The 113,360-nt window shown below is 72.0% G+C and carries 108 protein-coding genes, 1 tRNA gene, 2 pseudogenes and 2 CRISPR repeat arrays (2 of these 113 running past the window's edge); of the genes and pseudogenes, 69 read left to right on the top strand and 42 right to left on the bottom strand.

The features are described 5' to 3' along the window. Positions 1-2,510 carry the 5' portion of a DEAD/DEAH box helicase gene (locus SNR22_RS20460; protein ID WP_320068221.1) on the bottom strand. 19 nt of this gene lie to the left of the window's left edge, so the window shows 2,510 of its 2,529 coding nt (coding positions 1-2,510); it begins with the start codon at positions 2,508-2,510; its stop codon lies off the left edge, out of view. A gap of 142 nt (positions 2,511-2,652) precedes the next feature. Between SNR22_RS20460 and SNR22_RS20455 the strand changes: the two genes are divergently transcribed. The 7 genes from SNR22_RS20455 (at position 2,653) to SNR22_RS20425 (ending at position 11,210) form a co-directional block, all read left to right on the top strand. Then, a complete protein-coding gene (locus SNR22_RS20455) occupies positions 2,653-3,009 on the top strand; it encodes an STAS domain-containing protein (RefSeq protein ID WP_320068220.1) in 357 nt (118 codons plus the stop codon). Then, complete coding sequence (locus tag SNR22_RS20450) at positions 3,009-3,443, top strand: ATP-binding protein (protein ID WP_320068219.1); 435 nt, start codon at positions 3,009-3,011, stop codon at positions 3,441-3,443. Before SNR22_RS20455 ends, SNR22_RS20450 begins: the two co-directional genes overlap by 1 nt. A gap of 384 nt (positions 3,444-3,827) precedes the next feature. After that, a complete protein-coding gene (locus SNR22_RS20445) occupies positions 3,828-6,215 on the top strand; it encodes a sodium-translocating pyrophosphatase (protein ID WP_320068218.1) in 2,388 nt (795 codons plus the stop codon). Between the two features lie 184 nt (positions 6,216-6,399). Further along, positions 6,400-6,942, top strand: a complete 543-nt coding sequence (locus tag SNR22_RS20440; RefSeq protein ID WP_320068217.1) for a hypothetical protein — start codon at positions 6,400-6,402, stop codon at positions 6,940-6,942. Continuing rightward, positions 6,933-7,562 carry a hypothetical protein gene (locus SNR22_RS20435; RefSeq protein ID WP_320068216.1) on the top strand — a complete coding sequence of 210 codons (630 nt, stop codon included), beginning with the start codon at positions 6,933-6,935 and terminating at the stop codon, positions 7,560-7,562. The genes SNR22_RS20440 and SNR22_RS20435 overlap by 10 nt, the downstream gene beginning before the upstream one ends. 371 nt (positions 7,563-7,933) lie before the next feature. Continuing rightward, positions 7,934-10,768: a type I DNA topoisomerase gene (gene topA, locus SNR22_RS20430; RefSeq protein ID WP_320068256.1), complete on the top strand. Its 2,835-nt coding sequence runs from the start codon at positions 7,934-7,936 to the stop codon at positions 10,766-10,768. 61 nt (positions 10,769-10,829) lie between these two features. Then, positions 10,830-11,210, top strand: coding sequence for a DUF559 domain-containing protein (locus SNR22_RS20425; RefSeq protein ID WP_320068215.1), 381 nt, complete (start codon positions 10,830-10,832; stop codon positions 11,208-11,210). Between the two features lie 70 nt (positions 11,211-11,280). On the opposite strand, the gene SNR22_RS20420 is transcribed toward SNR22_RS20425, so the two are convergent. Further along, positions 11,281-12,600 (bottom strand): D-arabinono-1,4-lactone oxidase, encoded by a 1,320-nt coding sequence (locus SNR22_RS20420; protein WP_320068214.1) that lies wholly within the window; start codon positions 12,598-12,600, stop codon positions 11,281-11,283. A 225-nt stretch (positions 12,601-12,825) separates the two neighbouring features. On the opposite strand from SNR22_RS20420, the gene SNR22_RS20415 reads away from it, so the two are divergent. Continuing rightward, positions 12,826-13,404, top strand: a complete 579-nt coding sequence (locus tag SNR22_RS20415; protein ID WP_320068255.1) for a TetR family transcriptional regulator — start codon at positions 12,826-12,828, stop codon at positions 13,402-13,404. A gap of 49 nt (positions 13,405-13,453) precedes the next feature. On the opposite strand, the gene SNR22_RS20410 is transcribed toward SNR22_RS20415, so the two are convergent. Then, positions 13,454-14,662: an amino acid deaminase/aldolase gene (locus SNR22_RS20410; protein ID WP_320068213.1), complete on the bottom strand. Its 1,209-nt coding sequence runs from the start codon at positions 14,660-14,662 to the stop codon at positions 13,454-13,456. A gap of 147 nt (positions 14,663-14,809) precedes the next feature. On the opposite strand from SNR22_RS20410, the gene tmk reads away from it, so the two are divergent. The 6 genes from tmk (at position 14,810) to SNR22_RS20380 (ending at position 21,020) form a co-directional block, all read left to right on the top strand. Beyond that, positions 14,810-17,173 (top strand): dTMP kinase, encoded by a 2,364-nt coding sequence (gene tmk, locus SNR22_RS20405; RefSeq protein ID WP_413775668.1) that lies wholly within the window; start codon positions 14,810-14,812, stop codon positions 17,171-17,173. After that, positions 17,173-18,465, top strand: coding sequence for a DNA polymerase III subunit delta' (locus SNR22_RS20400; protein ID WP_320068212.1), 1,293 nt, complete (start codon positions 17,173-17,175; stop codon positions 18,463-18,465). The genes tmk and SNR22_RS20400 overlap by 1 nt, the downstream gene beginning before the upstream one ends. A gap of 124 nt (positions 18,466-18,589) precedes the next feature. Then, the gene (locus SNR22_RS20395; RefSeq protein ID WP_320068211.1) at positions 18,590-18,919 is read left to right on the top strand and encodes a YbaB/EbfC family nucleoid-associated protein; all 330 of its coding nucleotides are present in this window, start codon (positions 18,590-18,592) and stop codon (positions 18,917-18,919) included. Continuing rightward, positions 18,920-19,225 carry a hypothetical protein gene (locus SNR22_RS20390; RefSeq protein ID WP_320068210.1) on the top strand — a complete coding sequence of 102 codons (306 nt, stop codon included), beginning with the start codon at positions 18,920-18,922 and terminating at the stop codon, positions 19,223-19,225. Beyond that, entirely contained in the window at positions 19,225-19,890 is a 666-nt protein-coding gene (locus tag SNR22_RS20385; RefSeq protein WP_320068209.1) for a hypothetical protein, read from the top strand. Before SNR22_RS20390 ends, SNR22_RS20385 begins: the two co-directional genes overlap by 1 nt. A 293-nt stretch (positions 19,891-20,183) precedes the next feature. Then, complete coding sequence (locus tag SNR22_RS20380) at positions 20,184-21,020, top strand: regulatory iron-sulfur-containing complex subunit RicT (protein ID WP_320068208.1); 837 nt, start codon at positions 20,184-20,186, stop codon at positions 21,018-21,020. A 64-nt stretch (positions 21,021-21,084) separates the two neighbouring features. Here the strand turns inward: SNR22_RS20380 and SNR22_RS20375 are convergent, their stop codons facing one another. Next, positions 21,085-22,818 (bottom strand): metallophosphoesterase, encoded by a 1,734-nt coding sequence (locus SNR22_RS20375; RefSeq protein WP_320068207.1) that lies wholly within the window; start codon positions 22,816-22,818, stop codon positions 21,085-21,087. Between the two features lie 135 nt (positions 22,819-22,953). Here SNR22_RS20375 and SNR22_RS20370 point away from each other — a divergent pair. Continuing rightward, a tRNA-Thr gene (locus tag SNR22_RS20370) sits at positions 22,954-23,027 on the top strand. A gap of 627 nt (positions 23,028-23,654) precedes the next feature. Here the strand turns inward: SNR22_RS20370 and SNR22_RS20365 are convergent. The 5 genes from SNR22_RS20365 to SNR22_RS20345 all read right to left on the bottom strand — a co-directional run bounded on the left by SNR22_RS20365 (position 23,655) and on the right by SNR22_RS20345 (position 27,822). Continuing rightward, complete coding sequence (locus tag SNR22_RS20365; protein WP_320068206.1) at positions 23,655-24,215, bottom strand: hypothetical protein; 561 nt, start codon at positions 24,213-24,215, stop codon at positions 23,655-23,657. A gap of 25 nt (positions 24,216-24,240) precedes the next feature. After that, entirely contained in the window at positions 24,241-25,194 is a 954-nt protein-coding gene (locus SNR22_RS20360; RefSeq protein ID WP_320068205.1) for an ArsR family transcriptional regulator, read from the bottom strand. A gap of 1,015 nt (positions 25,195-26,209) precedes the next feature. Further along, the gene (locus SNR22_RS29430) at positions 26,210-26,734 is read right to left on the bottom strand and encodes a hypothetical protein (RefSeq protein ID WP_413775665.1); all 525 of its coding nucleotides are present in this window, start codon (positions 26,732-26,734) and stop codon (positions 26,210-26,212) included. Next, positions 26,668-26,889 carry a hypothetical protein gene (locus SNR22_RS20350; RefSeq protein WP_320068203.1) on the bottom strand — a complete coding sequence of 74 codons (222 nt, stop codon included), beginning with the start codon at positions 26,887-26,889 and terminating at the stop codon, positions 26,668-26,670. The genes SNR22_RS29430 and SNR22_RS20350 overlap by 67 nt, the downstream gene beginning before the upstream one ends. Before the next feature lie 282 nt (positions 26,890-27,171). After that, on the bottom strand, positions 27,172-27,822 hold the full coding sequence (locus SNR22_RS20345) for a hypothetical protein (RefSeq protein ID WP_320068202.1): 651 nt from the start codon (positions 27,820-27,822) through the stop codon (positions 27,172-27,174). 75 nt (positions 27,823-27,897) lie between these two features. Here SNR22_RS20345 and SNR22_RS20340 point away from each other — a divergent pair, with 75 nt between their 5' ends. The 8 genes from SNR22_RS20340 (at position 27,898) to SNR22_RS20305 (ending at position 34,601) form a co-directional block, all read left to right on the top strand. Next, complete coding sequence (locus SNR22_RS20340; protein WP_320068201.1) at positions 27,898-28,101, top strand: hypothetical protein; 204 nt, start codon at positions 27,898-27,900, stop codon at positions 28,099-28,101. Positions 28,102-28,178: 77 nt separating this feature from the next. Further along, complete coding sequence (locus SNR22_RS20335; RefSeq protein WP_320068200.1) at positions 28,179-28,658, top strand: DinB family protein; 480 nt, start codon at positions 28,179-28,181, stop codon at positions 28,656-28,658. 103 nt (positions 28,659-28,761) lie between these two features. Beyond that, positions 28,762-29,946, top strand: a complete 1,185-nt coding sequence (locus SNR22_RS20330; protein ID WP_320068199.1) for a macrolide family glycosyltransferase — start codon at positions 28,762-28,764, stop codon at positions 29,944-29,946. Positions 29,947-30,143: 197 nt separating this feature from the next. Beyond that, on the top strand, positions 30,144-30,833 hold the full coding sequence (locus SNR22_RS20325; protein WP_320068253.1) for a family 1 glycosylhydrolase: 690 nt from the start codon (positions 30,144-30,146) through the stop codon (positions 30,831-30,833). Between the two features lie 865 nt (positions 30,834-31,698). Further along, complete coding sequence (locus tag SNR22_RS20320; RefSeq protein WP_320068198.1) at positions 31,699-32,454, top strand: Clp protease N-terminal domain-containing protein; 756 nt, start codon at positions 31,699-31,701, stop codon at positions 32,452-32,454. 206 nt (positions 32,455-32,660) lie between these two features. Beyond that, a complete protein-coding gene (locus SNR22_RS20315; protein ID WP_320068197.1) occupies positions 32,661-33,368 on the top strand; it encodes an asparaginase domain-containing protein in 708 nt (235 codons plus the stop codon). Continuing rightward, positions 33,271-33,999 (top strand): ATP-binding protein, encoded by a 729-nt coding sequence (locus SNR22_RS20310; RefSeq protein WP_320068252.1) that lies wholly within the window; start codon positions 33,271-33,273, stop codon positions 33,997-33,999. The genes SNR22_RS20315 and SNR22_RS20310 overlap by 98 nt, the downstream gene beginning before the upstream one ends. 2 nt (positions 34,000-34,001) lie before the next feature. Continuing rightward, positions 34,002-34,601: a hypothetical protein gene (locus SNR22_RS20305; RefSeq protein WP_320068196.1), complete on the top strand. Its 600-nt coding sequence runs from the start codon at positions 34,002-34,004 to the stop codon at positions 34,599-34,601. 29 nt (positions 34,602-34,630) lie between these two features. Here the strand turns inward: SNR22_RS20305 and SNR22_RS29425 are convergent, their stop codons facing one another. Beyond that, positions 34,631-34,768: an IS3 family transposase gene (locus tag SNR22_RS29425; protein ID WP_413775667.1), complete on the bottom strand. Its 138-nt coding sequence runs from the start codon at positions 34,766-34,768 to the stop codon at positions 34,631-34,633. A 377-nt stretch (positions 34,769-35,145) separates the two neighbouring features. After that, a pseudogene (locus tag SNR22_RS20300) lies at positions 35,146-35,595 on the bottom strand (SRPBCC family protein); the annotation flags it as partial. A 171-nt stretch (positions 35,596-35,766) separates the two neighbouring features. On the opposite strand from SNR22_RS20300, the gene SNR22_RS20295 reads away from it, so the two are divergent. Then, a complete protein-coding gene (locus SNR22_RS20295; protein WP_320068195.1) occupies positions 35,767-36,306 on the top strand; it encodes a DUF4240 domain-containing protein in 540 nt (179 codons plus the stop codon). 18 nt (positions 36,307-36,324) lie between these two features. Here SNR22_RS20295 and SNR22_RS20290 read toward each other — a convergent pair whose 3' ends face one another. The 3 genes from SNR22_RS20290 to SNR22_RS20280 form a co-directional block, all read right to left on the bottom strand. Next, positions 36,325-37,623 carry an MFS transporter gene (locus tag SNR22_RS20290; protein WP_413775664.1) on the bottom strand — a complete coding sequence of 433 codons (1,299 nt, stop codon included), beginning with the start codon at positions 37,621-37,623 and terminating at the stop codon, positions 36,325-36,327. Further along, complete coding sequence (locus SNR22_RS20285) at positions 37,613-38,284, bottom strand: helix-turn-helix domain-containing protein (RefSeq protein ID WP_320068194.1); 672 nt, start codon at positions 38,282-38,284, stop codon at positions 37,613-37,615. Before SNR22_RS20285 ends, SNR22_RS20290 begins: the two co-directional genes overlap by 11 nt. A 77-nt stretch (positions 38,285-38,361) precedes the next feature. Continuing rightward, positions 38,362-38,979 carry a pyridoxamine 5'-phosphate oxidase family protein gene (locus SNR22_RS20280; RefSeq protein ID WP_320068193.1) on the bottom strand — a complete coding sequence of 206 codons (618 nt, stop codon included), beginning with the start codon at positions 38,977-38,979 and terminating at the stop codon, positions 38,362-38,364. A 162-nt stretch (positions 38,980-39,141) separates the two neighbouring features. Here SNR22_RS20280 and SNR22_RS20275 point away from each other — a divergent pair, with 162 nt between their 5' ends. The 3 genes from SNR22_RS20275 to SNR22_RS20265 are packed head-to-tail and all read left to right on the top strand — an operon-like array spanning position 39,142 to position 41,309. Beyond that, positions 39,142-39,648: a DUF2231 domain-containing protein gene (locus SNR22_RS20275; RefSeq protein ID WP_320068192.1), complete on the top strand. Its 507-nt coding sequence runs from the start codon at positions 39,142-39,144 to the stop codon at positions 39,646-39,648. Next, positions 39,645-40,199 carry an Hsp20/alpha crystallin family protein gene (locus tag SNR22_RS20270; RefSeq protein WP_320068191.1) on the top strand — a complete coding sequence of 185 codons (555 nt, stop codon included), beginning with the start codon at positions 39,645-39,647 and terminating at the stop codon, positions 40,197-40,199. The genes SNR22_RS20275 and SNR22_RS20270 overlap by 4 nt, the downstream gene beginning before the upstream one ends. 6 nt (positions 40,200-40,205) lie before the next feature. Next, positions 40,206-41,309, top strand: a complete 1,104-nt coding sequence (locus SNR22_RS20265; RefSeq protein WP_320068190.1) for a glycosyltransferase family 9 protein — start codon at positions 40,206-40,208, stop codon at positions 41,307-41,309. 69 nt (positions 41,310-41,378) lie between these two features. Here SNR22_RS20265 and SNR22_RS20260 read toward each other — a convergent pair whose 3' ends face one another. Both SNR22_RS20260 and rfaE2 read right to left on the bottom strand, forming a co-directional pair. Continuing rightward, on the bottom strand, positions 41,379-42,242 hold the full coding sequence (locus tag SNR22_RS20260; RefSeq protein ID WP_320068189.1) for a glycosyltransferase family A protein: 864 nt from the start codon (positions 42,240-42,242) through the stop codon (positions 41,379-41,381). Beyond that, positions 42,239-44,128, bottom strand: a complete 1,890-nt coding sequence (gene rfaE2 / locus SNR22_RS20255; protein WP_320068188.1) for a D-glycero-beta-D-manno-heptose 1-phosphate adenylyltransferase — start codon at positions 44,126-44,128, stop codon at positions 42,239-42,241. Before rfaE2 ends, SNR22_RS20260 begins: the two co-directional genes overlap by 4 nt. 168 nt (positions 44,129-44,296) lie before the next feature. Between rfaE2 and SNR22_RS20250 the strand changes: the two genes are divergently transcribed. Beyond that, the gene (locus SNR22_RS20250; RefSeq protein ID WP_320068187.1) at positions 44,297-45,973 is read left to right on the top strand and encodes an MDR family MFS transporter; all 1,677 of its coding nucleotides are present in this window, start codon (positions 44,297-44,299) and stop codon (positions 45,971-45,973) included. Between the two features lie 80 nt (positions 45,974-46,053). On the opposite strand, the gene SNR22_RS20245 is transcribed toward SNR22_RS20250, so the two are convergent. Beyond that, positions 46,054-46,545 (bottom strand): NUDIX domain-containing protein, encoded by a 492-nt coding sequence (locus SNR22_RS20245; RefSeq protein WP_320068186.1) that lies wholly within the window; start codon positions 46,543-46,545, stop codon positions 46,054-46,056. Positions 46,546-46,615: 70 nt separating this feature from the next. Between SNR22_RS20245 and SNR22_RS20240 the strand changes: the two genes are divergently transcribed. Next, positions 46,616-48,250, top strand: coding sequence for a fatty acid--CoA ligase (locus SNR22_RS20240; protein ID WP_320068250.1), 1,635 nt, complete (start codon positions 46,616-46,618; stop codon positions 48,248-48,250). A 188-nt stretch (positions 48,251-48,438) separates the two neighbouring features. Here the strand turns inward: SNR22_RS20240 and SNR22_RS20235 are convergent. The 4 genes and pseudogenes from SNR22_RS20235 to SNR22_RS20220 form a co-directional block, all read right to left on the bottom strand. Further along, positions 48,439-48,579: pseudogene (locus tag SNR22_RS20235) on the bottom strand (NADPH:quinone reductase); the annotation flags it as partial. A 169-nt stretch (positions 48,580-48,748) separates the two neighbouring features. Further along, positions 48,749-49,402, bottom strand: coding sequence for an HAD family hydrolase (locus tag SNR22_RS20230; RefSeq protein WP_413775663.1), 654 nt, complete (start codon positions 49,400-49,402; stop codon positions 48,749-48,751). Between the two features lie 153 nt (positions 49,403-49,555). Further along, on the bottom strand, positions 49,556-50,380 hold the full coding sequence (locus tag SNR22_RS20225) for an SCO6745 family protein (protein ID WP_320068249.1): 825 nt from the start codon (positions 50,378-50,380) through the stop codon (positions 49,556-49,558). A 161-nt stretch (positions 50,381-50,541) separates the two neighbouring features. Next, positions 50,542-51,210 carry an FKBP-type peptidyl-prolyl cis-trans isomerase gene (locus tag SNR22_RS20220; RefSeq protein ID WP_320068184.1) on the bottom strand — a complete coding sequence of 223 codons (669 nt, stop codon included), beginning with the start codon at positions 51,208-51,210 and terminating at the stop codon, positions 50,542-50,544. 163 nt (positions 51,211-51,373) lie between these two features. Here SNR22_RS20220 and SNR22_RS20215 point away from each other — a divergent pair, with 163 nt between their 5' ends. After that, on the top strand, positions 51,374-51,766 hold the full coding sequence (locus tag SNR22_RS20215; protein ID WP_320068183.1) for a PPOX class F420-dependent oxidoreductase: 393 nt from the start codon (positions 51,374-51,376) through the stop codon (positions 51,764-51,766). Positions 51,767-51,814: 48 nt separating this feature from the next. On the opposite strand, the gene SNR22_RS20210 is transcribed toward SNR22_RS20215, so the two are convergent. Then, a complete protein-coding gene (locus tag SNR22_RS20210; protein WP_320068182.1) occupies positions 51,815-52,807 on the bottom strand; it encodes a Ku protein in 993 nt (330 codons plus the stop codon). Between the two features lie 84 nt (positions 52,808-52,891). Between SNR22_RS20210 and ligD (SNR22_RS20205) the strand changes: the two genes are divergently transcribed. The 10 genes from ligD (SNR22_RS20205) to SNR22_RS20160 all read left to right on the top strand — a co-directional run bounded on the left by ligD (SNR22_RS20205) (position 52,892) and on the right by SNR22_RS20160 (position 66,106). Beyond that, positions 52,892-53,836, top strand: coding sequence for a non-homologous end-joining DNA ligase (gene ligD, locus SNR22_RS20205; RefSeq protein WP_320068181.1), 945 nt, complete (start codon positions 52,892-52,894; stop codon positions 53,834-53,836). Further along, positions 53,826-54,731, top strand: coding sequence for a non-homologous end-joining DNA ligase (ligD, locus tag SNR22_RS20200; RefSeq protein WP_320068180.1), 906 nt, complete (start codon positions 53,826-53,828; stop codon positions 54,729-54,731). The genes ligD (SNR22_RS20205) and ligD (SNR22_RS20200) overlap by 11 nt, the downstream gene beginning before the upstream one ends. Positions 54,732-54,880: 149 nt before the next feature. Continuing rightward, positions 54,881-56,069: direct repeats of the CRISPR family, unit length 29 nt; unit sequence GGGATCACCCCCGTATGCACGGGGAGCAG. A gap of 324 nt (positions 56,070-56,393) precedes the next feature. Continuing rightward, positions 56,394-59,276, top strand: a complete 2,883-nt coding sequence (gene cas3, locus SNR22_RS20195) for a CRISPR-associated helicase Cas3' (protein WP_320068179.1) — start codon at positions 56,394-56,396, stop codon at positions 59,274-59,276. Between the two features lie 256 nt (positions 59,277-59,532). Beyond that, positions 59,533-61,209, top strand: a complete 1,677-nt coding sequence (gene casA / locus SNR22_RS20190; RefSeq protein ID WP_320068178.1) for a type I-E CRISPR-associated protein Cse1/CasA — start codon at positions 59,533-59,535, stop codon at positions 61,207-61,209. Further along, entirely contained in the window at positions 61,206-61,898 is a 693-nt protein-coding gene (gene casB / locus SNR22_RS20185) for a type I-E CRISPR-associated protein Cse2/CasB (protein WP_320068177.1), read from the top strand. The genes casA and casB overlap by 4 nt, the downstream gene beginning before the upstream one ends. A gap of 2 nt (positions 61,899-61,900) precedes the next feature. After that, entirely contained in the window at positions 61,901-63,064 is a 1,164-nt protein-coding gene (gene cas7e, locus SNR22_RS20180) for a type I-E CRISPR-associated protein Cas7/Cse4/CasC (protein WP_320068176.1), read from the top strand. Then, positions 63,061-63,786: a type I-E CRISPR-associated protein Cas5/CasD gene (cas5e, locus tag SNR22_RS20175; RefSeq protein ID WP_320068175.1), complete on the top strand. Its 726-nt coding sequence runs from the start codon at positions 63,061-63,063 to the stop codon at positions 63,784-63,786. Before cas7e ends, cas5e begins: the two co-directional genes overlap by 4 nt. Before the next feature lie 8 nt (positions 63,787-63,794). Continuing rightward, positions 63,795-64,478: a type I-E CRISPR-associated protein Cas6/Cse3/CasE gene (gene cas6e, locus SNR22_RS20170; RefSeq protein WP_320068174.1), complete on the top strand. Its 684-nt coding sequence runs from the start codon at positions 63,795-63,797 to the stop codon at positions 64,476-64,478. Beyond that, positions 64,475-64,795 carry a hypothetical protein gene (locus SNR22_RS20165; RefSeq protein ID WP_320068173.1) on the top strand — a complete coding sequence of 107 codons (321 nt, stop codon included), beginning with the start codon at positions 64,475-64,477 and terminating at the stop codon, positions 64,793-64,795. The genes cas6e and SNR22_RS20165 overlap by 4 nt, the downstream gene beginning before the upstream one ends. A 24-nt stretch (positions 64,796-64,819) precedes the next feature. Continuing rightward, positions 64,820-65,214: a CRISPR direct-repeat array (repeat unit 29 nt; unit sequence CCTGCTCCCCGCGCACGCGGGGGTGATCC). Positions 65,215-65,341: 127 nt separating this feature from the next. Beyond that, a complete protein-coding gene (locus SNR22_RS20160) occupies positions 65,342-66,106 on the top strand; it encodes a TIGR03089 family protein (RefSeq protein ID WP_320068172.1) in 765 nt (254 codons plus the stop codon). A 56-nt stretch (positions 66,107-66,162) separates the two neighbouring features. Here the strand turns inward: SNR22_RS20160 and SNR22_RS20155 are convergent, their stop codons facing one another. Beyond that, positions 66,163-66,429: a hypothetical protein gene (locus tag SNR22_RS20155; protein ID WP_320068171.1), complete on the bottom strand. Its 267-nt coding sequence runs from the start codon at positions 66,427-66,429 to the stop codon at positions 66,163-66,165. Continuing rightward, positions 66,426-66,689, bottom strand: coding sequence for a hypothetical protein (locus SNR22_RS20150; RefSeq protein WP_320068170.1), 264 nt, complete (start codon positions 66,687-66,689; stop codon positions 66,426-66,428). The genes SNR22_RS20155 and SNR22_RS20150 overlap by 4 nt, the downstream gene beginning before the upstream one ends. A 379-nt stretch (positions 66,690-67,068) precedes the next feature. On the opposite strand from SNR22_RS20150, the gene SNR22_RS20145 reads away from it, so the two are divergent. Then, positions 67,069-67,278 carry a winged helix-turn-helix domain-containing protein gene (locus tag SNR22_RS20145; protein WP_320068248.1) on the top strand — a complete coding sequence of 70 codons (210 nt, stop codon included), beginning with the start codon at positions 67,069-67,071 and terminating at the stop codon, positions 67,276-67,278. 366 nt (positions 67,279-67,644) lie between these two features. Here the strand turns inward: SNR22_RS20145 and SNR22_RS20140 are convergent, their stop codons facing one another. The 3 genes from SNR22_RS20140 to SNR22_RS20130 form a co-directional block, all read right to left on the bottom strand. Then, entirely contained in the window at positions 67,645-67,908 is a 264-nt protein-coding gene (locus tag SNR22_RS20140) for a superoxide dismutase (RefSeq protein ID WP_320068169.1), read from the bottom strand. A 5-nt stretch (positions 67,909-67,913) separates the two neighbouring features. Beyond that, a complete protein-coding gene (locus SNR22_RS20135; RefSeq protein WP_320068168.1) occupies positions 67,914-68,528 on the bottom strand; it encodes a superoxide dismutase in 615 nt (204 codons plus the stop codon). Between the two features lie 175 nt (positions 68,529-68,703). Continuing rightward, entirely contained in the window at positions 68,704-70,383 is a 1,680-nt protein-coding gene (locus SNR22_RS20130) for a DNA repair helicase XPB (protein ID WP_320068167.1), read from the bottom strand. A 173-nt stretch (positions 70,384-70,556) separates the two neighbouring features. Here SNR22_RS20130 and SNR22_RS20125 point away from each other — a divergent pair, with 173 nt between their 5' ends. Together SNR22_RS20125 and SNR22_RS20120 are read left to right on the top strand one after the other, a co-directional pair. Further along, positions 70,557-71,438: a L,D-transpeptidase family protein gene (locus SNR22_RS20125; RefSeq protein ID WP_320068166.1), complete on the top strand. Its 882-nt coding sequence runs from the start codon at positions 70,557-70,559 to the stop codon at positions 71,436-71,438. 58 nt (positions 71,439-71,496) lie between these two features. Beyond that, positions 71,497-71,733, top strand: coding sequence for a hypothetical protein (locus SNR22_RS20120; RefSeq protein ID WP_320068165.1), 237 nt, complete (start codon positions 71,497-71,499; stop codon positions 71,731-71,733). Positions 71,734-71,809: 76 nt separating this feature from the next. On the opposite strand, the gene SNR22_RS20115 is transcribed toward SNR22_RS20120, so the two are convergent. Beyond that, entirely contained in the window at positions 71,810-74,269 is a 2,460-nt protein-coding gene (locus tag SNR22_RS20115; RefSeq protein WP_320068164.1) for a helicase-associated domain-containing protein, read from the bottom strand. Positions 74,270-74,354: 85 nt separating this feature from the next. On the opposite strand from SNR22_RS20115, the gene SNR22_RS20110 reads away from it, so the two are divergent. After that, the gene (locus SNR22_RS20110; protein ID WP_320068163.1) at positions 74,355-74,978 is read left to right on the top strand and encodes an HAD family hydrolase; all 624 of its coding nucleotides are present in this window, start codon (positions 74,355-74,357) and stop codon (positions 74,976-74,978) included. Positions 74,979-75,006: 28 nt separating this feature from the next. Continuing rightward, positions 75,007-75,393, top strand: a complete 387-nt coding sequence (locus SNR22_RS20105; protein WP_320068162.1) for a cold shock domain-containing protein — start codon at positions 75,007-75,009, stop codon at positions 75,391-75,393. Here the strand turns inward: SNR22_RS20105 and SNR22_RS20100 are convergent. Then, positions 75,354-76,235 (bottom strand): 1,4-dihydroxy-6-naphthoate synthase, encoded by an 882-nt coding sequence (locus SNR22_RS20100; RefSeq protein ID WP_320068161.1) that lies wholly within the window; start codon positions 76,233-76,235, stop codon positions 75,354-75,356. The genes SNR22_RS20105 and SNR22_RS20100 overlap by 40 nt on opposite strands. 90 nt (positions 76,236-76,325) lie before the next feature. Between SNR22_RS20100 and SNR22_RS20095 the strand changes: the two genes are divergently transcribed. Then, positions 76,326-76,658, top strand: a complete 333-nt coding sequence (locus SNR22_RS20095; RefSeq protein ID WP_320068160.1) for a hypothetical protein — start codon at positions 76,326-76,328, stop codon at positions 76,656-76,658. Positions 76,659-76,703: 45 nt separating this feature from the next. On the opposite strand, the gene SNR22_RS20090 is transcribed toward SNR22_RS20095, so the two are convergent. Both SNR22_RS20090 and SNR22_RS20085 read right to left on the bottom strand, forming a co-directional pair. Continuing rightward, positions 76,704-77,396, bottom strand: a complete 693-nt coding sequence (locus tag SNR22_RS20090) for a futalosine hydrolase (protein ID WP_320068159.1) — start codon at positions 77,394-77,396, stop codon at positions 76,704-76,706. Further along, the gene (locus tag SNR22_RS20085; RefSeq protein WP_320068158.1) at positions 77,393-79,099 is read right to left on the bottom strand and encodes an MFS transporter; all 1,707 of its coding nucleotides are present in this window, start codon (positions 79,097-79,099) and stop codon (positions 77,393-77,395) included. Before SNR22_RS20085 ends, SNR22_RS20090 begins: the two co-directional genes overlap by 4 nt. 88 nt (positions 79,100-79,187) lie before the next feature. Between SNR22_RS20085 and SNR22_RS20080 the strand changes: the two genes are divergently transcribed. Then, complete coding sequence (locus SNR22_RS20080) at positions 79,188-80,027, top strand: DUF3027 domain-containing protein (protein WP_320068157.1); 840 nt, start codon at positions 79,188-79,190, stop codon at positions 80,025-80,027. A gap of 16 nt (positions 80,028-80,043) precedes the next feature. Here the strand turns inward: SNR22_RS20080 and SNR22_RS20075 are convergent, their stop codons facing one another. Further along, on the bottom strand, positions 80,044-80,325 hold the full coding sequence (locus SNR22_RS20075) for a DUF2530 domain-containing protein (RefSeq protein WP_320068156.1): 282 nt from the start codon (positions 80,323-80,325) through the stop codon (positions 80,044-80,046). Positions 80,326-80,419: 94 nt separating this feature from the next. Between SNR22_RS20075 and SNR22_RS20070 the strand changes: the two genes are divergently transcribed. From SNR22_RS20070 to SNR22_RS20055, 4 genes are all read left to right on the top strand, one after another. Then, positions 80,420-81,898, top strand: a complete 1,479-nt coding sequence (locus SNR22_RS20070; protein WP_320068155.1) for an NCS2 family permease — start codon at positions 80,420-80,422, stop codon at positions 81,896-81,898. Positions 81,899-82,020: 122 nt separating this feature from the next. Further along, entirely contained in the window at positions 82,021-82,470 is a 450-nt protein-coding gene (locus SNR22_RS20065) for a MarR family transcriptional regulator (protein ID WP_320068154.1), read from the top strand. Between the two features lie 72 nt (positions 82,471-82,542). Beyond that, positions 82,543-83,823, top strand: a complete 1,281-nt coding sequence (locus SNR22_RS20060) for an MFS transporter (RefSeq protein ID WP_320068153.1) — start codon at positions 82,543-82,545, stop codon at positions 83,821-83,823. A 126-nt stretch (positions 83,824-83,949) separates the two neighbouring features. After that, positions 83,950-84,459 (top strand): hypothetical protein, encoded by a 510-nt coding sequence (locus SNR22_RS20055; RefSeq protein WP_320068152.1) that lies wholly within the window; start codon positions 83,950-83,952, stop codon positions 84,457-84,459. Between the two features lie 127 nt (positions 84,460-84,586). Here the strand turns inward: SNR22_RS20055 and SNR22_RS20050 are convergent, their stop codons facing one another. The 4 genes from SNR22_RS20050 to SNR22_RS20035 form a co-directional block, all read right to left on the bottom strand. Continuing rightward, a complete protein-coding gene (locus SNR22_RS20050) occupies positions 84,587-85,573 on the bottom strand; it encodes an aldo/keto reductase (protein WP_320068151.1) in 987 nt (328 codons plus the stop codon). An 85-nt stretch (positions 85,574-85,658) separates the two neighbouring features. Next, entirely contained in the window at positions 85,659-86,747 is a 1,089-nt protein-coding gene (sepH, locus tag SNR22_RS20045) for a septation protein SepH (protein ID WP_320068150.1), read from the bottom strand. A gap of 186 nt (positions 86,748-86,933) precedes the next feature. Then, the gene (gene serC / locus SNR22_RS20040; protein WP_320068149.1) at positions 86,934-88,061 is read right to left on the bottom strand and encodes a phosphoserine transaminase; all 1,128 of its coding nucleotides are present in this window, start codon (positions 88,059-88,061) and stop codon (positions 86,934-86,936) included. Between the two features lie 314 nt (positions 88,062-88,375). Continuing rightward, positions 88,376-89,482, bottom strand: coding sequence for a citrate synthase 2 (locus tag SNR22_RS20035; RefSeq protein ID WP_320068148.1), 1,107 nt, complete (start codon positions 89,480-89,482; stop codon positions 88,376-88,378). 245 nt (positions 89,483-89,727) lie between these two features. On the opposite strand from SNR22_RS20035, the gene pdxH reads away from it, so the two are divergent. From pdxH to SNR22_RS20005, 6 genes are all read left to right on the top strand, one after another. Beyond that, positions 89,728-90,414, top strand: a complete 687-nt coding sequence (gene pdxH / locus SNR22_RS20030) for a pyridoxamine 5'-phosphate oxidase (protein WP_320068247.1) — start codon at positions 89,728-89,730, stop codon at positions 90,412-90,414. Then, a complete protein-coding gene (locus SNR22_RS20025; RefSeq protein WP_320068147.1) occupies positions 90,411-91,706 on the top strand; it encodes an MFS transporter in 1,296 nt (431 codons plus the stop codon). The genes pdxH and SNR22_RS20025 overlap by 4 nt, the downstream gene beginning before the upstream one ends. 18 nt (positions 91,707-91,724) lie before the next feature. Beyond that, positions 91,725-92,654: an aldose 1-epimerase family protein gene (locus SNR22_RS20020; protein WP_320068146.1), complete on the top strand. Its 930-nt coding sequence runs from the start codon at positions 91,725-91,727 to the stop codon at positions 92,652-92,654. Positions 92,655-92,676: 22 nt separating this feature from the next. Then, complete coding sequence (locus tag SNR22_RS20015; RefSeq protein ID WP_320068145.1) at positions 92,677-93,279, top strand: nitroreductase family protein; 603 nt, start codon at positions 92,677-92,679, stop codon at positions 93,277-93,279. 227 nt (positions 93,280-93,506) lie between these two features. Next, complete coding sequence (locus tag SNR22_RS20010; RefSeq protein WP_320068144.1) at positions 93,507-93,812, top strand: type II toxin-antitoxin system VapB family antitoxin; 306 nt, start codon at positions 93,507-93,509, stop codon at positions 93,810-93,812. 172 nt (positions 93,813-93,984) lie between these two features. After that, on the top strand, positions 93,985-94,695 hold the full coding sequence (locus tag SNR22_RS20005) for a DUF4230 domain-containing protein (RefSeq protein ID WP_320068143.1): 711 nt from the start codon (positions 93,985-93,987) through the stop codon (positions 94,693-94,695). Here SNR22_RS20005 and SNR22_RS20000 read toward each other — a convergent pair. Together SNR22_RS20000 and SNR22_RS19995 are read right to left on the bottom strand one after the other, a co-directional pair. Then, positions 94,680-94,829: a hypothetical protein gene (locus SNR22_RS20000; protein WP_320068142.1), complete on the bottom strand. Its 150-nt coding sequence runs from the start codon at positions 94,827-94,829 to the stop codon at positions 94,680-94,682. The genes SNR22_RS20005 and SNR22_RS20000 overlap by 16 nt on opposite strands. A gap of 177 nt (positions 94,830-95,006) precedes the next feature. After that, positions 95,007-95,213: a PspC domain-containing protein gene (locus tag SNR22_RS19995; protein WP_320068141.1), complete on the bottom strand. Its 207-nt coding sequence runs from the start codon at positions 95,211-95,213 to the stop codon at positions 95,007-95,009. Positions 95,214-95,529: 316 nt separating this feature from the next. On the opposite strand from SNR22_RS19995, the gene SNR22_RS19990 reads away from it, so the two are divergent. From SNR22_RS19990 to SNR22_RS19945, 10 genes are all read left to right on the top strand, one after another. Next, positions 95,530-96,900 carry an L-serine ammonia-lyase gene (locus tag SNR22_RS19990; protein ID WP_320068140.1) on the top strand — a complete coding sequence of 457 codons (1,371 nt, stop codon included), beginning with the start codon at positions 95,530-95,532 and terminating at the stop codon, positions 96,898-96,900. 21 nt (positions 96,901-96,921) lie between these two features. After that, positions 96,922-97,749: an ABC transporter permease gene (locus SNR22_RS19985; RefSeq protein ID WP_320068139.1), complete on the top strand. Its 828-nt coding sequence runs from the start codon at positions 96,922-96,924 to the stop codon at positions 97,747-97,749. A 22-nt stretch (positions 97,750-97,771) separates the two neighbouring features. Then, positions 97,772-98,518, top strand: a complete 747-nt coding sequence (locus SNR22_RS19980) for an ABC transporter ATP-binding protein (RefSeq protein WP_320068138.1) — start codon at positions 97,772-97,774, stop codon at positions 98,516-98,518. Next, positions 98,515-100,497 carry a DUF5941 domain-containing protein gene (locus tag SNR22_RS19975; RefSeq protein WP_413775662.1) on the top strand — a complete coding sequence of 661 codons (1,983 nt, stop codon included), beginning with the start codon at positions 98,515-98,517 and terminating at the stop codon, positions 100,495-100,497. The genes SNR22_RS19980 and SNR22_RS19975 overlap by 4 nt, the downstream gene beginning before the upstream one ends. Positions 100,498-100,513: 16 nt before the next feature. Next, positions 100,514-102,727 carry a bifunctional glycosyltransferase family 2 protein/CDP-glycerol:glycerophosphate glycerophosphotransferase gene (locus tag SNR22_RS19970; protein ID WP_320068137.1) on the top strand — a complete coding sequence of 738 codons (2,214 nt, stop codon included), beginning with the start codon at positions 100,514-100,516 and terminating at the stop codon, positions 102,725-102,727. 103 nt (positions 102,728-102,830) lie between these two features. Next, positions 102,831-104,141 (top strand): ABC transporter ATP-binding protein, encoded by a 1,311-nt coding sequence (locus SNR22_RS19965; protein WP_320068245.1) that lies wholly within the window; start codon positions 102,831-102,833, stop codon positions 104,139-104,141. An 81-nt stretch (positions 104,142-104,222) separates the two neighbouring features. Beyond that, complete coding sequence (locus SNR22_RS19960) at positions 104,223-105,236, top strand: hypothetical protein (RefSeq protein ID WP_320068136.1); 1,014 nt, start codon at positions 104,223-104,225, stop codon at positions 105,234-105,236. A 130-nt stretch (positions 105,237-105,366) separates the two neighbouring features. Then, a complete protein-coding gene (locus tag SNR22_RS19955) occupies positions 105,367-105,834 on the top strand; it encodes a DUF4442 domain-containing protein (protein WP_320068135.1) in 468 nt (155 codons plus the stop codon). A gap of 79 nt (positions 105,835-105,913) precedes the next feature. After that, complete coding sequence (locus SNR22_RS19950; protein WP_320068134.1) at positions 105,914-106,666, top strand: beta-phosphoglucomutase family hydrolase; 753 nt, start codon at positions 105,914-105,916, stop codon at positions 106,664-106,666. Further along, positions 106,663-109,035, top strand: a complete 2,373-nt coding sequence (locus tag SNR22_RS19945) for a glycoside hydrolase family 65 protein (protein WP_320068133.1) — start codon at positions 106,663-106,665, stop codon at positions 109,033-109,035. The genes SNR22_RS19950 and SNR22_RS19945 overlap by 4 nt, the downstream gene beginning before the upstream one ends. A 37-nt stretch (positions 109,036-109,072) precedes the next feature. Here SNR22_RS19945 and SNR22_RS19940 read toward each other — a convergent pair whose 3' ends face one another. From SNR22_RS19940 to SNR22_RS19930, 3 genes are all read right to left on the bottom strand, one after another. Next, on the bottom strand, positions 109,073-109,255 hold the full coding sequence (locus tag SNR22_RS19940) for a hypothetical protein (protein ID WP_320068132.1): 183 nt from the start codon (positions 109,253-109,255) through the stop codon (positions 109,073-109,075). A 98-nt stretch (positions 109,256-109,353) separates the two neighbouring features. Beyond that, a complete protein-coding gene (trxA, locus tag SNR22_RS19935; protein WP_320068131.1) occupies positions 109,354-109,701 on the bottom strand; it encodes a thioredoxin in 348 nt (115 codons plus the stop codon). After that, positions 109,671-110,063 (bottom strand): MerR family transcriptional regulator, encoded by a 393-nt coding sequence (locus SNR22_RS19930; protein WP_320068130.1) that lies wholly within the window; start codon positions 110,061-110,063, stop codon positions 109,671-109,673. Before SNR22_RS19930 ends, trxA begins: the two co-directional genes overlap by 31 nt. A gap of 121 nt (positions 110,064-110,184) precedes the next feature. Here SNR22_RS19930 and SNR22_RS19925 point away from each other — a divergent pair, with 121 nt between their 5' ends. Next, positions 110,185-110,868, top strand: a complete 684-nt coding sequence (locus tag SNR22_RS19925; protein ID WP_320068129.1) for a dienelactone hydrolase family protein — start codon at positions 110,185-110,187, stop codon at positions 110,866-110,868. Between the two features lie 12 nt (positions 110,869-110,880). Here the strand turns inward: SNR22_RS19925 and SNR22_RS19920 are convergent, their stop codons facing one another. Then, positions 110,881-112,041 carry an AI-2E family transporter gene (locus SNR22_RS19920; protein ID WP_320068128.1) on the bottom strand — a complete coding sequence of 387 codons (1,161 nt, stop codon included), beginning with the start codon at positions 112,039-112,041 and terminating at the stop codon, positions 110,881-110,883. A gap of 342 nt (positions 112,042-112,383) precedes the next feature. On the opposite strand from SNR22_RS19920, the gene SNR22_RS19915 reads away from it, so the two are divergent. Continuing rightward, positions 112,384-113,360, top strand: the 5' portion of a protein-coding gene (locus SNR22_RS19915; protein ID WP_320068127.1) for a cytochrome P450. Its footprint extends 226 nt past the window's final position; the window shows 977 of its 1,203 coding nt (coding positions 1-977); the start codon lies at positions 112,384-112,386; its stop codon lies off the right edge, out of view.

Here is a 113,360-nt window from a genome sequence, read left to right as displayed (position 1 = left end):
GCCGCCACCCGATCGCGCTCCGGTGTCTTGGGCGGTTCGGCGTCGGGGGCGTCGGCGGGGCCGGTCTGCCGGGGCGGGTGCTCGGTCGGCAGGTTGGCCAGCACCACGTCGAGGACCCCGACGGCACCCGGCTTGGTCAGCGGGCTGTTGCCGTTGCCGCACTTCGGGGACTGGACGCAGGACGGGCAGCCGGCCTCGCAGCCGCACTCGGCGATCGCGTCCCGGGTGGCCCGGAGCCACTGCCCCGCCGTTCGGTACGCCCGCTCGGCGAACCCCGCCCCGCCCGGGTGGCCGTCGTACACGAAGACGGTGGGGGCCTCGGTGTCCGGATGCAACGCCGTGGAGAGCCCGCCGATGTCCCAACGGTCGCAGGTGGCCATCAGCGGCAGCAGCCCGATCGCGGCGTGCTCGGCGGCGTGCAGCGCCCCGGGCACGTCCGCCGGCGCGACGTCGGCCGCGGTCAGTGACGCCGGGGAGAGGGTGAACCAGACCGCGACGGTGCGCAGCTCCCGGGCCGGCAGGTCCAGTGGCCGGGTGTCGATCACCTCGCCGGAGGCGATCCGCCGCCGCTGGTACGACACCACCTGGCTGGTCACGTCGACCTCGCCGAGGAAGAGCCCGACCGGCCCGGCATCGACGTACGAGCGCACCGACACCACCGACAGCGACGTGACGTCCCGGGCGTGGGTCGACCAGTCCGGCTCCTCCGGGTGCACCAGCGCGCAGCCGTCGGCAAGGTCGAGGGAGTCGACGACGTACGAGATGCCCTGGTGCAGGTAGACCGCGCCGGGGTGGAGCAGGAAGTGCGACGAGCCGCCGTCGACGGTGCCGAGCAGCCGCCCGGTGGCCGCCTCCACCACGCAGACCGGGGCCCCGTCCTCGCCGCGCAGGTCGACCCGGGGCCGTTCCCGGTGCCGCCAGTACCAGCCGGTCGGCCGCTGCCGCAGCGCCCCCGTCTCGACGAGCGAGTCGACGGCCTCCTTCGCGCCCTCCCCGAACAGCTCCAGGTCGGCCGGGGTGAGCGGGGACTCGGCCGCCGCGCAGGCGAGCTGCGGGGCGAGCACGTACGGGTTGGCCGGGTCGAGCACGGTCGCCTCGACGGGTCGGCCGAAGAGCGCCTCGGGGTGGTGCACCAGGTAGGTGTCCAGCGGGTCGTCCCGGGCCACCAGCACCGCGAGGGCCTCGCCGCCGGAGCGCCCCGCCCGGCCGGCCTGCTGCCACAGCGACGCCCGGGTGCCCGGCCAGCCGCAGATCAGCACGGCGTCCAGCCCGACCAGGTCGACGCCGAGTTCCAGCGCGTTGGTGGAGGCGAGCCCGAGCAGGTCGCCGTGCAGCAGGGCCCGTTCCAGCTCGCGTCGTTCCTCGCGCAGGTAGCCGGCCCGGTAGGCGGCCACCCGCTCGCCGAGCCCGGGGACCGCCTCGTCCAGGGCGCGTCGCGCGTTGGCGGCCACCACCTCCGCGCCCTTGCGCGAGCGGACGAAGGCGAGGGTACGTACCCCTGCGGCGACCGTGTCGGCGAGCAGGTCGGCCGTCTCCCGCAGTGCCGACCGGCGGACCTGGGTGAGGTCCGCCGCCGCCTCGGCGGGGGAGTCGGCCGGGGAGTCGGCGGGCAGCAGCGGCGGCTCCCACAGGGCGAAGGTCACCCCGCCGCGTGGAGAGAAGTCCTCGGTGACGGCCGCCACCGGCACGCCGGTGAGCCGCCCGGCCGTCGTCGCCGGGTCGCCGGAGGTGGCCGAGGCCAGCACGAAGACGGGGGTGCTACGCGAGCCGGCGAGTGCCTGGCCTGGGGTGCTGCGCGAGCCGGCGAGCGCCTGACCGGGGGTGCGGCCGACGCGCGCGCACTGGCGGCGCAGCCGGCGCAGCACGTGGGCGACGTGCGAGCCGAACACCCCCCGGTAGGTGTGGCACTCGTCGACGATCACGTACGTCAGCCGGCGCAGGAAGCCGGACCAGTGCCGGTGCCCGGGAAGGATGCTGTGGTGCAGCATGTCCGGGTTGGTCAGCACGAACCGGGCATGCTGGCGGATCCAGTCCCGCTCGGCGCGCGGGGTGTCCCCGTCGTAGCAGGCGGGGCGTACCCCTGCCAGCTCCAGGCCGGCGACGGCGCGCAGTTGGTCGGCGGCGAGGGCCTTGGTCGGCGCCAGGTAGAGCACGGTGGCCCGGGGATCGGCGAGCAGGGTGGCCAGCGCCGGGAGCTGGTACGCCAGGGACTTGCCGGACGCCGTGCCGGTGGCGATGACGACGTGCCTGCCGGCGTACGCCAGCTCGGCGGCCTCGGCCTGGTGCCGCCAGGGGGCGACGACGCCGCGCCGGGCGAACGCCGCCCGCAGCTCCTCGGGGGCCCACCCGGGCCATGGCGCCTGCTCCCCGGCCCGGGCCGGCACCCGCTCGACGTGGGTGACCGGGTCGGCCCCGGTGCGCGCCCGCAGCCGGCGCAGCAGCTCGGCCGGCGTCGCCACGGGCGGGCGATCGGGGCCGTGGCCTGCGGATATGGGCGCTGCGGGGGTCACGTTCTGCACTCTCGCACAAGTGTTCGGAGTCGGAGGCTGGGGGTCTGGGTAAGGGGAAGCCGCACGCCGGTGACCTCGCGGAGGGCTTCGGCAGGGATGGTTAGATGCCCAGGAGAGTTTACGGCTCTCATGAGGAGGACTGATGGAGCTGTCGTTGGCGACCCGTGCCGTGGGGGAGCACACGGTGCTCGAGGTCGGCGGTGAGGTGGATGTCTACACCGCGCCCCGCCTGCGGGAACGGCTTCTGGAGTTGATCGACGGCGGAGCCCGTCACGTCGTGGTCGACCTGGGACGGGTCGACTTCCTCGACTCCACCGGCCTGGGCGTGCTGGTCGGCGCGCTCAAGCGACTGCGTACGGCCGGCGGCAGCTTCGCGCTGGTCTGTGCCAAGGAGCCGCTGCTCAAGATCTTCCGGATCACCGCACTGGACCAGGTGTTCCCGCTGCACGCGACGGTCGAGGCCGCGATCGGGGCCGACCCGACCGGCACAGGCGCCTGATGGCCACGGTCCGACTCTCCTTCTCCCCGGCCCCGGTGCACGTCCGCACCGCCCGGCTGGTCGGTGTCGCGGTGGCCCGACGGGCCGGGGTGCGCGAGGACCTGCTCGACGAGGTGCGCCTGGCCATCGGTGAGGCGTGCACCCGGGCGGTGGCCCTGCACAGGCAGTATCAGGTGGCCGACCCGGTGCTGGTGGAGATGTCCGACACCGGGTCGTACTCGGTGCGGGTGGTGGACCGGGCGCCGATCGAGGCGAGCATCGGGCTGGCCGCGTTGGACGCCGACCAGCTCGCCAACGAGTCGCTCGACGAGGACGACCTCACCACGGGCGTGGGCTTCGCCCTGCTCGCCGGTTTCGTGGAGGACCTCCAGGTCCGCCCGGTCGACGACGGCGTCGGGACCGAGGTCCGGATGGTCTGGCCGGTGGGCCGCTGACCGGCCGCTCAACGAACTGATCCACCACTCGCTCAACGAACTGATCCACCACTCGCTCAACGAACTGATCCACCACTCAGGCCGCGCCTCCCCGTCGGGAGGGCGGCCCCTTCGTCGTACCCGGGCCTTATATCAGATTTTCTCACATAACACAGCGACGAAGATCATCCGAACACGGTGCCCTCCGGTGTGACCTCCGGCACTACAGAGGGCTACAGTACGCGGGTTGTCAGCAAGTGATCCATCCCGCCGCCAGCGGGTATGGGCGTTTATCGCTGCCCCGCTTCGCTGAGGTGGAGTCGGCGTGCTTGCGAAATCCGCATCCAGGCGTCGGTCTGTGCGTCTCCACCGGCCGGCGCGAGCGTTCGGTACAGGAGGACACAGATGTCCGGGACCTTGGCCGCCGACGGCGGCGCACTGTCCCTTACCGGAGCCAACCTGACGTATGTCGTCATCGCCGCGGTCATCGCGCTGGTGGCACTCGTCTTCGCCGCCGCCTTGACCAAGGCGGTACTGGCAGCCGGTAAGGGCACCACCAACATGCAGGAGATCTCCGGGGCGGTACAGGAGGGGGCCTCGGCCTACCTGCTCCGGCAGTTCAGGACCCTCGCGATCTTCGTGGTGATCGCCGTGGTGCTGCTCTTCCTGCTGCCGGTGCATGACACCGACGGCAGCGAGATCGCGGTGAAGATCGGCCGGTCCGCCTTCTTCGTGGTGGGCGCCCTGTTCAGCGCGTTCATCGGCGGCGCCGGCATGTGGCTGGCCACCCGCGCGAACCTGCGGGTCGCCGCCGCGGCCCGGGAGGCGGTCGGCGGCCGGGAGGGCGCCATGAAGATCGCCTTCCGCACCGGTGGCGTGGTCGGCTTCCTCACCGTCGGTCTCGGCCTCTTCGGCGCGGCACTGGTCGTCCTCCTGTTCAAGGGCGACGCACCGACCGTGCTGGAGGGCTTTGGCTTCGGCGCCGCCCTGCTGGCCATGTTCATGCGGGTCGGCGGCGGCATCTTCACCAAGGCCGCCGACGTCGGCGCCGACCTGGTCGGCAAGGTCGAGAAGGGCATCCCCGAGGACGACCCACGCAACGCGGCCACCATCGCCGACAACGTGGGGGACAACGTCGGCGACTGCGCCGGCATGGCCGCCGACCTCTTCGAGTCGTACGCGGTCACGCTGGTCGCCGCGCTGATCCTCGGCCGGGCCGCGTTCGGCGACGAGGGCCTGGTCCTCCCGCTGATCATCTCCACGATCGGCGTGCTGGTGGCGATCGTCGGCGTGTTCATCACCCGGCTGCGCGTCTCCGACCGCAACGGCCTCACCGCGATCAACCGGGCCTTCTACATCTCCGCCCTGGTCTCGGCGGTGTTGGTCGCGATCGCCTCCTACGCCTACCTGAAGCCGACCTGGGCCGACCTGCTCGGGCCGCAGTGGCGGGAGAGCCTCGGCGTCGACGGCGGGGACCCGCCGCTGGGCCCGCGTGGGGTGACCATCGCCGCGGTAATCATCGGCATCGTGCTGGCCGCCGCGATCCAGGCGCTGACCGGCTACTTCACCGAGACCACCCGGCGCCCGGTGCAGGACATCGGCAAGAGCTCGCAGACCGGCGCGGCCACCGTCATCCTCGCCGGCATCAGCATCGGCCTCGAGTCGGCGGTCTACTCGGCGCTGCTCATCGGCGCGGGCGTCTTCGGCGCGTTCCTGCTCGGCGGCGGCTCCATCACGCTGTCGCTCTTCGCCGTGGCGCTGGCCGGCACCGGCCTGCTCACCACCGTCGGCGTGATCGTCGCGATGGACACCTTCGGGCCGATCTCCGACAACGCCCAGGGCATCGCCGAGATGTCCGGTGACATCGACGAGAACGGCGCCCGGATCCTCACCGAACTGGACGCGGTCGGCAACACCACCAAGGCGATCACCAAGGGCATCGCGATCGCCACGGCGGTCCTCGCCGCGACCGCGCTGTTCGGTTCGTACACCGACACGCTGCGCACGGCGTACGCCGACGCGGGCGTGGGCGATGTCGGGACCGAGATCCTCAACTCGCTGAACGTGGCGAACCCCCGCAACCTGGTCGGCCTGATCATCGGCGCCGCGGTGGTCTTCCTCTTCTCCGGCCTCGCCATCAACGCGGTCTCCCGCTCGGCCGGCGCGGTCGTGATGGAGGTCCGCCGGCAGTTCCGCGAGCTGCCCGGGATCATGGACGGCACCCAGCGCCCCGAGTACGGCAAGGTCGTCGACATCTGCACCCGGGACGCGCAGCGCGAGCTGATGACCCCCGGCCTGCTCGCCATCCTCGCCCCGATCGCGGTCGGCTTCGGCCTCGGGCCGGGCGCGCTGGCGGCGTACCTGGCCGGGGCGATCGGCGCCGGCACCCTGATGGCGGTGTTCCTGTCTAACTCCGGTGGTGCCTGGGACAACGCCAAGAAGCTCGTCGAGGATGGCGCGTACGGCGGCAAGGGCTCCGAGTCGCACGCCGCCACGGTCATCGGCGACACCGTCGGCGACCCGTTCAAGGACACCGCCGGCCCGGCGATCAACCCGCTGATCAAGGTGATGAACCTGGTCTCGCTGCTGATCGCGCCAGCCGTCGTGGCATGGAGCGTGGGCGACGAGCGCAACGTCGGCCTGCGGATCAGCATCGCCGTGGTGGCCACGCTGATCATCGTGGCGTCGGTGGTCTTCAGCAAGCGCAAGGGCATCGCGATGGACGACTCCGCCGACGGCAGTGGTAGCGGCAGCGGCAGCGCCGACCAGCGGCCGGAGACGATCAACGCCTGAGCGGTGACACAGCGGGTTCCCGGCCGGCCCACCGCCGGCCGGGAACCCGCGCCACGTCCCGGCCGGGGGCCCGTCGTCGGAACTCCATCTCGGCGGGCGGTGGGCGGTCGTTGTCGCCCGCCGACGGCCGGGACCGGCAAACCGAACGGTGGCACATCGGCGCGAAGGCCGTACGCTGCAACGCATGCGCACGTGCCGGGCGGCGACCGCCGGAAAGCTCATGGTGGTCCTCGCCACGCTCGCCCTGACGCTGGCCGCGTGCGGCGGCGGCCCCAGCCCCCGGGCCTGGGCCTCGTCGGTCTGTGAGGCGCTCACCCCCTGGCGTGCTGAGATCAACAAACTGACCAGCAGCACCCAGCAGCAGATGACCGCGAAAACCACCCCGGCGCAGGCGAAGGAGAACCTGGTGCGGCTCTTCGCCGGCGCGGAACAGGCCAGCGAGACCGCCCGCCGCAAGGTCGACGACGCCGGCATCCCGGAGACCGACCACGGCGAGGAGATCTCGGCGGGCTTCCAGGCCTCGCTGGGCAAGGTGCGCGACGCCTACGGCCGGGCCCGGGGCACCATCGGCGGGCTGGGCACCGGTGAGCCCACCGCCTTCTACGACGGCGTGCGCGCTGCCGTGGAGACCCTCAACAAGGAGTACGACGCCAGCGCCCTGGACACCAGCCGGCTCAGCTCCGAAGAACTGAAGCAGGCCTTCGACGAGGTCCCGGAGTGCCGCTGACGCCCCCCGACCGACCGCCCGACCCGGTCCGCCAACTGTCGCTGTTCGGCGCCGAGGCGGCGGACCCGTCCGTCGCCGACCTGGCCGGCCTGCTCACCGGCCCAGGGGAGGTGTTCCGGATGGGGGGCACCGCGCGGCTGTCGATCGTTGTGGACGCCGCCTGGCGGGTGCACGTGCTCGTCGCCGAACTGGCCCGCCGCGGGCTCGCCGCCAGCTGGGAGGCGACCCCCGACCGCCGGCACCTGGTCCGCACCTCGTACACGAGCACGCTGGCGCCCCTGGCGGTCGCCTGGCTCCACGACCCGCCGACCCCCGCTGCGGTGAAGCGGCCACCCGCCGGATTCCACCTCAACGGTCGACGCCTGCGGCTCTGGGTGGCCGCCGCGGGCACGGCCACCCCGCCCGGTTTCCTGCTCCGCCTCGGCCTCGACGGCGAGGCGTGCCAGGAGCGGGTCGGCGCGGCCCTGTCCGCCGTCGGCCTGCCGGCGGCACTGCTCGACGCACCGGCCGGCGGGCCCGCGTACCGGATCACCGGCCGGCGCCGCCTCGCCCGCCTCGCCGACCTCATCGGCGACCCCCCGACCGCCGCCCCGCCCTCCGACTGGCCACCCCGCCCCTGACCGGGTGTGCCGTCGCCCCGCAGCGGCGTAGCCGGCTCGACCGCCGGCACGATCGAGGCCGGATCGGGGCATTCGGTGGGGGACACTTCGGCAGTCTGCGCACGACCCGAAGGGGCTGCTCGGCGGTTGCCGAAGGGGCGGCACGGTCACAGTGGCCCGCTCGGGACCCTACTCACGGTGTACGGTGGCGCCGTCCGGCAAGACCGCCCCCGGCGCCCCGGAGCTCGGGCGGGCGATTCGCCGCCCGCGAAACCCGAAACGCGGGCAGCGCGTTACGTTGGACATCCGGACGGCCGACGGTTCCGGCGGATCGAGGATGGTCCGCGCCCGGGAACCGCCCGGCAATGAGCAGGAGTGAGGTCGCGGGAGACGTGCCGAGCAACGCCAGGACCACCCGTCTGGTCATCGTCGAGTCACCGGCGAAGGCCAAGACGATCTCGGGCTACCTCGGCCCGGGGTACGTCGTGGAGGCCAGCTTCGGTCACGTCCGCGACCTGCCACGCAACGCCGCCGACGTGCCGGCCAAGTACAAGGGCGAGTCGTGGGCGCGCCTCGGCGTCGACGTCGACAACGGCTTCCAGGCCCTCTACGTGGTCTCGTCGGACCGCAAGCAGCAGATCAGCAAGCTGATGAAGCTGGCCAAGGAGGTCGACGAGATCCTCTTGGCGACGGACGAGGACCGGGAGGGCGAGGCCATCGCCTGGCACCTGGTCGAGACGCTCAAGCCCAAGGTGCCGGTCAAGCGGATGGTCTTCCACGAGATCACCAAGCCGGCGATCCAGGCCGCGGTGGCGAACCCCCGCGAGATCGACCGGGACCTGGTCGACGCCCAGGAGGCCCGGCGCATCCTCGACCGGCTCTACGGCTACGAGGTCTCCCCGGTGCTGTGGAAGAAGGTCATGCCGAAGCTCTCGGCCGGCCGGGTGCAGTCCGTGGCGACCCGGATCGTGGTCGAGCGGGAGCGGCAGCGGATGGCGTTCCGCACCGCCGAGTACTGGAACATCCTGGCCACCCTGGCGGTGGCCAACCCCGGCGAGGGGCCGCGCACCTTCAACGCGACCCTGGTGGCGCTGAACGGCGACCGGATCGCCACCGGCAAGGACTTCGAGGCGACCACCGGCAAGGTCAGGGCGGGCGCCGGCGTGGTGCACCTCGACGCCGGCGGCGCGCGCGGCCTGTCCGCCCGACTCGAGGGGCGGCCGTTCAAGGTCACCCGGGTCGAGGAGAAGCCCTACCGCCGCCGCCCGTACGCGCCGTTCATCACCTCTACCCTCCAGCAGGAGGCGGCCCGCAAGATGCGGTTCTCGTCGCAGCAGACGATGCGCACCGCGCAGCGGCTCTACGAGAACGGCTACATCACCTACATGCGTACCGACTCGGTGAACCTGTCGGAGACCGCCATCTCGGCGGCCCGCCGGCAGATCATCGAGCTGTACGGCGAGCGCAGCGTTCCGCCGGAGCCGCGCCGCTACACCGGCAAGGTGAAGAACGCCCAGGAGGCGCACGAGGCGATCCGCCCGGCGGGGGACAACTTCCGCACCCCGGGCGAGGTGGCCAAGGAGCTCTCGGGCGAGGAGTTCAAGCTCTACGAGCTGATCTGGCGGCGCACCATCGCCTCGCAGATGACCGACGCGGTCGGCTCCAGCGTGTCGGTGCGCATCCGCGCGGTCTCCACCGCCCAGGAGGAGGCCGACTTCGGGGCGACCGGCAAGACCATCACCGACCCGGGCTTCCTGCGCGCCTACGTCGAGTCGTCCGACGACGAGAACGCCGAGGCCGAGGACGCCGAGCGCCGGCTGCCCAACCTGGTCAAGGACCAGCCGCTGACCGCCGACGAACTGGCCGCGCAGGGCCACCACACCCAGCCGCCGTCGCGGTACACCGAGGCGTCGCTGGTCAAGGCCATGGAGGAGCTGGGCATCGGCCGCCCGTCGACGTACGCGTCGATCATGCAGACGATCCAGGACCGCGGGTACGTGACGAAGCGCGGCCAGGCCCTCATCCCGACCTTCCTGGCGTTCGCCGTGATCGGCCTGCTGGAACGGCACTACCCCCGGCTGGTCGACTACGACTTCACCGCCAGCATGGAGAACGAGCTGGACGAGATCGCCGGCGGTGACCACGCGGCGGTCGACTTCCTCACCGCGTTCTACTTCGGCAGCGCCAATGGCGCCGGCGACCAGACCATCGCCCGCTCCGGCGGGCTGAAGAAGCTGGTCACGGAGAACCTCAGCGAGATCGACGCGCGCAGCGTCAACTCGATCCCGCTGTTCACCGACGACGAGGGGCGCGAGGTCGTGGTCCGGGTCGGCCGCTACGGGCCGTACCTCCAGCGGGAGCTGCCCGGCGGCGAGCCGGCGGCGAACGCCGACGGCGAGGAGGGCGGCGGCCAGGGCGACCGGGCGCCGATCCCCGAAGGGCTGGCCCCGGACGAGCTGACCGTGGAGAAGGTGTACGAACTGTTCCTCGGCGGGGGCGGCGAGCGCAAGCTCGGCGACGACCCGGCCACCGGGGAGCCGATCCTGCTCAAGTCCGGCCGGTACGGCCCGTACGTGGCCAGCGGCGAGCGGAAGTCGTCGTTGCTGGGCTCGCAGTCGCCGGACTCGCTGACCCTCACCGAGGCGCTGAAGCTGCTCAGCCTTCCCCGGCTGCTCGGGGTGGCCGCGGACGGCGTCGAGGTGTTCGCCAACAACGGCCGCTACGGCCCGTACGTCAAGCAGGGTGACGAGTTCCGCTCGCTGGACTCGGAAGAGAAGATGTTCACCGTCACGCTCGACGAGGCGTTGGCCCTGCTGGCGGCCCCGAAGAACCGCCAGCGCCGGGCCGCCGCGCCCCCGCTGCGGGAGATGGGTGTCGACCCGCTGACCGAGAAGCCGCTGGTCATCAAGGACGGCCGGTTCGGCCCGTACGTGACCGACGGCGAGTTCAACGCGTCTCTGCGCCGGGGGCAGACCCCGGAGGAGCTGACCATCGAGCAGGCATCCGAGATGCTCGCCGAGAAGCGCGCGAAGGGCCCGGCCCCGAAGAAGAAGGCGGCGGCGAAGAAAGCGCCCGCGAAGAAGGCACCGGCGAAGAAGACCACGGCGGCCAAGAAGTCGACGGCCACGAAGTCGACGGCCACGAAGTCGACCGCCGCCAAGGCGACGAAGGCCACGGCCAAGAAGGCCACCCCGGCAAAGAGGACGGCCCCCAGCTCCGCCGAGTGACAGCGCTCGACGTTGTCCACAGGGGCAGCGGAAGAGCCCTCGGGTCGGGCAGGGTCGACGGGTGGGCAGTCGTGATCGGAAGGCGTTGGCGGGCTGGCGGCGGGCGTTGCCGGCCGACGACGCCGACGAGTTGACCTGGCTACTCTTTCGCCAGGAGGAGGTGATCAGCCTCCGCCAAGCACTTCGGCACCTGTCCCGCAAGACGATCCGGCACCGGGTCGACACCCGCCGCTGGCGCCAGGAGTGGCGGGTGCACGTCGAGATCGACGGCGGCCAGCACTTCGACCCCCGTCAGGCGTGGGCCGACATGCTCCGACAGAACGCGCTCTGGGTGGACGGGGATCGGGTGCTCCGCTTTCCCTCCTGGGCCGTCCGCGCCCGCCCCGAAGAGGTCATCGCCCAGCTGAGGGCGGCCCTGCGCGCCGCAGGCTGGCCCGGTTGACGGAAGATCCGTCCAGATCTTGGAAGACTTTGGCCCCTCTGGGGGTCATCCGCTTCCAAGATCTGCACGGTCAGGCGCCGAAGAGGTGGGTCAGGTGGGGGGAGCCGAAGACTCCGGTCGGGTCCAGGCGGGTTCGCATGGCTTGGAAGTCGGCGAATCTTGGGTAGGCCGGGGCCAGCGAACTCGCGTCGCGCCAGTGCAGCTTTCCCCAGTGGGGGCGCCCGCCCAGTCCGGCGGCGACCTCCTCGAAGGCGCGGAAGTACGGCTCGTACGGCATCCCCACGTACTGGTGGACGGCGATGTACGCCGACTCGCGCCCGTACCCGTGCGACAGCCAGATGTCGTCCGGTGCGGTGAACCGGACCTCGACCGGGAAGAGCACCTTGACGGGGAGCCCGTCGATGATCCGGCGCAGCGCCTCCAGCGCCGCGGGGAGGGCGGCGCGCGGCAGGCCGTACTCCATCTCCACGAAGCGGACCCGGCGCGGGGTGCAGAAGACCGCGTCGGAGCGGCCGGTGTAGGTGCGCTCGGTGAGCGCCCGGGCCGAGACCGCGCTGATCTTCGGGGCCAGCGCGGGCACGGCCCGGCCGAGCCGGCAGGCGCCGGCGAAGACGGTGTTGGAGAGGAACTCGTCGTCCAGCCAGCCGCGCCAGCGGGGCAATGGCCGGTCGTCGGTCGGCACCCGGTCGTTGGTCTTGACCTGCACCCGGTCGGTATACGGGAACCAGTAGAACTCCACGTGGTCGTGGCCGGCGATCAGGGCCGGCAGGTCGGAGAGGACCTCGGCCAGCGCGGCGGGACGTTCGTGGGCCCGCAGCACGAAGGCGTCCACGCAGCGCAGGGTCACCTCGGTCAGCACGCCGAGCGCACCGAGGGAGACCCGGGCGGCGGCGAAGACGTCCGGGTGCTCCTCGGTGGAGCAGTGCAGCACCTCGCCGGTGCCGGTGACCAGGGTGAGCGCCTCGACGAAGGTCGACAGGCAGCCGTACCCGGCCCCGGTGCCGTGGGTGCCGGTGGAGATCGCCCCGGCGATGGTCTGCGCGTCAATGTCGCCGAGGTTGGGCAGGGCCAGACCGTTCGCGGCGAGCAGGGCGTTGAGTCGGTGCAGCGGCATTCCGGCCGGTACGGTTACCAGGCGTTGGCCCCGGTCGATCCGTACCTCCGTGTCCAGTTCGGTCAGCTCCATCCGGCGGTCGTCAGTGCGGGCGACGGGGGTGAAGGAGTGGCCACTGCCGACTGGCCGGATCCGTTCACCGGCCGCCGCGGCGGCCTGGACGGCCTCGGTGACGTCGGCGACGGTGCGGGGGCGGAGGATGGCGGTGGCGCTGCTGCGCTGGTTGCCGGCCCAGTTGGTCCAGGCGGGGGTGGTGAGCGGTGCGGTGCTGGCCATGCGCGCTCCTCGAGATGAATATGAACTGTCTTCATATCAGGAACGTTGTGCCTGGTAAATACCGGAATCGAGGTCCGCTCGTTGTACCGGTAGTCACGCACTCGTGACGTGCAGATATGTTCATCTGTCGAAGGGGGGTGGCGCCGAGTGTCCACACCAGCCGCCACGACCGGGCCACTGCGCCGGGTACCGGTCCAGGGTCGAAGCGTGGCGCGGGTCCAGCGGATGCTGGACGCCTGTGCCGAACTCGTCGACGAGGTGGGGTACGAGGGTCTGACCACGACCCTGCTCGCCGAACGCGCCGAGGTGGCGATCGGATCGGTCTACCAGTTCTTCCCGGACAAGCGGGCGATCGTGCAGGCGTTGACCCTGCGCACCATGGAGTCCTATCTCCAGCGGCTCGACGAGCGGTTCGCCTCCGACGACCTGACCCACTGGTGGGACGGGGTCGACGCGGGCATCGACGAGTACATCACGATGCACCGCACCGTCCCCGGGTTCCGTACCCTGCACTTCGGCGACGTGGTCGACCTGCACCTGCTCGACGAGCAGCGGGACAACAACGGCGTGATCGCCGACCAGTTGGCCCGGGTGCTCACCGAGCGCTTCGGGATGGTCGACGAGCCACGCCTGCGGTTCTGCCTGGAGGTCGCCGTCGAGGTCGCGGACGCCCTGATCAAGCTGGCGTTCCGCCGCAGCGCCGAGGGCGACGAGCGGGTGCTCGCCGAGGCCAAAGCGGTCATCCGGGAATACCTGCACCGGCACGTCACCGTCCCGGCCGACGCCGCTCCGACCTCGTCCTGATCCCGCCGCCGGGGGGCGGCCGACCCTTCCTGGAGCCCGTTCGGGGCGGCTACAGGAAGGCGTGGCCCTCCCCCCGGTAGGTGGGGACGGTGGCGACCACCCGGTCGCCCTCGACCAGGTGCAACTCGTTGACGCGCTCGCAGAGCTCGCCCGCCTTGGCGTGCCGGAACCAGACCCGGTCACCGACCCGCAGGTTAGCCGCCGCCGGGCCGGACAGCGGGGTCTGCACCTCGCCGGCGCCCTCCGCGCCGATCAGCTTCAGCCCGGTCGGCAGCCACGGGGTGGGCAGGCGGGTGTCGGCAGCCGGACCCGAGGCGATCCAGCCGCCGCCGAGCACCGTGGCCAGCTCGGGCGTCGGGCGGCGAACCACCGTGCAGGCGAAGAACGCCGCCGGGGTGGGGCGCCAGGCACGGTACGCGTCGAACAGCGTCGGCCCGTAAAGGCCGGATCCCGCGGTGACCTCGGTGACCGCGGGATCGGCACTGGTCGCCGCCACGCTGCCCGTGCCGCCGCCGTTGACGAACTCCAGCTCGGCGTGCTCGCGTACCGCGGCGACCGCCGCGCCCCGGCGGGCCAGCAACTCGCGGTACGACCCGCGCTGCGCCGCCCGGATCGCGGCCGCCAGCGCCGCCCGCCCCGGCGGGGCGTCGCCCATGCCGGCGATGTGCGCCTCGTACGACATCAGGCCGACCAGCCGGAAGCCCGGCCGGTTGACGATGGTGGCGGCGAGCGCGCCGGACGCCCGGGCGCTGTGCACCGGGGAGCGGCGCACCCCGACGTGCACCCGCCCGCCCAGGGGCCGCCACGAGGCGTCGAGGTCGAGGCAGACCCGCAGCGGTGGTCGACTTCCCGGCGCGGCGATCGCGTCGATGAGGTCGAGCTGGTCGGTGCTGTCGACCATCAGGGTGACCGCCCGGGCCAGCGTCTCGTCGGCGGTCAGCTCGGCGAGCGCGGCCCGGTCGGCCGTCGGGTACGCCACCAGCGCGTCATCGGTCACGCCGGTGCGGACCAGCCAGCTCGCCTCGGGCAGGGTGAATGCCATCACCCCCGCCCAGCCGGGCTGGCCCAGCACGCGTCCGAGCAGCTCACGGGCCCGCACGGACTTGCTGGCGACCCGGATCGGCTTGCCCCCGGTGCGGGTGGGTAGCGCTGCCGCGTTGGCGTCGAACGCTGTCAGGTCGACCGCCGCGTACGGCGGGTCGAGGTGTGCGGTCGCCCGGTCCAGGCGCTCGCGCAGTATGTCGCTTTCGGTGGCCACGTGTGCACGCTAACTGTCGAACGGTCAATGCGAAATACCCTCGCGTATGCCTGGCTGCGGTCGGTGGCATCAGCGGCCTAGGCTCGGCGAGCAGGCGATGTCGCGGACGGGAAGACGCCCGACCGGGACTAGAGTGTTGCACCGGGACTGCCCAGCATTGGGTCGGCACGTGGAGGTACGGCCATCGAAAGCCAGAACAACGGCGAGTCGCCCGGCGTGTCGTCGCCCGGTGACCAGTCCGGTGCCGCGGCCACCGGCCCGTCCGGCACACAGCCCGGCGCAGCGGCCACCGGCCCCGCCGACGCAGCGGTCACCGGCCCGCCCGGCGGTGCCCCCGGCGAGTCCGGCCCTCCGGCCGGCGGCGCGACCGGGACTCAGGCGGCTGACCGCTCCGGGGCCGCCGCGATCCGCTCCGTGCTGCGCATCCGGCCCTTCCGCCGGCTCTGGATCGTGCTCGGCGTTGCCTCCTTCGGCGACTGGCTGGGCCTGCTCGCCACCTCCGTCTTCGCCGCCGCCCAGGTCTCGGGCAGCACCGCGCAGGGCGCCGCGTTCGGCACCCTGATCGCCATCCGGCTGCTGCCCGCGCTGATCCTCGGCCCGGTGGCCGGCGTCCTCGCCGACCGGTTCGACCGGCGCTGGACGATGGTCATCTGCGACGTGCTGCGCTTCCTGCTCTTCGCCTCCATCCCGCTCTTCGCCCTCACCGGGGCCAGCGGCGGCCTGGTGGTCGGCTGGGCGGCGATCGCCACCTTCCTGATCGAGACGATCACCCTGCTGTGGATCCCGGCCAAGGAGGCCGCGGTCCCGAACCTGATCCCGCGCGCCCGGCTGGAGGCGGCCAACCAGCTCACCCTGATCACCACCTACGGCCTCACCCCGATCGCCGCCGCGCTCGGCTTGGCCCTGCTCGACCGTGGTGTCCGGGGCGCGACCGGCGGCGAGATCTCGTCCTGGGCCGAGCCGGCCCAGCTTGCGCTCTGGTTCAACGCGTTCTCCCGGCTGGCCACCGCACTGGTGGTCGCCCTCGGGATCAAGGAGATCAGCCAGACGCAGGCCACCGAGGCGGAGCGCACCGAGCAGGGCATGATGAGCCAGTTCACCGAGGGCTGGAAATACATCGGCCAGACCCCGCTGGTGCGCGGCCTGGTGCTCGGCATCTTCGGCGCTTTTGCCGGCGGTGGCATCGTGATCGGCACGGCGAAGTTCTTCGCCGCCTCGCTCGGCGCCGGCGACGCCGCCTTCTACCTGCTCTTCGGCGCGATGTTCATCGGCCTGGCCGTGGGCATCGGGCTCGGCCCGATGATCGTGCGGGACATGTCCCGGCGGCGCTGGTTCGGCATGAGCATCGTGCTGGCCAGCGCATCCGTGCTGGTGCTCGCGTTCGCCGTCCACCTGTCGATGGCGATTCTCGGCGCGATCCTGGTCGGCGCCGGCGCCGGCATGGCCTTCCTCGCCGGCACCACGCTGCTGGGCGGCGAGGTCGCCGACGAGGTGCGCGGCCGGGTCTTCGCGGTGGTGCAGATCGGCACCCGGCTGGTGCTGATCCTGGCCATCGGGCTGAGCAGCCTGCTGGTCGGCGTCGGTGGCTCGCGCCGGTTGGCCATCGCCGACCTCGGCATCTCCGTGTCCTCCACCCGGCTGCTGCTGCTCGTCGCGGGGGCCGCCGGCATCTTCGCCGGGATCAGCGCGTTCGGCCAGATGGACGACAAGAAGGGCGTGCCGGTCCTCGCCGACCTCTGGGGGTCGATCCGGGGCCGCCCGCTGATGCCGGCCGAGAAGTTCGTCTCCAGCGGGCTCTTCGTGGTCTTCGAGGGCGGCGAGGGCGCCGGCAAGTCCACCCAGCTCGCCGCGCTCGCCGAGCGGCTGCGCGGGCAGGGCCGGGAGGTCGTGGTGACCCGGGAGCCGGGCGCCACCGAAGTCGGCGAGCGGATCCGCTCGCTGCTGCTCGGCACCTCCGACGAGGCCCCGTCGCCGCGCGCCGAGGCGCTGCTCTACGCCGCCGATCGGGCGCACCATGTGGCGACCGTGGTCCGGCCGGCGCTCGTGCGGGGCGCGGTGGTGATCAGCGACCGGTACGTCGACTCGTCGCTGGCGTACCAGGGGGCCGGGCGGACGCTCCCCGTCGACGAGGTCTCCTGGCTCTCGTCCTGGGCCACCGGCGGGCTCAAGCCCGACCTGGTGGTGCTGCTCGACGTCGACCCGCACACCGGCCTGTCCCGGGTCGCGTCGCGCAACGTCGGGGCCGACCGGCTGGAGGCCGAGTCCATCGCCTTCCACGAGCGGGTCCGGTACGCGTTCCTCGACCTCGCCGCGAACGACCCGAAGCGCTACCTGGTCCTCGACGCGTCCCGCCCGGTCGGGGAAACCACCGCGTCGGTCGCCCGCCGGGTGCAGGAGTTCCTGGTCGACCTGTCCGGCATCGTGCACCCCCGACCCGCCCAGGGGCCGGACACCTCGGTGCAGCCGGAGTTATCCGACTCGGAGCTGGTGACGATGGAGCATCGGACCTGATGCCGGACGTCTTCGCCGACCTGGTCGGCCAGGACGAGGCGGTCGACACGCTGCGCCGCGCCGCCGCGTCGGCCGCCGCCGTCCTCCGCCAGGCCGCCGCCGCGCACGCGGCGGCCACCACCGGTCCGGCCGAGGACGACGACCTCGACGCCCTCGCCGCCGAGGCGGAGTCCGAGGCCGCCGAGGGCGGTGGCGCGGGCGACCCCGGGGCGGGGATGACCCACGCGTGGATCTTCACCGGGCCGCCCGGCTCGGGGCGCTCGGTGGCGGCGCGGGCCTTCGCCGCGGCCCTCCAGTGCGCGCACGGCACCGGCTGCGGCGCGTGCCAGGGCTGCCACACCACGCTGACCGGCACCCACGCCGACGTCCGGCTGGTGGTGCCCGAGGGCCTCTCCATCGGCGTGGGCGAGATGCGTGCCCTGGTGCTCCGGGCGGCCAGCACCCCGTCCGGCGGCCGGTGGCAGGTGGTGATCGTCGAAGACGCCGACCGGCTCACCGAGGCGGCCGGCAACGCGCTGCTCAAGGCCGTCGAGGAACCGCCGCCACGGACGGTCTTCATGCTCTGCGCCCCGTCCACCCACCCGGAGGACGTCTCCGTGACGATCCGGTCGCGCTGTCGGGTCGTACCGCTGCGGCAGCCGGCGCCCGAGGCGGTGGCCGAGGTGCTGGTCCGCCGGGACGGCGTCGCGCCGGAGATGGCGCGGTGGGCGGCGGCGGCCGCGCAGGGGCACGTGGGCCGGGCCCGGCGGCTCGCCCGCGACCCGGAGGCCCGCGCACGGCGCGATTCGGTGCTCGCGGTGCCGCGCCGGCTGAGCGGGGTGGGCGCCGCCTTCGACGCGGCGTCCGCGCTGATCGAGGCCGCCGAGGCGGAGGCCGGGGCGGCCGTGGCGGAGAGCGACGCCGCCGAGCGGGCCGCGTTGCAGACCGCGCTCGGCGCGGGCGGCACCGGACGGGGCGCGGCCGGCGCGATGCGCGGGTCCGCCGGCCAGATCAAGGACCTGGAGAAGCGGCAGAAGTCGCGGGCCACCCGGGCCCAGCGGGACGCCCTGGACCGGGCCCTGGTCGACCTCGCCGGGTTCTACCGGGACGCGCTGACCATGGCCCTGCGCGCGCCGGTCGCCCCGGTGCACACCGACACCGCCCCGCTGGCCGAGGCCGGCGCGCAGCGGTGGAACGCCGAGGGGTCGCTGCGCCGGCTGGAGGCCGTGTTGGAGTGCCGGACCGCCATCGAGGCGAACGTCAAGCCGCGGATCGCGGTGGAGGCGATGATGCTGACCCTCTGGAAGGGCTGACCCGGCCACCCCTGACCGGTTCGCCGGCCCATCGACACGCACGATTGGTGTGCGGTACGGTCCGGTGATGCCGCGGTGACGGTGGCGGCACACTCAGTGCGTGCACTGCCGGGAGGAGTCCGCGATGCCTCGGGGGGAGATCGACGAGGCCTGGATCGAGGAGGCGGTGCGGCGCTACCGCCGCATCGAGTCGTTGCAGGCCGAGTTCGACCGGGCGGTGGCGACCGTGGAGGTCACCGTGCGCTCCCCGGACGGGCTGGTCGAGGTGGTGGTCACCGCGGGCGGCCGGATCACCGACGTGCGGTTCCTCGGCCCGCTGCACAACCGTCACCCCCGCGACGTCGCCGGCTCGGTGCGGGCGGCGGTGGTCGCCGCCGCCGACGCCGCCGAGTGGGCCCGGGAGAAGCTGCACAACGAGACCTTCGCCGCGTACCGGCCGCTGGCGGGTGCCTGAATGGATGAGCTGCGAGCCCTCGCCGACCAGCTGGACGAGGCGAGCGCCACCCTCGGCGCCCTGGCCCGCGCGGTGACCGCTACCGACCCGCCGCAACCGGCGTTCGGCATCCACGTCCCCGGCCGGCCCGGCGAGATCGGCCGGGCGCTGCACCGGCGGTGGACCGAGGCCACCGGCGACCGGGCCCGGGAGGCGACCGTTGCGGCGGCCAGGCTCTCCGCCGCCGCCTCCACCGTGCGGGGCGTCGCCGACCGCTACGCGGGTGTCGACGACGCCGCCCGCCGACGGCTGGGCCGGGAGTTCTGATGGACGCCCTGGACCGCCTCGCCGAGCCGGGCCTGGAACTGCTCGGCCGGGTCGACACGCTGCTCGCCGACGGGGCGCCGGAGGGGCACCGGCTCTGGCCGCTGCTGCGTCGGATGCAGGTGCTGCCGGGCGACGCGGTGCGGGGCTTCCTCGACCTGCACCCGGCGCCGCTGACCGATGCCGGCCACGCGGTGCGGGCGCTCGTCCGCGGGTACGACGAGGTCTGCCGCACCCTCACCGACCCCGTCGCCTGGTCCGGGCCGGCCGCGTCCGCTTACGGCCAGGCGCGTTCGACGCTGCTGCGTCACCTCGACGAGGGCCCGGAGAGCCTGGTGGGCCGGCTGGAGTCGACGGCCGGATACGCCGACGCCCTAGCCGACTGGGTGGAGGGCAGCCGGCTCGCGCTGGCCCGGGCACTGGCCGACGTGCTCGGCTCCACCGAGGCGGTCCGGGTCCGCGCCGCCGCGCCGGGCACCGAGGCCGGGGGTGTGGGGCTGCTCGCGGCGGCGGACATCGCCTACCGGGTGCTCTCGATGCTCGGGGTGGCCTACGACGGCGCGGAGACGCTGCTGCGCCAGTGGTCGCCGAGCCTGGCGGAGACAACCTGGCGCGGGTCGACGGGCGGCCCGACCCGCTACGACACCGTCACCCGGGTCGGCCGCTGACGCTCCCCGGGCTGACGCGACCACGGCGTCGCGCCGGTGCGCCGGCGTGACCGGGCTTCCGGCGGCGACGCCGTGGTCTCCCCCTGCACCCCCGCAGGTCTTTCTCCCACTCAACGCCTCCGCCGGGCATTTGTCGTCCACCTCGGCCCGGAATCAGCCGTCCGGGCGAGGCGCATCGGGACAAGGGGCCGGCACCGATGGTACGAGTCGACGTCGGTGGATGGCTTCGTCCGGTGACCGGGCGGACACGGGCTGGGCGGGTGGTGACGGTTGCGCCGTCGTAGGGTGAGGGAATGGGCATGCTCTGCGCGGTCAGCTTCAATCGGTACGGGCGGCTCTACTACCTCGATCCGGGCGAGTTCCGCCCGCAGGTGGGCGACCGGGTGCTGGTCCCCACCGACGACGGCCCCGAGGTGGCGGAGTGCGTCTGGGCCGCCCAGTGGGTCGGCGAGGACACCGACGGCTTCCCGAAGCTGGCCGGGCTCGCCGGGGACGAAGACCTCAGCCGCGACGAGTTGCTGCGGCGCCGCAAGGCCGAGGCGAAGGTGGCCGCCAAGCGGCTGATCCGCGAGCACAGCCTGCCGATGAAGGTGGTCGCGATCGACCACGTCCTCGCCACCGCCGACGGCGATGGCGACCGGACCACGGTCTACTTCACCGCCCCGCACCGGGTCGACTTCCGCTCCCTGGTCCGCGACCTCGGGGCGACCCTGCACTGCCGGGTCGAGCTGCGTCAGCTCTCCGCCCGGGACTCCGCCCGGGTACAGGGTGGCATCGGCTCCTGCGGCCGGGACCTGTGCTGCGCCACCTTCCTCACCGACTTCGAGCCGGTGACCATCCGGATGGCCAAGGACCAGGACCTGCCGCTGAACCCGCTGCGCATCTCCGGCGCCTGTGGCCGGCTGATGTGCTGCCTGAAATACGAGCACCCGCTCTACTCCGGCAGCAGCGACTATCCCGCATCCGGTCAGCGGGTCGAGACGCCGGAGGGAACAGCGAAGGTGGTGTCCCGTCATCCCCCGAGCGAGACGGTCACCGTCCGGCAGATCTCCGACGGGTCCGTGAAGCGATGCTCCCTGGCCGCTGTCTGTGGGTCGCGCCAAGCCTACGAGGACCGGCCCTCGGCCTGACCCCCAGGTGGCACGCGGCAACCGCCCGTGACGACAGCACGGCCACCCGTCGGCCCGCTCCCGGTCAGGGGAGGAGGGTGATGGGGGGCTCGGCCAGGCGCGGGGCAAGAGGACGGGTGGGGGTCAGCCAGGACGCCTCGGGTGAGGTGTCGGCGTTGACCTTCCAGTCACGGGCGACGCGGTCCACCGCGACCGGGTAGATGGTCAGGGTGCCGTCGGGGTCGATGCGTATCCGCAGGAACGCCTTGGCGTCCTCGATGCCCTGGCCGGCGAAGAGCTCGTTGACGTTCACCCCGAAGGCCCCGGCAGCCAGGAGGTACGCCGCCACCAACTCGGCGGCCAGGAAGCCGATCACCGGGCCGTACACCACCGCGGCGGCGACCGCCGGCAGCGGCCAGGTCCAGTCGTAGAGGGGCAGCGACAGCCAGGCCCACGTCCCGGCGGCGGCCAGCGCCACGTGGGCCAGCCCATGCCCCACCCCGAGGATCCAGTGCCGGACGTGTCGCTTCCCACCGGCGCTGGGCGGCTTCGCGAAGAATCCCGCCCCGAGCATCGTCACCACCAGCATCGCCACCAGCGGGACGCTGAACAGTCGCTGTTCGGTGCCGCCGCCCCGGTTCGCCGCCACCCCGGCCATCGCCAGCATCAGCAGGGTGTGCAGGGTGCCGAGCAGGGTGGTGAAGCCCGGGTTGCGTCTCGGCAGCCGGCCGAAGACCCCCCAGCCGTAGCGCCGGGAGCGGGCCTTGTCGGGGAAGCGGGCCACCAGGTCGTACGGGCGGGTGCGGCTGGCCCGTCGGGAGAGGGTGTCGCGTGGCGGCACCTCGATCCGTTCGGGCAGGTGGTGGGTGGGGTACAGGTACGCCCCGCCGCTGCCACAGGTGATCAACTGCCGGTCCGGGCCGGTGTACCGGGCGTAGTGGTGCAGGTCGCCGGAGACCAGTAGCCGCACCTGGGCGCCCGTCGGGGTGACGATGGTCCGGATGAAGTAGTCGATCGAGTCGTACGCCGAGGGGTCGTCACCGGCCTTCACCCAGGTGGGCGCCGGCACGGCCACGATCACCCTGCTCTGCGGCCCCAGCTTCTTCGCCACGGCGTCGAAGTAGGTGAGCTGCGGGTCGTCCAGGTACGAGCCGGACTGGTCGTCGAGGCCGAGCAGCCACCAGTCGGCGGGCAGCTCCACCGCGAAGTACGAGCGGGACTGCCCGGTCGCCCAGCCGCCGAAGTGTCGGTCCCGGGACCGCACGAACAGCCGCAGGAACGCGGTCAGCCCGTCGTACCAGTCGTGGTTGCCCGGCACCGCGAACAGGGTGGGCCGGCCGGGCGGCGTGACCGGCAGCGCGGCCTGGTACGGCCCCTTGCACCGGTCCTCGTAGGCGGAGTAGGACGCCGACGGGTAGACCTGGTCGCCGCCCATCACCAGGGTCTGCGCCCGGGGCAGCCGGTGCCCGTCGACCTGAAGCTCCGGCTGCGCGAGCAGGTACGCCACGGAGTATGTGCTGTTGAAGCCGTCCCCGAGGTCGGCCACGTAGTCCAGCCACAGCCCGCCGTCCGGGCCGACCTGGCGGAAGATCCCGTCGCCGAACGCGTTCTGCAGCTCCCGCTTGTCCAGGTACGCCCCGAAGAGCATCGCCAGCAGCGTACGCAGGCCGGTGCTGATCAGCAGGAGCGGCGCGAGCCAGGGCACCGGCTTGCGCGGGGTGAAGCCCAGCTCCAGCGGATCCGTGCTGCGGGGCCGGCGCGCGGAGCGGGCGAAGGAGTCGTCGTCCGGGCCGTCGACGGGGGTGGGATCGTCGGTCACCCGCCGCAGCGTAGTCCCGGCGAGGTGGCATGCGCTGTCAGGTGTGGGCAGCGACGGGCAGGATGTCCGGTTGATCGTCGTGGCTCATCCCGTTTGCGTCGGTGGCCGGGGCGTGCCGTAGACTTGCTGATCGTTGCCGCCTTAGCTCAGTCGGCTAGAGCGACGCACTCGTAATGCGTAGGTCGACGGTTCGATTCCGTCAGGCGGCTCAGAGAGGCCCTGGCCAGCATCAGTGCTGGTCAGGGCCTCATTTCCATCGATGTAGTTTTGAATCGCCCCCCCGAACCCCCCAGAAACGCCTACCGGCGATCAGGTTCAGCGCACCTGCCAGCGGGGGTGCAGCCAGTAACCGTGGTGATCTCCATCGGTCTGAGGCGGGCCCGTGACGACCCCGGCGCCCCAGAGACCCGGTGTTGGGAAGGCTCCGGTTGACCCGGTGACCCAAAACAGCACCGGCTGTCCGGCCGTGAACCGCTCGCGGTACCGGCTTATTGTCCAGCTGTGGATGGTGTGGTTGCCATCGCCGATGAATCTCGGTAGGTCCACATGGCTGGGTTGCACTTGATCATTATCGTGGCGAGGTAGGTCTGCTTGAGCTGTCGGCGTTCCGCCGGTCGATCATTAGCCACTCTTCGACGTAGGGCGGCAGGCTGAACCGCAGGGTGTAGAAGAGATCGCTACTGTCGGCAGGGCAGCTTTGGCTAACCGGGTCGACGGCACGCTCAGGACACATGAGCGCAATCCGGCCGGAGTCCACGGATCTGGCAGGGCGCCTCCGCCCGTCAGCGTGCCCTGCCGTGCCCCGGATCACCGCACGTGATTCGCCGCCGCTCACGTCATCCGGCCAGCCGCTCGCACAGGGCGGCCAGGGTGTCGACATTTCCCGGCCCGACCATCGTCATGTGGTCGAGGCCGCTGCTGTGCACCGTGATCGGGCCGCCGGAGATGTCCCGCCAGCCCTGGACGTAGTCGTCGGCGCTGCCGTGCACGACGGCGGAAGTCTCGTCCGGGCCGGCGGCGCGGCCCTCGGCGCTGAGCACGAGATCGATCTCGCCGTCGTAGGGTTCCGGCCGGTATGCCACGAACGCGCTGTGCAGCAGCCCGCACGCCGTCAGGGGTAGGGCCTGGTGGAAGAAGTCGTGGACGGCGGCCCGGCGCAACTGGTGCTCAGAGCTGTCCGGCTCGGCCTCGCTCATCCGGCTTACCTGGGGACGATCGGCTTCGGCGTGCCGGCTGAGCCGCCGCATCAGCAGGGCTTTCCGGTTTTCCTGCGTCGCTGGGTGGTGCTTCAGGCCGTCGGTCATGGTGGTCTCCTCGCCGCCGCTCTCTTCCTCGACCATCGGGAGCGCGGGCGTGTCCGTCAACGCGTACGGGCCGGTCTGGCGGCAGTCCGCCACCCTCGGGCCGCCGCATCGCAGCGGGTCAGACGTGTCCGGCCAGCAGCGCGTCGCCGAGCGCGGTCCGGCTGTACCACACCGAGCGGCCGGCCCGGGCCGCCGTGACGGTACCCGCGGCGAGCAGGATGGACAGGTGTTCTCCCACGGTGCCGAGGCTCAGCCCGTGCAGCGCGGCGAGCTGGCTCGGGGTGCCGGGGGTGTCCAGGCTGCGCAGCAGCCGGGCGCGGGACGTGCCGATCAGCGCGTCGGCCCCGCTGCCGTCGGACGGTCCATCGGGTGATCCGACCCCGCGGGCGGGATAGACCACGACGTACGCCTCCGGCGGCCGGAGGCCGAGCCATCCGGCGCCCAGGGCGCACGGCACGAAGATCAGTTGTGCGCGACCGACGTGCTCCTCCGCGCCCTCGTAGGCGTTGACCTTGATCCGGCCGGCGCCGAGCCAGCGGACCTCCGGCCCCAGCCCGGTCAACGCCTGCGCCCAGCCCGCGGTCACCAGGAGGCCGGCGCGGTGGATGATGTCGCGCTCGAGGACCGCCCGATGCCGTGGCCAGTCCGATTTCACGCAGGCCGTCCACACGCGCTCCAGGATGCGCGTCACCCGCGGAACGAGGTCGGGCGCGGCGAGGGACGCCGGCATCGGGCCACCGAGGCTCGTCGCCAGGTCGTCCCTGGCCTTCTCGGGCGGGGTGCGGGCCACGGCGGCGAGTTCCGCGGCGAACGTGGCCGACCGGCCGAGGGCGAGCGGCGTGAGGAAGTCGGGGAACCAGGACGTCCGGGCCAGAAGCTCCAGCAGCGCGCGGCCGGCCTCGTCGCGGCCGACCTCCTCGGCCGCCGCGCGGTGCCGCGCTGTCCAGCTCGCCGCGGTCGGGCCGAGCCGGCGTCCCGCGAGCAGGCTCAGCGCCGCGACCGTCTCGGCCAGCGGTGAAACGGCGAAACGCGCCGTCGCCATCGTCTGCGAATCCACGTGGAGCGTCGTCATACTTCGCCTCAGACCGAAACAATGTCGTCGTGCCCACCTTAGAGTCGAGACTCCGAGGTATGCACACTTACCGGGATCTGTACGCGGTGCGGCAGTTCCGTGTGGTCTTCGCCGCCAACTCGACAAACGTCGCCGGCACCACGATCCAGCAGCTGGCACTGTCGGCGCTGGTCTTCGCGGGCACGGGCTCGGCACTGTGGGCTGCGATCGCCTATCTTGCGGGATTCGCCCCCCAGGCCCTCGGCGCGATGACGCTCATCTCGCTGGCCGACCGGGTCCGGCCACGGACCTTCCTGCCGCTGTGGGACTGCGTCCGCGCGGCTGTGGCGCTGGCGCTGGCGCGCACAGGCCTTCCGGTGTGGACGATGCTGTGTCTCGTGATCGCCGTCGGGGTGGGTGACGCGGTGGCCGCCGCCGTGCGTCAGGCTCTGCTGGTCGACATCCTCGGCGACGGGCTGTACGTGCTGGGACGCTCCGTGCTCAACATCAGCGTCGGCGGCATGCAGATTCTGGGGTACGCGGTGGGTGGCACGCTGCTCGGCGTCCTCGGTCCGCACGTCGCACTCCTCGGCAGCGCCGCGGCCGCGCTGACCACCGCGGCTGTCGTCGCCGTCGGGTTGGCGTCCTATCCGCCCCGCGCCACCGGGCGGTCGGTTCTCTCGGCCACCTTCGCGGTTAACCGGGTGCTGTTCACCACCCCGGCGATCCGTACGTTGTTGCTCGTCCAGTGGGTGCCCAACGGCCTCATCGTCGGGGCGGAGGCCCTGTTCGTGCCGTACGCCGGCAACTTCGCCGGCATCTTGTTCGTCTCGGCCGCGGTGGGGATGCTCGTGGGTGACGTCATCGTCGGCAGGTGGGTCCCGACCGCCACCCGGCTCCGGCTCATCCTGCCGTTGCAGGCGCTGTTGGCGTTGCCGTACCTCGTCTTCTTCCTCGAGCCGACGGTATGGGCGGGCGCCGTCGCCGTTGCCCTGGCCTCCTTCGGCTTCGCCTCCTCGCTGGCGCTGCAGGACCTCTACGTTCGCGCGGTGCCAGCGGACTTGCGCGGGCAGGCCATGGGCCTGGTCGGCAGCGGCATGATGACGTGCCAGGCGCTGGCCGCGGCCCTGGCCGGCGGGCTCGCCGACCTGTCGAGGGCCGGCACCGCGATCGCGGTCTGCGCCACCCTGTCGCTCGCCGTCGGCCTCGCGCTGCATCCGTCGCTGCGCCGACGTGCGATGTCCCTGGCGTCCCAGCGGTGACGTCCCACGCGCCGGCCGATCATCCCGTCGGGTCGGCGCCGAAGGGGTTCAGCACCTCGTGCGTGGAGGCCAACAGGTCGCTCATCGTTGCCGTGGATGCCGTGCCGGCCAGGGCCGGTCCGCACCCGGATCAGCCCGGCCGCGTGCGCGGCGAGGCGTTCGGCCGTCGCGCTGTCCGCAGCTCGGGCAATCACCATCCCGCAGCGGTCCTCCGACCAGTTCAAGGGCCGGATCAGCTGCCCGGGAACGGCCGTGACCTCGACCGTGACGACTCCCTCGGCGGCGAGCGCGTCCGGCACGCCGTCGACGGCATCCACCCGGCCCGGCTCGGCTCGGCGATGAGGAAACGTACCGCCGCGGCGCCGTCGCCGATCGGCGCCACCAGTTCGGGCCCGGCTGGCCGGGCCAGCTGGTAGCCGAGCGCCTCGCGGTCCGTGCCGTAGACGATGCGCATCAGGTCGACGATGTGGTCGCCCGCGCAGCGGTTGTGCGACTCGATGGCTCGCGGCCCGTCGGCGGTGATGATGATCTCGGTATGGGGGTGCCTTCGACCAAGCCGATCGCGTCCAGCAGGCGCACGGTGAGATCCGATGCCGCCGCGGCCTCGGGCTCGTCCAGCACGGCCGGGACGACGTGCCCGAGCTCCACCACGCCTGTGCTGGATCACCCCCGACCGCGGCCCGCAACTCGGCGACGCGCTGCCCGGTCTGCGGTTCATGCTGCTGGACGAAGCGGGTCAGCCGGTGGACGACGGCAGCACCGGGGAGATCGTCCTGGCCGGCGCAGGCCGGCCGCGGCGAGGATCTCGTACCAGTCGTCCAGGTCGACGCGCGGGTCGATCGGCCGACCCGTCGGCCCACAAAAACACGAGGTCGTTTTCCTCGTGCAGCTTGCCCAACGACTTGCGCGCCGCCTTCTGCCTGCGCTGGTGCTCGCGCAGTCCGCGACGCAGCGTCTCCGGCAGCGCCACCACGTCAGTAGCCACCTCGTCGTCCTCCGGCGCCGTCCACGTCTTCGGCCGGGTCAGGACCAGGCCGCCGCCGGTGCGGTCCGGGCAGCGGGCCGCGTGCCGGGTGCAGCCCGCTGGGGATGGGCGGAGGGCACGCCCGCTGGTGTAGCCGACATCGACCGGCCGACGCCCGGTTCGGGCACCGCCACGCCTGCCGGTAGCAGGCATCCGGTCGGGCACAGCCGTGACCCAGGTCGGCGGGCAGGCTTCCCGCCGGCAGTGCTGGGCGGCGCAGGCGGCCGGGTCGGCGCAGGCGTGCCGCCATCGCAGCCGCTGGAGCTGCCAGTCCCGGGCGATCGTGCCCGCGTCGAGGTCGACGCACTTCCAGGTGAGCCCGAGTGCCTCGCCCTGTCGGGGGCCGATGGTCAGCCCGACCATCCACCGCAGCGCGGTCGGCCGGCGGGCGATGGCCGCGATCAGCTGCCGGGCCTGGGCGACGGTCAGCGGACGGCGGTGTGGCTCGTCCCGATCGTCCCGCAGTACCCGTGGGCCAAGACCGGGGTCGCGATGCTGCTGGCCGTGCTGAACCTGGCTGTCACCTTCATCACCGACGGGATCACCTACGCCGAGGCGGTCAACCTTGCCCTGGCGGGCCTCGGCGTACTCAGCATCGCCGCCATGCCCGCCCGCAGCCTCGGCGTTCCCGCGCCCCGGTAGGTTCTCCGCTGCGGTGCTGCAGGCGCCGACTGCTCTCGACGCGCCCCGCCGGCTCCGGCCGACGGGGCGCGTTCGTTTTGTACGGTGATGCTGACCGCAGCATCGACCTGGCGTACGGCATGGTCCTGGAGCTCGCCGAGGACTTCGACGAGGCGACCTGCCGCACCGCGCCGAAGCCGCACAAGCCGCTGGTCTGGTTCCTCGGCCACCTCACCTGCGCCACCGACTACTTCTCCACTCTGCACCAGGGAACCGAGGCGGCGGTGACGCCGGAGTTCTCGGCGCCCTTCGCCGGCAACGCCACCGTCGACTTCAGCGGCTCGCCACCGCTGGCCGAGATGCTCGCCCTCTACACCCACGTGCACGAGCGGGCCCGCGGCTTCATCGCCGGTCTGACGCCGGCCGATCTGGCCCGCGACACCGAGATGGAACCGTTTGGCGACGACCGTCTGAAGAACCTCGGAAAGGCGCTTTCCATCATTCAGATGCACGACGCCTACCACTGCGGCCAGCTCGCCTGCCTGCGCGTCGCGCTCGGTAAGCACGTCCCGTTCTGATCCCGAGACGAGCTGAACCGGAAAATAGCAAGATCCACTTTGTGCGATAAAGTTTTGCAGTAAGACCCTCATTCAGGGTTCGGTCCCCAGGAAAGGAAACTTTTTGGCACACCTCGCTTTCTTTAACATCCCGGCCGTCGGACACGTCAACCCGACGCTGCCGGTGGTGGAGGAGTTGGTCCGCCGAGGACACCGCGTCACCTACACGGTCACGGATCACTTCGTCGCCTCGGTCGAGGCGGCGGGAGCGGAGCCGGTGCTGTACGAATCCGTCTTCGGCGACTACTACCGCCACCCGTACACCGCGGAGGAGCTGCCCAAGGAGGGTCTGCGCTTCCTCGAGGAGGCCACCTCGACGCTGCCCCGTTTCGAGGAGTTCTACGCCGACAACAAGCCGGACGTCATCCTCTACGACCAGATGGCCTGGGCGGCGCGCTTCCTCGGCCGCAAGTGGAACATTCCGGTGGTGCGGCTGCACCCCTCGTACGGCGCCAACGAGTCCTGGTCGCTGCAGGCCAAGTTTCCGATGGCGACCTTCGACGAGGGGCCGGTCGTGGAGATGGCCGGCAAGCTCGCCGCGCTGCTGCCCTCGATGGGGTACGAGAACACCGGCCCGATGGAGTTCTTCACCCACATCGAGAAGCTCGCCCTGGTGTTCGTCCCCCGGGAGTTCCACTACGACGGCGACACCTTCGACGAGCGGTTCGTCTTCACCGGCCCGTGCCTTGGCGACCGCTCCAAGGTGCAGGGCAGCTGGTCGCACGACGGTGACGAGCCGGTGTTGCTGATCTCGCTGGGCACCGCGTTCACCGGCTGGTCGGAGTTCTTCGACACCGCGATCGAGGCGTTCGGCGGCACGCCGTACCGGGTGGTCATGGCGGTCGGCAACCACGTCGATCCGGAGACCCTGGGCGAGCTGCCGGCCAACTTCGAGGTGCACCGCCGAGTGAACCAGCTCGACGTGCTCGCCAAGGCCGCCCTCTTCGTCACCCACGGCGGGATGAACAGCGCCATGGAGTCGCTCTACTACGGGGTGCCGATGGTCGTTATCCCGCAGATGAGCGAGCAGGTGGCCACGGCGCTGCGGGTCGAGGAGCTCAGCCTGGGCCGCTACCTCAAGCGCGAGGAGACCACCGTGGAATCCCTGCGCAAGGCGGTCGCCGACGTCACCCAGGACGCAACCGTGACCGAGCGGGTGCGCGCCATGCGTGACAGCATCCGCGCCGTTGACGGCCCAGTGGTGGCCGCCGACGCCGTCGAGCGGTATCTCGCCTCCGAGAGCCGCTGATGAGGGCCGGGCCCGCGTTGTTCCCCCGACGGCGCGGTCCCGCCCCCTCCTTTCTGTAACACCATTTTCCCTTTTTTTGAAACACCATTTTTCTTCCTTTCTGTCAGTGCTTCCCATGCGGCGATGAGTGTCGCATGCCCTTTTTTGAACCATTCCACAGACAACCGACGGGGTGTTGACGTGAGAAAGGCAATGATATTCGCGGCCACCGTGCTGCTGGCCGGAACCCTTTTCGTGGCCGCCCCGGCCCCCGGCACGACGCCGTCTTCTTTTCCCGGATCGGCGCCGCCGGCGGCGCGCAGGGCAAGGGCAGCTTCCGGTTCGGGGTGTCCAGCTCGGCCACCCAGATCGAGGACCAGAACCCGAACACCGACTGGTACCAGTGGACCCAGCCGGCCCCCGATGGGCTCGGCCGCAGCGCCTTCGTCGGTGAGGCAGTCGGCGGCTACACCCGGGCCATCCAGGACGTCCAGCTAATCAAGAAGATGAACGTCGACTCGTACCGCTTCGGCATCGAGTGGGCCCGGATCGAGCCCTGCCGCGGCGTCATCGACGAGGCCGCGTTGCGCCACTACGACCGGTTCATCAACGAGCTGCGCGCCAACGGCATCCGGCCGATGATTACCGTCTTCCACTTCGCGATGCCCACCTGGGTCGACAACGCCGAGGACATCGCCTGTGTCGGCGGGCCCTCCGACACCAACCTCTGCGGCCTCGCCCACCCGGTCGGCGGCAGGCTTGTGGTCCAGGAGATGGCCGAGCACGCCGCGCTGCTGGCCCGCCGCTCCGGTGACCGGGTCGACGACTGGGCCACCATCAACGAGCCCGGCGTCTACATGCTTTTCCCCAAGGGTTCGGCGCCGGCACGCCCGGCAAGGCGTACCTGAACACCAACTTCGCCGACGGCTACGTGCCCGCGCTGCGCAACCTCATCGACGCGCACGCTGGATGTACAAGGCCATCAAGAGCAACGACCTCACCGCCGCCTACCGCGGTGAACTGCCGGTTGACCAGATCCGGTGCCGGCGTGTGCCGGGGGTCCTTGCTTCGTGGAGCCGCCGCGCCAGCCGCGACGCAGGAACGCACCCTGCCAACCCTGCTTGACCATCAGCCGCTCGACGCGCTTGCGGCCCATGTGGGTTCTCAGCGCAGCTGATCCGTTCTCACTGAACCTGATCCGTACCTGATCCGTTCTCACGGAACTTGATCCGCCCGCGTCCTGTCTTGTGCGACCTGGCCCGCCGTCGGCTTGAACAGCGTTACGGACTCCACCGCGTCGGGCTCGACGGACCCCGGCCGCGCTATCCCTCACACGCCGAGCTGGACAAGGCCGCCCGCCAACACCGGGTCGAACTCCCACGCCACCGGCTCCGCCACGAAGTACGCCTCGCTGCTGGGGCCGCCGCGAACGAGGACCACCTCTTTGACCTGATCCGCGCGTCCGGCCTGCTCATCCGGCAACGCCTCGGTCGCCTCGACGAGGTCACCGGATACGCGGGGGGATGCCCGACCACCCCGCCGCCACTGGCGGCACGATCTGGTACGGCGGTGGCCGACTCGCACCCGACCTGGCCCTACCCAAGCTGCGTCATCGCTGGAGGGCAGCGCAACCCGCCAATCGTTGAACCAGGACCGTGGCCTGGACTACATCCACGACCCCGTACGCCAGAAACGCATCCTGGACGGATAACCCTATAGGGGGTATACAAGGGTTATGCTGTTCCTGATGGCGTGCGCGAGGGGGTTCCAGTGATGCCGAAGATCAACGTCTACCTGCCCGACGAGCTGGCCGAAGCGGTTAAGGAAGCCGGCGTGCCCGTCTCCGCCATCTGCCAGCGGGCGCTGGAACAGGCGGTGCGACGGGTCACCGCGATCCGGGAAACGACTCTGGGTGATCTGGACGACGCGGACCTAGCCGCCAGGCTGCCGCACTTCACGGGGCGGACCCGTGCGGCACTCAAGCTCGGCATCGAGCAAGCGGCAGAGGCGCCGGCGGTGGGCAGTGGGCATCTGCTCGGTGGCCTGCTGACCGAAGGCGGCAACCTGGCCCTACACGTCCTACGGGCGGTGGAGATCGAACCCGACCGAGTCGGCCGTGAGCTTGCCCGCCAGCCGTTGACAGAAGCTGGCGTCGCTGCGGAAGACGCGTCGCGGCGCTTCAGCGGTCCGGCGTCCAACGCGCTGGAGTTGGCCGTCACGGAGGCGACCGCGTTCGGACACAACTACGTCGGTTGCGAACACCTGCTGCTGGGGCTGATCGCCGAGCCCGACGGCACCGCCGGGCAGGTCCTGCGGTCGTTGGGTGCGGAACTGCGATTGACCCGCCGCGCGGTGGCGGCAGCCCTCGCTGGCTACGTGCACCTGCGGGCACAGACCCCGCAAGCAGCCGCCAGCGGGACGACGGAGACGGCGGCGGCGTTGGCCGCTGTGGTCCGCCAGGAACTACAGCCCATCGTGCACCGAATCGAACGGCTGGAGGAGCGGGCCGGTGTGGTCACCGAGAGCTGAAACCGGCCTCGACCACCCGCCCGGCTCGTCGCGGGGCCGGCCCGGTAGCCCGCCGGACGCCGGCCCGAACCGCACACCTGGAAGGCGCCCAAACGCGCGTGTCGTTCTGGCCGCGATCGCCGCGACGGCAACGTTCCTGCTGCTTCTGCTGCCATTGCTGGCCGCAACCCCGTAACGCCCCGACCGGACAGGTGAAGGAACCGTACGTGACCAAACGTGTGCTGCTCCTGGCGACCAAGGACACCATCGCCTACTCCCGCCGCCCCGGTCACGAGGCCGTCGCATCCGGTGCGGATCTCCTCAAGACCATCCCCGCGGACCTGCTGACCGCCGACGTGACCGTCGAGGACGTACTCGCCGAACCGAGCTGGGACATCTCACCAGCCACGATGCTGACACTGGCCCGCCGGGCCCGCGCCGCCATCCTCGACGACAACTTCGACGGCGTCGTGATCACCCACGGCACCGACACCCTGGAGGACACCGCCTTCCTCATCGACCTACAAGCCGGACCGGCCGCCCTACGCGGCGGGATCGTTCTGACCGGGGCGATGCGCCACCTGGACGACCTATCCACCGACGGCCCACGCAACCTCGCCTCGGCCATCACCGCCGCTGCAGACCGCGCCCTCGCCGGGGTCGGCGTCGTGGCCTGCCTCAACGACGAACTGCACGCCGCCCGCTGGGTCACCAAGGTCGACGCCACCAGCATGGCCGCATACTCCTCGGCGCCACATCCGCCGGTGGGCCGTGTGGTCGGCACCGGGGTCGAGATGCTGGCAACCCCGCCACCGAGGCCTCGGCAAGCACCACGAACTGCTGGCCCGGCGTCGGCGCACCGCGCCCGGCCCGTTCCTGCCGGTCGTCTACGTCACCGTCCCGCCAGCGGCCACGCCGAAGGTCCTCGCCGCTGAGTTCGCCCGGTTCCTCGGACTGCCCCTGCCCCGCAACCTCAACCAGGTCAACATCACCAACGCCGTCTGCGACGTGCTCTCCCAACTCGGCACCGACCTCGTGCTCGTCGACGAGATACACAACCTCAACCTGGCCACCCGGGTCGGCGCGGAAGCCTCCGACCAGCTCAAATACCTGGCCGAGCGGCTCCCCGCCACGTTCGTCTACGCCGGCATCGACGTCGAACACGCCGGTCTATTCTCTGGCGTCCGTGGCCGGCAGATCGCCGGCCGGTTCGCCTCGATCGCCACCACGGCGTTCGCCTACGGCACCCGCACCCAGCGCGAGCAGTGGGCCGCGCTGGTCAGCGCCCTCGAACACGCGCTACGCCTGCACCAGCACCGCACCGGTCCGCTGCTACGTCTCGCCGGCTACCTGCACGAACGCACCAGCGGCATGATCGGCAGCCTGTCCCACCTGATCCGCGACGCCGCGATCGAGGCCAACTTCGACGGCACCGAACGCATCACCAAGACGGCCCTGGACCGGGTCGTCCTCGACCACGCCGCCGAACATCCCCGGCTAGGCGCCGCATCAGCGGCCCGGCCACGCCGGATGCCCGCCCGCACGGCGGGCAGCGGAGCCGCCTGACCGTGCTCGACCCGCGCGATCCCTACTGGCAACGCCGCCTGCGCCCGTTGCCGATCCGAGTCCGGCCGACGCACCGCTACAAGATCCTTCGCCGCCGCCACCGAGACACCATCGGCGAGGCGTTCGCCGCAGCCGCCAGCATCACCCGCCTCTGGGGGCGAGGCCGGGTCGGTCACTACAGAGACAAGTCGGAGCAGATCAGCGCCCGCTGGAACGCCCGAGCCGAACACCTCCCGGACGTTCCCGACACCGTCATCCGATACCCGGAGACCATCGCGCTCACCGGACTGTTCACCTCGACCCCCGAACTGCTGCTCACCCCAACCGAGGACCGCGACGCCCCCTCCGCCATGCAGTTCCTCCTCGCCGCCGCCCGATGCCTCGATCATCCAGCGCCCGAACAGTTACTCCGCCCCGCCCATCCGCTGTTCCGCTGGGCCGGCGGCTGGGGCATGCCCGCCTGGTTCTGGCGCAATATCGAGGAGCCAGACCGGACGATCTACCGAACCCTGGCTCGGGGCTCAACCCGACTCCACCCTCAGGCCAAAGAGAGATCAGATCCGGTGAGAAGACGACGGCCTGGGGCTTCTCACCGAATCTGATCCGCTGCTGGTCGGCTGGCCGCCCCGGATCACCTTTGCTGAGAACCCACACGGCCCACGTAGATGCCGTCACGGCGTAGCTGCCGGTGGACCCGGTCCGCGCCGTAGGTGCGCCCCCACGTTTCCCAAATCTCGTGGATGTTGGAGAGCAACCCCAGATCGACCACGTTACGGTCGCAGGGCTGTTCGGCCTGCTTCACCCACGCGGACGATCATGCCCTGGCAGTGGCCCTGCCAGCCTGAGATGTTGACGGGGCGGCCGGTGCCTGGATAGGGCGGGTCAGGCGGCTCCACCAGAGAAAGGCCCCGTGACCAGGCGAAACGCCAAGGTCACGGGGCCTTCTTTCGATCTCGGTTCCACGTAAGTGGGGGCCGGTCAGAGCGGCCGAGGGGTGCCCCCGGGCTCGGTGAACGTCGGGTACGCGTTGCTGCTCTGTGGGGGCACGACGACGTCGGCGGGCCGGTCGAACCCGTCGGCCCGACCGCTGTCGCCCTTGCTCGTGGCGGCGTACTCGATGCCGGGGGTGCCGAGCTGGCGACCCTCGTCGATCGTGCCGCGCCAGCCGCCGGTCTCGACGCCCCGGCTCTCGATGTATTCCTTGAACCTGCCCAGGTCGGACTCGGCCTGCCGCTCGACGAGGTGCAGCTTCTCGCCGGCCTTCTCGACGATGCCCTCCGGCTCGTACTCCAGGGAGAGCTTGACCATTGTGCGGTCGGTGTCGACCGGCTGGAAGTGCACGGCGCCGGCGTTGGCCGCGCCCTCGGTGGCGGCCCAGGCGACCTTGCGGTCCGGGACCTGCTCGAGGATCTTGGCGTCCCACTCGCGGGTGACCCCGGCGATCTCGGCGACCCAGTGCATACGCTGGTCGTCGAGCTGGCGCACCTCTCTGACGGCGCCCATGAACCGGGGGAACTCCTCGAACTGCGTCCACTGGTTGTACGCGGTGCGGATCGGGACGTCCACCTCAAGGGACTTCTCTACCCTGATGGTCATCGATGCTCCTTCGGGTTGAGGTCTTCCGCGCTCTCGCGCGCCGGATTCTTCTCTCGTCCTCGAAGTGGTACCCCGGGGTGGGGGTCTCAACCAGGTCCACGCGGGACGCAGGACACACCCCGGCCAGGAAGAGCGGGGGGAAGTGTCGGTCGCGCTGGCTAGCATCTGCCGGTGACCGTGTCCTCAGAAGATCCCGTGCAGCTGCCGAACGCCGACGACGAGGCCCGGTTCTGGGCCCTGGTGGAGTCCGCGTGGGAGCCGCTGGGGCCCGAGCCCCGGGCGATCCGCCGCGCCCTCGCCGAGCGCGACCCGGCGGCCGGCGGCGTCGACATCTACGCCATCGACGCCTCGCTTCCCGCGTTCCTCGACAACCTCCGCACCCTCGGCGCAGACCTGTCCAGCGAAGAGTTGACCGCCCTCGACCGGGTGATGGAGCGGAAGCTCTACGACGTGGACCGCGCCGACATCCACGCCGTGACGGACGGCTCCGACGACGGTTTCCTCTACTGCCGGGGTCACCTCGTCGCCCTCGGGCGCGAGTTCTACGAGGCGGTGCGGGCCAATCCCGCCCTGGCCGTGCCCGACGGCGAGTGCGAGAGCATCTGCTACCTCTTCGCGCACCTGCACGACAAGCGGTTCGGCGGTTGGCCGCGCACCGGCTCGGGCATCTCCCGCGAGTCGTTCAGCAACACGGCGGGCTGGCGGGAGTAGCTCCCCGGGCGCGGGCGGTCACGGGGTCTCCGGCTGGTCGGGAAGTTCCCGCAGGCCACGCACGGGGGAGAGGAACACCCAGAACAGGCCGAGCAGCGCGCCGACGGTGGCGATCCAGAGCGCCGGCCGCAGGCCGAGGGTGGCCCCCAGTGTCCCGCCGAGCAGCGCGCCGACCGGCCGAATGCCGTAGTTGACCGTGCGCCGCGCCCCCATCGTGCGGGACAGCATCGAGTCGGGGGTGAGCGCGGTCTGCATCGAGTTGGTGGTGATGTCGAGCATCATCACGCCGACGCTGGCACCGAACTCGGCGACGAAGAGCATGCCGAGCACCAGCGGCGTCGGCCCGTCGGCCAGCGGGACGAGCAGCAGCGGGGCGGGAAAGGCCACGAAGCTCGCCACCATCGTCGGCCCGATTCCGAACCGGCGGGTCAGCCGGCCGGTGACCGCCGCTCCGAGCAAACCACCCACCGCGCCCGCGCCCAGCACCGCGCCGAGCACGCCGGGGGAGAGGCCCAGCTCCCGGATGGCGTAGAGCACGAAGAGCGCCGAGAACATGAAGTTGAAGAGGTTCAGAGTGGTGGTGCCGAGCAGGATGGACCGCATGGCGGGTGCCCGGGCGAGGAAGCGCAGCCCCTCGGTGATGCCGAGCCCGCCGCCGCGCACGGGCACCGGCTCCGTCGGCCGGATCCGCGCCAGGAAGTACGCGGACACCAGGTACGACGCGGCGTCGGCGAGCAGGGCGACCGGGGCGGTGAGCACCTGCACCAGAACGCCGCCGACGCTCGGGCCGGCGACCAGGGACATCGCCCGGCTGCCCGAGATAAGGGTATTCGCGGGCACGTAGTCGGGCTTGCGCACCAGCGATACGAACAGCGGCGCGCGCGCCACCTCGAAGAGCACGGCGAGGGTTCCCGACGCGAAGGCAACCAGGTAGAGCTGGGGCAGGGCCAGCAGGTCGAGCACGTACAGCACCGGCACGGTCGCCAGCAGGAGGGCCCGCCCGAGGTCGGCGAGGATCATCAGCCGGCGCTTGTGCGGCAGCCGGTCGACCCACGCGCCGGCGAGCAGCGAGAAGAGCAAGTTCGGGGCGAGGGCGGCGGCGGTCAGGTAGCCCATCTGGGCGGCCCCGGCCCCGGTGCCGAGCACCGCCAGCAGTGGCAGCGCGAGGATGGAGATCTCGTCGCCGAAGTAGGAGACGGTCTGCGCCGACCAGTACCGCCGGAACGTCCGCTCCCGCAGCAGTCGGGGCAGCCGGCCGCGCCGCGCGGGACCGCCGGGTGCGGTGGCGACCGGGGCGGCGGCCGTCTCACTGCTCACCGAGCACCGCCCGGCCGGAGTCGGGCGTGGTCGGATCCGCCGCCTCGGGTGTGTGGAGGCCCGGGTCGGGGGCGTCGGCACGCACCCGAGGCAGCGGGTTCGCGTCGACGAGGGCGAGCCGGATGAGGGTGACCCGGCGGGTGTCGGCCGGGCGGCGGGACGGGTCGGTGACGCGGTCGTGGTAGTCGGCGAGCAGGGCCTCGATCCGCCCGGTCAGGGCCGCCATCTCGTCGGCGGTCACGTAGAGCGGGTCGTCGCTGAAGCCGGTGACCGCGCGCCAGGCCGCCGGCTCGTCGGCCCGCCGGGCTATGAACTGCTCGGCCTGCCGGCTGTACAAGGCGAGCTGGGTGGCGTTCAGCGCGTCGGTGGCGGCCCGCATCTGCGGGTCGTCGGAGGCATCGTCCCAGGAGGTGACGACTGCGGTGGCCCGCCACGGGCGTTCCCGGGCGTCGCCGGCGGGGGCCCGCTCGGCGAGGCCGTACTTGGCGAGCTGGCGCAGGTGGAAGGAGCAGTTGGGAACGTTCTCGCTGAGCCGCGTGGCGGCCCGGGTGGCGGTCATCGGGCCCTCCCGCCGCAGTAGGCCGATCAGGGCCATCCGCAGGGGGTGGGCGTAGCCGCGCAGGGCGACCGGGTCGGAGAGCTTTACTCGAGGCAGCGTCATACCCTAAAGCTATCTTTATAAAGATAGCTTTAGTAATGGTCCATGCGGGGGCCGCGGGCGGGGCCGGACGCTCGCCGTCAGGTGTAGATCTTCGTCGCGTACTCTGGGCCGTAGTAGTGCTCCAGGTCGGCCAGGCTCTCCGCCGGGGCCTCGACCTCCTTGATCAGCCGAGCCCGCGACGGCAGCACGTCCGGCTGCCAGCTCTCCGGCCGCCACAGCTCCGAGCGGAGGAACGCCTTGGCGCAGTGGTAGAAGATCTGCTCGATCTCCACCACGACCGCGAGGACCGGCCGGTGGCCGTTGACCACCATGTCGTCGAAGAACGGGGCATCCCGCACCAGCCGGGCTCGGCCGTTGATCCGCAGGGTGTCCGTCCGGCCCGGGATCAGATAGAGCAGCCCGACGTGCGGGTTGTCGAGGATGTTGCGGTAGCCGTCCGCCCGTCGGTTGCCCGGCCGCTCCGGCACGGCGATCGTCGTGTCGTCTAGGACCAGGGTGAAGCCGGGTGGGTCGCCCTTCGGCGAGACGTCGCAGGTGCCGTCCGCGCCAGCCGTGGCGACCAGGCAGAACGGCGAGGCGGCCAGCCACTGCCGGTCCCGCTCGTGCAGGACCCGCCGCTCCTTTGCCGCCGCCCGGGCGTTCGGTGTCCCGAGCAACTCGCGCAGTTCCTCGGGCGAGGTGATCTCCACCGTCACGACATCCTCCCCCAACCGTTGATCCCGGTGGCGGCGAACGGCGCCGGTGCCGCAGCCCCCGTCGCGCCCCAGCCTAGTCCGGCGCGGCCAACGGGAGGTTTGTCCAATGGTGTCCCGGGTCCGCCAGACCCAGCCGCCCCGCAACGACCAACGGAGGCCGCGATGGAGAGCCGACTAAAGGTGCTCGGGCACCCCGTGCACCCGATGCTGATCACGTTCCCGGTCGGCCTGCTGATCACGGCGGTGATCTTCGACGTCGTCGACACCGTCGGCGGGCCGCGCCTACTCGGCGAGGTGGCGTACTGGAACATCACCGTCGGCCTGATCGGTGGCCTGCTGGCCGCGGTGGCCGGCACGTTCGACCTGCTCGCCATCCCCACCGGCACCCGCGCGAAGCGGGTGGGCCTCAGCCACGCCGCCGCGAACATCGCGGTGCTGCTGCTCTTCGCCGCCGTCTGGGTGGTTCGGCTCAACGCCGATTCCCGGGCGGCCGGCGGCGCGCTCATCGCCATCGAGCTGGTCGCGCTGGCCATCCTCTCCGGCAGCGCGTGGCTCGGCGGCGAGCTGGTCGACCGGCTCGGCGTCGGCGTCGACCGGGATGCCAACCTGGACGCGCCCAGCTCGCTGCGGGGCCCGGCGACCACCCAGCGGATCGGAGACGTGCGATGAGCGAACAGAGCAGTGGCCCCGGCGGGTTCGGCCGGGGCTGGCGCGGCCGGCAGCAGGGCTGGGACCCGATGGGTGAGCTCCAATCGCTGCGCGCCGAGCTGAGCCGGCTGGTCGGCGGCGGCCGGTCCGGCCCGCCCGAGGTGGAGCTGACCGAGACCGCCGAGGGCTGGGAGGCGGTGGTCCGGTTGCCCGGCGTCGCCCCCGAGGAGGTGGCCGTCGAGCTGGACGACCGGGAGCTCTGCGTGCGGGCCCGCTCCGAGGCCGAGGTCAACGCCGACCAGGGCATCCCGGGCGGCTTCGAGACCCGGGGCTTCGAGTACCGGGTCGACCTGCCGTCCCGGGTGGACCCCGACCGGATCGACGCGGTGATGGACCACGGCCTGCTCCGGGTCCGGCTACCCAGGGCGGCCCGGCCCGTGCCGCGCACCATCACCGTCGGCCGCACCGGCTACCGGGGCGCCGACGCGGGTACGTCCCACCCGGTCGATCCGGCCGCCGACCGGGAACTGCACCATCCCGACACGGCCATCGACGAGATCGACCGGCCGTAGCGGGCCGTGGTCACCCCGTCTCCGCTCGGCCCGGTCGGCGGACACGTGCCCGACGTCCAGCGGATCGCCGTGTTGCGCGCCAACGCGCTCGGCGACCTCATCTTCGTCCTGCCCGCGTTGGAGGCGCTCCGCTCCGCGTACCCGGAGGCGGAGATCGTGCTGCTCGGCGCGCCGTGGCACGCGGCGTTCTGGCGCGACCGGCCCGGCCCGGTGGACCGGGTGCTGGTGGTTCCGCCCGCGCCCGGCATCCGGTCGGCCGACCCGGGCGAACCGGAATCGTCGATGGACGACTTCCTGGCCGCGGCCCGCGCGGAACACTTCGACCTCGCGCTGCAACTGCATGGTGGGGGCGGCAACTCCAACCCGATCGTCAATGGCCTGGGCGCCCGGGTGACCGCCGGGCTGCGGGCCGAGGACGCCCCTCCCCTGGACCGCTGGACCCGGTACGTCTACTACCAGCACGAGGTGCTGCGCTACCTGGAGGTGGTTGCCCTGGTCGGGGCGCCGGCCACCACGATCGTCCCGACGGTGCTGGTCACCGACGCCGACCGGGCCGAGGCGGCCCGGGTGCTCGGCGAGCCCACGAAACCCCGGGTGGTGCTGCATCCTGGAGCCACCGACTCCCGACGGCGCTGGCCGGCCGAGCGCTTCGCCGAGGTGGCCCGCGCCCTGGTGGGCGACGGGTACGAGGTGCTGGTCACCGGCACCCCCGCCGAGGGTGAGGTGGTCGACCGGGTGGTCGCGGCGGCCGGGGTGCCGCTTCGCCCGCAGGTCGGCACGCTCGGCCTCGGCGGCCTGGCCGCCTGCTACGCCGACTGCGCCCTACTGGTCTCCAACGACACCGGCCCCCTGCATCTGGCCGCTGCGGTCGGCACCCCGACGGTGGGGATCTACTGGGTCGGCAACCTGATCAACTCCGGGCACCCGCTGCGCGGCCGGCACCGCCCGATCGCCTCCTGGACGGTGCGCTGCCCGGTCTGCGGGGTCGACTGCACCCCGGGGATCTACCCGCACCGCCCCGGCGACGGCGACTGCCCGCACCGCGACTCCTTCGTCGCCGACATCCCGGTGATCGAGGTCGTCGAGGCCGCCCGCGAACTGCTGGGTTGAAAGGAAGGGCACCTTATTAACGCCTGAGGTAGAGAAGGGCACCCTTCTCACCACCCCGATCCGGCTGACTCAGGCGGAATCGGCAAGGACCACCTCCCACGCCTCCACGTCCCGCTCGGTGACCGTCGTCGGCGACTCCAGGTGGTACGCGCCGCTGGGTAGGACGCCTGCGCCGCCGTGGCGCTCCAGCACGGCGAGCTGGGCGGCCACGTCCTCGCCCTGGTGTTTCTCCTGCACCCGCCGCCAGAAGTCGAAGCCGCCCGAGTCGACCAGCGCCGCCCGGTCGTAGAGCACACACCCGCCGATCCAGGACACCTTGTACGCCCGCCAGGCCCCCGGCGGCAGGTGCAGCTCCTCGGTGACGTGCAGCAGGTTCGCCGCGGAGTGGATCGACGCCCGCTGCCACTGCGGGGTGCCCGGCCGGACCCGCTCCGGAACCGGCCGGCCCGGCCACTCCTCGTAGTGCCGGTGAGTCTCCGGGCGCACGTCGTCGACGTACGACAGCCCGTGCACCGCGTTGCCGACGAAGCCGCAGCCCAGCTCGCCGATCGCGGTGACCAGCCGGCGCAGGGTCCCCGGCTCCAGCCAGACGTCGTCGTCGAGGCAGAGCACGTACCGGGCCGCCGAGCGGTCCAGCAGGTACGCCCGGTGCTCGGCCAGCCCGCGCCGGGGCAGCCGTCGGGTCAGCAGCACCGGGTTCCCCCGGTGGCGCAACGCCCGAACCAGGGTGGCCGCCGCCGGGTGGGCGTACGCGGGGTCGCCGTCGGACTGGTCGCTGACCACCACCCCGAACCCGGGCACGCCCTCCTGGGCGGCGAGCCCGGAGAGCGTAACCGCCAACTCGGCGGGGCGGTTACGGGTCGGGATCAGCACGTCGAGCTGCCGTTCCCGGCGGAACTTCCCGGCGTCGCCAGGATCGAGCGGACGGTTCACGCCGGCCTGCCCGGCACCGGAGCCGTGGCGTCGCGCGGCTCGCCGGAGGGAACCTGGTTGTGCGCGCGGATGCGCTCGATGATCGCCGAGGTGGAGCGGTCCGGCACGTATCCGAGGGTGCGGACCTGGCCACCGAGGCGGCGCACCAGCGGCGCCTCCGGCACCATCTCCGGAGGGTAGTCGCCGCCCTTGACGTACACGTCGGGGCGGACGGTCTCGATCAGCCCCGCCGGGGAGTCCTCCTCGAAGGTCACCACGTGGTCCACGCAGGCCAGCGCGGCGAGCAGGGCGACCCGGTCCTCCACCGGGTTGATCGGCCGGTCCGGCCCCTTCAGTCGGCGCACGCTGCCGTCGGAGTTGACCGCGACCACCAGCAGGTCGCCCAGGGCCCGGGCCTGCTGCAGGTAGTGCACGTGCCCGGGATGCAGCACGTCGAAGCAGCCGTTGGTGAACACCACCGACCGGCCCGCGCCCCGGTGGGCGTCCACGATCGTCGTCAGCTCGTCGGGGGTGACCAGCGACGAATGCCCGGGGTCCCCGGCCGGGAGGCCGAGCGCGTCGAGCAGATCCTCGCGCCGGCACACGCACGTTCCGGTGTCCGACACGGTGATGGTGGCGGCGAGCTGGGCAAGCTGCGCGGCGGTCGGTAGCGGCGCGTCGGCGGCCAGGGCCAGCGTCATGGCGGCCAGGTACGCGTCCCCCGCGCCGACCGTGTGGCTGGCCGGTACCGGGGTGCTGTGGCTGCGCCGGGGTGCCCCCTCCGCGCTGCCGACCACCGCGCCGTCGGTGTCCAGGGTCACCGCGACCACGGCCGCCCCGGTATGCGCGCGCAGCTCGGCGAGGCGGGACTCGGCCAGCACGGCCCGGTCCACCCCGGCGCCGGCCTCCGCGTTCACCGTGACGCCCGTGCCGGTGACGCTGAGCCCGTCGCCGGTCGTCGCCACCCGGTCCTCGCCCGGCGTCGGCGCGCCGGTCAGGCCCATCGTCCGGCCGAGCGGCCTTCCCGCCGCTGACCCCCTCCCGCCGGGCGGCATTCCGCCCGCCGGGGCCGCCCCGCCTCGGCGCTCACCATGGTTCCCGGCCACCACGTCTGTGGCGGCAGAGTGGTTGCCCGGCGCGGTCCCCACGCTCAGCTCCGACGGCCCGTCGGGCGGGTCGGCGTCGGGGTGGTCCAGGTGCAGGTGGGAGTCGGTGCGGGCGGCGGCGCGGGCGAGCAGCCGGGTCGCCTCGGCAAAGCTCGGGGTGACCACGGTCGGCGCCAGACCCCGCCATTCGGCGAGGTCGTGCGCGTCGAGCGCGACCGTGGCGTATCGGTCCCGGGCGGTGACCAGCCAGGCGCGGACGGGCGTGGGCAGCGAGCCCAGCCCGTAGTCGCAGACCACCAGGGTGGGCGCCTCGCCGCCGGCGGCGGCCCGCAGCTCCTCGGTGGCGCACTCCAACGCCGTGAGCAGCCGGGCCACGCCGTCGTCGTCGAGCACGTCGTCCGGGTCGCCGGAGTCCTCGCGGAGCAGGATCTGGTTGCCGGCGAGCATCCGTCGCTTCACCGGGGTCGGCCGGCCGGGCTGGTTGACGGTCCGGTCCCAGACCCCGGCCCGGTCCAGGCAGTCGTGCAGCTCGTCCCCGGCGACATCCGCGCCGACCGGGGCGACCAGCACCGCCCGCCCGCCGAGGGCCGAGACGTTGACGGCGGTGTTCGCCGCCCCGCCGGCGGCCGACATGCGCCGGCGCAGGCTCAGGACCGGGGCGGGTGCCTCCCGGCAGAGCCGATCGGGTTCCGCGAACCGCCACTCGTCGAGCATGGCGTCGCCGATCACCAGCACGGGGCGTCCCAGCCAGCTCTCCACGACGGTGGCGAGCCGGCGCTCTTCCGCTGCTGCTCCTGCCATGCCCGTCGGGTCCCCCGCGGGTGTCGGGTCAAACCTGGCCCCCCCTCGCCCTGAGCGCGGCCGACGTGGGGGTTTCGGACCACGGCGGGACGAACGACGTGGACGTGATCGCCGCCGACGGATCGCCGGCACCGGGCATGTTTTCCGCAGGACGGGAAAGAAGGCGAGGTGACCAGCGAAGCCCCGCCCCGACCACTGTTGACCCCCCGTCAGCTTCGCCTGCTGTTGTTCGGCCTGATGACGGGCATGCTGCTCGCCGCGCTGGACCAGACGATCGTCGGTACGGCGCTGCCCACCATCGTCGGCGAGCTGGGCGGCATCGACCACTACTCCTGGGTGGTCACCGCGTACCTGCTCGCGTCCACCGCCTCCACCCCGCTGTACGGCAAGATGGCCGACCTGTACGGGCGCCGGCCGGTCTTCCTCTTCTCGATCGGCATGTTCCTGCTCGGCTCGTTGCTGGCCGGGCTGTCGCAGAACATGACCCAGCTGATCGTGACCCGGGGGGTGCAGGGCCTCGGCGCGGGCGGCCTGATGACGTTGGCGTTCATCATCATCTCGGACGTGGTGTCCCCCCGGGAGCGGGGCCGTTACCAGGGGTTGTTCGGGGCGGTGTTCGGCATCTCCTCGGTGGCCGGGCCGCTGGTCGGCGGATACTTCGCCGAGAACAACTGGCGGTGGATCTTCTACATCAACGTGCCGCTGGCGATTTTGGCCATCGTGGTCTGCTACCACGTCCTGCGGCTGATCCCGTTCGAGCGGCGGGATCACACGATCGACTGGCTCGGGGCGGGGCTGCTGGTCGTCGGGGTGAGCTGTGTGCTGCTCGCGCTGAGCTGGGGCGGCACCTCGTACGCCTGGGGCTCACCGCTGATCATCGGGCTCTTCGTGGTCGGGGCGGTGCTGGCCGGGCTCTTCCTGGTCCAGGAGACCCGGGCCGGCGAGCCGATCCTGCCGCTGCGGCTGTTCCGCAACCGGACGTTCGCGCTGGCCAACGGTGCCGGCTTCGTCCTCGGCCTGGTGATGTTCGGGTCGATCATCTTCATCCCGTTGTACCTCCAGATCGTCCGGGGCGCCTCGCCGACCCGCAGCGGTCTGCTGATGTTGCCGATGATGGCCGGCATCATCGTCACCTCGATCGTGACCGGCCGGGCGATGAGCCGGATCGGCCGGTACAAGTGGTTCCCGGTAGCCGGCTCGGCGGTGCTGCTCACCGGGATGCTGCTCTTCACCCAGCTCCAGGTCGGCACGTCGCTCTGGCTGGCCTTCGCCTACATGGTGGTGATCGGCGTCGGGCTGGGCCTGTCCATGCAGTCGCTGATCCTCGCCGTGCAGAACGCCATCGACGTCCGGGACCTGGGGGCGGGCACCTCTGCGGCGACGTTCTTCCGGTCGCTGGGCGGCTCGTTCGGGGTGGCGATCCTCGGGGCGGTGCTCTCCTCCCGGCTCACCGGCCAACTGGCCGACCGGCTGCCGGGCGCGATCGCCCAGCTCCCGCCGGATCAGCGGGCGGCGGTGGCGGCCCGGGGCGGGACGAGCATCTCGATCGATGACCCGGCGACGATCCTGGCCCTGCCCGGCCCCGTCCGGGCCGCCGTCCAGGGTGCGTTCGTCGAGTCGCTACAGATGGTCTTCCTGACCACCGGGCTGGTCGCCGTGGTAGCGGTGCTGCTGACCCTGGCCCTGCCGAACCACCAGCTACGCGGTGCCGGCCAGCAGGGCGCCACCGGTGGTGCCGACCCGCTCGGTGGGAAGGCCCCCGCCCCCGGCGGCCGGCCGCTGGCGAAGGAGTCGAAGGCTGAGGCCGCCACCGACATGGAGGCCAAGAGTCAGACCATGCTCTGACCTGACCTGACCTGACCCGACCCGACCCGACCCGACCCGACCCGACCCGGCGGAGGGTCAGGTGCCCGCCGGCCTCGGGATCACTTGAGGATCAGCCGGTTGGTCTGCTCGAAGACGTCCAGGTCCGCCAGGGTCTCGGTGACCGACGTGGAGAGCGGGGTGGGGAACCGGCTGCGGTGGAAGAATCCCGCGTCGGTCGTCTCGTCGGTCATCCGGATCAGGCCGCCGTCCCAGTCCTCGACCCGGAAGGCGACCGTGAAGACCTGGTAGGTGTGGCCGTACATGTTGGTGTTGACGCGGTCGGGGCCGGTGTAGAGGGCGAACGCGCCTACCCGCAGGGCGCGCAGCCCGGTCTCCTCGCGCACCTCGCGGACCGCGCAGTCGGCGATCGACTCGCCCAGTTCCATCGCGCCGGCCGGCATCGCCCACTGCCCGTTGTCGGAGCGTCGGATCAGCAGCACCCGCCCGGCGTTGTCGCGGACCACGGCGCGGGCTCCGACGAACATCAGGGTGCGGTCACCGGCGAGGGCGCGAAGCTGCCCCACGTACGAGTCGGCCCAGGAGATGCTCACTCGGACAACTTACGGGGGTTCCCAACGTGTGACCGCCGACATTAGTTTGTTACCCATGCGTAGCACGATGATGGACGCCCCCCTCCAGGTCGCCCGGATCCTCGAGCACGGCTCGACCGTGCACGGCGCCGCCGAGGTGGTCACCTGGACCGGCGGGGGGTCCCGCCGAATGTCGTACGCCGAGGTGGGGCGCACCGCAGCCCGGCTGGCCCACGCGCTGCGTGACGAGTGCGGGGTGACCGGCGACGAGCGGGTCGCCACCTTCATGTGGAACAACGCCGAGCACCTGGTGGCGTACTTCGCCGTGCCGAGCATGGGTGCCGTGCTGCACACGCTCAACATCCGGCTCTTCCCCGACCAGGTCGTCTACATCGCCAACCACGCGCAGGACCGGGTGGTGCTGGTCGACTCGACGTTGATGCCGCTGCTGGCCCGGGTGATCGGCGAGCTGGCCACGGTGCGACACGTGGTGGTGGTCGGCGGCGGTGACCCCGCCCCGCTGCTGGCGGCGGCCGGCGACCGGATCGCCGTACACCACTGGGACGCCCTGCTGGCCGGCCGGCCGGAGGTCTTCGACTGGCCGGAGGTGGACGAGCGCGACGCCGCCGCCCTCTGCTACACCTCGGGGACCACGGGCAACCCCAAGGGGGTCGCCTACTCACACCGGTCGATCTACCTGCACTCGTTGCAGGTCTGCATGCCGGAGGGGTTCGGCCTCGGGCCGACCGACCGGGATCTGGCCATCGTGCCGATGTTCCACGCCATGTCCTGGGGGTTGCCGTACGCGGCGTTCCTCTCCGGGGCGTCGCTGATCATGCCGGACCGGTTCCTCCAGGCCGCCCCGATCGCCGAGATGATCGCCGCCGAGCGGCCCACCCTGGCGGGCGCGGTGCCGACCATCTGGAATGACGTGCTGGCCTACCTGGACGCCCACGACGTGGACATCTCCTCGCTGAAGGAGGTGATTGTCGGCGGGTCGGCCTGCCCGCCCGTGCTGATGCACGCGTTCGACGACCGGCACCACATCGACGTGATCCACGCGTGGGGGATGACCGAGATGTCCCCGCTCGGCTCGGTGGCCCGGCCGCCGGCCGGGGCGACCGGCGAGGATGCCTGGCGCTACCGGTACACCCAGGGCCGGGTTCCGGCCGGGGTGGCCGCGCGGATCGTCGGCCCGCTGGGCGAGCCGCTGCCCGCCGATGGGGCCTCCGTCGGCGAGCTGGAGGTCCGCGGGCCGTGGGTGACCTCCAGGTACGTCGGTGAGGACGCCCCGGACGAGGAGAAGTTCCGCGACGGCTGGCTGCGCACCGGCGACGTCGGCACGCTCTCTCCCGACGGGTACATCACGCTCACCGACCGGGCCAAGGACGTGATCAAGTCCGGCGGTGAGTGGATTTCGTCGGTCGAGCTGGAGAACGCCCTGATGGCCCACCCGGCGGTGCTGGAGGCCTGCGTGGTGGGCGTGCCCGACGAGCGCTGGGACGAGCGCCCGCTGGCCACGGTCGTGGTCCGGGAGGGCGTCGAGGTGACCGCCGAGGAGCTGCGCGAGTTCCTCGCCGGGTCGGTGGCCCGCTGGCAGTTGCCGGAGCGGTGGGCCTTCATCGACGCGGTCCCGAAGACCAGCGTCGGCAAGTTCGACAAGAAGGTGGTGCGCTCCCGGTACGCCGATGGCGGGCTGAGTGTCCGGGAGCTGACAACGCCGTAACGCTTTCAGGCGGATCCTCGCCTGAATGGGTAGGGACGTACTCCTGAAACATCCCTCCCCAGGGGGCGGCCCCGGCGTTCGCACCGCGCCGGGGCCGCCCGTCTCATGCGGGATGTCCCGCCCCTCCATTGTTGCGAAACTTGTTCGGCTCTGTCCTGCCGTCGGGGAAACAGCCGGTGAAACCCGTTTCAGTCGGTCGTGGTGATCAGGACCTTTCCGACCACGGAGTTCTCCACCGCCTCGTACGCCGCCGCCGTGCCGGCCAGCACATGGTGGTGCAGCGGCAGCCCGGCCGCCTCGCCGACGCGTACGCCGCCCTGCGCCTTCGCTGGCCCGTCCGCTGCTGCTCATCGTCGGCATCACCTGGGGGCTGGCCGGGCTGGTGTTCCTGCTCTTCGGCGCGCTCAACTACTTCACCCACATCGGCCTGATCGTCGACACCCAGTAGCCGGCCGCCGTCGGCCAGCCGGTGGACAGTCGCGGCCCCGCCGCACCGGATCAACCCAGCGCGGCGACGGCCTCCGGCGTCAGCTCGCCCACCGTCGCCAGCACCACGGCCGCGAGTGCCTCGGCCTCGGGATCCAACGGGTACGCCCCGTGCGGCACCGCCACCACCCGCATCCCGGCGGCGGCGGCCGACCGTACCCCGTTCGAGGAGTCCTCGACCGCGACGCAGCGGGCCGGATCGACGCCGAGCCGCCCCGCGACGGCCAGGTACACGTCGGGGGCGGGCTTGCCGCGCGCGGTCTCCTCGGTCGACAGCGTCGCGCCGAACGCGTCGGTCAGGCCCGTCGCGGCCAGCGCCGCCGCGATCAGCCGCGTCGGCGAGGAACTCGCCAGCCCCAGCGGCCACCGCCCGGCCAGCCGGCGCACGACCTCGTCGGCCCCGTCGATCAGCGGTACGCGCTCCGCGTACCGCCGGGTCATCTCCTCGACGACCTCGGCGGCGACCTGCTCGGCCGTCCGGTCGACGCCCAGCTCGCCGCTGAGGTACCGGGCCCACTCGCCCGTGCTCATCCCCATCAGCCGACGCTGCGTGTCCGGTTGCCAGGTGCCGCCGTGCGCCGCCACGTACGCCCGGCGGACCTCCTCCCAGACCGGCTCGGAGTCCACGATCACGCCGTCCAGGTCGAAGACCACCGCATCCGCCACACCCCCCATCCTGCCCGACCCGGCGCGGCCCGGCGACGGGCAGGCCGCCCCCGAACGTCGGGGCGGTGGGCGGAGCGACCGGGCACCGGGCCGGCCGGCGGAGCGACAGGGTGGCAGGGCGGCCGGCGGAGCGGCAGGGTGGCCGGGCCAGGATCAGGCCGGCAGCGGGGGAAGGCCGATCGGGCTGTCCGGTGGGATCACCGTGTGCCCGGCGCGGGCGATCGGGTCCAGCAGCTCCCGCAACCGGTCGGCGCGGTCCGCGCCGAGCGCCCGCCACGGGTGGAAGGCGGCCAGGTCGGTGGCGTCCTCGACGGCCCGGAAGGCCGCCCGGCCCTGCTCGGTCGGCTCACCGCCGGGCGTCAGCCAGCCCCGTTCCGCCAGCCGCCCGGCCGCCGCCCGCCACTGCTCCTCGGACCAGCCCCGCCCCAGCAGGTTCACCGCTGGCGTGCCCTCGGCGACCTTCCAGGCCAGCGTCTCCACCGGATCCAGGCCGGCCGCGACCAGCGCGGCGACGTGCCCGTCACCCCGATGCTCCCGCAGCGTGGTGGCCGCCTGCCAGAGCCGGGCCAGCGGGTACTCGGCGGCCGGCAGGGCGGCGTTCGCCGCACCCAGCACCCGGCCGGCGGACTGCGCCGCGCGGGCGGCCGTCTCCAACAGCTCGGCGGCCTCGCCGAGATGCCCCTGCGGCAGCTCGTACGTCAGCTCCGCCAGCGCCTGGACCGCGCCGGTGAGCCGGGCCCGCAGCGCCTCCTCGGGCGCGGCCAGCCGCCACACCGACGGCAGCGCCCGGGCCACCATGTGCGGTGCGAAGGTGAAGAACGCCGCGACCACCGGGCCCGCCTCGACGGGGCCCAGCGGGGCGGCCCGCCCGGCGAAGTAGCCCCGCCAGTAACCGCGCAGCCCGACCGCCTCGTACGCCGCGCGGGCGCGCGGGTGGAAGTAGGTGACCGCGTGCACCGGCTCGAAGTGTGTCCACATCAGCCGGGCGAAACCCGGGTCGTCCAGCGCAGCCACGTGCACCTCCGCGTCGGTTCGAGGTCACCGTGGTGCGGCCGGAACCGCCCACGGGTGACCCGAACCTACTGGGTGTGCGCAACGGTAAGGAAGACCGTTGTGAACTACCGTATGAGCACGGTGGACTACTGGGCCGCCAGCACGTCGACGACGAACCGCAGCGGGCCGGCCGGTCGCCCGCCTGCGGCGTCGTTGCCGTACGCCAGCTCGCCCGGGATGTCGAGCTGCACCCGGCTGCCCACGGTCACCCCGACCAGGCCCTGGTCCCAGCCCTTGATGACCTGGCCGACGCCGATCGGGAAGGTGGCCGGCTTGCCCTCGTTCCAGGACGCGTCGAACTCCTTGCCGTCCTTGTAGAACACACCCACGTAGTTGGTGGTGATCTGCTGACCGCTCTTCACCGCTGCGCCCTTGCCCTTGATCAGGGTCGTCACGGCGAGCTTCTTCAGGTCACCCTTGCCCGGCTCGACCTTCGGCTTGGTGCCCAGCGCCGGGTCCGCCCCCGCCGGGAGCTGCGGGGCGGGCGCGGCGGTCGGCTCACCCGCCGGGGCGGTGGCCTCGGCCGACGGGTTGGCCGCGGACTGCATGGACTTGTCGTCGTCGCCCCGGTTCACGGCGACGAACACGCCGACCAGGACCGCCACGACGGCGAGGCCGGCGAGCGCGCCGAGGATCGACTGCCGGCGGCGCTTCGCCTCGGCGGCCTTCTTCGCCGCCAGTTGGACGGCCAGCCGCCGCTCCGCCTTGCCGCCCGGGCCCTGGCCCGCCGACCGGTTCTGCACACGCTCGCTCACGTCGACTCCCTGATCAAGAGGTGGGGGGCCGGCGGCCGCAGCCGAGGCCAAGCGCACACGGTACCCGCCCCGCAGCCCTCGGTGCCTCCTCGTCCGAGTGCTGTCCTATCCCGGCTCAAGCGGTCGTCGGAACGCGTACCGCGCAGAGGGGTAGTTTCTGGACATGGCGATTCTCACCGAAGAAGACCGGACCCTCCTGGCCGAACCGCAGCTCGCCCACGTGGCCACCGTCGAGCCGGACGGCAGCCCGCACGTGACGCCGGTCTGGGTGGACACGGACGGCGAGCACATCGTGTTCAACACCGCCAAGGGGCGGCAGAAATACAACAACATCCAGCGCAACCCCGTGGTCGCGATCTCCGTGGTGGACAAGGGTGACGACTGGCGCACCCTCTGGATCAAGGGCACCGCCGAGTTCGTCGAGGAGGGTGCCGACGAACACATCGACCGGATGGCCAAGAAGTACCTCGGGCAGGACACCTACCCGTTCCGCCAGCCCGGCGAGGTGCGCGTGATCGTCCGGATCACCCCCACCCAGAAGCTCGGCCGCGGCTGAAGTGCAAGGAAGGGCACCTTGACGTCAATAAGGTGCCCTTCCTAACCGCTAGGCGGTCTTGCGGGGGGCCTTCTTCGGGGCGGTCTTCTTCGCGGCAGGCTTCTCCGCGGACTTCTTCGGGGCCGCCTTCTTCGCGCCCTCGGTCTTCTTCGCCGCCGGCTTCTCCTTCGCGGCGGCCTTCTTCGCCGGCGCCGCAGCCGCCTTCTTCGCCGACCGCGCCGACGTGATCGGAGTCGGCGCGCCGCCGCCCTCCGGCTGCTCGCCGCGCGCCGTGCGGGCCCGCTCCACCGACGCCTTCAGCGCCGCCATCAGGTCCACCGCCGCAGCCGGGGCCTCCTCGGCCTCCTCCGGCTGGACGACCTCCCGGCCCTCCACCTTCGCGTCGATGACCTCCTGCAACGCCGCCCGGTAGTCGTCGGTGAAGGCCCCCGGCTCGAACTCGCCGGCCATCGAGTCGATCAGCGAGCTGGCCATCGCCAGCTCAGGGGGCCGCACCTTCAGGTCCTCGTCCAGGAAGCCGAAGGCGGGGGTACGCACCTCGTCCGGCCAGAGCATCGTGTTGAGCAGCAGCACGCCCTCGCGGACCCGCAGGGTGGCCAACTGCTCCCGCTGACGCAGCGCCACCTTCACGATCGCCACCCGCTCCGAGTCGGTGAGCGCGTCGCGCAGCAGCACGTACGGCTTGGTGGCGGTGCCCTCCGGCTCCAGGAAGTACGCCTTGTTGTAGAGGATCGGGTCGACCTGATCGGCCGGGACGAACTCCAGCACGTCGATCGCCCGGGAACTGGTCAACGGCAGCTCGGCGAAGTCCTCGTCGGTCAGGATCACCATCTCGCCGCCGCCGAGGTCGTACCCCTTGGCGATGTCGTCGTAGGTGACCTCCTCGCCGCAGACCGAGCAGGTGCGCTTGTATCGGATCCGACCGCCGTCGGACCGGTGCACCTGATGGAAGCGGATGTCCTTCTCCTCGGTTGCCGAGTAGAGCTTCACCGCTATCGAGACCAGCCCGAACGAGACCGCCCCCTTCCAGATCGCCCGCATTCCCCGCTCCTCTCCCCGGTTCATTCAGGATCGCAAAGGAACGAAGCGGGCGCGGGGACTTCCGCGCCCTACTACAGTCAGAATGTGCCCGGTGCGCCGCTGAAGCCGATGCTCGCGATCACCGGCCCGCTGCCCGCCGACGCCGACTGGGCGTACGAGTTCAAGTGGGACGGTGTCCGCGCGCTGGCCGACCTCACCGCCGGCCGACAGCACCTGTACGCCCGCTCCGGCGCGCAGATCACCGCCGCGTACCCGGAACTGATCACCCTCGCCGAGCAGGCCGACGACGCGCTGCTCGACGGCGAGGTGGTGCTGCTCAACCAGGCCGGGCAGCCCTCGTTCACGGCGCTCGCCGAGCGGATGCACGTGCGGGACACGGCGAAGGCGGCCCGGCTCGCGGCGACCGTGCCGGTGACGTACATGATCTTCGACCTGCTCCGGCTGCGAGGCACGGACCTCACCGGCCGGCCGTGGCGCGAGCGCCGGGAGCTGCTGGAGGAGCTGGGCCTCGGCGGCGCACGCTGGGCCGTACCACCGGTCTTCTCCGACGGCCCGGCCACCTACCAGGCGGCCGGCGAGCACGGCCTCGAAGGGGTGATGGCCAAGCGCGTCGGCGCGGCCTACCGGCCCGGGGTGCGCTCGCCCGACTGGGTGAAGGTCAAGCTGGAGGTCACCGGCGACTTCGTCGTCGGCGGCTGGCGACCCGGAACGCGCAAGATCGGCGGGCTGCTGATCGGGGTGCCCCGGCCGGACGGGCGGCTCACCTACCGGGGCCGGGTCGGCGGCGGCATCGGCGCGGCCATCGAACGGGAACTGCTACGCGAGCTGGAGCCGCTGCGCTCCGGCAGCTCGCCGTTCGGAAGCGGTGAGGTGCCCCGGGAGGACGCCCGGGGCGCGATCTGGGTAACGCCACGGGTGGTGGTGGAGGTGAAATACGGCCAGCGCACCCCGGACGGGCGGCTGCGCTTCCCCCGGCTGCTGCGGCTGCGCCCGGACAAGCCGCCGGAGGAGGTGGACGATGCCGGGTGAGCGGCTCCGCGTCGACGTCGAGGGGCGCACCCTGGACCTGTCCAACCTGGACAAAATTTTGTTTCCCGACGTCGGCTTCACCAAGGGCGAAGTGATCGACTACTACACCCGGATCGCGCCGGTGCTCCTGCCTCACCTACGCGACCGGGCGCTCACCCGGATCCGCTTCCCCAACGGGGTCGACGGCGGCTCGTTCTTCGAGAAGAACGCCCCGGCCGCCACCCCCGACTGGGTACGCACCGAGACGCTGCCCGTGCCCGGATCCAGCAAGGGGCGGGAGACCATCGACTACGTGGTGGCCGACGACCTGCCGACCCTGGTCTGGCTGGCCAACCTCGCCGCCCTGGAACTGCACACGCCGCAGTGGAGGATCGGCAGCCAGCCGGACATGATGGTTGTCGACCTGGACCCGGGGTCGCCGGCGGCGCTGCGGGAGTGCTGCCAGGTGGCGCTGCTGATGCGCGACCGGCTGGCACTCGATGGGGTGCAGGCGTATCCGAAGACGTCCGGCAAGAAGGGCATGCAGTTGTGCTGCCCGATCGCTGGTACGCAGTCCTCGGAGGTCGTGTCGGACTACGCGAAGCGGATCGCGCAGGAGCTGGAGTCGGCACACCCGAAGCTGATCGTGTCGAAGATGGCGAAGGTCCTGCGCGGCGGGAAGGTCTTCATCGACTGGAGTCAGAACAGTGCGGCGAAGACGACGGTGGCGCCGTACTCGCTGCGGGCCCAGGCGGTGCCATCCGTGTCGACGCCGCTGACGTGGGACGAGGTGGCGGCGGGCGCGGCTGGGAAGCGGCCGGCGGTCAAGCCGTACACGGCGGTGGAGGTGTTGAAGCGGGTGGAGAAGTACGGCGACCTGCTCGCGCCGCTGCTCGACGGCGGACCTGAGGTGTAAGGAAGGGTCAAGGCTGCTCCCCGTGCACACGGGCGTGATCCGGACCTGCAGCGGGATCTCGACGTGGTCGCCCGAGTTGATGGCCAGGGGATCACCCCGCGTATGCACGGGGAGCAGGACAACGGTCCACCCTAGCGTCAGCCGTTCGTCGGATCACCCCCGTATACACGGGGAGCAGGCCCGGCCGCCGATGCCGTTGCCGATCGCCACGGGATCACCCTCGTATGCACGGGGAGCAGACCAGGTCGGTCAGCGCCTGGTCCCGGGCCGCGGGATCACCCCCGTATGCACGGGGAGCAGTTCGCGTCCGGGGTGGGTAACGCCGCCGAGCGGGGATCACCCCCGTATGCACGGGGAGCAGGCAGCCGTCTGGGTCTGCGGCGCCGTCTGGTCCGGATCACCCCCCGTATGCACGGGGAGCAGAATTCGCTTCGGTGTGGTGGTGGATTCGGCACCGGATCACCCCCGTATGCACGGGGAGCAGACGTCGAGGAACCACTGCTCGTCGCGCCGTTCGGGATCACCCCCGTATGCACGGGGAGCAGGAACAGCTGAACGAGTTCGGCCAGAAATCGGGGGGATCACCCCCGTATGCACGGGGAGCAGGGTAACTGGTACGGCCCGCAGGGCGGGTTCACGGGATCACCCCCGTATGCACGGGGAGCAGCAGGACCAGCGGATCAGCAAGGTTACCGCCCTGGGATCACCCCCGTATGCACGGGGAGCAGCCCGCCACGGCGATGCCGGGGCACGTTGAGCGGGATCACCCCCGTATGCACGGGGAGCAGGATCCGGAGATCGGCTCCGGAGCGTCCCTGGAGGGGATCACCCCCGTATGCACGGGGAGCAGCTGGTGGTCCGGTAGGCGGACCCCATGCGAATGGGATCACCCCCGTATGCACGGGGAGCAGGGTCGGGAGACGGCCAAGCACCAGCCCGGTGGGGGATCACCCCCGTATGCACGGGGAGCAGGCCGGCGCGCGGTTCCTCCGCGTCCTGGCTGAGGGATCACCCCCGTATGCACGGGGAGCAGCATCTATGGAGGGATCTCACCATGCCGCAGACGGGATCACCCCCGTATGCACGGGGAGCAGCCGAACGGGACGGGCTTACCGTCCATGTAGTCGGGATCACCCCCGTATGCACGGGGAGCAGCCGAACGGGACGGGCTTACCGTCCATGTAGTCGGGATCACCCCCGTATGCACGGGGAGCAGGAGACTTACATCAACGGTGGCGCCGGCCAGCCGGGATCACCCCCGTATGCACGGGGAGCAGGACCACCACACCCTGCGATTCGAGGATGTCGACGGATCACCCCCGTATGCACGGGGAGCAGACTTTTTGACCTGCGGCGTTAAAGATCAACTTCCTCGTTTTTGTTCACTTCGTCTTTCAAGGTCATGTCCGATCGGCTCAAGCGGGCTTGCTGTGCGCAGGGTCGAGGTCGGCTCAGCGTACTGGTCGCATCGCCTCATGGCACCGGTTCGGGCGGGACATCTCGATGGCGAGACGAATGTGATCGAACCTCCGTCGGGCCGTATCGCGGCGTACGCGAACGTCGTTCTCGAAACTGCAAAACGACCTCGCGGTCGTCCTACGAGTCGTCGTTAGAACTGGAGCTGACTCTCAGATGTCGTACCCCTCTGTTGTCATCCCTCCCGTGGCCGATCAGGATGCACTCAGCGAGAGCGCCCGTCTCGTCTGGGGCAAGACGAATCGTGACCGGGGATTTTGGCTCCCGCTGCATCGCCACCTCGCCGACAGCGCCGATGTCGCCGGGCTGCTGTGGGATGTCTGGCTGCCCGCAAACGTCCGGCAGCGGATCGCGGAGCCGTTGCCCGGTAGCGCCGACGACGGCCGCCGCCTGGTCCGCTGGCTTGCCGGCATCCACGACATCGGCAAGGCCACCCCGGCGTTCGCCTGGCAGGTGCGGCACCTGCGGCGGGCGATGCAAGACCACGGCTTCGTCTTCGACGACCAGGTGGAGAAGGATCGTCTCTGCGCTCCGCACGGGCCAGCCGGGCACCTTGCCCTGATCGACTGGCTGACCGCCGCGCACGGCTGGACCCGCGATCAAACCGAGGCTTACGCGGTGGTCGTCGGCGGTCACCACGGGGTGCCACCGACCGACTGCGACCTTAAGGCGATCCGCGATCGGCCCTACCTGCTAGGGGTCGACGGGCTGTGGCCGGAAGTTCGCGAGGAGCTGCTCTGCTGGATGAGCCGGTATACCGACGTGACCGGCCGGCTGCCGGCCTGGCGGGAGGCGGCCCTGCCGCAACCGGTGCAGGTGCTGCTGACAGCGATCGTGATCGTCGCCGACTGGATCGCCAGCAACGACGAACTGTTCCCGTATGGCTTCCAACGGGAGAACGCGCCGGATCGCATTACGCAGGCATGGGAGGAGCTGGACCTGCCGACCCCCTGGCGGCCCATCGACGTGGCCGGCCTCGACGTGCCGACCCTGTTCTCTCAGCGCTTCGAGTTGCCGGCCGGGACTCAGCCGTATCCTGTGCAGACGGCGGTGGTGGAGCAGGCTCACGTCATGCCGGTGCCGGGTCTGCTGATCGTCGAGGCGCCGATGGGAGAGGGCAAGACCGAGGCCGCGCTCGCGGCCGTGGAGATCCTCGCCCGGCGTAGCGGTGCGGGCGGCTGTTTCCTGGCACTGCCCACCCGGGCGACCAGCGACGCGATGTTCAGCCGGGTGCTGGCCTGGCTCAGCCGCCTCCCCGACGCCGACCTGGACCGGGGCGCCCGGGACACGGCCCTGGCCCATGGCAAGGCGATGCTCAACGACGAGTACTCGCGGCTCTACCGGGGAGCTTTGCCCAGCGCGATCGCCCAGGACCAGGGCGGGACGCAGACCGCAGTGCATGGCTGGCTGGCGGGGCGGAAACGCAAGATGCTGTCCAGCTTCGTCGTCGGCACCATCGACCAACTGCTATTCGCCGCGCTGCAGGCCCGGCATGTGGCTCTGCGGCACCTCGGCCTCGCCGGCAAGGTGGTCGTCATCGACGAGGCCCACGCCTACGACGTCTACATGAGCCGGTACCTCGACCGGGCGCTGGAGTGGCTGGCGGCGCACGGCGTACCTGTGGTCATTCTGTCCGCGACCCTTCCTGCTGGCCGCCGGGCCGACATGATGCGGGCGTACGACGACGGACGGCTCGGTCGTAGGCAGACCAGTGGCCCTAGGCGTAGGTACCGCGCCGACACTGCCGACACCGCCGACGACTATCGGCTGCTCCGCGAGGATCGACGGTATCCGCTGCTCAGCGTCTCCGGCGTTGACCGGCGGCCGGTGGCGGTGGGCTGCGCAGCGTCCGGCCGAAGCCTTGACGTGCGGCTGGAACGCGCGGACGACGACCTACCCGCCCTAGCCGCCCGGCTGCGGGCCGATCTTACCGACGGCGGCTGCGTCCTAGTGGTCCGCAACACCGTCGCACGGGTGCTGGAGACCGCCGCCGAACTACGCAAGCACCTCGGCCCGCAGATTCCGGTGTCGGTGGCGCACTCCCGCTTCATGGCCGCCGATCGCGCGGCCAAGGACAAGTGGCTGCGGGACACCTTCGGTCCCCCCGGCCAGCTCGCCAAGCTGGGGCGCACCCGGCCGAGCTGCCACGTCGTCGTGGCCAGTCAGGTCGCCGAGCAGTCCCTGGACATCGACTTCGACCTGCTGGTGACCGACCTCGCCCCGGTGGACCTGATCCTGCAACGGCTCGGCCGGCTGCACCGGCACCGGCGGTCGGACCGCCCCGCCCGGCTGGCGCAGCCACGGTGCCTGTTGACCGGCGCGGACTGGGCGACGGAACCGCCCGCCCCGGTGACCGGCTCGGTCAAGGTGTACGACCGTTCCGTCCTGTTACGGGCCGCAGCCGTTCTGCTGCCGCACGTCGACGGCGAACGTGCCCTTAACCTGCCGCAGGACATCGCACCCCTGGTGCAGACCGCGTACGGCACCGAGCCCGTCGGCCCGCCGTCGTGGCACGACGCGTTGGCCGAGGCCGCGACGCAGGCGGAGAACCAGGCCCTCGCGGCCGGCAAACGCGCGGATGCGTTCCGGATCCGGTCGGTCAAGCCGCCGGGAGTTCCCCTACTGAGTTGGCTCGACGCCAACGTGGGCAACACCGAAGCTGCCAATGGCGACGAACGGTGTGGACGGGCCCACGTCCGCGACGACGCGGCCGAGGCGGTGGAGGTGCTGCTCCTAGTCCGCCGGGGCGATGAGCTGCGCACTCCGCCGTGGCTCGACAAGGGCGGCGACCTGGCGGTCCCCACCGACTTCCCACCCGCCAAGGAGGTGGCCCGCACGATGCTGCGGTGCGCCCTGCCGCTGCCGAGGGCGCTCACCGCCAACGGGGGCACCGAGCGAATTATCGATGAGCTGGAGCACCGCAATGCCTTCCGGGCCTGGGAGAAGGACCCGCTGCTCGGCGGCGAGCTGATTCTCGACCTCGACGAGCGGGGGCAGGCCCGGCTCGTCGATCACGTCCTGACGTACGACCGGCACCAGGGCCTACTAATCGAGAAGATCAATGCGTAGGACGGCTGGCCGACACTGTCTGTTATCAGACAGTATCGGCGCCGCTCTCGATCGCTGATTCGTCACGGCCGGCAGTAATCCCCTTGTGACCTGCGGAAAACCCTGCCTACGCAGGGAGCATCGTGAATATCGGTAGCGGCAGTGGATCACCCCGCGTAGCGCGGGAAGTGGCTACAGTGCCAGGCGCGACCCCATTGGTAGGGGCAGGTTGCGCCCCGCCTTCTCCAGTCGGTCGAAGCAGATGGAGAACCCTCATATGTCGGACGCTATTTCCTCCTTCTCCCTGATCGGACAGCCGTGGATACCGGTGCTCGACCTGTCCGGCCGCCGTCGCCTGGTCTCCCTGACCGAGCTGTTCGCCCAGGCCGCGGAACTGCGTGCCGTCGCCGGTGAGCTGCCGACCCAGACGTCCGCGATCCTAAGGCTGCTCCTCGCGATCCTGCATCGGGCGGTCGACGGTCCGGAGGACGAGCGTGCCTGGCAGAGGCTGTGGCAGCGCTCCGACCTGCCGGCCAACGACATCGCCGGCTACCTCGACGAGTACCGGGAGCGCTTCGACCTGCTACACCCGGCCACGCCGTTCTACCAGGTAGCGGGTCTGCACACGCAGAAAGGCGACGTGTTCGGCCTAGAACGGCTCATCGCCGACGTGCCGAACAACGCGCCGTACCTGACTATGCGGCTCGGGCCCGGCCTGGCCCGGCTGACCCAGGCCGAGGCCGCCGTCTGGCTGATTCACTGCCAGGCGTACGACACCTCTGGCATCAAGTCCGGAGCGGTCGGCGACGACCGGGTCAGCGGCGGGAGAGGCTACCCGATCGGCCCCGCCTCCTGCGGCTCCCTTGGGCTGGTCTACCTCGAAGGCCGGACGCTGCGCGAGACCCTGCTGCTCAACCTGGTCACCCTGGACAGCAACTACCTCCGGCAGAATCCGGAACGCGACTCACCGGTCTGGGAACGCGATCCGCACGGTCCGGCCGAGGAGGACGCGCGCGAACGTGGCCCGCACGGGCTGCTCAACCTGTACACCTGGCAGTCCCGCCGGGTCAGGCTCTTCGGCGACCAGGCAGGGATCACCGGGGTCATCATCGCCAACGGGGACCGCATTGCCTGGCCGAACCTGCACCAGCAGGAGCCGATGAGTGGCTGGCGGCGTAGCACCAACCAGGAGAAGAAGCTCGGTCAACCCCTCGTCTACCTGCCCGCCCTGCACGACCACACCAGGGTTCTCTGGCGCGGGCTGACCAGTCTGCTGCCCGCCCCGACCCAGAAGCCGGGTGCCGAAGCCCCGAGTCGGCGGCCACCGGCGGTCAGCCAGTGGTTGGCGCGGCTCCGCGTCAGAGGGTTGATTGACGACCGGTACCGGGTCACCGCCCGCGCGGCCGGAATTGTCTACGGCAACCAGATGTCGGTGGTCAACGAGGTCTATCACGACGCGCTGACCATGCCCGTGCAGGCCTTCGATTCGGCGGGCCCGCTTGCCGTCACCATCGTGGACAGCGCCGCCGACGCAGAGGCCGCCATCACCGCGCTGCGCCGGCTCGCCGTCGACCTCTGCCGTGCCGGCGGCGGGCACGGGGACCGGCCCGAGGATCCGCCGGCCGCGGCGGGGGACCGGACCGCCGAACTCGGCTACGCCGAGCTGGACATCCTGTTCCGGCGATGGTTGGGCAACCTCGGCGCGACCGATGACCCGACGCGGGCGCGCATCCAATGGCAGACGTGGGCCAAGGGGTGCGTCGGCCGGCTCGGCCGGGACCTGGTCGCCCGGTCCGGGCCACAGGCATGGGCCGGGCGCTACGTCGACCAGGAGAAGAAGAAGCATCTCAGCAGTCCACTCGCGGACAAGTTCTTCCACGACGCCCTGCGTCGGGCCCTGCCGCTGGCTGCCGCCACCGAGAATCCGCCCGTTTCCCAGGAGGTACCGGCGTGACCGTCACAGCCTCAGCCGACAACGACACCCCGACCCCCGACCCCAACAGGTACGCCCGCCGCCGTGGACCCTTCGGCGGCTACGTCGCCAGCAAGGTCGCCCTGTTGCAGGAGGGCTACCTGCGCGAGACCAGCTTCGCCGTCGCGGCACTGGCCCAGCTACGGGCCGCGGTCGGTCGGGAGCCCGCCGAAGACTTCAGAATTCTGGAACAGACCCGGGTCAAGGAGAAGCACCTCGGGGACCGACTCGGCGATGACCCCACCCACACCGAACGAGCCATGCACACCGCGCTCACCCTGTACGCGGTGCATCAGCAGTCGATCCGCGACAAGGCCATGCACCAGGACGGTAGGGGCCTGGGCGCGGCGGTCAGCCTGATGGCCCGGGACTCGGACAGCGCCGAAGCGGTGCGCCGCCGCTTCGCCGCCCTCGGCACTGCCACCAGCTATGCCTCATTCACTACCCACCTGCGCAGCCTGATCCGACTCCTGCGCGACGGCCGGATCCCCCTCGACTACGGGGTGCTCGCCGAGGACCTGGTCAAGTTGCAGAAACCTTGGGGGCCCGCCCAGGTCCGTGCCCTGTGGGGCCGCGACTTCTACCGCCAGCCCGAGCCCGGGGACCGTCAGGGCGACCCCACCGACCCGAACACCGACTCCGCGCCCGTCAGCGCCACCTCCGAGGAGTGACCATGACCCGTACGATCCTGGACGTTCATATCCTGCACACGCTGCCGCCGAGCAACATCAACCGGGACGACTCCGGCTCCCCCAAGACCGCCACCTACGGCGGTGTGCGCCGGGCCCGCGTGTCCTCCCAGGCGTGGAAGCGGGCGGTCCGGCTGGCGTTCGGCCGCACCCTCGACGATTCCCAGCTCGGCGAGCGCACCAAGCGTGTCGGGGAGGCAATCGCCGCCCGGATTGCCGACCTCGATCCCGAGCTGAAGGACCGGGCGTCCGCTCTGGCGGCCGAGGTGCTCAAGTCCGCCGGTCTGGTGAAGAAGGAGGCAGCGGCCAAGAAGGAGGCGGGGAAGAAGGGCAAGGAGATGGCGCAGAACCCCGACGTCGAGTCCAGCTACCTGCTCTTCCTCAGCCACCGCCAGCAGGAGAACCTCGCGCGGGCGGCGATCGAGGCCGAGCGGACCGGTGCGAAACTCGATGCCAAGCAGCTCCAGAAGCTGGCCGACACGGACCACTCTATCGACATCGCCATGTTCGGCCGGATGCTCGCCGACGTGCCCGACCTGAACGTCGACGCGGCCGTCCAGGTCGCCCACGCCCTCAGCGTGCACGCCGTCGACAACGAGTTCGACTACTACACCGCTGTGGACGACCGCAAGCACGACAACCAGGAAACCGGCGCCGGCATGATCGGCACGATCGAGTTCAACTCCGCCACCCTCTACCGGTACGCCACGATCGACGTCGACCGGCTGCACGACACCCTCGGCGACGCCGCCGCTACGCGTGAGGCCGTAGAGGCATTCCTGCATGCCTTCGTCACCAGCATGCCGTCCGGCAAGCGGAACACGTTCGCCAACGGCACCCGCCCCGACGCCGTCATGGTGCGGCTGCGCGACACACAGCCGGTCAACCTGGTGGGGGCATTCGAGGAGCCCGTCCGGGAGAGGCAGTTCGGCGACCGGTCCGGCATGGTCGGCGAGGCCGCCCGGAAGCTCGCCGAGCACACCACCGAGGTCGAGAAGATGTACGGTGACCCCGCCGTCGCCGCCTGGGTCACCCACGTCGGCAGCCGTACCGCCGTCCTGGCACCCCTCGGCGAGGTGCTGCCCCTGCCCGGCCTGGTCAGCGCCGTCGGCACGACGGTCGCTGGCCGCCTCGGTACGCCGGCATGAGTGTCCTGCTGCTGCGGCTTGCCGGCCCGCTCCAGGCATGGGGGTCGACCAGCCGCTTCACCCAGCGGCAAACCGAGATCGCGCCCACCAAGAGCGGGGTGATCGGGCTGCTCGCCGCAGCCCGAGGGCTGCGGCGTACCGATCCGCTCACCGATCTGCTCGGCCTCGACTTCGCGGTGCGGGTCGACCAACCCGGCCAGATCCTCCGCGACTTCCAGGTCGCGCGCCCCCTCGACGGCGGCGACAGCATGCCGCTCACCAACCGCTACTACCTCTCCGACGCGGCGTTCCTCGCCGCGATCGGCGGTGACAGCGAGCTCCTCGACGGCCTGCACGAGGCGGTGCGCCGGCCACAGTTCCCGCTCTACCTCGGCCGCCGCTCCTGCCCACCGGTCGCGCCGATCACTCTCGGCGTCCACCCCGGCACGGTCGCCGAGGTGCTCGGCGACTGGCCGTGGCAGGCCGCGAAACGCCTGCGCCAGCGCGCTGCATTGACCGTTTCGCTGGAGGTGCTCAGCGATGCCCCGCCCGGGTCTGAGGTCACCGAAACGTTCCAGGACGAGCCGGTCAGCTTCGATCCGGCCCACCGGCAGTACGGGTGGCGGCCGGTCGTCCGGACCTGGGTCGCCGCGCCCAACCCCGACGGCCGTCCTCCCGTCGCCGCCGCCATGGCCTCCGGCGGCCCTGAGCAGGCCGACCACGATCCGCTCGCGTGGCTGTAAGGATGACGATGTATCTCACCCGATTCCTCGTGAACACCGCTCGGCAGGGCGCGCGCAAGCTGCTCGCCTCTCCTCAGGCGATGCACGCCGCCGTACTCTCCGGCTTCCCCCGTCCCGAGGACCACACCCGCGACGACGCCCGCACTCTGTGGCGGGTCGACCAGCGGCGGGACCGGCAGGTCGTGCTTTACGTCGTCAGCCCGACAGAGCCTGAGCTGACCCACCTTGTCGAGCAGGCCGGCTGGCCGAGGAGCAGCGAAGCCTGGGAGACCCGCTCCTACGACCGCCTGCTCGACTCCCTCGACAAGGGGCAGCGGTGGGCGTTCCGGCTGACCGCCAACCCCAGCCGGACCGGGCGCAAGACGAAGGACTCCCCGACGACCCAACGGTTCGGGCAGGTAACCGCCGTGCAGCAGATCGAGTGGCTGACCAGCCGGGCCGAGCGAAACGGATTCACCGTGGCCCGGCAGGCCGACGGGGAACTCAACCTCGTCACCTATGACCGTCAGGTCCGGCGGTTCACCCGTAACCAGGGGCAACGGCCGGTCACCCTGGTTACGGCCACCTATGACGGCGTCCTCGACGTCGAGGATCCGGTCCTGTTCCGCAACGTCCTCACCCAGGGCATCGGGCACGCGAGGGCGTACGGCTGCGGGCTGCTGACCCTCACCTCCGCGCAGCCAGCCTCGTGAAGATTCCCGGTATGCCGCCGGCCGAACTGGCGGACCTCAACCGTGTGCAGGACCGGATCACTTTTGTCTACCTCGAACGATGCGTGCCAGGAGAGCAGCGGCTCTCCTTCGAGGTGCACGACCACCATTGGGAACCGGCCGACTTCGACGGGATCACGTTGATGCGTCGTCCCACCGAGCGGAGTTCGTACAATCCGGCGCTGTCTCGCGGATGGAGCAAGGCATCGAAACGCCGCCGGTTCGGTCGGAGGACTTCAGAAGGCACCGGCGGATCGCCGACGAACCCCGAGCGAAGTGAAGGAAATAGCGGTAGTTGATCTCTAGCGCCGCAGGTCAATAAGTCTGCTCCCCGCGCACGCGGGGGTGATCCCTCCAGCCGCCTGGCACCGGCCAGGCCGGCGACCTGCTCCCCGCGCACGCGGGGGTGATCCCCTTGGCTGAGAGGGTGCCAGCGGCACCCCCTCCTGCTCCCCGCGCACGCGGGGGTGATCCGAAGCGTTTGCAGCGGAAGGTCGGCGCAGTGCCCTGCTCCCCGCGCACGCGGGGGTGATCCCGCGACCAGCAGCGCCAGCACGGCGGTCACCGCCTGGTCCCCGCGCACGCGGGGGTGATCCGAGCAGCACCTGACCGTCGGCGAGGTCGCCGGCCTGCTCCCCGCGCATGCGGGGGTGATCCCTCACCATGGCGACGGTGCTGCTGGTGTTGATCCTGCTCCCCGTGCATGCGGGGGTGATCGACGCACTCGTAATGCGTAGGTGAGGGTGATTCGCCGGTCCGCGACCGAGCGATGGACGCGTCAACCTGCTCGCGGCACATGGGAGTGATCGCAAGTAGGCTGACCGCAGCCTGCCGAGGAGTACGACATGAACATGACCGATGCCCTCGTCCCGGGGCCGTTGACCGGTAACCGGGCGGCGGAGGTGGACCGGCCGCTGCTGACCTACCTGGACGATGCCACCGGCGAACGCGTGGACCTGACCGCGACGGAGCTGGGCAACTGGGCGGCGCGGGCCGCCGTGCTGCTGCGCGAGGGCTGCGGGCTGGGCGTGGGTGACCGGGCGGCGGTGCTGCTTCCGGCGCACTGGCAGACCGCCGCCGTGCTGCTGGGCGCCTGGTCGACCGGTGTGGCCGTGTCGTTCCGCCCCCGGGCCACGGCCGGTCTGCCGCAGCTCGAGCCGGGTGCCGACGAGCCGTACGATGCTCTCTTCGTCAGTGCGGAGCGGCTTGACGACTGGCTGGAGGACGTGCCCGAGGCACGGCACCGCTACGTGCTCGGGCTCGGCGCGACCCCGCGCGGGGAGGTGCCCCTGGGCTACCTGGACTGGCTTGCCGAGGTGGGCCGGCACAGCGACGCATTGCCCGCGTCCGCCCCGCTGACCAGCACCGACGCGGCAAGCCCTGACGGCACCAGCTACCGCGAGTGGGGCAGCGTCGCGTTGGGCGTGGCGGAGCGGCTCGACCTGCGGGCCGGTGATCGGCTGCTGGTGGACGTCGCCGAGCACGAGCAGCCGGTGTACTGGCTGCTGGCACCGCTGGCCGTCGGCGCGTCGGTGGTGCTCTGCGCCAACCTCGACCCGGCCCGGCTCGACGCCCGGATCGCCGCCGAGCAGGTCACCCGGGTGCTCTGACGGCTGCCGCCGGCTCCTCGACCTCATCGCGGGTCCGTCGACCGTAGCCCTGCGGGTCAGCGCCGGCCCGGCCAGCGGACCCGCCGGGAGCAGGGCGGCAGGTGTTCGGTGGGCAGCGCACATCGCGCGCCGCCGGGCAGCAGCCGATCGCAGAAGACCCAGTGGCGTACGTGCTGCTCGTCCTCGGCCGAGACGGTCACCCCGCCCGGCTCGACGCGGGCGCTGAGCCGGGCCAGCACCCGAGCGGCCAAACGGGCGAAGATCCGCGCCCGGAGCAGGTCGGGCGCGGTGATCGGCAGGTGGATCACCCAGCGGTCGCTCATCGGTGCCGGTGCTTCCCGGACTGGCCGCCCTGCCACGCGTGCAGCGCCCGCCGAATGCGTACGTTCTCCTCCTGAACCGCGACCAGGGCGGTCTGCGTGACGGCCAGCTCGTCGGCGACCTCGTGCAGGAACGTGCGGATCTCGAACGGGTCGAGCCCGTGCCGGCGGATGGTGAACCGCCGGTCGCGGATCTGCGCGGGACGCAGTGGCCCTCTCGGTGTCGATGGTCGGCTGGTCAGCCGACGGATCAGGTTGCGCACGGGGACCGCCCTTCGTCGGGTTCACGTCGAAGTGGAGGGGCGGCCCCCGCCGGTCGCAGTCGGCGGGGACCGCCTGCCCGGCCGCCGCAGCCACGACCGGCAGTACGGCGGCAGGGCCGCGCCGGGGGAGTGGCGCGGGGGTGGGGCCTTCCTTGCGGGGGTGAGGCGAGACCGATACGAGAGGCGCCAACCGATTGCAGCAGCACCGCATCACCGACAGCGACGCTATCGCCACTGAACCACCTACGTCAAGCATGTCTCTGAGTCAGCTGCCCACCTATGTCAGCACCGCTACGTGCGTTGCCTGCGCCGCAGCCGTTGATCGATACTGGGCGGGCCAACCGACTGCAGGGGGCCTGACGTGCCTATTCCGCCCACGATGGACGAGCTGCTCGACGATCTCCTGAAGAAGATCCAGAACCGGACCTATCCGCCTGGATCGCAGCTCCCGTCCGGGCGGGACCTGGCGGACGTGTATGACGTCTCGCAGTCCACGATCAGCCGCGCGGTGGCGACGCTGCGGGAGCAGGGTGTGCTGGTCGGCCGCCCGGGGCGCGGCGTCTTCGTCGCGGAGTCCTCCAGGCCCTGATGAACCTCGCCGCTGGCCTCTGCTCGGCCCATGGCGCGATAGCAGCTCAGTTGCGGCAACCGGCGGGGCGTTCAACAACCGCAACGAAGAAGGTCCCGTTCGTGCAGCGGGCACGATCGAGCGTGATCCTGCCCGCCTGACCGGGTCGGCGGCGGATCCCGACCCCGGAACTGGCAGATCTTGGAAGCAAACGGCCCCTCCAGGGGCCGAAATCTTCCAAGATCTGCCTGGACAGGTCCTCCCGCGAGCCGGAAACACCGATTCGGCAGCCCGACCCGGAGATCGGATTCGCTGCCTTCGTCGGTGCCGTCGCGGCCCGCGTCGAGCAGGTCGGCGTCCTGCGACCGACCGAGAGTCAACCAGCGGTCAGCCGGGCGTCGGTGGTTGGTTCGCGGCGGTGGCGACGTGCAGGGAGAGTTCCTGCACGAGGTCCTCGGTGCTCTGTCCCGTCTGGACGCGCAGGAAACCGAGGGCCAGGTCGGCGAGCAGGTAGAAGCCGAGCGTTCGCGCCTGCTCGCTGGGAAAGGACGCCAGCAGCGCCTCAGCGCCGTCGAGGTCGCCGCGGTGGCGGGCTGCGATGACCCCGGCGGCCCGCTGCACCACCTCGGCGGCGGCCGTGGGGTGGTCCACCCGGCTCAGATCTTGGGCTGAGCGGCGCGGGCGGCGTCGAACCGAGCGGTTACGTCGGTCCAGTTGACCAGGCCCCAGAGCCGGTCGACGTAGTCCGGGCGGACGTTGCGGTACTGCAGGTAGTAGGCGTGTTCCCAGGCGTCGAAGACCAGGACGGGGGTGGAGGCCTGGGCGACGTTGCCGTGGTGGTCGTACACCTGCTCCACGATCAGCCGTTGGCTCAGCGGCTCCCACGCGAGCACGCCCCAGCCGGAGCCCTGCACGCCCTTCGTCGCGGCGGAGAGTTGCTTGGCGAACGCGTCGAACGAGCCGAAGTGCTCGTCGATCGCGGCGGCCAGCTCGCCGTCGGGGCGGTCGCCGCCGTCGGGCGAGAGGTTCTTCCAGAAGATCGAGTGCAGTACGTGGCCGGAGAGGTTGAACGCGTACGTCTTCTCCAGGCCGACCAGGGTCTCGTAGTCGCCCTTGTCGCGGGCTTCGGCGAGGCGGTCGAGGCCGTCGTTGGCGCCCTTGACGTACGCGGCGTGGTGCTTGCTGTGGTGCAGCTCCAGAATCTCGCCGGACATCGCCGGTTCGAGCGCGCCGTAGTCGTAGGGCATGTCCGGGAGCGTGTAGATGGCCATGCGGCGATCCTCCTTCATATTGCCATGATTTGGCTACTGCCACACTATGGCAATAAGAGCGACCGAGGGGTCGTACGGCATCGGCTGGTCGACGTCCTCCGGAGCTCCGCGAGGCCTGACCCGAACAGCTCCTGCCCAGGCCATCGGAGCTACCCGACCGGAGTCGATCACGCGGTCAGTCGACGGTGGGGAGCTTCGGGCCGAGGATGTCGTCGGCGTCCACGATCGTGTACGCGTACCCCTGCTCGGCGAGGAACCGCTGCCGGTGCGCCGCGTACTCGGTGTCGATGGTGTCCCGGGAGACGACCGTGTAGAAGTGCGCCTGCCGGCCGTCGGCCTTCGGCCGCAGCACCCGACCCAGCCGCTGCGCCTCCTCCTGGCGCGACCCGAACGTCCCCGACACCTGGATCGCCACCGCCGCCTCGGGCAGGTCGATGGAGAAGTTGCCGACCTTCGAGATGACCAAAGTGCGCACTTCGCCGCAGCGGAACGCGTCGAAGAGCCGTTCCCGCTCCTTGTTGGTGGTCGACCCCTGGATGATCGGCGCGTCCAGGTACTCGCCCAACTGGTGCAGCTGGTCGATGTAGGCGCCGATCACCAGCACCTGGTCGTCCGGGTGCCGGTCGACCAGCGCCTTGACCACCGGCAGCTTGGTGCGCGCGGTGGCCGCCATCCGGTAGCGCTCCTCGGCCTCCGCCGTCGCGTACGTCATCCGCTCGGCGTCGGTGAGGGTGACCCGTACCTCGGTGCACTCGGCCGGGGCGATCCAGCCCTGCGACTCGATGTCCTTCCACGGCGCGTCGTACCGCTTGGGGCCGATCAGGCTGAACACGTCGCCCTCCCGGCCGTCCTCGCGGACCAGGGTGGCGGTCAGGCCGAGCCGGCGGCGGGCCTGGAGGTCCGCGGTGAACCGGAAGATCGGCGCGGGGAGCAGGTGCACCTCGTCGTAGACGACCAGGCCCCAGTCGCGGGCGGAGAAGAGGTCCAGGTGGGTGAACGCGCCGCCGCGCCGCGAGGTGAGCACCTGGTACGTGGCGATGGTGACCGGGCGGATCTCCTTGCGCTCGCCCGAGTACTCGCCGATCTCCTCCTCGGTCAGCGAGGTGCGGGCGATCAGCTCCCGCTTCCACTGCCGCCCGGCGACGGTGTTGGTGACCAGGATCAGCGTGGTCGCCTTCGCCTCGGCCATCGCCGCCGCGCCGACGAGGGTCTTGCCCGCCCCGCAGGGGAGCACCACGACACCCGACCCGCCGGCCCAGAAGGCCTCCACGGCCTCCCGCTGGTACGACCGCAGCGTCCACGGCTTCCCGCCGTCCGCGCCGTCCTCGGCCAGCTCGATGGGGTGCGCCTCGCCGTCGACGTACCCGGCCAGGTCCTCTGCCGGCCAGCCGAGCTTCAGCAGCGCCTGCTTGAGCCGCCCCCGCGCGGACGGGTGCACCGCGATCGTGTCGTCGTCGAGCTTCGCGCCGAGCATCCCGGCGAGCTTCTTGCTCTTGGCGACCTCGATCAGCACCATCCGGTCCAACCCTCGCAGCACCAGGCCGTGTGCGGGGTCGTTGGCGAGCTGGAGCCGGCCGTACCGGTCCATCGTGTCGGCGACGTCGACCAGCAACGCGTGCGGCACCGGGTAGCGGGAGTACTTGAGCAGGGTGTCCACCACGCCCTCGGCATCGTGACCGGCGGCGCGGGCGTTCCACAGCCCGAGCGGGGTGAGCCGGTACGTGTGCACGTGCTCGGGGGAGCGCTCCAGCTCGGCGAAGGGCGCGATCACCATCCGGCAGGCCTGGGCATCGGGGTGGTCGATCTCCAGCAGCAGCGTCTTGTCCGACTGCACGATCAGTGGTCCACCGCTCACGCCAGCGCCCTCTCCTCGGCCGTTGTCGGCCGCCTCCCGGGGCGTCTGACCCGTGCCGGCCGACCATCAAGTGTTGCATGGAAGCGGATGAGGGCAGAAAATCGGACACCGGGTGCAACCAATTCCGTACGCCCCACGTCTAGCAGAGGGACGACCACCCGGGGGAGGTATTCATGAGACAGCTGAGGTTCACCGCCCGGGTCGTCGCCCTGGCCGTGGTCACGCTGGTCGGCGTCGGTGCGTGCACGCCCGATCGGCAGGCCGGCCCGGGTGGCCGTGGAGGAGGGCATGCCCAGGCCGGCTCGGTCGAGCAGGAAACGGGGGCGGGCGGTTCGTCCGACTCCGACCAGCGGACCCGGCCGAAACCGACGCCGACGCCCACCCGGACGAAGGCGAAACCGAAACCGAAGCCGACCCGGACGCCGGCCCCCGAGCGCAGCACGTCGAGCCCGGCGCGGCCCGTCGGCTGCCCCCAGGGCGAGCACCAGCGTGCGGTGGAGACGTATCTTGCCCGGCTGGGCGGGTTCGGGCGGGTGACGGTGGACGGCCGTCAGTCCGCCGCCGACTGCGCCGCCATCAAGAAGTTCCAGCAGCGGTACGACATCCGCCCGGTCGCCGGCCGCGCCGGCCCCACCACGTTCGACGTGGCGAAGCGGCTGGCCACCACCGACGTGCGCCGGTGCAAGGCCGGGTCCGGCACCACCTTCTGCATCGATCTCACCCGGCAGACCACCTGGGCGATGCGCGGGGGCAAGGTCGTCTGGGGCCCGACGGTGACCCGGACCGGTATGTCGGGCTACGCCACCCCCGCCGGCACGTTCAAGATTAATTACCGGAACCTGAAGGAGTGGTCCGACCCGTACGAGGTGTGGTTGCCGTACTGGCAGCATTTCACCCAGGGGATGGGCTACCACCAGACCACCACCTACCTGCACGAGAAGTCGATCGGCTCGCACGGCTGCGTCAACCTGCTCCCCTCCGACGCCCGCCGCGCCTGGGAGCTGGGCAAGGTCGGCAGCCGGGTGGTCCTCTTCGGCCGCCGGCCCGGCACCTGAGCGCCCCGGCACCTGAACGGCCCCGGCACCTGAGCGCCCCGGCATCGAGGAGGTGGTCTTGAGCGTCGACCACGAGGTGACCGCCGACGACGACCCGGTGCCGGTCGACGCGGTCTCCGCCGTGGTCCTGCTCGGATACGCGACCGCCACCGTCGTCATCGTCGCCTGGTTCCTCTACGGCTGGTTGGTCCAGCAGCAGGGCTTCGTCGCCTCGGTCGGTGAGGCCGCCGGGGCAGGTTCGGCCCTGCTGCTGGCCGTCTCCGTCATCGGCACCATCCGCCGCAGCCGCCGCTGACCGGGGACGGTACGGCAGTACGGCAGTACGGCAGTACGGCGGTGCGACAGTAGGGCAGCGCGACAGCGCGGCGGGGTCAGGTCTCCCGGACCGCCGCGGTGATCCGGTGCAGCGCGAAGGTGTGCAGCATCTCCGTCCGCTCGTCCTCGGCGCGCAGGTAGCCCGCCCCGATCGACACCGGCCGCAGCAGCCGGGACGTGGTCGCCCCGTGCGTGTCGACGTAACCCACCCAGACCAGCGCCTTGTCCCGCACCGCCTGCTGGAGCACGGCGAGCGCGTCGCTGTGGCTGTGCGCCGGTGCCGGGCCGGTGAGCGTCGCGTTTCCGCGCACCTCCGCCGGGGCCCGTCGGGCGGCCCGCGCCGCCGCCTCGCCCCGGCGTACCTGCTCCACCACCCCGAGCAGCCGCGGCATGGTCAGCTTCGGCGACGCCAGCGGGTCGAGCATCCGGGCGGCCGGGGCCCGCCCCGGGGCCCGCCGCGTCTTCGGCCGGGCCAGCACCGCCGTGCCCGAGGCGTCCTCCGGCACCGGGGCGTACCCGGCGTCGCGCAGCGCCATCAGCATCCGGTTCACCTGGTACGGGGTGGCCAGCACCGTGGGGGCCAGCCGGCGGAACGCCAGCGGCTCCAGCCGCCGGTCGACAAGCACCTCGGCGAGCAGCGCCTCGTCGTCGCTGCGCACGTACCCGCCGGCGGAGCCGACCCGCAACCCGCCGTGCTTGCGCGCCACGTCGTCCACCAGGTACGTCAGCCCCTGCGGGACCGGGGTGCGGGATCGGCGCAGGAACAGGGCGTGTAGGTCGTCGGCCGAGTACCCGGCGTCCAGGGCCCGGCGCAGGCTCGCCGTGGTGACCCGGTGCACGCTCGCCCCGCCCGCCGACTCGTGCTCGGCCACCACCTCCAGTTCCCCGGCGAGCGCCGGGTCGGGCGGACCGGGCACCACCACGGTCAGGTCCGCCTGCACGAGGAAGTGGTCGACCGGGGCGGGGAGCAGGGCGTCCAGCGCCCGCACGGCGGTGGATCCGTTGCCGTCCTCGGCGTCCGCGCGCAGTCCGAGCGGGTCACCCACGCCCCGCTCGTCGGCGTCGGCCGCGTCGGCCAGCAGCAGCCGTCCGTACGAGGTGAGCGCACCGAGCCCGGTCACCCCGAGCCGTGCCGCTTCCGTCAGCGCCTCGCGGTATGCGGTCTCCCGGCCCCGGCTGCGTCGGGGTGCCCGCCATTCGAGCAGCCCCAGCACCTCCTCAGGCGTCGGGGCGGTGGCCGGCTCAAGGTCGGCCAGCACCGTCAGCACCGCCCGGCGGGCGGCCGGCGTGCTGGCCCGTTCCGCCTCGACCGAGAGCGCGGTGATCGGCCGGTCCCGGTCGTCCCGCTGGCCGATCAGGCCGGCCTGGCGGGTCATCGCCAGCCAGGCCCGGGCCAACTGCTCCCAGCGCCGGGCCAGCGACATGGCCCGCCACACCTCATACCCGCCGGTGGGCAGGACCTGCTGGTCCGCGCCGTACCGGGTGGTGGCGGAACCGGTCAGCTCCAGCTCACTGGCCAGCCCCGCCGCGTACGCCACCTCCAGCAGCAGGGCGGTGTTCGGATCGTCCAGGCCGAGGGTCTTGCCCAGTCGGCGCAGGTCACGCACCCCGATCCCGCCCGAGCGCAGCACCGGCGCCGGCTCGGTGGAGAGCAGCTCCAGCAGCGCCTCGGTGTGTCGTACCACCTCCATGGTCTGCCCCGCCCCGGCCGAGTCGGCGGCCTTCGCCTCGCGCGGCACAGCGGTCACCGGCGGCGGGCTGGTGCGCAGCGGGCCGAGCGGGCCGCTGTCGCGGCGCAGCAGCAGACTGACCTCGCGGGGCAGCTCCACGGTCCCGGCGGAGACCAGCACGAGCAGCCGGTTGTCGACCAGCCAGCGCACCGGCGAGCCGGTCGGGGCGCCACCGTTGGTCGGGTCCGGCGGGACGCTGTCCTCCGCGCCCGACGGCGGGGCCTGGAGCGCCCCCGGGGGCACGCTGCCCACCGGCGGGCCGGCGGCCAGCCGGTCCAGGATCGCCCGGGCCGACGGGGGCGCGGCCAGCAGCGTGCGGCGCAGCTTCGCCGGGTCCGCGCAGAGGTCGGCCGTGCGCTGGTCCAGCTCGGTCGCCGGTCGGCCCAGCCCCGCGGGGTAGGGCGCGACCTCGTCGACGCCGCCCACCACGCGCAGCTGGGACTCGGGACCGTACAGCAGGAAGAGCGCCCGCAGCCGGTCGACGGCGCCGCGGACCGTCGTCGGGGCCGGCGGGCGGGGGCCGGCGGTGGCCATGGCGAGGACCGCCTCCGTGGAGGTGGTGCCGTCGTCCGGATTCCGGGTCAGCCGGGCGGCGTCGAGGATCTGGAGGGTGAACTGGTCCAGCCCGTCCAGCGCCCGGGCCACCGAGACCCGGGACTGGGCCCGGGTCGCGAGCGCGGACACGTCGGCCGGCACGGGTACGACGAGGTCGGGCCGCAGCTGGAACAGGGCGGCCAGGGCCTCGTCGGGCAGGGTCCGCAGGTGGTCGGCGAGTGAGGTGGTCATCGTCGTTCCACGCTAGCCCGCTTCGGGCCCGTCGCGCCCCCCGGACGTCCGGCTCGGCCGGTGATGGGCGGGTACGTTCTCGGGCATGCCCCCACTGACGGTCGGTTTCGATCTCGACATGACCCTGGTCGACTCGCGCCCTGGCATCGCCGCGGCGTTCCGGGCGCTGACGGCGATCACCGGCGTGCCCGTGGACGCCGACGCGGTGGTGTCCCGGCTGGGCCCGCCGCTGCGCTCGGAGATCGCCCGTTGGTTCCCGCCCGAGCAGGTCGAGTCGGCCGTCGAGGCGTACCGCGAGTTGTACCCGGCGTACGCGATCACTCCGACGCTGCCGATGCCCGGAGCGGTCGCGGCCCTCGCGGCCGTGCGCGCCCACGGCGGCCGGGTCCTGGTGGTGACCGCGAAGCTGGGCCGGTTGGCCCGGCTGCACCTGGACCACCTCGGGTTGGCCGTCGACGAGCTGGCCGGCGACCTCTTCGCCGAGGGGAAGGCCACGGCGCTGCGCGAACACGGCGCGACCCTGTATGTCGGCGATCACACCGCCGACATGGTGGCCGCCGGGGCGGCCGGGATCCCGGGGATCGCGGTGACCACCGGCCCCTGCTCGGCCGCGGAGCTACGCTCCGCCGGCGCCCACGTCGTGCTGGACGATCTCACCGGATTCCCGGCGGCGCTCGGCCAGGTGATCCGGCTAGCCTTGGAGCAGTAGACGTCACGAGCGAAGCAGGGGTTCTCAGGTGCCGACGGGTCGAGTGAAGTGGTATGACACGGCCAAGGGATACGGCTTCGTCACCAGCGACGAGGGTGGCGACGTGTTCTTGCCCAAGGGCGCGCTGCCGGAGGGCATCACCGATCTCAAGGGTGGTCAGCGGGTCGACTTCAGCGTGGTGGACAGCCGCCGGGGCGCCCAGGCGATGGGGGTCAAGCTGCTCGACGCCCCACCGTCCATCGCGGAGTTGCGCCGCCGGCCGGCGGAGGAACTGCACGGCCTCATCGAGGACATGATCAAGGTGCTGGAGGCGAAGATCCAGCCGGACCTGCGGCGGAACCGCTTCCCCGACCGGAAGACGGCGCAGAAGGTCGCTCAGCTCGTCCACGCGGTGGCGAGCGAGCTGGAGGTCTGAGGACCGAAGTTCCGAGGTACGAGCCCGGCGTCGGCGGCCCGGCCCAGCAACGCCTCCACGGCGGCGAACCCCGCGTCCCCCAGGTCTGCGGTGAACTCGTTGACGTAGAGGCCGATGTGCCGGTCCACCACGTCGGGCTCCATCTCCTGGGCGTGTGCGAGCACGTACTCCCGGCTGGCCGTCGGGTCGGCCCACGCCTGCCGGACGGACTCGCGGATCCACCCGGCCGCCTCGACCGGGTCGACCGCCCCCCGGCGGGCCAGGATCGCGCCCAGCGGGATCGGCAGCCCGGTGTCGCCCTCCCACCACTCGCCCAGGTCGACCAGCGCGGTCAGCCCGTGCCGCGGGTACGTGAACCGTGCCTCGTGGATCACCAGCCCCGCGTCGTACCGTCCGGCCGCCACCGCGGGCATGATCTCGTGGAACGGGACCACCTCGACCCTCGCCGGCGGCCGCTCCGCCGACCAGAGCCGGAACAGCAGGTACGCGGTGGTCCGGTCGCCGGGCACCGCCACCGTCGCCCCGGCCAGGTCGGTGCGCCCCACGCTGTCGGCCCCGTCATCCCTGTCGGCCCCGTCGCCCCGGGTCAGGACCAGCGGGCCGCAGCCCCGGCCGAGGGCGCCCCCGCAGGGCAGCAAATAGTAGTCGTCGAGCAGCCACGGCAGCGCCGCGTAGCTCACCTTCACCAGGTCGAACGCGCCGCGTTCGGCGGCGGTGTTGGTCACGTCCACGTCGGCGTACGTCACCTCGACCGGCGGCGCGCCGGGCACCCGGCCGTGCACGAGGGCGTCGAAGACGAACGTGTCATTGGGACAGGGCGAGATCGCCAGAGTGAGCGCCACGCCCCCACCGTATCCCCGCCCTAGCCACCGCTCTCTGCCCCGCCCCGCCTGCGGTGAGCGCTCCGTCCCCGGCAGCCCGCCCCGCCTTCCGTGCCTGCCCAGCCCCGTCCAGCCCTGCCCCGCCCCGCTCCTGCCCTGCCCCGCGCTGCGGGGCGGCGGTACCCGGCGCACCTGATCGATACCGGGAAGCGGGAGATCGTGCTGGACGGGGTCCTGATCGTCGGGGCGTGCCGCCAGTTGGGCATCGGGCGGCGGCTGGTGGAGGCGTTGACCGCGGAGATGGACCGGGCGGGGATCCGAGTGGCACCTGCCGCCGCCGACTTCGGCGGCGTCAACCTGCTGCTGGCGTGCCGGTACCGGATTGAGGCCAGTCGGCCCTACACGCTGCGCCTCGACCGTGCGGGGTCGCAGCGGCCGTACTGACGCGGCTGCCCGCTCAGGCTGGGGGCCGCTCATACCGGGGGCCGCTCAGGCCAGGGCTGAGGCCGCCGATGTGAGGGCTGCGAACGCCTCGCGCATCCTCCAGGCATCGCGGTCGCGGGGGCCGATCGGATTGGAGACGGTACGCAGCTCGGCGAAGGGCAGGCCGGCGTGGGCGGCGGCGACCGCCACCCCGTACCCCTCCATGGCCTCGGCCACCGCGTCCGGATGCCGGTCGGCCAGGGCGGCGGTGCTGGCGGCGGTGCCGGTCACCGTGCTCACGGTGAGCACCGCGCCGACGGTCGCCTCCGGCAGGGCGGCGCGTAGTGCGGCGAGCAGTTCCGGGTCGGCGGGTACGGCCGTGCCGCCGCCGAGCAACTCGGGCGGCATGCCCAGCTCGTCGACCGGGATGAAGCCCGCCGGTGACTCGGCGCCGAGGTCCGCCGCGACGCTGCGGGTGGCGAGCACCGTGCCGCCGACCACCACCCGGCCGACGAAGCCGCCGGCGATACCCGCGCTGATCACCGCCCGGTACGGCCGGCCGGCGGCCTCGGCGAGCGCGAGCAGCCGGGCCGTGGCGGCCCCGGCGACGGCCGGCCCCACCCCGACCGGCACGACGGTGACCTCCGGAGGGGTCGTTGTGGCCGGCGAACCAGGGCGGCCCGAGGTGGTGCGCGGGAGGCCGGCGCGCACCGCCTCGGCCTCGGCCGGGACTGCGGTGACCACGAGCAGCCCGGTCACGACGCGGGGCCCCTGGACTCCCGGCGGGTTTCGTCCTCCGCCCCGCCCACCCCGCCGGAGCCCGTGACGGCGGGGGAGGGCCGGTAGACGTGGTAACCGGGTGGGGCCAGGGACGCGTCGTCGGCCGGGCCGTCGGGGCCCCGTGGCGGGACGGACGAGGCCCGTGCGGGTGAGTGCGGTGCCGGTGAGTGCGGGGCCGGCGAAGTCGGGCCGGGTGAGTACGGTGCCGGAGAGGTCGGCGCGACGTTCGCCGCTGTGTCAGCGGGGCCAGGCGGCTCCGCGGCGGTCGCCTCCTCGGCCAGCTCGTCGTCGCCGAGCGGCCGGCCGGCCAGCCGCTCGTTGCGCAGCTTCCCGGCGACGAAGACGCCGCGGGCGGCAGCGAGGACCCCGACCCCAGCGGCGACGGCGATGCCCAGCCGGCCTTCGAACGGGACCAGGCCGAGGGCGCCACCGGCGACGAAGGCGAGCATCAGCGCCGTCTCGGAGTGGGCGAAGGAGCTGGCCCGCAGCCGCTCCGGGATGCGCTCCTGGATGGAGGCGTCGACGGCGAGCTTCGCCACCCCGCTGGCCAGCGCGGTGACCAGGCAGAGCAGGGACACCATCGGCAGCGAGAACTGGATCGTGGCAAGAACGGCGGTACCGGCCACGATGATCATGCTGCTGGACTGGATCGCGGTGGGTCGGTGGATGCGCAGCCGGGTGCCGACGGCGGTGGCCAGGAAGCTGCCCACCACCAGCGCCCCGCCGACCAGGCCGAGCGCCACCTCGGCGCTCAGGTTCCGGCCGAAGAAGTCGGTGGTCAGGTCGCCACTCCTGAGCGCGAACGCGAGGAAGAGCAGCAGGAAGCCGTAGACCGCGCGGAGCAGGGCCGCACCGACCAGGGTGGCGATGACGAGGCGGCCGGCGGGACGGCCGCGCCCCAGCGGGCGCTCGCCCGAGGCCCGTCGGCCGAGCGCCCGCAGCGCGCGGGGGACCCGCTCGGGCGGGTCCGAGTCCGCCCGTGGCGGCAGCCGCAGCGCGATCACCATGCCGACCAGGAAGATCACCGAGGCGACCCGAAGCGGCCATTGCGGGCCGAACCAGAATGCGGCCAGGCCGAGCGGGGCGACCAGCCCGCCCGCGACGGTGCCGTAGACGCTGGCCCGCGCGCCCACCTGGGACAGTCCCAGCCCTTCCGGCAGCAGCCGGGGCACCGCCGCCGAGCGGGCCACCCCGTACGCCCGGGAGAGCGCGAGCACCCCGAAGGCCGCCGGGTAGAGGCCGAAGCCGCCGATGTGGTCGGAGATCATCCAGGCGAGGAAGGCCCGGCCGAGCATGGTCGTGGCGAGCGCGTACCGCCGGCCGTGCCGGAAGTGGTCCAGCAGCGGCCCGACCACCGGTGCGAGCATGGCGAAGGGCACCATCGTGACCAGCAGGTAGAGCGCCACCTTGCTGCGCGCCTCGCCGTCTGGCACCTCGAAGAAGATCGTGCCGGCGAGCCCGATCGCGATCAGGGTGTCTCCCGCGCAGGAGACCGCGTGCAGATCGAACAGGCGGACCATGCCGACTTCGCCGCCCGCGCCCCTGGCCCGGGCCGATCCGGCCCGGCGGGTCATCCAGCGCCCGCCGCGCGCGGAACCGCGAAAGAGCAGGCGGACGGCGCGGATGACGGTGCCGACGGTCCGCCCGAGTAGGGACCGCTCGGGGCGGGAGGACAACGGCATGTAGACCATCCTCGCCCATCCACACCACCCCCGCGCCACCCCCGCCGGAGAACACGCTTCGGGGAGTGCCTGTCGGCCTTCACCAAGCATGGGGAACAATGGTCGGGTGACCAGGCTCGCCTCCGCTCGTGCCGCCCGCCTCGACCAGGTCTGCGCCTCCGCCGTCGAGGTGGCTCGTGATGCCATCACCGAGGTGGAGCCGTCCGACATCGGCGACCATCTCCAAGCCGTCGCCGAGTCTGACCGGGTCGTCACCCACTACTTCGAGTGTCAGCTCTCCGGTTACCTGGGCTGGCGGTGGGCGGTCACGGTGGCCCGGGTGCCACGCAGCCGCAAGGTCACCGTCTGCGAGACGGTGCTGCTGCCCGGGCCCGACGCGATGCTCGCCCCGGGCTGGCTGCCCTGGCAGGAGCGGCTCAAGCCGGGCGACCTCGGCCCGGGCGACCTGCTCCCCACCCCGACGGACGACGAGCGCCTCGTGCCCGGTTACGTCCTCTCCGACGATCCTGCCGTCGAGGAGACCTCCTGGGAGCTCGGTTTCGGCCGGCCCCGGGTGCTGTCCCGGGAGGGGCGTGCCGAGGCTGCCCAGCGCTGGTACGACGGCGACCACGGCCCCTCGGCGCCGATCTCCACCGCTGCCCCGTCGGCGGCCCGCTGCGGCACTTGCGGCTTCTACCTGCCGTTGGCCGGGGCGCTGCGGCAGTCCTTCGGCGCCTGCGGCAACTTCTACGCCCCCGATGACGGCCAGGTGGTCAGCGCCGACCACGGCTGCGGCGCGCACTCGGAGACGCTGGTCGAGACGGCCGACAGTCCGATCGTCGAGCTGCCTACGGTGTACGACGACAGCGCCGTCGAGGCGATGTCGGTGAGCTGGGCCCCGGACTCGATCGAGGCGACGGAGCCGGACGAGCCGTACGCCCACTCCTGACGGACCGGCGTCCCGGTCAGCGGTCGGTGCTGGCTGCGGGGTGACCCGGCGGCGTGGCGGCGCGGCGGCGACGCCGGTGCGCGTCGTGACGCATCATCGCCGCGAGACCGGGAAACCCCCAGAGGAAGCCGGCCAGGCAGGTCCAGAGCCAGTCCCGGTGCCCGTGTTCGGTGAGCCAGTCCCGGAAGAAGATCAGCAGCACCAGGCCGACCACCGCCCAGACCACCAGCCCGACGACCGCGAACGGCACCATCGGGGGGTCGAGCGGTTCGGGCCGGGGCGGTTGCTCCTGTGGCACGGGGCAAGCGTACGCGATCAACTTTGGCAGCTGGCTGTTGATCTGCGACGATGCGCGCGACTGACGGTAGATCACTTGCGAGGACCAGGACCAGATGACCATTTCGCCGCCGAAAAACAGCCTTCCCCCCGACCCCGCCCAACCCCGCAACGGTTTCGACCGTTTTTTCGAGATCACCGCCCGCGGCTCGACCCCGGGACGGGAGATCAGGGGTGGTCTGGCGACCTTCTTCACGATGGCGTACATCGTGGTGCTCAACCCGCTGATCCTCGGTGGCGCCGTCGACGGTGACGACAAGAAGCTGGCCATCCCCGCCCTGGCCGCTGCGACCGCGCTGGTCGCCGGCCTGATGACGATCCTGATGGGGATCGTCGGCCGCTTCCCGATGGCGCTGGCCGCCGGTCTGGGCGTGAACGCGGTGGTGGCCTACGAGGTCGCCCCGCAGATGACCTGGGCCGACGCGATGGGCCTCGTGGTGATCGAGGGGGTGATCGTCGCGATCCTGGTGCTGACCGGCCTGCGTACCGCGGTGTTCCGCTCGGTGCCCACCCAGCTCAAGACCGCGATCGGCGTCGGCATCGGGCTCTTCCTCACCATCATCGGCCTGGTGGACGCCGGTTTCGTCCGCCGGATCCCCGACATCGCGAACACCACAGTCCCGGTCGAGCTGGGCATCGGCGGCCGGATCGTCGGTTGGCCGTTGCTGGTCTTCGTGGTGGGCCTGCTGGTCACCGTGGTGCTGGTGGTCCGCCGGGTGCGGGGCGCGATCCTGATCGGCATCTTCGCCTCGACCGTGCTGGCGATCATCGTGGAGGCGGTGGCCGACGTCGGCCCGTCGTTCGTCAACGGTCAGCCGAACCCGCGGGGCTGGGCGTTGAACGTGCCGGAGCTGCCGAAGAAGATCGTGGACGTTCCCGACCTGTCGCTGCTGGGCCAGTTCGATCTGCTCGGCTCCTGGACCCGGGTCGGCTGGCTGGTTCCGCTGATGTTCGTCTTCACCCTGCTGGTCACGGACTTCTTCGACACCATGGGCACGATGGTCGCGATCGGCCAGGAGGGGGACATGCTCGACGAGCAGGGCACCCCGCCGCGGGCCAAGGAGATCCTGCTGGTTGACTCGATCGCGGCGGCGGCGGGTGGTGCGGCGAGCGTCTCCAGCAACACGTCGTTCGTCGAGAGCGCCGCCGGTGTCGCGGAGGGCGCCCGGACCGGCGTGGCGAACCTGGTTACCGGCACCCTGTTCCTGCTGGCGATGTTCCTCGCGCCGTTGTCGCTGGTGGTGCCGTTCGAGGCGGCGTCGACGGCGCTGGTGGTGGTCGGCTTCCTGATGATGACCGCGGTGCGGACGATCGACTGGACCGACTACGAGATCGCCATCCCGGCGTTCCTCACCATCACCCTGATGCCGTTCACGTACTCGATCTCCAACGGCATCGGCGCGGGCGTCATCAGCTTCGTGGTGGTGAAGCTGGCCAAGGGCAAGGCCCGGGAGATCCACCCCCTGCTGTACGGGGTGGCCGCGCTGTTCGTTCTGTATTTCCTGCGCGGGCCGATCGAGTCCGTCGTTCTCTGACTTAGCGTGCGCGACGGGTCGGGGTGCTGATTCGGGTACCCCGACCCTGGCGGCACAAACTCCCTGGTGAGCATCGTCATATTGGATGTTCTTAGCCAGGCTCATTAGCTAGGCTAACTATCGTGACGGAGCGGACGGTGACGGCGAAACGCGTGCCACCGGCGCAGCTGGCCCCCCAGTTGCGTGATGCGATCACCCGGCTCAACCGGCGGGTCCGACAGGCCCGGCCGGTGGGCGACCTGACGGTCACCCAGCTCTCCGCGCTCACCAGCCTTCGGCTGGCGGGCGCGCTGACGCCAAGGGAACTGGCCGATGTCGAACGGGTGCAGCCGCCGACGATGACCAAGATCGTCGCGAAGCTGGAGGAGCGCGGCCTCGTGCGGCGCATCCCCCACCCGACCGACGGTCGGCAGGTCATCCTCTCGGCGACCGAGGGGGGACAGGCCGTGCTCGACCAGTTCGAGCGGGCCCGCGACGAGTGGCTGGCCCGCCGGCTGGCCGAGCTGCCCGAGTCCGATCGGGAGACGCTTCGGCAGGCCGCCGAGATCCTTCAGCAGCTCGCCCGAGCCTGACCGCGCCCGCAGCGCCGGGTCCGCGCCGTCCGCCGTCGATGAGGCGTACGACCGCGAGGAGGCGCACCCAGGGTGCAGGCAAAGCTGAGCACGATGTTCCAGTCACTACAGGTCCGTAACTACCGGCTCTTCGCGTCCGGGCAGCTGATCAAACTGGTCGGCGTCTGGATGATGTTCATCGCCCAGGATTGGCTCGTCCTTCAGCTCTCGGACGACTCCGCCACCGCGCTCGGCGTGGTCACCGCGCTCCAGTTCACCCCGGTGCTGCTGCTCACCCTGATCTCGGGGCGACTCGCCGACCGGTACGACAAGCGCATGCTGCTCTTCGTGGCGAACGCGTTCTGGACGGTGTTGGCGTTCGCGATGAGCCTGCTGGTGTTCAGCGGCCTGGCGCAGCTCTGGCACGTTTTCGTCTTCGCCGCGCTGCTGGGCGTCGCCAACGCGGTGGAGACCCCGGTTCGGCAGGCGTTCGTCTCCGAACTGGTCGGCACCTCCCTGCTGCCCAACGCGCTCTCGCTCAACGCGGCCGTGTTCAACTCCGCCCGGATCGTCGGCCCCGCCGTGGCCGGCCTGGCCATCGCCGCCGTTGACGTCGGCCCGGTGTTCCTGTTCACGGCGGTCAGCTCGTTGGCTCCGCTGGCCAACGTGGTCCGGATGCGCACCGCCGAGCTGTACCGCAAGGATCTCCTGCCGGTCGGCGAGCGGGACTCCGCCAGGGTGATCGACGGGCTGCGGTACGTCGCCCGGCGCCCGGACCTGCTGCTGCCGATGGCGGTGATGTCGGTGATCGGGATGAGCCTGTTCAACTTCCAGCTCACCCTCGCGGCGCTGGCCAAGACCGTCTTCCACACCGGGGCCGCCTCGTTCGGCCTGTTCAGCAGCGCCCTGGCCGTGGGCGCGCTGGCCGGGGCGCTGGCCGGCACCGGGCGGCGCAGCCGCCCGTCGGTCTGGGTGGTGCTCGGCGCGGCGATCGGCTGTGCCGTCTTCGGCACCCTGGTCGGGCTCGCCCCGGCGTACTGGATGGTGGTGGCGCTGCTGCTGCCCGCCGGCTTCTTCATGGTGTTCTTCGCCCAGTCCGCCAACCAGCGGGTGCAGCTCGGCACCGACGCCGCGTTCCGGGGCCGGGTCATGTCGCTGTGGGTGCTGGTCTTCCTCGGCACCAACCCGGTCGGCGCCCCGCTGATCGGCTGGGTCGCCGAGACCTTCGGTGCCGGGGCGAGCATCTGGATCGGCGGGCTCATCTCGCTGGCCACTGCGCTGATCGCACTCGCCTGGCAGCTGCGCCGCTCGGGTGCCCGGCTGCGCCTGCGGATGCTCCCGATGCCCCGCTTCTACGTCGTCTCGCCGGAGTGAAGGAAGGGCACCCTGTTAACGCCTGAGGTATAGCAGGGGCCTCTCTTGACAAGCGGCCAAAGATTGAAGCTCACGGATGTAGGCAAACGGGTGGCGGCAAGGCACGCGACGGCTTAGCGTCGATATGTGGAGGTTGGCCGTGCGATGCTCCTTGCCCTGTCGTTCATCGCTGTCGCGAGTCTGCCGGTCGCCTTCGCGTTGCTCTTCTGCGCTGACGAGATCATCGACCGGGTCGCCTGCGGATACGCCGAGTGGCGCGAACGCCGCCGGGAGCGCCGCACCATCGCCGGGCTGGACCAGGCCGTCGGGGCCGACGCGCTGACCCGGGGCATCGACCTCACCGAGTTCGACCGAGTCGGCCGCCGGTCTCTCCAGGAGATCGCGGCCGACCTGCACCTCTTCGCCGGGCACCGGATCAGCCCCGGCGGCCGGGCGATGATCTGGCACGCCGGCATCCTCGACGCGTACGACGAGCACCTGCGGGCGGCCTGCCGGTGCCTCGGGCTCACCGAGCACCTGGGCGAGCTGGCGGGCGTCGACCGGCAGATCGAGCGGGTTCGGGTCGAGGGAACGCTGCACGCCGCCGGCCTGACCCTGCCGGCCGCCCGCGCCCCGCACCGCCAGCGGCACCGCTGAGCGGCGACACCTTCCTGGCGCAACTCTTCGTCGCCGCCTGTCCGTCGCCGGCGGGACGCCGACGCCGCAGGACCACCGACGCTGGAGCACTCGGCGACCCGGCCGCACCGAGGCGGTCAGTGGCCGGTCACCAGGCCCATGCCTCCGGGCCCGGGCCGCCCTTACCCACCGGCGGGAAGAGCTCGTCGAGCCGGGCCAGCGCCGCCTCGTCGAGCCGGACGTCCAGCGCGCCCAGCGACCGGTCGAGCTGGTCGAGGGTGCGCGGGCCGATGATCGGGGCGGTCACCCCGGGCCGGGAGAGCAGCCAGCCGAGCGCCACGTCCGCCGGGTCGTGGCCGAGGTCGGCGCAGAACTTCTCGTACGCCTCGATCGTCGGCCGGTGCTCCGCCAGGCCCTCGGCGGAGCGGCCGGTGGTGCCCCGGGCGGCTCCGTTCTCGGCCATCTTGCGCAGCACCCCGGAGAGCAGCCCGCCGTGCAGCGGCGACCACGGGATGATGCCGAGGCCGTAGTGCTGGGCGGCCGGGACGACCTCCAACTCGACGTGCCGGGTCAGCAGGTTGTAGATCGACTGCTCGGAGACGAGGCCGAGGAAGTGGCGCCGCTCGGCCGCCGCCTGCGCCTGGCCGATGTGCCAACCGGCGAAGTTGGACGATCCGACGTAGACGACCTTGCCCTGGGCGACCAGGGTCTCCATCGCCTGCCAGATCTCCTCCCACGGGGTGGCCCGGGAGACGTGGTGCATCTGGTACAGGTCGATGACGTCGGTCTGGAGCCGGCGTAGCGAGTCCTCGCAGGCCCGGACGATGTGCCGGGCGCTCAGGCCCTGCTCGTTGGGCCACTCGCCCATCTTGCCGTAGACCTTGGTGGCCAGGACGATCTTCTCCCGCCGGCCGCCGCCCTGGGCGAGCCAGCGGCCGATGATCTGCTCGGTGATCCCCTCGCCGGTCTGCCAGCCGTACACATTGGCGGTGTCGAAGAAGTTGATGCCGTGTTCCAGTGCCCGGTCCATGACGGCGTAGCTGTCCGGCTCGCTGGTCTGTGGCCCGAAGTTCATCGTGCCGAGGCAGAGTCGGCTCACCGACAGGCCGGTGCGTCCCAGATTCGTGTATTCCATGGATCTACCCTGCCACGGGCGGGCTTCGCATGCCTTGCCGTTGCGCCGGGACGGGTGGGCACGCCGCCCCGGCGAAACGGGTGGATCAGGAGGACTCGCGGGCCGCCGGGCCGGTGCCGAAGAGGACGTCGTCCCAACTCGGCAGGCGCTTACGCGGCTTACCGGAGGAGTCCGTCGACTCGTTCCCGCCGGCCGCCGCCGCGGCGGTCCCGGTGCGGCGAGGCCGGAGCACCGCCAGCGAGGGCACGGCCGGGACCTCCTTCGGCGCGTCCGAGTCGTCGTCGAACGCCGAACCCTGGCCGCCGCCGAGCAGGGCCGCCGCTCCGCCGCCGACCGGCCGTTGCCGGGGCGCGTCGGAGCCGGCCAGCGCAGCCGGCGTACGCGGTTCCAGGCCGCGCCCGGACGTCGAGCCGAGCGGCCGGTCCAGCGAGGCGAGCAGGGCGTCGCGACCTGCGCGGATCGGGTCCCGCCCCGGGCGGCCGTGTTCGCCGGCCGCGGCGGGCAGCCCGTGGCCGCCCCGGCCCGGCTCGGCGCGCGACGGGCCGGGCCACAGGTGCCCGCCCCGCTCCGGCGCCGGCTCCTGCCCGAGGATCGGGGTGGGGCGCTCGGCGCAGAGGTACTGCGCCATGTCGTCGTGCGGGGTGACGTGCTGCCGGGTCTTGTCGAGGTCCCACACCGCCTGCGCGGTGGCCTTGCCCGACGGCCAGGTGGCGACGATCCGCCAGGTGCCGTCGTCGCGGCGGTAGGCGTCCCAGGAAATCTTCTCGGTGTCGATGCTGTGCTGGGCCAGCCGCCCGTTGACGATCTCGGCCAGCGGGGTCGGCTTCTCGGCGCCCTTGAGCCGGCTGCGCCGGGCGTGCTGGGCGAGCATCGCCCGCTCCTGGAGCACCGGGCCGGCGTAGCGCAGCACCCGGTCGACGGGGACGCCCGCGATGCGGGCCACGTCCTCCGCGGACTCGCCGGAGCGGATCTTGGCCTGGATGTCCCGTGGGGACAGTGACGGCACCGCGTCGGCGGTGTTGGACACCACGGCGAGCGGGGGCGCACCCGGCTCGGCGTGCATGGCGCCGGCGATCCGCTCGTCGATGGGCAGGGCGAGTAGCCGCCCGACCTCGTCGGCGAGCACCAGGGCCTGGCCGTCCTCCGAGAGGGCGACGAAGCGTACTGGGCGCATTAGCGTTGCCTCCGTCCCGCTTCGCTGGCCGCACGCCACGAGTCGGCCACCCGGGCGTCTTTCACCAGGGTACGCCCATCCGTCAGCAGGTGGGGGACGCGACACCCGCATGTTCCAGGTGGGGCTGCGCTAATGATCACGATGGGTGGCCGTCGGCGCTCCGGCGACCACCCACCGTGATGGTGACTAGAGCCGCTCGACGATGTAGTCGATCGAGGCGGTCAGCGCCTCCACGTCGGCCGGCTCGACCGCCGGGTAGAGCGCGACCCGCAACTGGTTGCGACCCAGCTTCCGGTACGGCTCGGTGTCGACGATCCCGTTGGCCCGCAGCGCCTTGGCGATCGCCGCCGCGTCCACCCCGTCGACGAAGTCGATGGTGGCGACCACGTTGGAGCGCAGCGCCGGGTCGGTGACGAACGGGGTGGCCACGGCGGAGCGCTCGGCCCAGCCGTACACGATGCCGGCGCTCTCGGCCGTGCGCTTGGCCGCCCAGGTCAGCCCGCCCTGGGAGTTCATCCAGTCGGTCTGCTCGGCGGCCAGGAAGATGGTGGCCAGCGCGGGGGTGTTGTACGTCTGCTCGAGCCGCGAGTTGTCGATCGCGGTGACCAGGTCGAGGAACGCCGGGATGTACCGGCCGGACGCCTTGATCTCGGTGGCCCGCTCCAGGGCGGCCGGCGACATCAGGGCCAGCCAGAGCCCGCCGTCGGAGGCGAAGCACTTCTGCGGGGCGAAGTAGTAGACGTCGGTCTCGGTCACGTCGACGGCCAGGCCGCCGGCCGCCGAGGTGGCGTCGACCAGCAGCAGCGAGCCCTCGTCGGCGCCGGCCACCCGGCTGATCGGCACGGCGACACCGGTCGAGGTCTCGTTCTGCGGGAGCCCGTACGCGTCGACCCCGGCCTCGGCGACCAGCGTCGGGGCGCTGCCCGGCGCAGACTTGCGCACGGTCGGCTCGCCGAGGAACGGCGCCTGGCTGACCGACTTGGCGAACTTCGCACCGAACTCGCCGAAGCTGGCGAACTGGGCCCGGTCCCGGATCAGGCCGAACGTCGCGACCTCCCAGAACGCGGTGGTGCCGCCGTTGCCGAGGACGACCTCGTACCCCTCGGGGAGGGAGTAGAACTCGGCGATGCCGCGCCGCAGCCGGGCGACCTGGTCGCGGACGGTCTTCTGCCGGTGCGAGGTGCCCAGGAAGCCGGTCGCCGCGTCGGCGAGGGCGGAGACGGCCGCCGGACGGACCTTGGACGGCCCGCAGCCGAACCGCCCGTCTTCGGGCTTGATGTCGTCGGGAATCCGGATGGTCGGTTCGTCAGCCACGGTTGTCGAGATCCTTCCGCGTGGGCTTGGCCCGGGGTGAGGTGGGCGGGGCGCGGACGGCGGGCGCGTGCGCGGGCGCACGGGCGGCCCGAATCCGATCCCGGTCCGGCGGCACTGCCGAGCCCTCATCCTCGCACCCTGGCCGCCCCGGGCACCCAGGCGTCCCGCCGCCGGGGCTGAGGCGTGTGCCACAAACCGCTCGCGCCATCACCCGTCCGGGTGCCACGAAGGGGCCCCGCCGAACCGGCGGGACCCCTTTCGTCGTGGCGTCGACGGGCCTGGGCAGGCGTCGCGCACCCGGATGGTGCCCTTCCTTACACGCCGTGCGGGATGGCGTTCCAGCCCTCGACCTCCTGCGGCTTGCGGGAGCCGGGGCCGATGTAGTCGGCCGACGGGCGGACCAGCCGCTGGAGCTTCTTCTGCTCCAGGATGTGCGCGCTCCAGCCGCCCATCCGGGCGCAGGTGAACATCGAGGTGAACATGTGCGCCGGCACCTCGGCGAAGTCCAGCACCACGGCCGACCAGAACTCGACGTTGGTGGCGAGCACCCGGTCCGGGCGGCGGGCCTGGAGCTCGGCTAGGGCGGCCTTCTCCAGCGCCTCGGCGATCTCGAAGCGCGGTGCGCCCAGCTCCTTGGCGGTGCGGCGCAGCACGCGGGCACGCGGGTCCTCGGCCCGGTAGACCCGGTGGCCGAAGCCCATCAGCCGCTCGCCCCGGTCGAGGACGCCCTTGACGTAGCCCTCGGCGTCGCCGCTGCGCTCGACGGCCTCCAGCATGGTGAGCACCCGGGAGGGGGCGCCGCCGTGTAGCGGGCCGGAGAGGGCGCCGATGCCGGAGGAGATGCAGGCCGCCGCGTCCGCGCCCGTGGAGGCGACGATCCGGGTGGTGAAGGTGGAGGCGTTCAGGCCGTGCTCGGCGGCCGAGATGAAGTACGCGTCCACGGCCTTGACGTGCCGCGGGTCGGGCTCGCCGCGCCAGCGCTTCATGAAGCGCTCGACGATCGTCTCAGCCTTGTCGATCTCCTTCTGCGGCACGGCCGGCAGGCCCAGGCCGCGGGCGGACTGGGCGACGAAGGAGAGCGCGGTGACGGAGACCCGGGCGAGGTCCTCGCGGGCCTGCTCGTCGGAGATGTCCAGCAACTGGCTGAGACCCCAGTACGGGGCGAGCATGGCGACCGCGGACTGCACGTCGACCCGGATGTCGCCGGAGTGCACCGGCACCGGGAACGGCTCGGCCGGCGGCAGCCCCGGCCCGAAGCGCCCGTCGACGAGCAGCGCCCAGACGTTGCCGAAGGAGACCTGGCCGATCAGATCCTCGATGTTCACGCCGCGGTAGCGCAGTGCACCCCCCGCCCTGTCCGGTTCGGCGATCTGGGTCTCGAAGGCAACGACGCCCTCCAGCCCGGGTTTGAAGTCGGCCATGTCGATCTCTCCTGGATCTGCTCGATGCGCCAGTCCGGGCTCATCCGGCCCGGCCGGTCGAGCGCCTTAGGCGACCCTCAGGGACGTGTTCGTGACATCTTGCCTGGTGAGTAACCGACTGCGCGACCCGCTGCGACTGTGCTGCACGCGACATACCCGCCGGTGGACATCCGGTCCGGGTCGGTGAGACTGGCGGTGCGGTGGTGGCCAGGCGTGCGGAGGCGGGCGGCCCGGCGAGGGGGAGACTGACTGTGACGGGTGACACAGCGCGGCTGGCGGGGATGCGTAACGAGTACGCCGCCGACCTGGGCCTTTCCGAGGCGAATCTGGCCGCCGACTGGCACACCCAGTTCGCGCGCTGGTTCGCCGAGGCGGTGGGCGCCAGGCTGACGGAGCCGAACGCGATGGTGGTCGGCACCGCCGACACCGCGGGGCGGCCCAGCGGCCGGACGGTCCTGCTCAAGGAGTACGACCCGGAGGGCTTCGTCTTCTTCACCAACCACGGCTCCCGCAAGGGCGTCGAGACGCTGGCCAACCCGTACGCCAGCCTGGTCTTCCCCTGGTTTGCCATGCAGCGGCAGGTGGTGGTCGCAGGAAGGGTCGAGCCGGTGGACCGGGCCGAGACCGAGGCGTACTTCGCCAGCCGGCCGCGCGGCTCGCAGTTGGGCGCCTGGGCCAGCACCCAGTCCCGGGTCATCGACGACCGGGCCGTGCTGGACGCCGGTTACCGGGCGGCGGCCGAGCGGTTCGCCGGCGTGGAGTCGATCCCCGCCCCGCCGCACTGGGGCGGGCTGCGGGTACGCCCCGAGACGGTGGAGTTCTGGCAGGGCCGGGCCAGCCGGCTGCACGACCGGCTGCGGTTCCGCCGCACCGCGACCTCCCCGGGATCGGCCGGCGACGGTGGGTGGGTCGTGGAGCGACTTGCCCCGTGACCGACGTCAAGGAGACCCGGCAGCGCGGGCCGCGCCGCTGGGCGATCGACCTGCGCCCGCTCGGCGTGCCCGCGTACCGGCGGGTGTGGTTCGGCAACGGCGTGGCCATGTTCGGCTTCCAGTTCACGGCGGTCGCCGTGCCGGTGGAGATCTACGCGCTGACCGGCGCCTCGCTCTGGGTCGGGCTGCTCGGCATCGCCGGGTTCCTGCCGCTGCTGGTGTTCGGGCTCTGGGGTGGGGCGGTCGCCGACGCCCTGGACCGCCGCCGGGTGCTGCTCGCCGGCGGGGCGCTGCTCTGGGCGTCGACGCTCGCCCTGTTGCTCCAGGCCCTGCTGCGGGTGGGTAGCCCGACGTTGCTGCTGACCCTGGTGGCGGTGCAGTCCACCGCGTTCGCGATCACGTCGCCGACCCGCAGCGCGATCCTGCCCCGGCTGGTGCCGACGGGGTTGGTGTCGGCGGCGAGCACGCTCAACTTCACCACCCACACCGCCGCCTCGGTCTTCGGGCCGCTGGCCGCCGGGCTGATCTTCGCCGGGTGGGGCACCGACCTCGGCCTGCCGGTGGCGTACGCCGTGGACGCCCTGCTCTTCACCGTCTCGCTCTGGGCCGCCTTCCGGCTGCCCGCGCTGCCCCCGGAGCCCGACCCGGACGGCACCGCCGCCCCTCGCCGGGCGGGGCTGGGCAGCATCATGGACGGCTTCCGCTACCTCGCCGCGACCCCAGTGCTGCTGCTCTCCTTCGTCATCGACCTGATCGCCATGGTGCTGGCCATGCCCCGGGCGCTCTTCCCCGAGGTGGCCCAGGAACGGTTCGGCGGTGGCGCGGCGGTCGGCTGGCTCTACAGCGCGATCGCCGTTGGGTCGATGCTCGGCGGGCTCACCTCCGGCTGGATCGGCCGGCTCCGCCGGCAGGGACTGACGCTGGTCCTGGCCGTGGTCGGCTGGGGGGTGGCCATCGCCGCCGCCGGCCTGGCCCGCCAACTCTGGCTGGTGGTCGTGCTGCTCGCCGTGGCCGGCGCGGCCGACCTGGTCAGCGCCGTGCTGCGCCAGACGATGCTGCTGGTGTACGCGCCGGACCGGATGCGCGGCCGGCTCCAGGGCGTCAACACGGTGGTCGTCGCGGGCGGGCCCCGCCTGGGTGACCTGCGGGCGGGCGCGACGGCCGCCGGGTTCGGCACCGGCGTCGCCTGGGTCGGCGGCGGCCTGGCCGCGGCGGTGCTGGCGGTGCTGCTGGTGGCGGTCTTCCCGGCCCTGGCCCGCTACCGGGCGACCACACCCCGCCCGCAGGAGTGAACGGCTAGGGTCACCGGCATGTCGAACGCCGCAGCCCGCCCGCCATCGGGCGCACAGTGGACCATTTCCGCAGCCGGCCACGAGGCCGTCGTCGTGGAGGTGGGTGGTGGTCTGCGGACATACCGGCACGACGGGGTCGACTACCTCGACGGGTACCGGCCGGACGAGATCTGCCCCGGCGGGGCCGGGCAGGTGCTGGCCCCCTGGCCGAACCGGATCAGGGACGGTCAGTACGCCTTCGGAGAGCGGTCGTTCCAGCTCACGTTGACGGAGCCGACCCGGGGCAACGCCATCCACGGCCTGGTCAACTGGGTGCGGTGGCACCTGGTCGAGCAGGACGACGACGCGGTGACGGTCGGGTGCGACCTGCCGCCGCACCCCGGCTACCCCTGGGGGCTGCGGCTGCGCACCCGGTACTCGGTCGGGCCGGACGGGCTGCGCGTCGAGCACGAGGCGACCAACGTCGGCGAGGAGCCCTGCCCGTTCGGCTACTCGATGCACCCGTACCTGCGGCTGCACGGGGTGGCGGTCGACGACCTCTCGCTGCGGGTGCCGGGGCGGACCCGGGTGCTGGTGGACGGGCGGATGCTGCCGGTCGGGGCGACCCCGGTCGCCGGCACCGAGTACGACTACACCAGCTCGCGCCGGATCGGCGAGGCGGTGCTCGACATGGCGTTCGGCGAGGTGATCCGGGACGCCGACGGCGGTTCCTCGGTGACCCTGGCCGCCCCGGGCGATGCCGCCTCCGTGCACGTCTGGGCGGACCGGGAGTTCGGCTGGTGGCAGGTCTTCACCGGTGACGCCCTCAGCGGTGAGCGGCATCGCCGCTCGGTGGCCGTGGAGCCGATGACCTGCCCGCCGGACGCGTTCCGTTCGGGCAAGGACGTGATCACGTTGGAGCCGGGGGACACCTGGCGGGGTGCCTGGGGCATCCGGCCCGGGGTCTGACCGGGCGGCACGAGGGAGCAGCATGGAGTTCGCCGAGGTGATCCGGCGGCGCCGGATGGTGCGCAACTACGACCCGGAACGCCCGGTCCCGCCCGACGTGGTCGAGCGGCTGCTCGACCACGCGGTCCGGGCCCCGTCGGCCGGGTTCGCCCAGGGCTGGGGGTTCCTGGTGCTGGACGCGCCACCGGACCGGGAGCGGTTCTGGGCGGCGACCACCCCCGACGGCGGCGGGCGGGAGCGGTGGTTGGCCGGGATGCGGCGGGCCCCGCTGATCGTCGTTCCGCACGCCAACCGATCGGCGTATCTGGAGCGCTACGCCGAGCCGGACAAGGGCTGGGCGGAGCGCTCGGCGGAGCGCTGGCCGGTGCCGTACTGGTACGTCGACACCGGCTTCGCCGCCCTGTTGATGCTGCTCAGCGCGGTGGATGAGGGACTGGGTGCGTGTTTCTTCGGCATCCCGCCGCAGCGCACCGCGGCGTACCGGGAGGCGTTCGGTGTGCCGGAGGAGTACCAGCCGATCGGCGCGGTCACGGTCGGCTACCGGGCGCCGGACCACCGGTCGCCGTCGCTGCGGCGGGGGCGCCGCCCGGTCGACGAGGTGGTCCACCGTGGTCGCTGGGGCTGACCTGCGGCCCGGGGGAGGTGGGGCTGCCCGATCGGGCCGCGGTTGACCGGTTCGGAACGGCCCGGTCCGGGGTACCGACGGTGGAGAGGCCGCCAAGAGGGAGTGGAACGCGCGGTGGTGCGGGCGGCTACGCTGGCACGGTCATCGTGCCGCGTCACGCGGTGCCACGCCACGTTCCGGCCCGGGGCGGTGGGTCGGGGTGGGTCAGGGGAGGGGAGCGTACCGTCGTGATCTTCAGAGCGGTTCGGGACGGGCGTCCCTACCCGGATCACAACCTGACGCTCAAGCAATGGGCGGAGATCCCGCCGCGCCCGCTGCGGCTGGACCAGCTGATCACCACCAAGCGCGAGTTGGCCCTGGACAAGCTCCTCGCCGAGGACTCCACCTTCTACGGTGACCTCTTTCCGCACGTGGTGCAGTGGAACGGTGGGCTCTACCTCGAGGACGGGCTGCATCGCGCACTGCGGGCCGCCCTCCAGCAGCGCAACCAGATCCACGCCCGGGTGCTGGCGTTCTCCGGTCAGGCCGAGTGACGGCTGTCGCTGCCGCTGCCACCAGCACTGCCACCATCGCCTGAATTGTCGTTAAGGTGACAGCATCTACCTGGCTGGGTTGACCCGTCCACCGGCCGGCTTGCCGAGCGGGCGTCGTACGGGGGCCGTACCGTCATCGGAAGACGATGTGTCCGATCGAGGATGGTGAGCGATGTCCCCTGACGGTGAGGTCGACCGGCCGGTTCCGCAGGGCCCCTCCGAGCCGGCCCGGCGGGGCCCCTCAGGGCCGGCCCGAGGGCTGCTCGTGGTGCTCGGCGCCGCGGCGCTGGCCGTGGTGGTGCTGCTCGGGGCGCAGGCCACCGGGTTCTTCCCGGACTTCCGTAACCCGTTCAGCAAGGAGCAGACCGACCGCAGCCAGCCGCCGCTGCTCAAGTCGATCCAGGACCTCAGCCGCTTTGTCGCGGCCGAGGGCAACTTCCAGGTCGTGGTCGACCTGCAGAACGACCGGAACAACGTCCCGGAGTTCCTGCTCAATCAGCGCACCCTCTTCGTCGGCGCGGGCAGCGTCGAGGCATACGTCGACTTCGGCAAGATCGCCGAGGGGGCGTTGGTGGTGTCGCCCGACGGGAAGTCCGTCGAGGTGAAGCTCCCCGCGCCGCAGCTCGCCCAGACCAACCTGGACCTGGAGAAGAGCTACGTCGTCTCGGAGCAGCGTGGCCTGCTCAATCGGATCAACGACCTGGTCAAGGGTGACCCGAACCGCCAGCAGCAGGTCTACAAGCTGGCCGAGGACCGGATCACCGCCGCCGCCCGGGACAGCGGCCTGCAAGCCCGCGCGGAGGAGAACACCCGCAAGATGCTGGAGGGCCTGCTCCGCTCCCTCGGGTACGAGAAGGTAACGGTCACCTACACCGCGCCCTGAGCCGCGCCGGGGGTCTGCCCAGCGAGCAGATACTCCAGATGTTTCGTGTGCAGCACCTGGAACCGGCCGTGCGCGAACCCCTCCCGGGGCTGCTTCGGCCCCGGGAGGGGAGCGGCGCTCACTTCGTCGGCCACGCTCACAGCCGTCGCCCCCGACTCGGAACCGTTTCGCCCGAGCCTGTCGCATGACGTGATTACCTCTTCACTGGAGGTTCAGCTTCCGGCCTGTCGTGTTCGCCAGCAATAGTCGGGTCGGAAGTCGGCGGCATGGGAAAACCTGCGGCGGTGCGCGTGACCGCAGGCGGTGGTGGATCAGTAGCGGGTGGCGACGTGGCGGTCCTCGTTCGGCATCAGCACCCACAGCACCAGGTAGACGACCACCTGGGTGCCGGGCAGCAGCAGCGACAGCAGGAACAACAGCCGGACCATGCCGGCGGAGGTGTTGAACCGGCGGGCCAGGCCCACGCAGACCCCGGCGAACATGCGCCCCTCGCGGGGCCGGACCAGTTTGCGACTCATCGTCGTACTCCCACTCTGCGACGTGACCGCCGCCTCTTCCATCCACGGTAGGGACGCAAGGCCACCCCGCCCTCCATCCCAAGGACGATCCCGCCTCCCCACCCCAGTAGGTACTTACCCGGGAGCCCCGCCCCGACGCCCACCCACCGCCCCTGATGCCACTAATTCCGTGAATTTGCGCGGAGGGGTGGGGGTGGTGGGGGTGGGTAGGCTGGTCGGTTGGGCCGTCCGTATCCGGACCGGTGGTGGGACGGGTGCCCTGACTGCGCGGGCCGCGACCCGGCCGCGTGGCGGGGATGATGGCAGGGAAGTGCACATGATCAGCGTTTTCGACCTCTTCAGCGTGGGCATCGGGCCGTCGAGCTCGCACACCGTGGGCCCGATGCGGGCCGCCAGGACGTTTGTCGCCGGGCTCAAGGGCGACGGGCTGCTCGCCACGACGACCCGGGTGCGGGCCGAGCTGTTCGGCTCGCTCGGCGCCACCGGCCACGGCCACGGCAGCGACCGGGCGGTGCTGCTCGGGCTGGAGGGGGAAGCCCCGGAGGCGGTCGACACCGATACCGTCGGGCCCCGGGTGGCCCGGATCCGCGCCGACCGGCGGCTGCGCCTGCTCGGCGCTCAGGAGATCGACTTCGACCCGGACCGGGACCTGGTGTTGCACCGGCGCCGGTCGCTGCCGTACCACCCGAACGGAATGACCTTCGTCGCGTACGACGCCGCCGGGGCGGAGCTGCGCGCGCGGACGTACTACTCCGTCGGCGGCGGGTTCGTGGTCGACGAGGCGGCGGCCGGGGCGGACCGGATCATCGCCGACACCACCCGGGTCCGGCACCCGTTCGGCACCGGGGCCGAGCTGCTGGCGGTCAGCGCCGCCAACGGGCTGTCGATCAGCGAGGTGATGCTCGCCAACGAGCGGTCCCGGCGCACTGAGGACGAGGTACGGGCCGGGCTGCTGGCGATCTGGCGGGTGATGCGGGAGTGCGTCGAGCAGGGCTGCGAGCGCGACGGCGTACTCCCCGGCGGGCTGAAGGTCCGGCGGCGCGCGGCGGAGCTGCGGCGCAGCCTGGAGGCGGAGAGCGGGAGCACCGACCCGCTACGGGTGATGGACTGGGTGACCCTGTTCGCGCTGGCGGTCAACGAGGAGAACGCGGCCGGGGGGCGGGTGGTCACCGCCCCGACCAACGGCGCGGCCGGGATCATCCCGGCGGTGCTGCACTACTACACCCGGTTCTCACCGGGGGCTTCCGAGGAAGGCGTGGTCCGGTTCCTACTGGCGGCCGGTGCGATCGGCGTGCTGTTCAAGGAGAACGCGTCGATCTCCGGTGCCGAGGTCGGCTGCCAGGGCGAGGTCGGCTCGGCCTGCTCGATGGCCGCCGCCGGGCTGGCCGAGGCCCTCGGCGGCACCCCGGAACAGGTGGAGAACGCGGCCGAGATCGGCATGGAACACAACCTCGGGCTCACCTGCGACCCGGTCGGTGGCCTGGTGCAGATCCCCTGCATCGAGCGGAACGCGGTGGCTAGCATCAAGGCGATCACTGCCGCCCGGCTGGCGCTGCGCGGCGACGGGGTGCACCACGTCTCGCTCGACAAGGTGATCAAGACGATGCGCGAGACCGGCGCCGACATGAAGGTCAAGTACAAGGAGACATCGCGGGGCGGCCTGGCCGTCAACGTGATCGAGTGCTGAGCGCCGAGGAGGCGAGGCGAGGTGACGTCTGCCGTCGGGGCGCTGTGGGCGCACCGGAACGCGCTACGCATCCTCGTCCGCCGCGACCTCGCGGTGAAGTACCAGCAGTCGGTGCTCGGGTACCTCTGGTCGTTGATCGAGCCCCTCGGCATGGGCGCGATCTACTGGTTCGTCTTCGGGGTGCTCTACTCCCGCGACACCAGCCGGCACCTCGGGGAGGCCGCCGGGTCGTACCCGCTGTTCCTGATCACCGGCATCTTCGCCTGGATGTGGGCCAGTTCGGCGCTGAGCGAGGCGACCAACGCGCTCACCGGGCAGGCCCGGCTGATCACCACGATGAACGTCCCACGCCAGGTCTTCCCGATCGGCCGGATCACCGGCCGGTTCGCCGAGTACGCCGCCGGTCTGCCGATCCTGGTCGCCATCGCCGTGGCCTACGCCGTACGCGGGGAGGTGCACCCCGGCTGGTCCGTGCTCGCCCTGCCGCTCGCCGTCGCCGTGCAGGCGGTGCTGCTGGTCGGGCTGGCGCTGCTGCTGTCGGCGCTCAACGTGCTGATGCGCGACATTGAGCGGTTCATGCGGCTGGTCATCCGGCTGCTCTTCTACGCCACCCCGATCATCTACCCGCTCAACCTGGTCCGGGACTCGGCGATGCCGGGCTGGGTGAAGGCCGCGTACGAGCTGAACCCGCTGGTCGGCATCTTCCAACTGCACCACGCGGTCTGGTACCCGGACCAGTTCCCGGACGCCCGGCTGCTGGCCACCACGATCGCGATCAGCCTGTTGGTGCTGGTGGCCGGCTGGTGGGTCTTCCGTCGGCTCGAACCCGCCGTGCTCAAGGAGCTGTGATGACGGCGCTCAAGGAGCTGTGATGGCCGAGCCGATCATCTGCGCCGACGGCCTCGGCATCTGGTTCGTCCGCAACCGGCGGCGGCAGTTGCGGCTGCGGGAGGTCTTCATCCGCCCCGCCGGCCGATCTGCCGACGCCGGCCGGTTCTGGCCGCTGCGGGACGTGTCGTTCCGGATCGCCGCCGGCGAGACCGTCGGGGTGGTCGGCCGCAACGGCACCGGCAAGAGCACCCTGCTGCGGCTGATTGCCGGGGTGCTGATTCCCGACGAGGGGCGGATCCGGGTCTCCGGCGAGGTGGCGCCGCTGCTGGAACTCTCCGCCGGCTTCTCCAACGACCTGACCGGGCGGGAGAACCTGTACCTCGTCGGCGGGCTGCACGGGCTGTCGTCGGGCTACCTGAGACGGCACTTCGACGAGATCGTCTCCTTCGCCGGTGAGCAGGTGGAACAGGCCATCGACACGGCGGTGCGGCACTACTCGTCGGGGATGAAGGTGCGGCTGGGTTTCGCCATCATCTCGCACCTGCCGCACCCCATTTTGCTCATGGACGAGGTGACGGCGGTCGGGGACGCCGAGTTCCGCAAGAAGTGCTATGCGACGATCGACCGATTGCTGGGGGAGGGACGCACACTGGTGCTCGTGTCACACAACGAAAAGGATCTGACCCGGTTCTGCCGTCGAGGGCTCTATCTCGACGCCGGGCGGCTGACCGTCGACGGGACGATCGCCGAGGCGCTGGACGCCTACCACGCCGCGGTTGCGCGGTGACGCTCGCGATTGTGCTCGCCGCCGGTGCGCCGGCCGCGGGCCTGCCGACACGCGCCGGGGCGACACTCGCCGACCGGCTCGCCGAACAGTGGCGTCGGGCCGGGGCGACGCGGGTGCGGCACGTCGCCGATCTGACCGAGCTGGCTGCCCTCGTCGACGAGGCCACCGGCCCGGTGATCGTCAGCGGGGCGGACCTGGTGGCGCACACCGCCGTACTGCGGCACCTGGCCACCAGCCCGGTCGGGCCGACGGTGGCCCTGGTGCTCACCGACCCGCCGGACCCCGGCCGCGCCGTGGTCCGCGAGGAGCGCGGCCAAGTGGTCGCCGCCGGCGTGGCCGGGCAGCAGCTCGACGGCGGGGCGACCGGGGTGTTCGGCGGCGCGCTGCGGGTGGGCCGGGACGACCTGCCGGCCCTGGCCGCCGCAGCCCGGGCCGCCGCCACGAACACGCCGGCCGGGCCCGTGGTGGACCGGCTCTTCGCCGGTCTCACCGCGCTCGGCACGCTGACCTTCGCCCACCGGGTACGCCTGCTCGTCGCCCACCGGGTCGTCGACCCGGCCGGGCTGGCCGCCGCCGAGGCGGCCCTCGGCGCGGTGGACGAGGACCGGGCGGAGCTTCGGCTGTCGGTGAAGGAGAGGGACGACTTCTTCACCACGTACTTCGTCAGCACCTGGTCCCCGTACGTCACGAAGCTGTCGGCGCGGCTGCGCCTGACCCCGACCGGGGTCACCGCCATCTCGGTGCTCTTCGCGGTGGCCGCCGCGGTGCTCTTCGGCGTCGGCGGCCGGCCGGCGCTGGTCACCGGCGCGGTCCTGCTCTACCTGGGCTTCATGCTCGACTGCGTGGACGGGCAGCTCGCCCGCTACACCCGGCACTTCAGTGCCTGGGGCGGCTGGCTGGACACCATGGCCGACCGGGCCAAGGAGTACGTGGTCTACGCCGGCCTCGGCTACGGGGCGACGGCCGCCGGGTTCCGGTACGGCTGGGCGCTGGCCATCGCTGCGATGACGTTGCAGACCGTCCGGCACATGACCGACACCTGGTACGGGGTGCTGCACGACGAGGCGGCCCGCCGGCCGAAGGCGGTCGGGACCGGTGGCGGGGGGATCGGCGACAAGCTCAACGCCGCCTCGACCCGTGTGCAGGCCGACACGGGGTCGCTGTCGTACTGGTTGAAGCGGACGGTGGTGTTCCCGATCGGGGAGCGGTGGGCGCTGATCGCGTTGACCGTGGCGCTGTTCAACCCGCTGGTCAGCCTGGTCGCGGTGCTGACCTGGGGGGTACTGGCGTTCGCGTACACCGGGGCGCTGCGCACCCTGCGGGCCCGCTGGATGCGGGTGCCGGTGCTGGACACGGTCGATGCCACCCTGCACCGCGACGACGGTCCGCTCGCGGCCCGGCTGCCGGCGCTGCGGCCGGTGGGCCCGCTGACCTGCGCGGTGATCGGTGCGGTCGGCCCGGCCGTGCTGCTGGTCGCGGCCGTGCTGCGGGTGCGCTCCGACGGTGACCCCGGCGGGCTCCGCTGGGCAGTGCCGGGGGCGCTGCTGGTGCTGCTGGTCGCCGGCCTCGGGGCCGGGGCGGCGCACGACGGGCCGTTGGACTGGCTGGTGCCGGCGGCACTGCGGGCCGGCGAGTACCTCTTCGCCGTCGCGGTCGGCGTGGTCGGCGGCGTCCCGGCGTGGATCGTCTTCTGGTACGTCTTCGTGCTCACCCTGCACCACTACGACCTCACGGCCCGGCTGGAGAAGCGGCAGGCTGCTCCGCCGCTGCACCCGTGGACGCTGGGCTGGGAGGGCCGCTCGGTACTGCTGACCGTGGCGGCAATTGCCGGATTCGCGGCTGTGCTGATGGCTACACTCGGTGCGTACCTGCTCGTGGCTTTTGTCGGAAGTGTGGTCCTGGCCTGGGTCGTTCTGCCAGCCCGCGCCCGGCGGGCCGTGGGGGTCCCGGCGGGCGGAGGTCTCCGCCAGCCGAGCTGACGTGGGGGGCCGGGCGATGACGCTGATCAGCTTCGTCGTGCCGGCCTACCAGGTGCAGGCGTACCTGAGCGAGTGCCTCGACTCGATCCTCGGCCAGCCGTTCGACGACGTCGAGGTGATCGGCGTCGACGACCACTCGCCCGACGGCAGCGGGGACATCCTGGCCGACTACGCGGCCCGGGACCACCGGGTTCGCGTGGTTCGGCTGGCCGAGAACGTCGGTCTCGGTTCGGCCCGCAATGTCGGGCTGGACCTGGCCAGCGGCGAGTACGTCTGGTTCGTCGACGGTGACGACTGGCTGGCCCCGGACTGCCTGATCGAGGTGGCCGCCCGGCTCCGGGCCACCCGCCCGGACGTGCTGGTCGTCGACCACGTCCGGGTGCGCTGGAACGACCGGGCCACCCGCAGCGCGATGGCTGACGTCTTTCCCGAGCCGCCGGGGACGGCCACGTTCCGGCTGCGCGAGAGACCGGAGGCGTTGCGACTGCTGCACACCGCGTGGAACAAGCTGGTCCGTCGGGAGTTCCTGGTCGACCTCGGGCTGCGCTTCGAGCCCGGCTGGTACGAGGACGTCCCGTTCAGCTACCCGGTGCTGATGGCGGCCGAGCAGATCGGCGTGTTGGACCGGGTCTGCCTGAACTACCGGCAGCGCCGGGCCGGGGCGATCACCCGGACCCGGGGGGACCGGCACTTCGAGGTCTTCGTCCAGTGGCATCGGGTGTTCCGCTGGATGGACGAGCGCGCGCCGGCCGTCGACGACCTGCGACCGGCGGTCTTCGAGCGGATGATCTGGCACTACCTGACCGTCCTCGGCAACGGTGAGCGGATCGCCCCCGAGCTGCGGCCTGCCTTCTTCGCCCAGATCACCGCGGATCACGCCCGCTGGCTGCCGCCCGGCGGCTACCCGGCCCCGGAGGGGGTGGAGGGGCTCAAGCACCGGCTGGTCGCCGCCGGCCGGTGGCGGACGTTCAGTGCGCTGCGGGCCGCCAACCAGCTCCGGGAGGCCGCCCGACGGCGGATCCACCGGGCGAGGCCGGTGGCCCGCCGGACCGCCCGCCGGGGCCGCGACGCGCTGCTGCACGAGTACTACCGGGCCGAGTTGCGCCGGCCCCTCGACCCGACCCTGGCCGTCTACGCCGCCTACTGGTACCGCGGGTACGGCTGCAACCCGGCCGCGATCTACGAGACGGCCCGCCGGCTCGCGCCGCAGGTACGTGGGGTGTGGATCGTCCGGCGGGATCGGGTCGGCACCCTCCCGCCGGGCGTGGAGTACGTGGTGGCCGGCACCCGGGAGTACCACCGGGTGCTGGCCCGGGCGACCTGGCTGGTCAACAACGTGAACTTCCCCGACTTCGTGCGCAAGCGGCCCGGCTCGGTGCACGTGCAGACCCACCACGGCACCCCGGTGAAGGTGATGGGGCTGGACCAGCAGCGGTACCCGGTCGGCGCGGGCGGGATGGACTTCACGAAGCTGCTGCGCCGGGTGGACCGCTGGGACTACAGCATCTCGGCGAACAGCTTCTCCACCCAGATGTGGGAGCGGGCGTACCCGGCCGCGTACACCACCCTGGAGGTGGGCTATCCGCGTAACGACCGGTTGGCCACCGCGACCGCGACCGAGGTGCGCGAGGTACGCGCCCGGCTCGGCATCGCCCCCGGTGACCGGGTGGTGCTCTACGCCCCCACCCACCGGGAGCACCTGCCCGGGTACCGGCCGCCGTTCGACCCGGGGTTGCTGCTGGACATGCTCGGCCCGGCCGGCCGGCTGCTGATGCGCAGCCACTACTTCCACGACCGGGGCCGCCGGCCGGGGGCGGGCGGCCCGGTCCACGCCCACGGCGGGCCCCGGCTGCTCGACGTCAGCGGCCACGGCCGGGTCGAGGATCTCTACCTGGCCGCCGACGTGCTGGTCACGGACTACTCCTCGGCGATGTTCGACTACGCGGTGCTGGACCGGCCGATCGTCGTCTACGCCCCGGACTGGGAGGCCTATCGGCTGGCCCGGGGCGTCTATCTGGACCTGCTCGCCGAGCCGCCCGGCGCGGTGACGACCAGCTTCCCCGGACTGCTCGACCTGTTCCGCTCCGGCGCGGTCGACGCCCCCGCCGCGACGGAGGCCCGGCAGCGGTTCCGGGCCCGTTTCTGCGCCCTGGACGACGGTCACGCTGCCGAGCGGGTGGTCCGCCGGGTGTTCCTCGACCGGCCCGGGTCGGACCGGCCGGCGGCGTAATCGGTCTGTAATGGGCCCAACATCACACGTTCACCCGATGCGCAGACTCCATGATCCTGGTCACAGTCATTCGGGATTCCGCCGAGGAGCTGGGGAGGTGACGGTGACTACCGTCGCGCTCAAGGACGTGACCAAGGTATTCCAGGACGGAACGGTCGCCGTCGACCGGATCAACCTGGACGTGAACGACGGCGAGTTCATGGTCCTGCTCGGCCCGTCCGGCTGCGGGAAGTCCACGGTCCTGCGGATGATCGCGGGCCTGGAAAATCCGACTTCCGGTGCGGTGCTGATCGGCGGCGAACTGGCCAACGACCTGCCACCCCGGGACCGGAAGATCGCCATGGTCTTCCAGGACTTCGCCCTCTACCCGCACATGACCGTGGGGGAGAACATCGCCTTCCCGCTGCGGCTGGCCGGGGTCGAGCCGTTGCCGCGCGGCGAACGGGTCGCCGACGTGGCCAGCGCGCTGGGCATCGGCGACGTGCTGGGCCGCAAGCCCAGCCAGCTCTCGGGCGGGCAGCGTCAGCGGGTCGCCATGGGTCGGGCGATCGTCCGCAGGCCGAGCTTGTTCCTGATGGACGAGCCGCTGTCCAACCTGGACAGTGGGCTCCGCGCGGAGCTGCGGGCGGAGATCTCCGGCCTGACCCGTGAGCTGGGCGTGACCACGATCTACGTCACCCACGACCAGGCCGAGGCGCTGACCATGGCCGACCGGGTCGCCATCATGCGCAAGGGCGTGCTCCAGGACGTGGGCACCCCCACGCAGGTGTACGGGCGACCGGCCACCCTCTACGTCGCCGCGTTCCTCGGCAGCCCCCGGATGAACCTGCTGGAGGTGTCGGTCTACGTCCACCTCGACCGGTACGTCGCGCTGAACTTCGGCAACCAGTCGCTCTACCTGCCGTGGGAGGACATTCGCAGCCGGGCGGTGGCGCACTATCACGGCGAGCGGATCGTGGTCGGGATGCGGGCCGAGGCGCTCACGCCGGTCGCCCCGGACACCCCGGGTCACGTGCTCCAGGGCCGGATCCGCTACCTGGAGCACCACGGTCACGAGTCGTTGGCCTACCTCGACATCGGCGCCACCGCGATCGTGGTCGACGAGATGGGCACCCCGGTCGAGAGCACCGGCGGCGGCCAGCGCGGCCGGCGCAGGTTCGGGCAGGTCATGCAGCGGTTCGCCGGCCGGGGTGCGGAGGCCGCCGAGCAGGCCGCCGAGGCCGCCCCGATCGGCAACCGGGGGAGCGTGCTGAACGACCCCGGCCGGCACCACCGCCGGCCTGCGGAGCTGGCGGTCCGGCTCGCGCCGTACCCGGCGGTCAGCGCCGGTCACCCGCTGGCCATTTCGGTACGCATGGACGCCCTGCACTTCTTCGACGAGCGCGGCGACCGAATCGACGTGGGTTGGCGCTGATCCCCGTAGCGGGGTGGCGGGCTGGTGCCCTACGGTCAGCGGGCTTGTCCACTGTGTACGGCATGAGAAAGGGGTCCATCCGTGTCGACTGACCGAACCGGCCCGCTCGTCATCGAGCGCATCCTGCGCGACCGGCAGGGCATCTGGCAGCAGATCGTGGCCGATCAGGACCTCAACGCCCTGACCGTGCGGATGCTCGCCAGCTCCGGCATCGCCCTGGCCTGCTACGGCGCGGTGCTGGGCGCGTTCCACAGCGTGCTGATGGCGCTGACCTCGGCGGTCAAGCTGCCCCTGCTGTTCCTGGTCACGCTCGCGATCTGCCTGCCCACGCTCTACCTGTTCAACCTGGTCTTCGGGGCCCGGCTCTCGGTGCGGCAGTCGCTGGCGCTGGTGATGGTGGCGATCACCGTCACCTCGATGCTGGCCGTGGCGTTCGCGCCGATCAGCCTCTTCTTCCTGATCACCGCGCCCGACTACGGCTTCTTCAAGCTGCTCAACGTCGCCATCCTGACGCTGAGCGCGGTGGTCGGGCTGCGCTTCCTGACCGGCGGCATGCAGGTGCTCAACGCCCACGGCCTGCTCGCCCCGGCAGTGACCCCTGCCGCCCCCGCTTCCGGGTCGGCCCCGACGGTCGTCGCGCCCGTGCCGATGGCGGCCGGCGCGAACGGCGCTGCCACCGCAGGCCAGCCCGCGCCGGCCGGCGACGGCGCTCTCGCCGTGCCCGCCCAGGCCGTGCCGGTCCAGGCCCTGCCGGCTCCCGGCGCTCCAGCGGAGGTCGCGCCGGTCCAGGTGCTGCCGGTCCAGGTTCCGCCCCTCCATGTCGCGTCCGGTGCGCCGGGACCGCATCCCGCCGGGTACCCGCCGGCGCAGTACCGGCACTGGCCCCAGCCAGCACCCCAGCGGCCGGCGGCCGAGCGCCCGGCCAGCATGAGCCTGCTGTACGTGTGGATCCTGCTGTTCGGCTTCGTCGGCACCCAGCTCGCCTGGACGCTGCGCCCGTTCTTCGGCAGCCCCGGGGAGGGCTTCGCCCTGTTCCGCAGTATCGAGGGCAACTTCTACGCCGAGATCATCCGCACCATCGGCAACCTCTTCTAGCGGGCCTTCCCACCCCTCGTTGATCAACTGCCGTTGCGGCCAGGGCCTGTGTCGAAGTCGGCTTCCCTCGGCTCGGCGCGGGCGGGCGGCCGCGCTTGAAGCAGAAGTTACCGAGGGGTAACGTTCGGGTATGAGTATCGACTCTCGCCAGGTGGCCGCCGGCATGCTGGAGGCCGTGCCCTTCGCCCGTACGCTCGGCATCGAATTCGTCGAGGTGGCCCCCGAGGCGGAGGGCGGCGTGCGCGCCGTGGTCCGGTTGCCCGACTCGCCGGCCACCCACAACCACGTCGGCGGTCCGCATGCCGGGGCGATGTTCACTCTCGGCGAGACCGCCTCCGGCGCGGTGGTGCTGGCCGCGTTCGGCCAATTCCTCGACCGCGCGGTGCCGTTGGCCGTGCGAGCGGAAATCGCGTACCGGAAGCTGGCGATGGGGCCGGTACGGGCCACCGCGCGGCTCGGCCGGGCGGCGGCCGAGGTGATCGCCGAGCTGGACGCCGGCCGGCGGCCCGAGTTCCCGGTCGAGGTCGAGATCGCCACCGAGGACGGCACGCCGACCTCGGCGATGACCGTGGTCTGGACGCTGCGCCCGAACCGCTGAGCGTGTCGCTACCCCGGCTCCCCGCGCGTCGTGAGGTGAATCCGGTTTGTCGGGTCCGGCCGGTGGATAGATTCGTACCGTGCTGGGCCTACCTGCTCATGTGACCGCCTGTCTCTTCGACCTGGACGGTGTGCTGACGCAGACCGCCCGGGTGCACAACGCCGCATGGACGCAGACCTTCGATGCCTTCCTGGAATCGCGCGCGGCGGCCGCCGGGGAGCCGTTCCGGCCCTTCGACCCGGGGCCGGACTACAACCGGTACGTCGACGGGAAGCCCCGGGCCGACGGGGTGCGCTCTTTCCTCGCCTCCCGGGGGATCACCCTGATCGAGGGCTCGCCCGACGACCCGCCGGAGGTGGACACGGTCAACGGGGTGGGCAACCGGAAGAACGTCGTCCTGCTCGAACGCCTCCGCACGTACGGGGTCGAGGTCTATCCCGGCTCGGTGACGTACCTGAAGGCGGCGACCGACGCCGGCCTGCGCCGCGCGGTGGTCTCCGCGAGCGCCAACTGCCGGGAGGTCGTCGCGTCGGCCGGGCTGGAGCCGCTGCTGGAGGCCCGGGTGGACGGGCTGGTCGCCCGCGAGCAGGGGCTGCGCGGCAAGCCGTACCCGGACACGTTCCTGGCGGGGGCGAAGCTGCTCGGGGCGGACCCGACGCGGGCGGTCGTCTTCGAGGACGCGCTCGCCGGGGTTGCCGCCGGCCGGGCCGGCGGCTTCGGGTACGTCGTCGGCGTGGACCGGGTGGGTCAGGCCGACGAACTGCTCGCGCACGGGGCGGACGTCGTGGTGACCGACCTCGCCGATCTCATCGACAGGGAGACACCCGCATGATCCGCGAACGCGCCTACCCGGTCGAGCCCTGGCACATCCGGGAGACCCGCCTCGATCTGGACGTGCTGGCCCAGGCCGAGTCGGTCTTCGCGCTCTCCAACGGGCACATCGGCCTGCGCGGCAACCTCGACGAGGGCGAGCCGCACGGCCTGCCCGGCACCTACCTGAACTCCTTCTACGAGCTGCGTCCGCTGCCGTACGCGGAGGCCGGGTTCGGCTTCCCCGAGTCCGGCCAGACCATCGTCAACGTCACCAACGGCAAACTGATCCGGCTGCTGGTCGACGACGAGCCGCTCGACGTCCGGTACGGCGAGTTGCTCGCCCACGAGCGGATTCTCGACCTGCGCGCCGGCACCCTGCACCGGGAACTGCACTGGCGATCCCCGGCGGGCCGGGAGGTCAAGGTCCGCAGCACCCGGCTGGTGTCGTTCACCCAGCGGGCGGTCGCCGCCATCAACTACGAGGTGGAGGCGGTCGACGGGCCCATCCGGCTGATCCTTCAGTCCGAGCTGGTGGCCAACGAGACCCTCCCGGCGCAGAGCCGCGACCCCCGGGTGGCGGCGGTGCTGGAGTCGCCGTTGGTGGCCGAGGAGGAGCTGACCACGGACAACGGCGGGCTGCTCATCCACCGGACCAAGGTCAGCGGCCTGCGGGTCGCCGCCGCCATCGACCACGACGTGCACGGCCCGGAGCGCACCACCGTCCAGTCGGAGGGGTACGAGGACTGGGTCCGTACCACCGTCGGGTGCGTGCTCAAGCCCGGCGAGACGCTGCGGGTGGTCAAGTACCTGACGTACGGCTGGTCGAGCAAGCGGTCGCTGCCGGCGATGCGCGACCAGGTCGGCGGGGCCCTCGCCGCGGCCCGACTCGACGGCTGGGACGGGCTTCGCCGCGAGCAGCGGGAGTACCTCGACGAGTTCTGGGACGCCGCCGACGTGCGGCTCGACGGCGACCCGGAGGTGCAGCAGGCGGTGCGCTTCGGCCTGTTCCACGTGCTCCAGGCCGGTGCCCGGGCCGAGCGTCGGCCGATTTCCGCGAAGGGCCTGACCGGCCCCGGATACGACGGGCACGCGTTCTGGGACACCGAGATGTTCGTGCTGCCCGTGCTCACCTACACCCAGCCTGGCGCGGTGCGCGACGCCCTGTACTGGCGGCACTCCACCCTGGAACAGGCGCAGGACCGGGCACGGACGCTCAACCTCTCCGGCGCGGCCTTCCCGTGGCGCACCATCGAGGGGCCGGAGTCGTCGGCGTACTGGCCCGCCGGGACGGCGGCGTTCCACATCGCCGCCGGCGTCGCCGACGCGCTGCGCCGGTACGTGCTGGTCACCGGCGACGAACAACTGGAGCAGGAGATCGGCCTGGAGTTGCTGGTCGAGACGGCCCGGCTATGGCGCTCGCTGGGGCACCACGACCGGAGCGGCGACTTCCACATCGACGGGGTGACCGGCCCGGACGAGTACACGGCGGTGAAGAACGACAACATCTACACCAATCTGATGGCGCAGCGGAACCTGCTCGCCGCCGCCGATGCGACGATGCGCCTTCGGGACCGGGCCACCGAGCTGGGGGTGACCGACGAGGAGACGGCGGCCTGGCGGGACGCGGCGCACGCGATAAACGTCCCGTACGACGACGAGGTCGACGTGCACGAGCAAGTGGAGGGGTTCACCCGGCTCCAGGAGTGGGACTTCGAGCACACCCCGGCCGAGAAGTACCCGCTGCTGCTGCACTACCCGTACTTCGACCTGTACCGCAAACAGGTGATCAAGCAGGCCGATCTGGTGCTCGCCATGCACTGGCGCGGGGACGCGTTCAGCGACGAGGAGAAGCTGCGCAACTTCCTCTACTGCGAGCGGCGTACGGTGCGCGACTCGTCCCTGTCGGCGTGCACCCAGGCGGTGATGGCGGCCGAGGTCGGCTACCTGGAGTTGGCGCACCGGTACCTGCGCGAGGCCGCGCTGATGGACCTGCACGACCTCAACGAGAACACCCGCGACGGCGTGCACATGGCGTCGCTGGCGGGGGCGTGGATCGCCCTGGTGGCCGGGTTCGGCGGGCTGCGCGACCACGACGGGATGCTGACGCTCGCACCCCGGCTGTCGAGCCGGCTCAACCGGCTGGAGTTCTCGTTGCAGTGGCGGGGAATGCGGCTGCGCGTCGACGTCCGGCCGCACCAGACGACGTACGCGCTGCGGCACGGCTGCGCCGACGACGTGCTCGAGTTGCGGCACCACGGAGAGAAGGTCCGGGTGACCTGCGCCGAACCGGTCACCGTCCCGGTGCCGCCGTTCATACCGCCCGGTCCCGAGCCGGAGCAGCCGCCCGGCCGGGCGCCCCTGATGCACCTCCCGGAGAACGTCAGCTGAGGCGGGTGGGGCGCGCCGGCAGGCGGACCGGGCAGGGTTAGAACTGCCTCCCGTTGGAGGGGTGGCCGGCCGCGTCGTGCGGGGAGACCGTCCGGGGGTCGTCGGAGGTGCGGGCCTGCGCCGCCTCGTCCGCCCAGTCCCGGCCGCGCTCGCCGTCCTGTTCCCGCTGTTGGTCCCGCTCGGCGGTCTGCTGCCTGGAACTGTCCTGCTTGCGAGCCATGACGATCCTCGCGATCCGTCGGGGCGCGGCTGCGCCGGTGCTGCGGTCGTCCCGAGCCTTCCCGGTCGGCCCGACCGCAAACGACGGCAGCGCGGCGCTCAGTGCTCCAGGTGCCGGGCGAAGCTCTGCCGCAGGTGGTTCTTCGGCCGCGCCCCGACGGTCGAGCCGACCACCTCGCCGTCGCGGAACACCAGCAGGGTCGGCAACGACATCACCCCGTACGCCCTGGTGGACGCCGGGTTCTCGTCCGTGTTGACGGTGACCACGCGCAGTTGGTCCCCGAACTCCCCGGCCAACTCGGCGAGGCTCCGCGAGATCGCCGCGCAGGGCGGGCACCACTGCGCCCAGAAGTCGACGACCACAGGGCGGTCGGCGGCCAGCACCGCCTCGGCGAACGTGGCGTCGGTGACGGCGGTCAGCGGGGAAGTCCCCGTTTCCTGAAGCATGTTTCCTCCCGGTACGCGATGGCCTGGGTGAGCTGGTCGTGCAACTGCCGGCGGACCGATCCCAGCCGGTCGAGGTAGGCGTCCACCTCGGCGAGCTTGCGGCGCAGCACGGCCACGGAGTCCGGGCAGACGTCGCCGGAGGCGTGACCGGCCCGCAGGCAGGCCACGAACGGCCGGATGTCGTCCAGGCCGAACCCCACCGCCAGCAGGGCACGAATCTCGTGCACCACCCGCAGCTCCGCCTCGTCGTAGACGCGGTACCCGTTGGCCGACCGGCGGGGCCGGACCAGCCCCTGTGTCTCGTAGTACCGCAGCGACCGGGTGCTCGTACCGGCGCGTTCCGCCAGCTCGCCGATCCGCATCCGACCTCCTCCGCCGTCCCTGCCCGCCACGCTAAACCTTGTCGTCGGCGTCAGGGCAACGACGAATTCTGGCCGCCGGGCCGGGTAACCGGGCGGGACGAGAAACGGAAGGGGTACGGCGATGGCGATGCGTGGACAGGCCGGTACGACGACCCGGGGCGGCGGGGTCACGATCCCGGTGGGGGCTGCCGGACTCCCCGCCGACGTGCTGGTTCCCGAGGGGGCGGTGGGGGTGGTCCTCTTCGCGCACGGCAGCGGCAGTTCCCGGCACAGCCCCCGCAACACCGCCGTCGCCGGGGCGCTGCACGGGCGGGCGCTCGGCACGGTGCTGGTCGATCTGCTCACCCCGGAGGAGGACCGGGTCGACGCCCAGACGGCCGAACTCCGGTTCAACATCGGGCTGCTCGCCGACCGGCTGGCCACGATCGTGGACTGGATGGCCACCGAGCCGACCCTGAGCCGGCTGCCGGTGGGCCTGTTCGGCGCGAGCACCGGGGCCGCCGCGGCCCTGGTCGCCGCGGCCTTCCGGCCTGAGCGGGTGCGGGCGGTGGTGTCCCGGGGCGGCCGACCCGACCTCGCCGGCGCCGCCCTGTGCCGGGTGCAGACCCCGACGCTGCTGCTCGTCGGCGGCCTGGACGAGCAGGTGATCGCGCTCAACGAGGAGGCGATGACCGACCTGGGCGAGGCGGGCGAGCTGCGGGTGGTCCCCGGTGCCACCCACCTGTTCGAGGAGCCGGGCACGCTGGAGCAGGTGGCCGACGCGGCGGCGGACTGGTTCGCCGGCCACCTGCCGCCGGGTGCCTGACCGGCCCCGGGCTCAGACGGGCGCGGACGGTCGTCCGGCGGCCTCCCGATGCCGCTGCACGGTGTCGATCACCCGGTACACGACCGCCGTGATCGGCACCGAGACGAACGCCCCAGCGATCCCGGCGATGAGCGTGCCGGCCGTCACCGCCACCAGGATCACCGCCGGGTGCAGCTGGACCTGGCGCTTCATCACCAGCGGCTCCAACAGGTTCCCCTCGACCTGCTGCACGACGATCACGGCGGCGAGGGTGAGCAGGGCGACGGTGGGCCCCTTGGCGGCGAGCGCCACCAGCACCGCCACCGCCCCCGCCACGGTGGCCCCGATGATCGGCACGAACCCGCCCAGGAAGGTGATCATTGCCAGTGGCAGGGCCAGCGGCACCCGGAGCAGCACCAGGGCCGCGCCGATCCCGATCGCGTCGATCGCCGCGATCAGCATCGTCCCCCGGCTGTACGAGCCGAGCGTCCGCCAGCCCACCCGGCCGGCCTCGGCGGCGACGTCCCGGTTCGGTCCGGTCATCCGGCGCAGCACCCACTGCCACATCGACCGCCCGTCCTTGAGCAGGAAGAAGAGCAGCACCAGGGAGAGCAGTACGGAGCCGGCTACCTCGGTGGCCGTCCGGGCCCCGTCGACCGGGTCGGGGGTGCTCCCGCCCAGCCCCTCGCGGGTCTGCTGGATCAGCTTGTCGAGTTGGGCGTCGGTGACCGGGAGCGTGGAGGTGACGAAGTCCCGGCTCCGCTGCAGGCCCTGGTCGAGCTCCTGGCCCAGCTCGCTGAACTGGCTCGCCGTCAGGTTCCACACCAGCGCCCCGACGCCGACGAGGACACCCAGCAGGAGCAGCACGGTGAGCAGGGCGGCCAGCGCCGCCGGCAGCCGGAGCCTGCGCAGCAGGAGCAGTACCGGGTCGAGCAGCGCGGTGAGGAAGATCGTCACCGCCAGTGCGATGGCCAGCGGCGCCAGCAGTACGGCGATTTTTCCGACCAGGTACAGGCCGGCGACGAACACCACCAGGCAGGCGCTCCACAGCACCGCCGAGCGGACCAGCCACGGCAGGCCGGACCAGGCCTGCCGTGGTCCCGTGCCCGTCCGCACCGCTGCCTCGGGTTGCGCCGTGAGATTCCCGTCGCCAGTAGTTCCCTCGGGCATCTGCCCGGCACCGTCCTCGACCACGTTGGCCCTCCTCGATCTCGGCGATGTCCGTACCCCGCCGACAACTCTGCGACACCCGAACCGGTCCGCGCGTCGATTACGAGAGGTGTGTCGGCCCGCCCCGCTGACATCGCCTTCTTCCGGGGTCGCCGTCTCCCACGGCGGCCCCGGAATCGGCTTTCCCGCCCGCCGTCGGGTGGCCCGGTGGGCGCGCTTCATTCCGGATTGAGGAAATCAACCCAGGTCACTGGCCCGGGATCGACCCTCTCGCTACTATCCGCATTTGAGACGTGACTGAACGTGGAGTCGCGTCCGGCGGTCGGACGGCCCGACGGTGGGCCGTGGACGAGAGGAAGCCATCCGGTGACCGACACATCCGAGACGATGATCCAGCGTTACCCGTTCAGCGAACCCGACCGGCTCAACCTCGACCCCCGCTACGCCCTGCTGCGCCGCGACGAGCCGTTGATCCGGGTCCGGCTGCCGTACGGGGAGCCGGCGTGGCTGGCCACCCGGCACGCCGACGTGCGTACCGTGCTCGGCGACGTCCGGTTCAGCCGGTCGGCCGCGATCGGCCGCGACGAGCCGCGCAGCATCCCCCGCCAGATCCAGAGCGGCATCCTGTCCATGGACCCGCCCGACCACACCCGCCTGCGCCGGCTCGCCGCAAGGGCGTTCACCGTTCGCCGCGTCGAGGAGCTACGCCCGCGCACCCGGCAGACCGCCGACGAACTGGTCGACGCCCTGCTCGCCGCCGGCCCGCCGGCCGACCTGGTAGCGCACCTGGCCACCCCGCTGCCGATCCGGGTCATCTGCGACCTGCTCGGCGTGCCGGTGTCCGACCAGGACAAGTTCCACGTGTGGTCGGAGGCGATCGTCTCGACCACCTCGCTGAGCGCCGAGCAGGCCCAGCAGTACCTGGACAACCTGTTCGCGTACATGGGCGGGCTGATCGTGCAGCGCCGCCAGGAACCCACCGACGACCTGATCAGCGCGATGATCCGGACCCGTGACGCCGACGACCAGCTCAGCGAGGAGGAGATGGTCCAGCTCGCCGCGGGGCTGCTCGCCGCAGGCCACGAGACCACCGTCACCCAGATCCCCAACTTCGTGTACGTCCTGTTGCGGCATCCCGACGAGTGGGCCCGGCTGCGGGCCGACCGGGGGCTGGTGCCGAGCGCGGTCGAGGAGCTGATGCGGTACGTCCCGCTCGGCGTGGCGTCCTCCTTCGCCCGCTACGCGAAGGAGGACGTCGAGGTCGGTGGCGTGCTGGTCCGGGCCGGTGAGCCGGTCATCGCGTCGATCGCGTCGGCCAACCGGGACGAGACGGTCTTCGCCGA

It is taken from the genome of Micromonospora sp. RTGN7 (genome assembly GCF_033804645.1).
Classification (GTDB): Bacteria; Actinomycetota; Actinomycetes; order Mycobacteriales; family Micromonosporaceae; genus Micromonospora.
This window is presented reverse-complemented; position numbering and strand designations above follow the sequence as displayed.

What these genes read in the sequence shown, in the direction of transcription:
- SNR22_RS20455 (WP_320068220.1), top strand. Translation starts at nt 2,653, where the DNA reads ATGGAGCTGTCGTTGGCGACCCGTGCCGTGGGGGAGCACACGGTGCTC.
- SNR22_RS20450 (WP_320068219.1), top strand. Translation starts at nt 3,009, where the DNA reads ATGGCCACGGTCCGACTCTCCTTCTCCCCGGCCCCGGTGCACGTCCGC.
- SNR22_RS20445 (WP_320068218.1), top strand. Translation starts at nt 3,828, where the DNA reads ATGTCCGGGACCTTGGCCGCCGACGGCGGCGCACTGTCCCTTACCGGA.
- SNR22_RS20440 (WP_320068217.1), top strand. Translation starts at nt 6,400, where the DNA reads ATGCGCACGTGCCGGGCGGCGACCGCCGGAAAGCTCATGGTGGTCCTC.
- SNR22_RS20420 (WP_320068214.1), bottom strand. Translation starts at nt 12,600, where the DNA reads ATGGCCAGCACCGCACCGCTCACCACCCCCGCCTGGACCAACTGGGCC.
- SNR22_RS20415 (WP_320068255.1), top strand. Translation starts at nt 12,826, where the DNA reads ATGCTGGACGCCTGTGCCGAACTCGTCGACGAGGTGGGGTACGAGGGT.
- SNR22_RS20400 (WP_320068212.1), top strand. Translation starts at nt 17,173, where the DNA reads ATGCCGGACGTCTTCGCCGACCTGGTCGGCCAGGACGAGGCGGTCGAC.
- SNR22_RS20395 (WP_320068211.1), top strand. Translation starts at nt 18,590, where the DNA reads ATGCCTCGGGGGGAGATCGACGAGGCCTGGATCGAGGAGGCGGTGCGG.
- SNR22_RS20390 (WP_320068210.1), top strand. Translation starts at nt 18,920, where the DNA reads ATGGATGAGCTGCGAGCCCTCGCCGACCAGCTGGACGAGGCGAGCGCC.
- SNR22_RS20385 (WP_320068209.1), top strand. Translation starts at nt 19,225, where the DNA reads ATGGACGCCCTGGACCGCCTCGCCGAGCCGGGCCTGGAACTGCTCGGC.
- SNR22_RS20380 (WP_320068208.1), top strand. Translation starts at nt 20,184, where the DNA reads ATGGGCATGCTCTGCGCGGTCAGCTTCAATCGGTACGGGCGGCTCTAC.
- SNR22_RS20360 (WP_320068205.1), bottom strand. Translation starts at nt 25,194, where the DNA reads ATGACGACGCTCCACGTGGATTCGCAGACGATGGCGACGGCGCGTTTC.
- SNR22_RS20350 (WP_320068203.1), bottom strand. Translation starts at nt 26,889, where the DNA reads ATGCGCATCGTCTACGGCACGGACCGCGAGGCGCTCGGCTACCAGCTG.
- SNR22_RS20345 (WP_320068202.1), bottom strand. Translation starts at nt 27,822, where the DNA reads ATGGTCGGGCTGACCATCGGCCCCCGACAGGGCGAGGCACTCGGGCTC.
- SNR22_RS20320 (WP_320068198.1), top strand. Translation starts at nt 31,699, where the DNA reads ATGCCGAAGATCAACGTCTACCTGCCCGACGAGCTGGCCGAAGCGGTT.
- SNR22_RS20285 (WP_320068194.1), bottom strand. Translation starts at nt 38,284, where the DNA reads ATGACGCTGCCTCGAGTAAAGCTCTCCGACCCGGTCGCCCTGCGCGGC.
- SNR22_RS20275 (WP_320068192.1), top strand. Translation starts at nt 39,142, where the DNA reads ATGGAGAGCCGACTAAAGGTGCTCGGGCACCCCGTGCACCCGATGCTG.
- SNR22_RS20270 (WP_320068191.1), top strand. Translation starts at nt 39,645, where the DNA reads ATGAGCGAACAGAGCAGTGGCCCCGGCGGGTTCGGCCGGGGCTGGCGC.
- rfaE2 (WP_320068188.1), bottom strand. Translation starts at nt 44,128, where the DNA reads ATGGCAGGAGCAGCAGCGGAAGAGCGCCGGCTCGCCACCGTCGTGGAG.
- SNR22_RS20240 (WP_320068250.1), top strand. Translation starts at nt 46,616, where the DNA reads ATGGACGCCCCCCTCCAGGTCGCCCGGATCCTCGAGCACGGCTCGACC.
- SNR22_RS20225 (WP_320068249.1), bottom strand. Translation starts at nt 50,380, where the DNA reads ATGTGGACACACTTCGAGCCGGTGCACGCGGTCACCTACTTCCACCCG.
- SNR22_RS20215 (WP_320068183.1), top strand. Translation starts at nt 51,374, where the DNA reads ATGGCGATTCTCACCGAAGAAGACCGGACCCTCCTGGCCGAACCGCAG.
- SNR22_RS20210 (WP_320068182.1), bottom strand. Translation starts at nt 52,807, where the DNA reads ATGCGGGCGATCTGGAAGGGGGCGGTCTCGTTCGGGCTGGTCTCGATA.
- ligD (WP_320068180.1), top strand. Translation starts at nt 53,826, where the DNA reads ATGCCGGGTGAGCGGCTCCGCGTCGACGTCGAGGGGCGCACCCTGGAC.
- casA (WP_320068178.1), top strand. Translation starts at nt 59,533, where the DNA reads ATGTCGGACGCTATTTCCTCCTTCTCCCTGATCGGACAGCCGTGGATA.
- cas7e (WP_320068176.1), top strand. Translation starts at nt 61,901, where the DNA reads ATGACCCGTACGATCCTGGACGTTCATATCCTGCACACGCTGCCGCCG.
- cas5e (WP_320068175.1), top strand. Translation starts at nt 63,061, where the DNA reads ATGAGTGTCCTGCTGCTGCGGCTTGCCGGCCCGCTCCAGGCATGGGGG.
- cas6e (WP_320068174.1), top strand. Translation starts at nt 63,795, where the DNA reads ATGTATCTCACCCGATTCCTCGTGAACACCGCTCGGCAGGGCGCGCGC.
- SNR22_RS20160 (WP_320068172.1), top strand. Translation starts at nt 65,342, where the DNA reads ATGAACATGACCGATGCCCTCGTCCCGGGGCCGTTGACCGGTAACCGG.
- SNR22_RS20155 (WP_320068171.1), bottom strand. Translation starts at nt 66,429, where the DNA reads ATGAGCGACCGCTGGGTGATCCACCTGCCGATCACCGCGCCCGACCTG.
- SNR22_RS20145 (WP_320068248.1), top strand. Translation starts at nt 67,069, where the DNA reads ATGGACGAGCTGCTCGACGATCTCCTGAAGAAGATCCAGAACCGGACC.
- SNR22_RS20135 (WP_320068168.1), bottom strand. Translation starts at nt 68,528, where the DNA reads ATGGCCATCTACACGCTCCCGGACATGCCCTACGACTACGGCGCGCTC.
- SNR22_RS20125 (WP_320068166.1), top strand. Translation starts at nt 70,557, where the DNA reads ATGAGACAGCTGAGGTTCACCGCCCGGGTCGTCGCCCTGGCCGTGGTC.
- SNR22_RS20115 (WP_320068164.1), bottom strand. Translation starts at nt 74,269, where the DNA reads ATGACCACCTCACTCGCCGACCACCTGCGGACCCTGCCCGACGAGGCC.
- SNR22_RS20110 (WP_320068163.1), top strand. Translation starts at nt 74,355, where the DNA reads ATGCCCCCACTGACGGTCGGTTTCGATCTCGACATGACCCTGGTCGAC.
- SNR22_RS20085 (WP_320068158.1), bottom strand. Translation starts at nt 79,099, where the DNA reads ATGCCGTTGTCCTCCCGCCCCGAGCGGTCCCTACTCGGGCGGACCGTC.
- SNR22_RS20080 (WP_320068157.1), top strand. Translation starts at nt 79,188, where the DNA reads ATGGGGAACAATGGTCGGGTGACCAGGCTCGCCTCCGCTCGTGCCGCC.
- SNR22_RS20070 (WP_320068155.1), top strand. Translation starts at nt 80,420, where the DNA reads ATGACCATTTCGCCGCCGAAAAACAGCCTTCCCCCCGACCCCGCCCAA.
- SNR22_RS20050 (WP_320068151.1), bottom strand. Translation starts at nt 85,573, where the DNA reads ATGGAATACACGAATCTGGGACGCACCGGCCTGTCGGTGAGCCGACTC.
- sepH (WP_320068150.1), bottom strand. Translation starts at nt 86,747, where the DNA reads ATGCGCCCAGTACGCTTCGTCGCCCTCTCGGAGGACGGCCAGGCCCTG.
- SNR22_RS20035 (WP_320068148.1), bottom strand. Translation starts at nt 89,482, where the DNA reads ATGGCCGACTTCAAACCCGGGCTGGAGGGCGTCGTTGCCTTCGAGACC.
- SNR22_RS20020 (WP_320068146.1), top strand. Translation starts at nt 91,725, where the DNA reads ATGTCGAACGCCGCAGCCCGCCCGCCATCGGGCGCACAGTGGACCATT.
- SNR22_RS20015 (WP_320068145.1), top strand. Translation starts at nt 92,677, where the DNA reads ATGGAGTTCGCCGAGGTGATCCGGCGGCGCCGGATGGTGCGCAACTAC.
- SNR22_RS20005 (WP_320068143.1), top strand. Translation starts at nt 93,985, where the DNA reads ATGTCCCCTGACGGTGAGGTCGACCGGCCGGTTCCGCAGGGCCCCTCC.
- SNR22_RS19995 (WP_320068141.1), bottom strand. Translation starts at nt 95,213, where the DNA reads ATGAGTCGCAAACTGGTCCGGCCCCGCGAGGGGCGCATGTTCGCCGGG.
- SNR22_RS19990 (WP_320068140.1), top strand. Translation starts at nt 95,530, where the DNA reads ATGATCAGCGTTTTCGACCTCTTCAGCGTGGGCATCGGGCCGTCGAGC.
- SNR22_RS19980 (WP_320068138.1), top strand. Translation starts at nt 97,772, where the DNA reads ATGGCCGAGCCGATCATCTGCGCCGACGGCCTCGGCATCTGGTTCGTC.
- SNR22_RS19970 (WP_320068137.1), top strand. Translation starts at nt 100,514, where the DNA reads ATGACGCTGATCAGCTTCGTCGTGCCGGCCTACCAGGTGCAGGCGTAC.
- SNR22_RS19955 (WP_320068135.1), top strand. Translation starts at nt 105,367, where the DNA reads ATGAGTATCGACTCTCGCCAGGTGGCCGCCGGCATGCTGGAGGCCGTG.
- SNR22_RS19945 (WP_320068133.1), top strand. Translation starts at nt 106,663, where the DNA reads ATGATCCGCGAACGCGCCTACCCGGTCGAGCCCTGGCACATCCGGGAG.
- SNR22_RS19940 (WP_320068132.1), bottom strand. Translation starts at nt 109,255, where the DNA reads ATGGCTCGCAAGCAGGACAGTTCCAGGCAGCAGACCGCCGAGCGGGAC.
- trxA (WP_320068131.1), bottom strand. Translation starts at nt 109,701, where the DNA reads ATGCTTCAGGAAACGGGGACTTCCCCGCTGACCGCCGTCACCGACGCC.
- SNR22_RS19930 (WP_320068130.1), bottom strand. Translation starts at nt 110,063, where the DNA reads ATGCGGATCGGCGAGCTGGCGGAACGCGCCGGTACGAGCACCCGGTCG.
- SNR22_RS19925 (WP_320068129.1), top strand. Translation starts at nt 110,185, where the DNA reads ATGGCGATGCGTGGACAGGCCGGTACGACGACCCGGGGCGGCGGGGTC.